Consider the following 115,343-nt stretch of genomic DNA (forward strand, 5'->3'; position numbering starts at 1 on the left):
CGCGCAGATCGACCGGTGGTGCGTCGAGCGCCGCTTCGTGCCGCACGTGATGCAGCAGGCGGAGGACGTGCAATCGGTGCTGACGTCGGTCGCGGCCGGCGTCGGCGTCGCGTTCATCCCGTCGAGCGCGCGGTACCTGTTGCGCGACGCGACGGTGCTGCCGCTCGACGGCCGGGACGCGAAGTGGCGCGTGGGGCTCGCGTGGCTGTCCGATCGCGACGATCCCGTCACCGCGCGTTTCGTGTCGTTCATGCGCAGCGCGCTCAAGGGCGCGTGACGCGGCGTATAGTGTCCGCGATCGTTTTCTCCCTGCATGCCGGCGCGACGCCGGCCGACGAACCCGAACCGATGACTTCCGACACCGACGAATCCCCGCTCGATCCCGCACTCGTCGCCACGCTCGCGACGCTGAACGAAGCCGCCAGCGATCCGGCCGGCAAGACGTGGTCGCTGCCGAAGATCGCGAAGCGCGCGCAACTGCCGATGAGCACGCTGCGCCGCGTGCTGACGCAACTCGACGCCGCCGGCCTGAGCGCGACGACGCTGAACGAGGACGGTACCGGCAGCGCCGCGCTGACCGACGAAGGGCGCACGGTGTGCGCGCAGCTGTTCGGTGCGAGCGACGCCCGCTGAATGAAAAACGGGCCGCTGATGCGGCCCGTTGCATGGGCGTGGCTCGATGCGCACGCCGCGCCGGCCCGCTCTGCGCTCGCGAGCGCGGGCCGGCGCATCGTCATCCGATCGCGATCAGAACCATTGCTTGTAGCGGCGCACGTAGATCGTCTTGACGATCTGCGCGAGCACGATGTAGCCGACCATCGTCGCGGCGAGCCACAGCCAGTAGGTGCCCGGCAGGTGCATGAAGCCGATCGCCTGCGCGAACGGCGAGAACGGCAGCCAGCAGCCGATCGCGATCGCGGTGAAGGTCGACAGCAGCACCGGCAGCGACGCCGTGCTCTGCAGGAACGGGATCTTCTGGGTGCGCAGCAGATGCACGACGAGCGTCTGCGACACGAGGCTCTCGATGAACCAGCCCGAGTTCATCACGATCTGGCCGCTCGCGCCGCCGTTCAGGTGATACAGCGCGCCCGCACCGAACACGGTCCACATCAGGATGTACGTCGTGATGTCGAATACCGACGACGTCGGCCCGACCCACAGCATGAAGCGGCTGATGTTGCCGGCTTCCCACTTGCGCGGCTTTTTCAGGAACTCGGGGTCCATCTTGTCCCACGGCAGCAGCATTTGCGACGTGTCGTAGATCAGGTTCAGCACGAGCAGTTGCGTCGCGAGCATCGGCTCCCACGGCAGGAACGCGCTGGCGACCAGCACCGAGAACACGTTGCCGAAGTTCGAGCTGGCCGTCATGTTCAGGTACTTCAGGATGTTGCCGAACGTCTCGCGGCCCTTGATCACGCCTTCCTCGAGCACCATCAGGCTCTTTTCGAGCAGGATGATGTCGGCGGTTTCCTTCGCGATGTCGGCGCCGCTGTCGACCGAGATGCCGACGTCCGCGTCGCGCAGCGCGGGCGCGTCGTTGATGCCGTCGCCGAGGAAGCCGACCGTGTGGCCGTTCGCCTGCAGCGCCTTGACGATGCGTGCCTTCTGCAGCGGCGTGAGCTTCGCGAACACGGTCGTGCGTTCGACCACTTGCGCGAGCGTCGCATCGTCGAGCACTTCGATTTCGGTACCGAGCATCGGCTTGCCGGGTTCGAGGCCGACCTGGCGGCACACCTTCATCGTGACCGTCGGGTTGTCGCCCGTCAGCACCTTCACCGCGACGCCGTTCTCGCGCAGCGCGGCGAGCGCCGGCGCGGCCGATTCCTTCGGCGGATCGAGGAAAGTCAGGAAGCCGCGCACGACGAGATCGTGTTCGTCGGCGGTGCGGTATTGCGCGCGTTCGTCGCCGCGCGCAATCGTGCGCGTGGCGAGCACGAGCACGCGGAAGCCGTCCTCGTTGTACGCGGTGGCCTGTTCGAGCAGCCGCTTGCGGGCCACGAAGTCGAGCGGGCGCACGCCGTCCTCATCCTGTACATGCGTGGAGACGGCCAGCATTTCCTCGACCGCGCCCTTGCAGATCAGCAGGTGCGCGCCGCGCGTATCCTCGACGACGACCGACAGGCGGCGCCGCACGAAGTCGAACGGCAGTTCATCGATCTTCTTGTAGCCCTGCGGCTTCACGCGTTCGCCGATCTCGTCGGCGCGCGCGACGACCGCGATGTCGATCAGGTTCTTCTGGCCGCTCTGGTGGAAGCTGTTCAGCCAGCCGAGCCGCAGGATGTCCTCGTTCTTGTGGCCGGACAGGTCGAGGTGGTGTTCGAGGATGATCTTGTCCTGCGTGAGCGTGCCGGTCTTGTCGGTGCACAGCACGTCCATCGCGCCGAAGTTCTGCACCGAGTTCAGCCGCTTGACGACGACCTTGCGGCGCGCCATCGCGACCGCGCCGCGCGCGAGGTTCGCGCTGACGATCATCGGCAGCATCTCGGGCGTGAGGCCCACGGCCACCGCGAGCGCGAACGTGAGTGCGCTCAGCCAGTCGCCCTTGGTCAGCCCGTTGATCATGAACACGATCGGCACCATCACGAACATGAACTTGATCAGCAGCCAGCTGACGCTCGCGACACCGCGGTCGAAGCTCGTCTCGATGCGCTTGTGGCTCACGACGTTGCGCGCGAGCGAGCCGAAGTACGTGTCTTCGCCGGTCGCGACGACGACGGCTGTCGCCGTGCCGCTGACGACGTTGGTGCCCATGAAGCAGACGTTCTCGAGATCGAGCAGCGATGCCGGTGCGCCGTTGGCCGCGCCGGCCGCGTGCGTGCTCGCGGATTTGCCGGCCACCGCGCCGAGCGTGTCGTACTTCTCCACGGGCAGCGCCTCGCCGGTCAGCACGGCCTGGCTGATGAACAGGTCGCGCGACGCGAGCAGCCGCACGTCGGCGGGGATCATGTCGCCGGCGGAAAGATGCACGATGTCGCCGGTCACGACCTCGCGCATCGGCACCTCGCGGCGCGTCGGTTCCGACGTGTCGGTCATGGCACGCTGCACGGTCGCGGTCGTGCGGACCATCGCCTTGAGCTTCTCGGCCGCGCGCAGCGACCGGAATTCCTGCACGAAGCGCAGCAGCGCGCTGATCGTGACCATCGTCAGCAGGATCGTCATGCCGACGTAGTCGCGATCGTCGGGCGCCGCGAAGTATACGTCGGTGAAGAAGCTGATGGCGGCCAGCACCAGCAGCACGTAGACGAACGGGTTGTGGAACGACAGCAGCAACTGGCGGGTCCAGTGCGGTGGCTTGTCGTGCGCGATTTCGTTCGGGCCGTCGTGCTGCAGGCGGCCGGCGGCCTGGTCGTAGGTGAGGCCGCGCGTGCTGGTATGCAGCGACTTCAGCGTGTCTTCGAGCGGGCGGGCCGCTTCTTGTGCGGCGCGCATGATGCGCGGGTCGTTCTGCTGGCCGGCGCCGGTCTTGATGAAGCCGCGCTGTTTCTTGTGCGAGGTGTTGTGTCGTGTCGTCATGAGTCGCTCCTTGCGCATGAGGCGGCGGGCGGGGAGCGGCCGTGACGTCATCGACGCACGAACGCTCCCCGCCGCGTCGCGTCAGGCGCGATCGGCTGTGGATCGGTAAAGGCGGGAACGCTCGCCGGCGCGCAGGATGCGCACGGCGTGTCGATGCGCAGCGTCGCACCGGCGAGCGGTAATCGACTACTGTCGTCTGAGTTCATCTGCACTCCTGTCGGTTGAGGAGAATCGGCGCGAGCGATCGGCAGCGGCGCGCGCAACGAGGCGCGCGGCCGGACGGCACGCGAACGGAGAGCGCACGCGGCTGGCGCCGCGCGCAACACGAACGCACACGCGCGACGGCGCGTCGCGTGCATTCGACAACATCGAAAATTCGGCGGGAGATCTGGCCCGTGGTCAGGCCGGAAGGGCGCCGCATCCTGCTTCCCGGGATGCGGCAGAAGACGAGGCTCTGCGCGTTTTCCTCAGGCAGCAGTCAAGTTGGCCAGGGACCAACTACAACTCGCATCGGTGTTCACAGAACACTCCATGTAACTAGACGGGGGCGATGGTAATGGCTCGCTGTGCGAAGCGTCAACCCTTTTGTCAGGCGTTATTTCGAGATGCGTGATCGAGTCGGCGCGCGCGTGCAGTCGCGCTCGATAGCCCATCATGAAACAGCCGCGCGCATGCCATGTCGGCAGGCGCGCGGCCGCGTCGGACGAGGTGCCGGTTACTGGTTCGCGGTCGCGACGGCAGCCCCCGCATCGAGGATGCCCGAGCCTGCCGGCAGCGCGGTGCACGACGTGCCGGCGGCCAGCTTCGCCGCGCGCGTGCCGCCTTGCAGTTTCTGCAGGATCTGCGCGGGCGTGAGGTTGCCGTTGACCGACAGCATCAGCGCGGCGACGCCCGTCACCTGTGGCGCCGCGAGGCTGGTGCCGTTCGCGGGGCCATAGGTGTCCGAGCCCGGCGTCGTCGTGCCGGTGTTCGACGTCGACACGATGTTGACGCCCGGTGCGCTTAGCGCGACATCGGCGCCGAAGTTGCTGAACGATGCGCGGCGGCCCGTCGCGTCGGTCGCGCCGACGGTGATCACGCCGCGGCAGTTCGCGGGCTGGTCGAGCCCGGTCGACAGGCCGTCGTTGCCGGCCGCGACGACCACGGTCACGCCCTTCGCGGTCACGTCGTCGATCGCCTGCTGGAACGTCGTGCTGCATGCGCCGACCCCGCCGAGGCTCAGGTTGATGATCTTCGCGGGGTTCGGATTGTTCGGCACGCCGTTGACGGGAATGCCGGCTGCCCAGCGCATGCCGTCGGCGATGTCGCTCGTCACGCCGCCGCACTTGCCGAGCACGCGCACCGGCAGGATTCGGCTGAGCCACGAGACGCCGGCGACGCCGGTGCCGTTGTTGGCGGTCGCGCCGATCACGCCCATCACGCGCGTGCCGTGCCAGCTGCTGTTGCTCGGCTGGCTGGCGCAGTGATAGTACGGGCCGTTGGCGTTGTCGAGTTCCTGCTGCGTGACCCAGTCGCCCGGATCGGTGGCGTCCGGGCCGCGCGTCAGGCCGTTGTTGCTGGTGTTGACGTTGCTGATGAAGCTGTAGCCTTGCTGGATCAGATTGCCGACGAGATCGCCGTGCGGCCGGTAGCCGGTGTCGAGCACGGCCGTGACGACGGTCGGCGAACCCTTGGTCACGTTCCATGCGGGCGGCAGGTCGATGCCGGCGGCCGGGTCGGACAGGTACCACTGCTGGTTGTAGAGCGGGTCGCTCGGCGTGTCGCGGATCTGCATCGGGTGATCCGGTTCCGCGTAGTCGACATCGCTGTCCGCCGCGAACGCCTGCGCGAGCGCGGCGGCATCGGTGGCGTCCATGCGCTGGCCGAGCGACAGCACGGCCGCGCCGTTCGAGATCGTGCGCTCGACCTGCACGTTCACCGGTGTTTGCGCGACCGTGCTCGCGTACGCGCGTGCGCTGCCGGTCACCGGCGCCGTCCAGCGCGTCATCGCGCGCTGGATCACCGCGTCGAGTCGCGAGCCGCTGTCGATGGCCGCCATCGCGCGCGTGGCCGTCAGCGTCTTCAGCTTGACGATGAGGTGATCGACCGGCGGCTCGGCCGGCGCGGTCTGCGCGGCCATCTGCACGGCGGCCTGCTGCGACGTGCACGCATTGCCGCCGGACGACGCGGGCGGGGTGGTCGGCGCGGGTGCGGGAGCCGGCGTCGGGGCGGGTGTCGGTGCGGGCGATGCGTTGGACGAAGACGGGTTGCTGCCGTCGCCGCCGCCTCCGCCGCAACCGGCGAGGGGCAGGAGGGCGGCGGCGGACAGCATGCCGGCGAGCATGCGCGCATGTGCGGGGCGCGCCAGCGCGAAATTGAAACGTTTGGCTCTCATGTTGAAACTTGATCCTCGTAGATAACCGTCGTGCCGGCGGTGGCGCCGGTCCGGCTGAGCCGGACCTTGTGTTTTTGTCTGACGGTTGCAGCGGGTTGCTGCGACGCGCCATGCACTGGGTAACGGCGTGCGCGGCGGCTTCTTGAGTGCGTTTCGCGAGAAAAACAGGGGGTGCCGCAAACGATTCCGTTGGTGCGTCGCAGCATGAACGCGCGTTTGGAACGACCGGCACAGACGGCACGGCCGAGGCCGCGCGCGGCGCGCTCGGGCGAACCGCGTGGCGCGGCCCGGTTTGCGCGGCACGGAAAACATCTTTCAGGATCGAACCGGGGGGAAGGTGGCTTACGCTTGCCCTGATGTGACGCGAATATTGTCGGGCGTAGGATCGCGATTCGATCAACGTTTCATCAGGAGACATGCATGGATCGCCGTTTCCGTTGTCTCGCCGTCGCGCTGGCCTGTGCGCTGGCCGGCGCCGCGCACGCGCAGGCCCTTACCGGTACGCTGAAGAAGATCAAGGACACGGGCGTCGTGTCGCTGGGCATTCGCGAGTCGTCGGTGCCGTTCTCGTATTCGGACAACCAGCAGAAGAACATCGGCTACTCGCGGGACATCGCGTCGCGCGTCATCGACCAGTTGAAGACGGAGCTGAACCTGCCGAACCTCGCGGTGAAGGAAATCCCGATCACGTCGCAGAACCGCATTCCGCTATTGCAGAACGGGACGATCGACTTCGAATGCGGGTCGACGACGAATACGCTCGAACGGCAAAAGCAGGCCGCGTTCTCGAACAGTATCTTTTTGTACGGCATCCGTTTCAGCACGCGCAAGGATTCGGGCGTGAAGGACTTCGCGGATCTGGCCGGCAAGACGGTCGCGACGACGGCCGGTACGTCGGACGAGCGCCTGCTGCGCAAGCTCAACGAAGAAAAAGGGATGAACATGACGATCATCAGCGCGAAGGATCATGCCGAAGCGTTCATGAACGTCACGACCGGGCGCGCGGTGGCGTTCGTGATGGACGAGCCGCTGTTGTACGGCGAGATCGCGAAGGACCGCAACCCGGGTGCGTACACGGTCGCGGGCACGCCGCTCGTTCACGAAAACTATGCGTGCATGATGCGCAGGGACGATCCGGCGTTCAAGCGCGTCGTCGACGGCGTGATCGCGAAGATGCAGACCTCGGGTGCGGCCGAGAAGCTGTACGACCAGTGGTTCATGCAGCCGATTCCGCCGAAGGGCGTGAGCCTCAACTATCCGCTGTCGGCGGAGATGAAGCAGCTGTTCAAGAATCCGACGGACCAGGCGCAGTACTGATCGCCGCGTCGTGGCGATATCGCGCCACCCATGAAAAACCGCCGGCACATGCCGGCGGTTTTGCTTTGCGGCCGGTCGCTCGTGCGCCGGACGTGCGAGTCAGGCCTTGATTTCAGGCCCGCGCGCGGCCGGCCGTGCCGGCGCCGCCGGGGCGGGAGCGGGTGCCATCGAACGCGCCGAAGGTTGCGCCGGCACGATCACGACGACCGGTTCCGGCATGGCCCACGGCGCCATCGCGAACCCGACGGGCTGCGGCATCGGCATCGCGAACGCGTTGGCGAGCGCGATGTGCTGGAGCGCCATCATCTGCTGCTGCATCGCGACCATCTGGGCCTGCGCCACCTGCATCCGGTACTGCGCAACCTGCATTTGCCGCAACGCTGCCGCGGGCGGCAGGCCGTCGGACGACGACGTCTGCATCTCGAAGCTCGCGCCGCCCTGCGGGCTGTGCCAGCTCCACGTGCTGACCTTCATCGGGCCGACGGCCGTCTGGACGACGCGCGTTTCGGCTTTCACGGGCACGGCCTGCCCGTCGACATTGACGAACATCGGTTGGGCGGCCGCCGCGCCGGCCTGCCCGGCCAGGGCGAACACGGGCGCCAGCGCCAGCGCGCCCGCCGCCACCATATACGAACGGAATCGCATCTTCGTATCTCCATCAAACGAGACTGATCGAATCAACAATGACGTGCGGCTCACGGAGTGAGCCATCCGAGACGATGCGGCCGTTGGCTTAAATCAACATTAAAACCGCCGCCGGCGGGCCCGATCGGTGCATGTCGGAACGGGCCGCCATCGGCATTCAACCTCGCCCGTGCCAGGGGCATCCTGTCGCCCGGTGCAACAACAGGCACAATACGGAATTCGCCACCATCGCACGCATGTTCGACACTCGAACATTGGCCGTGCGGCACTGCTGCCCGACCTCCTTCCCCAGTCGTCATGAACGCCACGCTCACTCCCGCGCGCGAGTCGAATTCGCCGCGCTTCCTGCTGTTCCTGATCTGCCTGTTCGCGTCCGCCGGCCAGCTCGCGATCGACATCTACGTGCCCGCGTTGCCCGACATGGCCCGTTCGTTCGCGACCACGCCGCAGGCGATCCAGTCGAGCGTATCCGGCTACATGGCGGCCTACGCGCTGGGCCAGCTGATCTTCGGGCCGATCGCCGACGCATACGGCCGCAAGCGCGTGCTCGCGTTCGGGCTCGTGATCTACACGATCGGCTGCCTGCTGTCGCTCGGCGCGCCGAACCTCGAGACGTTCGTGCTGGCGCGCTGCCTGCAGGGCTTCGGGATCGCGACCACCAACCTGCTGGCGAAGGCGATCATCACCGATTCGTTCTCCGGCCAGGCATTGATGCACGCGTTCACGTACATGTCGATCGCGTGGGGGCTGGCGCCGATCATCGCGCCGGTGATCGGTGCGCACCTGCAGGAATGGTTCGGCTGGCGCGCGTGCCTGGTGTTCCTGCTGGTCTACTCGCTGGCGATGTGGGCGCTGCTGTGGCGCTACCGCGAAACCTTGCCGAAGCCGGTGCATCTCGAGCCGCGCACGCTGATGGCGAACGCGGGCAAGGTGCTGGCCAGCCCGGTGTTCCAGAGCTGCTTTCTCGCACAGGGGCTGTGCTACAGCATCCTGCTGGTGTTCAACATCGTCGGGCCGTTCATGGTGCAGACCACGCTGCACAAGCCGCCGACCTTCTTCGGTTATCTCGCGCTCGGCATCGGCCTCATGTATTTCCTCGGCGGCCTGTCGAACCGGATTCACGGCCGCGGGCTGCCAAGCGCCGAGCAACGGCTGCGGATCGGCGCGCGCGTGATGGCGGGCGCGTCGGTCGCGATGCTGGTGCTGGCGCTGACCGTCGGCCTGCGCGTGTGGACGCTCGCGACGCCGGTGCTCGTGATGGGTTTCTGCGCGGGCGCGATGTATCCGACGCTGATGGCCAAGGGCAATTCGCTGTTTCCGCATATCGCCGGCCTGACGAGCGCGATCCTCGGCTGTGCGCTGCTGCTCGTGTCGTCCGCGATGATGGGCCTCGCCGGCTTCGTGTCGATTCACGTGCTGACGCCGCTGGCGGTGTTCTTCGTCGCGTTGTCGTTCATCGTCGTGTGGATGGTGACCAAGCTGCTGCGGTATCTGTCGCGGCAGCAGGCGGCGCCGGTGGTGTGCGGGAGCGGGGAGGCGGCGTAAGCCGCCTGCCGACCGACTCATGAACCGGATTCTGCTGAAGCGCGTCGCCCGGTCCGACGCCGCCGACCTGATCGCCGCCAACCGTGCGAGCCGGGGCCATCATCTGCCGTGGGTCGATTCGTTCGTCGACCAGGCCGGCTTCGATCAATGGTTCGCCCGCTGCCTGACGGGCCCGAACGTGGGATTCATCGCGCGCGAGCGGGTATCAGGCGCGGTGGTCGGCGTGGTGAATCTCAACGAGATCGTCGGCGGCGTGTTTCAGAGCGCTTATCTTGCGTACTACGGAATGGCGGAGTTCAGCCGCAAGGGGCTGATGACGGACGCGTTGCGGGCGGCGATCGACGTCGCGTTCGGCGAACTCGGATTGCACCGGCTCGAAGCGAATATCCAGCCCGGCAATCATGCGTCGCTTGCGCTGGTTCGGCGGCTCGGTTTCAGGCAAGAGGGATTCTCGCCGCGCTATCTGCGCATCGGCGGCGAATGGCGCGACCACGAGCGCTGGGCGCTGCTGGCCGACGACGCGCGCGAAGGCGGCGCCTGACGGTCGTTTCCCGTCCCGCCTCGTGGGCTTACAGCGGATGCGCGGCGCCTGCCTGCTGCAACAGCGACACGGCAACCGGGTCCGGCAGTCCGTTCGAATCGATCGCCCCAGCCTTGGCCAGCGCGACGAGATCGCCATCGACGCCCGGTTGCCCGACCACGAACGAGGTGGTCAGGAACGCCGGCGCGGCGAGCGTGACCGCATAGCGCTGCTGCAGGTTCGTGACCACGGCCGATTGCGCGGCTTGCACGGTGTCCGGGCTGTTCATGGCCCGCTGGTAGCGCAGGCTGCCCTGGAAATTGCCGATCAGCCCGGCCGTGTTCGTCCCGAGTTGCGCCGCGAGATAGACGAGCATCAGCTCGGTCTCGGGTGTCGCGTTGAAGGTGCCGCCCGCATAGGCGAGCGAATGCAGGCTCGCGCCGCCCGACGCCACGGTGATGACGCACGGCAGCGCCGCGTTGATCGTCACACGGTAGTTGCCGCCGCCGTCCGTCAGCGTCGTTGCCGAGCCGACCGCGCAATTGACCGCCACCTGCGCGCTCGCGAGCGCGTCGCCCGTCGCGGCCGTGCCCGATAGCGAGACGGTTTGCGTGTTGTCGTTGAAGCACACGTCGACGCCGAAACAGGCATCGCCGTTGCAGGCCTGGAGGGCGGCGAGCGTTGCAACGCACAAGACGCCCAGCGCGGGGCGGGTGAAGCGCGTAAGGCGAATGTTCATGGTCGCGGGCAATCGAGAGAATGAAGCAACCGGGCGCGTCGGGGATGCGGCGCTGCTGTCATTCTATGTCCTGAACCGCGGTGTTGCTCGCCCGTTCGGTCCGCGGTTGGCGGGGTGTCGCCGGGCAGACGCGTTATGGGTGCGGGGCGCGGGCCGGCGCCATGACGTACGCGAGCAACAGGCTCAGCAGGATGCTGAGCCCGAGCACGTGCCAATGGCTGGCGAGCAGCCGCTGGAAGTGTTCGCCCATGTCCGGCGTGATCCACCGGCAGGTCATGGGGTGCATGCGAGCCTGGTGGCATTCCAGGATGCCGCCGTTTCGATACGCATCCCACAGGCTGTCGGCGGCAAACAGACCCAAGAAGAGCGGGATGATCTGTACGCCACGCCGGAGTAGTTTCCCCTCGGTTTCGGGTGTCATCGCTGTCGGTCAGGAATTGGCCTGTGTCGGTTCGTCGTCGGCGCCCGAATGCAGCGCGTGCCCGGTATTGTCGAACTAATTCACCCCGTCCACAACGATTTGCGGCTTGGCCGGTCCGATTGAAGGATCGGGTGACTGCACTCGATTTTTCCGCCCAGCCGCAGCCGAAAGCAAATATGCCCGGCCAGTCAGGCGCGGCTCGCCGGCTCAGGGCTTGCGCGCGGTCGGCTTCGCGAACGCGCCGCGCACCTCGAAGCCGATCGCATCCGCGACGTTGCCGCGCGCGTCGACGAGTTCGAGCCGGTGCCGGCCCGGCCACGGCAGCCAGGCGACGCGATCGGCATGCCCGATCACCTTGTCGTCGAGCCGCCATGCGAACTTCGTCGCGCGCCCGGCCGAGCGTTCGAACCAGATCCGCTGGTTCTTCGGCGGAATGTCCGGGTCGATCGCGAAGATCGTGCCGTCGGTCGGCGCGCCGATCGTCAGCGGCGCCCGCGCGCCGTCCTTGCCCGGCGTGACGGGCGCCGCGAGCCGGATCGTGTCGATTGCCGTGCCCGCGATGAACCATTCGCTGCGGGCCGGCTCGATGTCGCGCTCGAACGCGATGCGGCGCGTCTCGACGCCGGCCGGCGCGCGCGGCGCACGGCTCGGCAGGTCGCGGTGCAGGTAGCCGACGACGGCCGACCACACGGGCGACGCGCCCGTGACGCCCGACACGTCCCACATCGGCGAGCCGTCCGCATTGCCGACCCACACGCCGACCGTATAGCGCGATGTGAAGCCGATCGTCCAGTTGTCGCGCATGTCCTTGCTCGTGCCGGTCTTGACCGCCGAGAAGAAGCGCGTCGCGAGCGGGTTGTCGAAGCCGAACGTTCGTACACGCGCATTGTTGTCGGACAGGATGTCGGTGACGACGAAGCTGGCCGCTTCGCTGAACACGCGCGTGCCCGCGTCCGGCCGTGCGAGCGCCGCTGCGGCGGATACGCTGGATGCTGGCGCCGGTGCAGCGGCCGGCAGGTCGACGACCTTGCGTGCGACGCCGCCGTTCGCGAGCGCGCGGTAGGCATTGGTCAGCGACAGCAGCGTGACGTCCGCACTGCCGAGCGCAAGGCTGAAACCGTAGTAGTCGCCTTCCTGCGCGAGCGGCAGGCCGAGCGCGGTCAGCGTGCGCGCAAAACGATGCGGCGTGACGAGCACGAGCGTGCGCACGGCCGGCACGTTGAGCGAGCCGCCCAGCGCGCTGCGCACGCTCACCCAGCCCTTGAAATCCTTGTCGTAGTTCTGCGGAATGTACAGGCCGCCGCCGGCGGCCAGGTTGATCGGCGCATCGTCGAGCAGCGACGCGGCGGTCAGCCGCTTCTCGTCGAGCGCCTGCGCATAGAGGAACGGCTTGAGCGTCGAGCCGGCCTGGCGCGGCGCGAGCACGGCATCGACGTCGCGCGCGCTCGACAGCGCTCCCGACGAGCCGACCCACGCGCGGATCTCGCCGGTCGCGTTGTCGATCACGACGACCGCGCCGTCCTGCACGTTGCGCCGATGCGCGGGTGCGTTCAGTTCGGTCAGCGCGCGCATCAGCGTGTCGCGTGCGAAACGCTGCAGCGGCGCATCGAGCGTCGTGCGGACCTGCGCGCCGGCCGCCGGCTTGACCTCGGCCGCGATGCGCCGCGCGAAGTGCGGGGCGAGGGCGGCGCCGTCGTCGCGTACGGTATTGGCTGGGCGCGCGACGACGAGCTGCACGTAGCCGTCGAGCGACGCGCACGCCTGCCCGGCCTGCATGTCGCGCAGGATTCGGCACGCGCGCTCGGCGATCTTCGCCGGGGCCGCGTTGGGCGCCCGCACGAGTGCGGCGGCGATCGCGGCCTCGCGGGCGTCGAGGCCCGACGGCGCCTTGCCGAACAGCACCTGCGACAGCGCGCCGAGCCCGATCGTCTCGCCGCGGAACGGCACCAGGTTCAGATAGGCCTCGAGGATCTGGTCCTTGCGCCAGCTGCGTTCGAGCCACAGCGCGTTCACGGCCTGCGTGGCTTTCTGCGGCAGCGAGCGCTGGCCCGAGCGGCGCGGCGAATCGCTGAGCAGGCCCGCGAGTTGCATCGTGACGGTCGACGCGCCGCGCGTGCGCTCGTTCCACAGGTTGCCCCACGCGGCGCCGGCGATGCCGCGCCAGTCGACGCCGCTGTGTTCGTAGAAGCGCTTGTCCTCGGACACGACGATCGCCTCGCGGAACGCGGGCGATACGTCGGCGAGCGACACCCAGTCGCCGCGCCGTTCGGCGAGGTCGACACGCGTGCGCTGCAGCGGCGTGCCGTCGCGCGCGAGCAGCGCCCAGTCGGAGCTGCGCCAGTTCCGGCGCACGTCGTCGTAGCCGGGCAGCGCATGCGCGGCGAGCGGCGCGGCCAGCACGACGGCGACGAATACGCGGCCGGCGAAACGCGCCGGCCGCGGCAAAGCCAGATCGATCATCACGTGCTCATTACTTGCCCGCGTCGGCCGGCTTCACGGTCATCGGCGGGTTCGGCCACAGGCCGTACACGGACGGCGCATACAGTGCCTCGACGCGCGTCGGCGGCAGGCCGAACGTGCCGACGTTGTTCAGCCGCACCGTGTACTCCACCGAGAATTTGCCCTTCGGCAAATAGTCGTAGTACGCGCGATAGCCGTCGAAGTCGCGCTCGATGAACGCCGGCCACGCGCCGTCCGGCGTTTTCTCGCCCTGCGTCGCGGCTTCGGAATCGCGGCCGAGGCCCGACCCGAGGATCGTCGCACCGGCCGGGATCGGATCGTTGACGGCGACCCACGTCATGTCGCTCTGCGCATCGATGTCGAGGTGCACGCGTACGACGTCGCCGCGCGTCAGCACGCCGTTGACGGCCGGCGACACGGGCGTGACCGTCTTCGTGATCCGGTAGCCGGCCGCGAACGGCGCACGCAGCGGCACGGCCGCGAGGCTTTCGACGGTCGCCCACGGGCGGCCGGTGCCGTCCTGCGTGACCGACAGCGTGGCCGGCCCCTGCGACGCACGCGGCCACGGCATCAGCACGCTGCGCGCGGCGGCCGCGCGAGTTGCCGGCGTGGCCGATGCGGGCGACTCGGCCGGTGCGGCCGATGCTGCCTGCGACCACGAGATCGAGCGCTCGTTGCCGCCGAGCGCAACCTTCGTCGCGCCGGCAACCGGCGTGCTCTCGTAGGTCCGCGAGAAGCGCTCGACCGCGAGCAGGCCGAGTGCGTTCGACGTCGTCGTCTGCCAGGCGCCCTGGTGTTGCAGCGCGAGCAGGCCGGCCGTCACGCGCGGCATTTCGTCCTTCCACGCCGGGTCGCCCGCGAATTCCAGCGCGAGACGGGCGGCGTTGGTCTCGTTGCTGGTCATCAGCCACCACAGGTCGTCGTCGCGCGCGGTCGAGAACACGAGCTGCGTGCCCTGGTACGTCAGGCGCGCCCGCAGGATCTGTTCGACCTGCGCGCGTTTCTCGTCGCGTTGCGGGATGTCCTTCACGCGCGTCAGGATCGCGTGATAGTCGATCACCGCCGACGTCGGCCACTGGTTCGGTGCGATCTCGATCGAACCGAGCATGCGGCCCTGCGCGGCGCCGTAGCGCGACAGCGCCTCGATCGCCGCGAGCTTGCGCAGGTCGCGATCCTGGCGCGGCGCCCACGCGTTGCGCTCGAGGCGGCCGTCGACGAAGCGTGCGAGCCCGGCTTCGAGCTGCGTGCGCAGGTCTTCCGGCAGCGCGAAGCGCGGATCGAGACGGCTGGCTTCGTCGGACACCACGAGTAGGTACGACGACAGCGTCGGGCTGCCGTGGTGCGAATCGTCGGACGACGGCGGGAAGTAGCTCGCCAGGCCGTCGCTGTCGAGATAGACGGGCATGCGGGCGATCAGCGCCTGCCATTGCGCGGGGTCGCGCAGCCCGATCGCACGCGAGGTCTGCTGTTCGAGGCAGCGGTACGGATAGCGCTCGAACCAGCGCTTCACGCCGGGCAGCCCGTCGGCAAGCTTCGACTGCAGCGATACCGCGATGCCGCCGCGTGGCAGACCTTGCGCGTTGTTCACCGCGCCGGCCGGGGCCGCCACCGGCACCGTCAGCGTGCCGTCGACCTGCGCGAGCGTCGCCTGCTGCACCGTGACCGGCAGCGCGGGCACGACCTTCTGCGCGACGGCCAGCGCATCGGACGCGCGCTTGCCGCCTTGCTCGGCCGCCTCGATGCGCCAGTTCAGCGCACCGGCCGCATCGAGCGCCTGCTCGGGCACGGTGATCGTCCACGCGACTTCGGTCGCCGCGTTCGCCGCCAGCGACACGGTTTGCGGTGCGACGTCGAGGCCCGTCACGCGCGGCGTCACGACGACCTGCATCGCGCGATCGGTCGTGTTGCGCAGCGTGACCTGCGCACGGAACGCGTCGCCTTCGCGCACGAGCGGCGGCAGGCCGGAGATCAGTTGCAGATCCTGCGTGCTGCGGATCGACGTGCTGCCCGTGCCGAAGCGGTCGGGGCCGACCGCCGCGATCGCGACGATCCGGAAGCGCGTGAGCGCATCGTTCAGCGGCACCTCGACGGTTGCGCTGCCGTTCGCATCGAGCGTCACGCGCGGGTTCCACAGCAGCAGCGTGTCGAACAGCTCGCGGGTCGGCGCGCTGCCGCCGCCACCGCCGGCCGGCACGGCCTTGCGGCCGAAGTGGCGGCGGCCGATGATTTCCATCTGCGCGGTGGCCGTCTCGACGCCGTACGCGCGCCGGCGCAGCATCGCGTCGAGCAGGTCCCAGCTGTTGTTCGGCATCAGTTCGAGCAACGCTTCATCGACGGCCGCAATGGCAATCTGCGTGCCGGCCGGTGCCGGCTGGCCGTTCGGCAGCGTGACCTTCACGTGCGCCTGCGCCTTGCTGCGTACCGTGTAGCGGGTCGCGTCGGTCGTCACGGTCACGCCGAGGCGATGCACGCCCGTGCCGACCTTGATCTCGCCGAGGCCATAGCGGAACGCGGGCTTCGACAGGTCGACGAACGCGGTCGGCGCTTCATAGTGGCGGCCTTCGCGCCAGAACGCGCGCGCCCATTCGACCGGCGCCTTCCAGCCCCACGTGAAGAACGAGTACCACGGCACCTCGCGAATCCGGCCGCGCAGCGCGAGCACCGACACGTAGACGTTCGGCCCCCACGATTCGCCGACCTTCAGGTCGACGGTCGGGTTCTTGCCGTTCAGCTCGACGACGTGCGTTTCCATCACGCCGCCGCGCTCGACCGCAACCAGCGCGGTCGCGTAGCGGAACGGCATGCGCACCTGGAAGCGCGCCGTTTCGCCCGGTTCGTACGCGGTTTTCTCGGGGATCACGTCGATCCGGTCGGTGTTGTCGCCGCCGAACCAGAGTTCGTCCTCGCGCGTGACCCATACCGACGTCGACGCATTCGACGTGCGGCCGTCGCCGTCCTTCGCGACCGCGATCAACTGCACGTTACCGGCCTGCTCGAGCGTCGCGTCGCAGGCCATGCGGCCCTTGTCGTCGGTCTTGCCCGAGCACAGCACGCCGAGGTCGCGCGTGTCGCTCTTGTTGTCGTACGCATAGAAACCGCCGACCATCCGCTTGCGCGACGACGTCGTGATGCGCGCGACGCCCTTGATCTCGATCGGCACCGACGCGCGCGGCTTGCCCTGCAGGTCGACCGCCAGCGCCTGCACCGGCACGCGCTGGCCGACCGACACCCAGCGGCCGGCCTTGATGCCGGCCACCACCGCGGCCGGCCACAGGATCGTGTCGCCGCGAATCGTCTGCACTTCGCCGTTCGGGTCGGCGAACGTCGCCTCCAGCGCGATGCGCTTCGGTGCGTCGACGTCCGGCAGGCCCTTGAGCGTGACCGAGCCCGCGCCGTTGCGGTCGAGCGTCAGCGGCAGCTTGTCCGCGATCAGCTTCGTCGCGTCGGGATCGTTGCTCGACGCCGCCGACGACGCGTTGTCGCCGTCCTGCGAATCTTCGTCGGCGTTGCCGTCACTCGTGTCGGGGCGATACGGCGTGAAGCTGAAATCCTCGAAACGGTCCGCGAACGGCGGCGACGCCCATTTCATCAGCGCCGACACCTGCACCGGCAGGTTCGATGCGCCGCCGCCCGACACGTAGTCGATCTGCACCGCGAGCGGCGCTTCCTTCGCGGCGACGAGCGGGCTCTTCTGCGCGTCGCGCGCGCCGATCGAGCCTTTCAGCACCGGCAGGCGGAACGCCTCGACGCGGAAGCTGCCGCTGTAGTAAGTGGCGGTCGGCGCATCGTCCGGGCCGCCTTCGAGTTCGACGCTGTATTCGCCGAGCTTCGCGGCGGCCGGCAGCGTGAACTGCGAATCCGCGCTGTGGTCGGCCGCCCACGTGAGCGGCAGCTTGTAGGTCTGGCCCGTGCCGAGATGGCGGATCGCGACGCGCGTCGGATATTGCGACGGGAACGCGAGACTCTGCAGCGTCTCGGTGCGGATGAAATGCTTCATCGACACGGTTTCGCCGGCGCGCAGCAGCGTGCGGTCGAATACCGTATGCGCGCGTACGGTCGGCGCGCTGTCGGTGTCGGTCGGCACGTTGAAGCGCCACGATTCGATCCCGCGGTTCCAGCCCGAGCTGACGAACGCCATGTCGGGGCCCGTCTTCGGATCGTCCACGCGGGCCGACACGAAGTAGTCGCTAAAGCGCTGTTCCGACGTGCTGCATTCGCGCTTCGGCTCGAACGGCCCGTCGATCTTCAGCAGGCCCTGCGCGTCGGTCTTGCCGGCCGCGATTTCGTCGCCGTTGCAGTCGGACACGCGGATTTGCGCATTCGGCACCGGCTTGCCCTTGTCGAGCGTCGTGACCCACACGAGGTTGTTCTCGCGGCCCTGTTTCAGGTGCACGCCGAGGTTCGTGACCAGCACGGTGGTGCGCACGTACATGCTCGACGGTTTCGCGAGCAGCGAGCGGCCGAGCGCGGGCGACGCGAGTTCGAGCACGTAGAAGCCGGGCTTGTCGATCGGCACGCCGACCACTTCGAACGGGCGCAGCGCTTTCGGATCGGCTTTCGGCAGCGTCAGCACCTGCGCGCCGGGCTCGCCCGCGAGCAGCGACAGCGAGCGCACGTCGATGCGGCGGTTCTTCGGCGCCGGCTGTTTTTCGCCGGCTTCGAGCGGCACGTAGACGGGGTGTTGCCCCTTGCGTTCCAGCAGCCCGGGGATCTGGTCGTCGATCGAGCCGGCCGTCATCGACCAGTTGTCGAAGCGGTCGACGGTGCGCATCCATTGGCGGATCGCGGTGTCGTTCTCGACCTTCAGGTTCGCGAACTGCGCGCCGCCCGCATTGAGGCCGGCGATATGCAGGTCGGCCTCGACGTTGCGCAGCGTGACGGGCACCAGCGCGGGCGTACCGGGTTCGGCGAAGCGCTCGACAATCCCGAAGGTGCCCGACGCGAATTTCGCGAGCGGCGGCATCGGCGCGGTGCGCGTCGCGAGCGGGAACAGGTCGGCGTTGGACAGTGGTCGGTCGGTCACGTCGTGCAGGCCCGACGGCAGCTCGACGGTCAGGGCGGCCTGCGCGGGCAGCGGCGGGTTGAACGTGACGGTCGTCACTTCCTCGCTGTGATCGTCGGCGGCGAAGGTGGGCGACAGCGAACCGTCGGGGCCGCGCAGCTTGATCGCTTCGGCCTGCTTGCGCGAGATCGGTGCGTTGAACGACAGCGTGAGCGGGCGCAGCGGCGTGCAGGGCGCCTTCGCGTTCTCGCGTTCGCACGAGAAGCTCGCGGCGAACGGTGCGCGCACGGTGAAATCGAAGCGCCGCTCGGTGTCGTTCGCGATGCCGCTCGGGCTCGCGACGCCCTTGCCGTAGACGAGCTGCATCTTCGCGCTTGCCGGCAGCGCCTGCGAGCACGACAGCGTCAGCACGCGCGCCGCTTCTTTCTTCAGCCCGAAATGATCGAGCAGGGCGTTACGCGTGTCGTCGTCGGCCGCCGCGACCGGAATGCGGTTGCCGATGCCGGCCGCCTCGCACCAGATGTTCGCGAGCGCCGAGCGCGGCTCGGCCGGGCCGTTCAGCTTCATCACGAAGACCTGCCGCTCCTCGATCTCGCGGGAGCCGGGGCGCACCGACACGGGGAACGGGCCGCCCGTCTGGAACGTGAAGCGACGCGGGCCGCTGGCCGCATTGCCGGCGACCGAGCGCAGCGTGTCGTTGAGCGCGACCGAGCAGCGGACGCCGGGCGGCAGGTCGCTTTCGAAATCGTAAACCCAGGTCTTGTCGTCGAGCCAGTGGCCCTGGCCGCGCGCGGCCGTCGAATCGTTGCAGGTCACGCGCGCCGGATTCGGTGCGGACGCCGAGCCGAACGCGACCATCGGTTCGTCGAACTTGACGACGCTCTGCCGGACTTCGGTGACGGTGCCTTGCGGCGACACGCTCACCGTGCGCGCCGCGCCCGCATGCAGCGACAGCGCCGCGGCGCCGCCGAGCGCCGCGACGGCGCCGATGCGCCAGAGCAGCCGGGTCGTGTGGTTGGTTCGATGCGTTTCTTTGTTGTGCTTGTCGCGCTGCTTCATCGCTCGATTGCCCTCGGAGGGAAGCTTTCTGTTTGATTGCACGGGATTCTAACCGACCGTCGTGCGCGCGCAGCGCGGCGTGCGGGTGCGGTGTGTGGTCGGCACGCGACACGGGTGTGCCTGCCGCGGATTTGTCGCGTCGACGACACAAAAATGCAGCGAAATTTCGATTGTCCCGGATTGCGGAACATTAAATGAACTATAAAAAGATTGTTTGATCCGGCTGGTGCGCGTACATTGCAGGTCCGCGCCAATGTTTGAGAAATATCAAGCGTGGTTTTCCCGAATCCGGTGTTCGAGAGAAGGAAACATGCACAACGACAACACCCCCCAATCGCGTCGTGACAACGACGCAGCCGCAACCGGCATCACGCGGCGTCAATGGCTGCAGGGCGCACTGGCGCTGACGGCGGCGGGCCTCACCGGCTCGCTGGCGTTGCGGGCCCTGGCCGACGATCCCGGCACCGCGCCGCTCGATACGTTCATGACGCTTTCCGAAGCATTGACCGGCAAGAAAGGGCTGAGCCGCATCACCGGCCAGCGCTATCTGCAGGCCTTGCAGAAGGGCTCGTTCAAGACGGCCGACAGCCTGCCGCAACTCGCCGGTGCGCTCGCATCCGGCTCGCTGAATCCCGACCAGGAATCGCTCGCACTGACGATTCTCGGCGCGTGGTATCTCGGCATCGTCGACAACGTCGTGATTACCTACGAAGAAGCATTAATGTTCAGCGTGGTGTCCGATACGCTCGTGATCCCTTCGTATTGCCCCAACAAACCCGGCTTCTGGGCCGAAAAACCGATCGAGAGGCAAGCCTGATGGCCGATACCGATACGCAAAAAGCCGACATCGTCGTCGTCGGATCGGGTGTCGCCGGCGCGATCGTTGCACATCAGCTCGCGATGGCGGGCAAGTCCGTGATCCTGCTGGAAGCCGGCCCGCGCATGCCGCGCTGGGAAATCGTCGAGCGCTTTCGCAACCAGCCCGACAAGACCGATTTCATGGCGCCGTACCCGTCGAGCCCGTGGGCCCCGCATCCGGAATACGGCCCGCCGAACGACTACCTGATCCTGAAGGGCGAGCACAAGTTCAACTCGCAGTACATCCGCGCGGTGGGCGGCACGACGTGGCACTGGGCCGCGTCGGCGTGGCGCTTCATCCCGAACGACTTCAAGATGAAGACCGTGTACGGCGTCGGCCGCGACTGGCCGATCCAGTACGACGACCTCGAGCATTACTATCAGCGCGCCGAGGAAGAACTCGGCGTGTGGGGTCCGGGCCCCGAGGAAGACCTGTACTCGCCGCGCAAGCAGGCGTACCCGATGCCGCCGCTGCCGCTGTCGTTCAACGAGCAGACCATCAAGAGCGCGCTGAACGGCTATGACCCGAAGTTCCACGTGGTGACCGAGCCGGTTGCCCGTAACAGCCGCCCGTACGACGGCCGGCCGACCTGTTGCGGGAACAACAATTGCATGCCGATCTGCCCGATCGGTGCGATGTACAACGGTATCGTCCACGTCGAGAAGGCCGAGCAGGCCGGCGCGAAGCTGATCGACAGCGCGGTCGTCTACAAGCTCGAGACGGGCCCGGACAAGCGCATCGTCGCCGCGATCTACAAGGACAAGACGGGCGCCGACCATCGTGTCGAGGGCAAGTACTTCGTGCTCGCCGCGAACGGCATCGAGACGCCGAAGATCCTGCTGATGTCCGCGAACCGCGATTTCCCGAACGGCGTCGCGAACAGCTCCGACATGGTCGGCCGCAACCTGATGGACCATCCGGGCACCGGCGTGTCGTTCTACGCGAGCGAGAAGCTGTGGCCGGGCCGCGGCCCGCAGGAGATGACGTCGCTGATCGGTTTCCGCGACGGCCCGTTCCGCGCGACCGAAGCCGCGAAGAAGATCCACCTGTCGAACATGTCGCGCATCAACCAGGAGACGCAGAAGATCTTCAAGGCCGGCAAGCTGATGAAGCACGACGAGCTCGACGCGCAGATCCGCGACCGTTCCGCGCGCTACGTGCAGTTCGACTGCTTCCACGAAATCCTGCCGCAGCCCGAGAACCGTATCGTGCCGAGCAAGACGGCCACCGACGCGATCGGCATCCCGCGCCCCGAGATCACGTATGCGATCGACGATTACGTGAAGCGCGGCGCCGTGCACACGCGTGAGGTCTATGCGACCGCCGCGAAGGTACTCGGTGGCACCGACGTCGTGTTCAACGACGAGTTCGCGCCGAACAACCACATCACGGGCGCGACGATCATGGGCGCGGATGCACGCGACTCGGTCGTCGACAAGGACTGCCGCACGTTCGACCATCCGAACCTGTTCATCTCGAGCAGCTCGACGATGCCGACCGTCGGTACGGTGAACGTGACGCTGACGATCGCGGCGCTCGCGCTGCGGATGTCGGACACGCTGAAGAAGGAAGTCTGACCGTGCGGAAATCTACTCTCACCTTCCTCCTCGCCGGCTGCCTCGCGCTGCCGGGCCTCGTGCGCGCGGCCGATTCCGCCGATCCGGCGCAGGTCAAGCGCGGCGAATACCTCGCGGTCGCGGGCGACTGCATGGCGTGCCACACCGCGAAGGGCGGCAAGCCGTTCGCGGGCGGTCTCGGCATGCCGGTGCCGATGCTCGGCAAGATCTATACGAGCAACATCACGCCCGATCCCGATACCGGCATCGGCAACTGGACGTTCGACGATTTCGAGCGCGCGGTGCGGCACGGCGTGTCCAAGAACGGCGACAACCTGTACCCGGCGATGCCGTACGTGTCGTACGCGAAGATCAACGACGACGACGTGCAGGCGCTGTACGCGTACTTCATGCACGGCGTCGAACCGGTCAAGCAGGCGCCGCCGAAGAACGAGATCCCCGCGCTGCTCAGCATGCGCTGGCCGCTGAAGATCTGGAACTGGCTGTTCCTGAAGGACGGCGTCTATCAGCCGAAGCCGGCGCAGAGCGCCGAGTGGAACCGCGGCGCGTATCTCGTGCAGGGCCTCGCGCACTGCAGCACGTGCCACACGCCGCGCGGCGTCGCGATGCAGGAGAAGTCGCTCGACGAAACGGGCGGCAGTTTCCTGTCGGGCTCGGTGCTCGCGGGCTGGGACGGCTACAACATCACGTCCGACTCGAACGCGGGGATCGGCGGCTGGACGCAGCAGCAGCTCGTCCAGTATCTGCGCACCGGCAGCGTGCCGGGCCTCGCGCAGGCGGCCGGCCCGATGGCCGAGGCGATCGAGCACAGCTTCTCGAAGATGACCGAAGCCGACATCGGCGCGATCTCGACGTACATCCGAACGGTGCCGGCCGTGGCCAGCGGCGACGCGAAGCAGTCGCGCTCGTCGTGGGGCAAGCCGGCCGAGGATGGCCTGAAGCTGCGCGGCGTCGCGCTCGCGTCGTCGGGTATCGATCCGGCGCGGCTGTATCTCGGCAACTGCGCGACCTGCCACCAGATGCAGGGCAAGGGTTCGCCGGACGGTTACTACCCGCCGCTGTTCCACAACTCGACGGTCGGCGCGCCGAATCCGACCAACCTCGTGCAGGTGATCCTGAACGGCGTGCAGCGCAAGGCCGGCAGCGAGGACATCGGGATGCCCGCGTTCCGTCACGAGCTGTCGGATGCGCAGATCGCCGCGCTGACGAACTACCTGACCGGGCAGTTCGGCAATCCGGCGGCGAAGGTGACCGAGCAGGACGTCGCGAAGCTGCGCTGACGCGGCACGCAACGAAGCAGGGCGACAACAGAAAAGAGGAGGAGCACAGCACATCGGGCGGGCCCCGATGCCGGTTGTTGCAGAGCGGGGCGGGCGGCGCGGTTGGCCGCTCGCCCCGGTTCACAGGCAATCCGGTGCGTGCGGTTGCGCGCATCGTTTTCGTTGATCACACCATGACACCGAATCAACCGTTTCTCGCGTCCCAGCGCGATGTGCTGCTGCTGCTGTCCCGCATTCTGCTCGTGATCCTGTTCGTGATGTTCGGCTGGAAGAAGATTATCGACTTCTCCGGTACGATCGCGTTCATGGGGAGCGAGGGCGCGCCGGCGCCGATCATTTCGGCGGCGATTTCCGTCGTGATGGAGCTGTTCGTCGGGCTCGCGATCCTCGTCGGTTTCCAGACGCGCGCGCTCGCGCTGCTGCTTGCGCTGTATACGATCGGCACCGGCATCATCGGCCACCACTACTGGACGATGACGGGCGGCGAGCAGATCAACAACATGATTCATTTCTACAAGAACATCGCGATCTCGGGCGGCTTGCTCGCGCTCTGCGCGGCGGGCCCCGGACGTTTTTCGATCGATCGCGGATAAGCGGACCCGAGGCGCGTGCATGGGGTGCGCGCCGGACGGTCGAGACTTCGAGGGGGCATCATTTTGCGACTCAAATACTTCGCATGGCTGATTGCGGCCGCCACGCCGGCGGCTGCGTTTGCACAGACGAGCGTGACGCTGTACGGCCGCATCGACGGCGGCGTCGAATACCTGAACCACATCGCGAAGCCGAACGGTGGCAGCGGGACGCGCTGGAGCGCGGAAAGCGGCGACTGGGGCACCAGCATGTTCGGGCTGAAGGGCGTCGAGGATCTCGGCGGCGGGCTGTCGACGGTGTTCAACCTGGAAACCGCGTTCCAGGTGATGAACGGCCAGACGGGCGGCGGGCGCATGTGGTCGCGGCGCGCGTACGTCGGGTTGAAGAGCAATACGTGGGGCCAGCTGCAGGCTGGCCGCAACCTGTTCATCGACAGCGACGGCGTGTGGGAATTCGATCCGTTCGTCCAGCAGGCGTTTTCGTCGGCGTCGCTCGTGCGCGGCCGCAACTGGCAGCAGACCAGCAACAACATCGAATATCACAGCCCGGTGATCGGCGGCTTCGACGTGCAGGCGCAATACGCGTTCGGCAACCAGTCGCGCGGCTTCAACTACGGAGCGGCCGACGATTTCGGCCGTTCGGACGGGATCATGATCTCGTACCACTCGCCGGTGCTTGATGTGCGCGGCATCTACGACGAGCTGCGCGACAACAACGGCAAGTTCAGCAATATCTTTACGGCGTCGCGTGAGTATTTCGTGGGTGCGAACGTGAAGGTGTCGAAGTTCAAGATCCAGGGCGCGTATACGCACTACCAGGCGCCGGATAGCCCGGCTGGTGTTGCCGATCGTGCCGATCATTACTGGCTCGGCGCGACCTACTCGGCTACGCCGCAGTGGGCCGTGACGGGGGGCGGGTATTACGTGAAGGTGGGTGATGGCGGTGGAGACGCGTCGCACGACCCGTCGGGGCACGCGATCATGTACGTGCTCGGGACCACGTACAACCTGTCGAAGCGCACGTTCCTGTATGGGACGGTTGCGTACGTGCGTAATGGCGGGAATTCGAACTTCTCGCTGCTCGCGACACCGCGTGATGCGACGTCGGGGACGAGCCCGATAACGGGCGAGTCGCAGACAGGCGCGTATGTGGGGATGATGCATACGTTCTGAGCGCGGGCGGTTTGTGTCAGTGAAAAAGGCTCGGGTGATCGAACCCGAGCCTTTTGCGTTTACAGCGCTTGCGAAGCGTTGTCGCAAGCATATTGATGTCGGTAGGCGGAATCGGAGGCGTCGTGTCGACCGGGCATTTCTCATGTCGCCTGCCGCACGTTGTTTGGCTATCGATTAGCTGGCAGGGGGCGCATGGCTTGCGCGCGCATTGCATTGCGGGGAGTCCGCGCTCGATGGCTTCACAGTTTTTAACGTTTATAGACTGAAAGCTCCAAGATAAACGACGGTTATTCGGTTTCTCACTATCTGGCCGGCCGGGCTACGGTGGGCGCTGTCGTTACTGCTGCCGAATGCAGCGACCCCAAGGGCCGCGTGCCTGTGCCGCCCGACGATATCGTTGTGCTCGAAAGCATGACGTAAGTTGAATTCGAGTTGGATTTGATATGATGAATTCGGCTCGGGTCCGGTGTGCGGCTTGAATCGTGTCTATGCCCAAAGCCCCCCGCAGTGGCCGGAAAATTCTGGGCCTTTTCCTATTTCGATGAGATACCAATCTGCCGCCCGGCGCTTCCCGGCGGCCGTTTTTGTTACTACACGGTACGGGGTAGCCTGATGGTTTCCGATCTCCTGAATAAGGCACTGCGCACGCAATACGTGCAACACGGACGAATTGTCCGCCTCGATACGCCGCTTGGCGAAGACTGGTTGGTCCCACTTTATGTCCGGGGGCGAGCGTGCCTCGGGCGAGACTTCGAATTCACGATCGACGCAACGTCGACGCGACTCGAAACGATTCAGGCCAAGGCGCTGATCCGTCAATCCGTGACACTGTGGATTCGGCAAACGGACGGCAGCGAAATGCCGGTTCACGGTTATGTGACTGCGTTCAGTCGCTTGGGCGGGGACGGAGCCAACACCTATTACCAGCTCCGATTCAATTCGTTCCTTGCGCTGCTGAGGCTCGGTAGTGACAGGCGTGACTGGATCGAGACGCCCGCGCAACAAACCGTGTCCGATGTGCTGGGAAAGTATCCGCAGGCGGCCGGCAACTTTACTTGGCAACTGCGTCAATCGTTGCGCTCGTATTCTCAGCGGATGCAATGGGAATCCGACTGGAACTACGTCCACCGTACATTTGAAGAACTCGGCCTTTTTCCGCGTTTCGATATTGCGCAGGACGGCAAGTCTCACAAGGTCGTCATCATGGACGATCTTTTCTCGGTTCCCGAGTTGAAGCACAAGACCATTTTGTTTAGCCGCTCGGTGCAGAACGAAGAATTCGATGGTCTTAGCGAGTGGATCGACTCGCAAGAAATTCAGTCGGCCGAACTCGACACGGGCACATTCGACTACAAACGTCCGGACCTTTCGAAGCACGTCACGATGCCCGCGTTCGATCTTGACGATGTGCCGGGGCTGGGAGAGCAGTACGAATACACGGGGTCGCATACGTGGTCCGATCGCGACATGGGCGAGGCTCAGGCAAACGTTGTCACCGAAGAATGGCGCTCACGCGCGCAACGCTTCTACGGTGTGGGCGCATTGCGTTGCGCATGGCCTGGCCGCTATGGGGTGCTGACCGGGCACCCGGTGCATGATGCGCAGCCGGACCAGGATCGTGAAATGGCGATCCTCTCGGTAAACTGGCTCATCCAGAATAACGTGCCGGGACTCGAGAACCTGATGCGTTTTCGCAGGAGCCTACGCGCTGAAGTCGAGCAAGCGCGCGCGAGCGGTGCGGGTTCGTCCGTGCGCCATGACGACGGCGGCGTTGGCTTCTTCCACGTCGAAATCGAAGCGCAACGGCGCCGCGTCGCGTTTCGTAGCCCGTTCGAACACAAGAAACCGATCATGCAGCTTCAGACGGGCATCATCGGCGGTCCGGAGGACGAAGAAATTTATACGGATGCGATGCTGCGAGCGAAGGTTCGGCTGACGTCCAATCGACTCAATGACGGCGACCAAAACGTATCGGCGTGGATACGCGCGGCGATGCCCGACGCGGGCCACAAGCGCGGCGGCATGTTTCCGCTGCGCAAGAACGACGAAGTTTTGATCGGCTTCATCAACGGTGATTGCGATCGCCCCGTGATTCTGTCGCGAATGCACGGCGGCGAAAGCATGCCCGAATGGCACACGCACGGGCTGACTTCGGGCTTGTTGTCGCGCGAATACGGCGGTGAAGGTTATAACCAACTGATGATGGACGACGCCAGTGGGCAGAACCGCGTGCATTTGTACTCGACGAGTTATAGCTCGCATTTGCACCTGGGCTATCTGATCCAGCATTCGGGCAACACGCGCGGCGCGTTCATCGGGCAGGGCTTTGACCTCAAGTCATTGGGCTACGGTGCGGTGCGGGCCGAACAAGGGCTCTACGTTTCGACGCAACCCGCCGCGACCCAACCGCTGAGCGTGACGGCAGCGTCCGAACAGCTTACCCGCGCCGAAGCAATGCTGGCGACGACGTCGAAGGCGAGCCAGACGAATCGGGCGCAGAGTCAGCAAGACGGCCACGATGCACTGAAAACTTTCACGGACGCAACGCAGCACCCGGTGGCTGGCACGACGAAGGGCGGCCGCACGGCAGGCGGCGGCACGGGCAACGCGAACGGCTTCGCGAAGCCGATCATGCTGTTGTCGAGTCCGGAAGGCATTGCCGCATCGACGCAAGGGTCGGCGCATATCACGGCAAACAAGCAAACCAACGTGGTCGCCGGAGAGGACATCAACCTCGCAGCCGGACGGGCGTTACTCGCCAGTGTGTTGGAGCAAATCAGCCTGTTTGCGGAAAAACTCGGCGTCAAGATCTACGCGGGGAGCGGCCCGATAGACCTTCAGGCGCAGAATGATTCGATGAGTTTGGCAGCTTCGCAGGATGTGAAGATTACGGCGGGCAAGAAGATGTATCTGTCGGCCGATGAAATCTGGATCGGCGCGAACGGTTCGTATATCAAGCTGACGGCGAACATGATCGAGAACGCAACGTCGGGCCAGATTTTGGAAAAGTGCGCAAATTGGGAGAAAACGGGAGCCGCAAGCGGCACGCTGAAAAATCCGCTGCATTCGTCGCCGGTATCGGTCGATGGGGGGCGTTCCGCGCTGTTCTCCGGTTGAATCGCACAGCCGGTATCGCATCAACATAAGAAATCCTGAAAACCGAATCCGAGTCGGGAATCATGACCAAAACGACCCATAAGAAGAAGCACCATCCGGCGGCCGCGCCGCACCCGGCCGCCAAACCTGCCGAGCCGGTCGATACGCCGCTGAGTTGGTCCTACCCGTTCACGCCCGCAGACAAGAGCGACGTGGCCGACCCGACGACGTATTTCAAGGCGCTGGCGAAGTCCGCGACCGGCTTTTATCCGTTGGGCGTCAGCGGCATGTGGCATGGGGGCGTGCACTTCGACGACGGCAGTGCGCAAATGCTCAAGTTGGACAGCGGCGTGCATGCGATTGCAGACGGCAAGATCGTCGCGTACCGGCTGAACACGAAATACGAGGAAACGACGTACCCGAACAACAGGCTGGCGCACTTTTCGACCGGCTTTGTACTGGTCCGGCATGAACTGAAACTGCCGCCGAAACCGGCCCCGAAGGAACCCCCGAAACCGGCGGCGGCCCCCGCATCGGCTCCTGCGTCGGCACCCGTGCCCGCATCGACCACCGCCGCGCCTGCACCCGCGTCCGCTCCGGCAACTCCCGCGCCATCCGACAGCAAACCGGCGAACGACAAGCCGCTCGTGTTCTTCAGTCTGTACATGCACACGATGGATTGGGCCAGCTACCAGAAGGCAATCGAACAGGCCAAATCGAACCCGAAGCCCGATCCGGCGCTTCCCGTGCCGATGTCGTATTGGGAAGGTGAGCGCTACTATCGGGTCGGCAGCAAGGCGAAGGACAAGCAAGCTATCCCGAAGCCGAAAGCGCCCGTGCCGCCCGCGAAACACACCGACGGGGCCGACGATCTGCCGATCAACAATGCGAACGAGAACGTACCGCCGCCCGCTGATACCGATCAGGATGTCGCCCTGCCGCCGCCCGAGACGGGATTGAACATTCGAGAATTGCCGAGCGGCAAGAGCAAGATTATCGGCGTGTTGCCGACCGGGGCCGAAATCATTGCGGGCGAAGGCGACCCGGCTCACCCGGACTGGATCAAGATCAAGTCCATCAAGTCGGGCACGGTTCTGTCTGCCGAAGTCGGTAAGCCGGTGTCCCCCCAAGCGCAGTGGAGTTACGTGTTCAAGGGGGAACTGGACGTCGTAGTCGACCCGCAGCCGCTTGATACGGTCGTGATCCTGAAGGAGCCGCAGCACGTCAAGGCGGGCGAAGTCGTCGCCCACGTCGGCCAGTATCAATGGCCGATGAAGGCCAGTCCGATACCACCGAAGCCGAACTACCCGATGCTGCATCTCGAAGTGTTCGCGGGGCCGGACTTGAAGGACTTCATCGATCGAAGCCGTGCGCGTGCGAAAGAACTGAACGAGAAAAACAAACAGCTTCTGGAAATCGAACCGGGGGCGAAGCTGGTCAGCGAAATTCCCGCACCGGACCAGAAACTGACCCAATCCGGGTTGAAGCTCGTGCCAATAGGTGATGCAAAGGGTTCGCGCTGGATCAAGGTGCAGCCCAACAGCGTGACGAATGTGCCCGCGAAAGGCAAACAGAAGGCCCAACAAAAGTTAGCGCCCGTCGGCAACCCGCTGTGGGTCGAAAGCAGTCTGGCGAACACGATCAGCACGACGAACGTAGCGGGATGGCAGAATTTTCCGCTGGATGTTTCCAAGGCAAGCGGACCGGGCGCGGATTTCAGGAACGTGTTGCGCCGTACTGAACTCGACAAGCTCGGTGAGGGCAATGTCGCGGTCGACGACAAGGGCCATCATTGGTGGAACATCACGGTTGGCTCGAAGGACGGCTCCGGCCTGACTGGCTGGGTGTGCGACACCGATCACCCGCACGTACAGCTTCGTAGTCCGTGGGAATGGCCGGGTTTCGAATTGGTGGACAACGGCGGCGTCAGCCCGGCCGACATGTTCAAACGCCATATCCATACGACCGGGCAATATTTGCCGGACGAGGAAGGCACCGAGTTTGCGGTGGAAGCGGTGAAGGTCAACGCTGGCGAATTCATCACGAAGATTGAACAGGCGATCGATACGGACCACGACGGGAAGGTGACGGCGCAAGAACTGAAACACGCACTGGAAACGCAGTGGATGGCTGAAGCGGTGTCGCATCTGGTCGTGCGCAACGAAACCGAATGGGGCGGCGGTCTGGGCAAGTGGGAAGAACTCACCCCGCTCATGCAGAAGCAGACCGAGCTGTGGAAGACGGAACTTGATCGACTCGCGAAGCTTCAGTGGTGGGACCAAATCAAGGGCGTCGATGGCTTCCCTACGGACCTTTCGCCGTGGCACCTTCATCCGATTGGGTTGATCGGGAATTTCACGGGTTGTAGCGCAAAATGTAAAACTAACGTGCTGGACTTTCTCACCACAGAGGGAATGTTCTATGCCTCCGTAGAAGGTTTTCACCTTATCCTCGATTCGGAAGGGTTTGGTGAAATCCCATACGTTCCAAAAAATAGCCAATCCAGCGGCGTAACAATTGGTTACGGCTATGACTTGGGGCAACAAACCGAAGCGATGGTTCGCAGTGATTTGGATGGATTCTTTACCGAGGATGAAATTACCCGGTTACTAACCGCACTCGGAAAACGAGGGGATGCGGCGAGCAAATTTATTCCATCTTTTGCAGATATAAAAATATCGGAACCAAAGGCCCTTGAGATGGCAAAGAGGGTCAAAAAGCGTTACGCTCAGTTTACCGTTGATGCATTCCCGGGTACTACAAAATTACATCCTCATTGTCAAGGAGCGCTGCTCAGCTTAGTCTATAATCGAGGAGCTCAACTTGAAGATAAGCCCGGACAAAAATCACGAGCTCACATGAGGAACATTAGAGCAGCCATTGAGAATAAGAACCTCCCGGAAGTTGCCGTGCAGTTACGTGCCATGAAAGTACTGTGGGAAGGAACTGGGAACGATGGTCTACTCAAACGGCGAGAGAAAGAGGCAGTTCTGTTCGAGAAAGGTATGACTTGTGACTGTTGGAGATAGATTGTGACGAAGAATATCGTTTTTTTTGCACTGATGCTTATTTCGAGCGTAGCCTTTTCGAAGGTGGTCTGCGATGGTCAAACCAACGCAGAGTTAACCAATTGCGCGCGAAAAAATTACGAGGCTGCCGATAAAATTTTAAATGGAAGCTACAATGAATTTCTAAGAAAAGCCACTTCTCCGGAGAGGCAAAATCTCATTGCAGCTCAACGAGCATGGGTTGCGTATAAAGAGAAATATTGCGATGCGGCTTTTGATGCCACCTCTCCGGGGGCGGAGGCATCTATCGACAAATGGACTTGCCTGACATCGGCAACGGAGGTGCGAACAAATGAAATTCGCTACTTAGAATCATCTGTCGGTATGGACGATTTCAGGCGGTCGCTATCCGTCATGGCGAATCTTTACGAAAACGGCGACACCACCAAGGTGATATCGAAGTTGATAAAAAGCACACCCGACGGAAGCAATCCAAATTGGGTTAAATATGTAGATCTGAATTGCAAGATGACTGCGGCAAAGTTACAGGAGGAGCGCAACGCTTGTACAGCTAGACTTAATTTCTTTAAAAACTGGTGACTTTGTCCTTCACTTCGCCTTGACACTCGACAGATGATCAATTTGATTCGAATCGGTGACGACACCGATCACGGCGGCAAAGTCGAAACCGGGTCATCGACTATGAAATTCGATGGCCGCTACGTCGCGCGCAAAGGCGACCGCGTGTCGTGTCCGCAGCATCCGGAGGTGTCGCCGAACATCATCGAAGAGGGCGACGAATCGATGAAGGACAACGGCATCCCGATTGCGCGGCACGGTCATCGCGCTACGTGCGGCTGTTACCTGATTTCGAGCCTCGTGTAACGCTACAACAGCGGCGCGAGGCCCGGTCGCAGTGGACAGCGAACGATCACGGAGCCGTCGTTCTTCGACAGCACGACGAGCTGCGTGAAACCGTTGGCGGGCGCGTAGCGCGACAGGTACCCATCGAGCAGACGGATCAACGTTCCCATGCTGTTTTCAACGAACGCGCTTTCGTCTGCCGCCATCACGATTTCGAAGCCTCTCACAAGGGCCGAATGCGGCTTGATCGCCAGTAGTCGCTCGACGACGTTTCGCTTGACGAACGAAAGTGCCCCGATGTGTTCGGAGCGACGGTCATTCGGCGCAAGCTGGCGTATGAGCTTCACGAAGTCGGGCCATCCCTCACGCGTCAACTGCGTCAGGTTGGCCGTCGTCAACGTGATCACGCGCCACAGCGCTTCCGTCTCACGGGACGCGCTATAAGTCGGCGTCGGCTGTTTCAGCAGCGTGATTTTGCAAGGTACTTGGTCGTTTTCGTTCTTTAAATCGCCCTTGGGCGAGCCGATCCGCATCCGCGACGGCCAATCACGATTCGTGCACGTGAGGTCGACGGCTAATTGCAGCGGCATCTTCGTCGCCGCAATGTTGAACCAGCGGCGAGGTTCGGGACGGCGGCAGCAGCATGTCGTCCGGAACAAACCCGACCTGTGCGACCGGTATCCCCGCAATGGGTATCCAGCGGCCGCTGTCGTCCGCTTCGACGAACGTGCCCCGAACACGCATCAGAACGGTATCCAGCAGAGCTACGACGGTCTGGCGTTCCCCGGTGAGGTGCACACGCAGCGCGTCGGTGAACGTCGGTGCGCCGTCGTCCAGGCGGGCGCGGATTTCGGCTGCCATCAACGCGAACGCCTGCATCATCCGCTGGACGTGTGGGTCGTCCGTCTGTCCGCCTGTAAAGCTCAGGCGAGCCGCAATTCGTGGATACTCGTTGGAGAAGGTTGGGAACTGATCTTCCAGCTTCGCCAGTTCCTGTTCATAGTAGCCGCGCAGCTTGTCGTGCATATCCAACGTCGTAAGGCCTCTGCAGGTCACGATGTGCGTCGTATTGTCCAACGGTCATCGTAGTCGAATCTTCATTCTCCGAGTTCCCGCAGCCCAATAGTCCGACGCCAGAATATGAGTCTGATGAGATTACGGAAACTGCACAACGGCAGGAAAAAGCCGCTTACGTTCGCGTGCAATTGATATTCAGTAACCGATATTGACGGATTTTTGCGTCAGCCGAGGTTTCCTCAATCTCGGCGTGAATATGTTTCGCACTGTTAACTTCGAGGGGCGGCTCGTCGAGGTAAAGTCGGGACGGTAGCCTCCGACGCGGGACAAGATCGGCAGGGTGATGTCGGCGAGCACGCGTCTCTCGTCGTATGGACGTTCGGGACCGTAAAGCATCCCGGCTTGCATGTCGCTGATGAAGAGTGCGCGTTGAGGATAGCGGATCGGACATCGCGTTCTCGAGAGGGACCGGTATGGACGGAGACGCGGAAAGACTCCGTCGGAACCGGCGAGCCCAGAGAGGCATCTTACTGAAAAGCGTCGAGGATCTAGACGGTGGCGATGCGTCGCACGACTCGTCGGGGCACGCGATGATGTGCGTGTTTGGCGCTGAAGCTATTGCAACGCGCGCTCTCGCGCATCGAAGTCCGGTCGGCGCCGTGCGTCAGAACACGCATGCCTCGGTCGTCGTCAGCGTCGCAAACGGGCCGCCAAGCGTCGCATTGTGATGCGCGACGATCCGCTCGGCTGCCAGCGCGGGCGTATCCATGCAGGTATGCGCATCCGCAACGAGCACCGCGCGAAAGCCGAGATCGCCGGCCGCACGGCACGTCGTATCGACGCAGTACTGCGTCTTCATCCCCGCAATCACGATCTCGCCAATACCGGCCGCATGCAGCCACTCGGCGAGCCGCGTGCCCGCGAAGCAGTTCGGCCGCGTCTTGTCGAACACGATGTCGCGAGCGGTATCGATCGCAAGCGCCGGCAGCAGCGCGGCCAGCGGTGCGTCGGGCGCGATCGGCGAGCCGGCCGGGCCGGTGTGACGCACGGCGAACACCGGCGCACCGGCTTCATGCGCGCGGCGAATCAGCCGGTTGATATTGGCCAGCACACGTTCGCCGTCATGCGGACGATCGGGACCATGAAACAGCCCGACCTGCATGTCGATCAAGAGCAGCGCGTGTTTCGGGGAAGGGACTTCGGACATTGCGTTTCTCCTGAGTGGCCGATGCAGACGGAGAAACGACGAGACCCCGTCCGGAACCGGCGGGGCCTGTGGGAATCGGTGACGCTACGATCTTGCGCGCACTCGCCGCACGGGCCCGCCGAAGGCGGTCGTGCGCGTGGTCGTCGAAAGGGTGATCGCGGCGTTGTGCATGGATCAATGATGCCCGATGCGCGCGCGCGACGTCAATGCCGCTTCGCGTGCCGCGCACTGGCCATCGCTCAGTCCAGCGCCTTCCCGGCCTTCTCGTCCATGCAACGAATCGCGAGCAGCGTGAAGACGCCACAGCCAATCGCATACCACGCCGGCGCATTCGGATTCCCGGTCGCCGCGATCAGCCACGTGACGAAGAACTGTGCGAAGCCGCCGAAGATCGCGACGCCGACGCTATACACGAGCGCACCGCCCGTCGCACGCACCGCTCGCGGAAACAACTCGCCGAGCATTGCCCCCGTCGCACCGATGTTGATCGCATGCACGATCGACAGCGCGGCGATGATCGACAGCAGCGACACGGCGCCCGGCCAGCGGTTCAGCGCGATGAACGCCGGATAGATCGCGGCCATCAGCACGATGCGCGTCCACCAGACGATCCGGTTGCGCCCGAACACGTCGGACAGATGGCCGCCGATCGGCGTCACGAGCATCAGGATCGCCCCGGCGACGCAGCCGGCCGTCATCGCCAGCCACGTCGGCAAGTGCAGCACCTGCACGCCGTAGATCGCCATGTAGAACACGATGATGTAATGGATCGACGTGCCGCCGATCGTCACGCCGAGGCCGGCGAACACGGCCTTGCCGTGATGGCGCAGCACGTCGGCGAGCGGCAGCGATGCGATCGGTTCGTCGTGCGCAGCGGCGGGCGAGGGCGCCGCCGCCGGCACTTCCTCGACGGTGCGGCGCAGCCAGTAGCCGAGCGGCACGAACAGCGTGCCGATGATGAACGGCACGCGCCAGCCCCAGCTTTCGAGTTGCGCGGCGCTCAGCGTCGACGTCAGCGCGACGCCGGTGAGCGCGCCCGCGAGCGCGGCGAGCCCCTGGCTCGAGAACTGGAACGACGCATAGAAGCCGCGACGATGCTGCGGCGCCTGTTCGAGCAGCAATGTCGTCGATGCGCCGACTTCGCCGCCCGACGCGAACCCCTGCAGCAGCCGTGCGAGCACGAGCAGCAGCGGCGCGGCGATGCCGATCTGCGCGAAGGTCGGCGCGACCGCGATCGTCGCGGTGCCGAGCGCCATCAACAGCAGCGTGAGGATCATCGCCTTCTTTCGGCCGGCGCGGTCCGCATACATGCCGATCACGAGCCCGCCGAGCGGACGCGTGACGAAGCCGACACCGAAGCTCGCGACCGCGAGCATCAACTGCCCGAACGACGAATGCACGGGAAAGAACAGCTTGCCGATCAGGATTGCGAAGAAGCTGTAGACCGTGAAGTCGTAGAACTCGAGCGCGTTGCCGACGGCGGCGGCCGCGATCAGCCGGCGCTTCTTCGCGGCGGCGCGGGCATCGACCGGCGTGCCGGCGAACGGAAGGGCGGACGTTTCCATGGGATTCCCCGATTAAGCGCGAAACTGCGTGGTGAAGGGCCGTCAGGCCGCGAGCCAGGCTTCGGCGATGCGTACCCAGTAGCTCGCGCCGATCGCGAGGATGTCGTCGTTGAAATCGTAGCCGGGGTTGTGCACCATGCAGCCGCCCTTGCTGCCGGTCCCGTTGCCGATGAACGCGTAGCAGCCGGGGCGCGCTTCGAGCATGAACGCGAAATCCTCGCTACCCATCAACGGCGCGGCGTCGGTTTCGACGCGTTCGGCGCCCAGCATCTGGCGCGCGATGTCGGCCGCGAACGCGGTCGGTTCCGCGTGATTGACGAGCACCGGGTAGCCGTAGTCGTAGTCGACTTCGGCGGTGATGCCGAAACTTTCCGCCTGGCCTTTCGCGAGCGCTTCGATGCGACGTGCGAGCAGCGCGCGCACGTCCGCATTCAGCGCGCGTACCGACAGTTTCATCACGACGGTTTCGGGAATGATGTTGAAGGTTTCGCCGGCCTGTACGCTGCCGACCGTGATCACCGCCGCATGCTGCGCGTCGACCTCGCGTGCGACGATCGTCTGCAGCGCGACCATGATGCTGCCCGCGGCGGACATCGGATCGCGCGCGAAATGCGGCATCGCGCCGTGGCCGCCGACGCCGCGCAACGTGATCGTCACGCGGTCGGCCGACGCCATCGCGGCACCGGAGCGGAACGCCATGTCGCCGGCCGCGCGGCCCGGCATGTTGTGGATCGCGAAGATCGCATCGCATGGGAAACGGTCGAACAGGCCGTCGTCCATCATCGCCTTCGCACCGCCGAAGTTTTCCTCGGCCGGCTGGAAGATCAGGTTCAGCGTGCCGGAGAACTGTCGCGTCGCCGCGAGATGGCGCGCCGCGCACAGCAGCATCGCGGTGTGTCCGTCATGGCCGCATGCGTGCATCTTGTTCGCGTGGCGGCTCGCGTACGGCAGGCCCGTAGTTTCCGCGAGCGGCAGCGCGTCCATGTCGGCGCGCAGCCCGACCGTGCGCGTGCCTTGCCCTTCGCGCAGCACGCCGACCACGCCCGTCTTGCCAATGCCGCGATGCACGTCGTAGCCCCAGCCGGTGAGCAGCTCGGCGACCAGATCGCTCGTGAGCGTTTCTTCGAATGCGAGTTCGGGATGGGCGTGGATGCGGCGGCGCACCTCGACGAGGTCGGGGGCGATCGCGGCGATGCCGGGGATGACGGGGTTCACGGCTTGCAGCATGGGGTCTCCTGTGGGGCGGGTGGAGCGTTTGACGCGCATATGACGACCAAGCATATAAATTTCTTTTGGGTACCAGAAGCTGCTAAATTGCTTTGGTGCACACCGTCGGTTGCCGCTCGGGAATACCCTGAGCCACCGCGTCGCGCCGCGCACCGGGTTTCCACGAATCACGCATTGCCCCATGAAATATCATCAGCTGAAAGCGTTCGTCACCGCCGCGGAGGAAGGCAGCATTCGCGCGGCCGCGCGGCGCCTGAACGTGTCGCCGGCCGCATTGACGAAGGCGGTCAAGGAGCTGGAGATCGCGCTCGGCGTATCGCTCGTCGTGCGCACCGCGCGCGGTGTGCAGCTCACTGCGTTCGGCCAGCAACTGCAGGTGCGCGCGCGGCTGATCGTCGCCGAAATGCAGCGCGCCCGCGACGACATCGAGCAGGCACAGGGCGCAATGACGGGTTCGGTCTCGGCGGCGATCACGCCGGCAGCGGCGGTGACGATCCTGCCCGACGCATTTCGCGCATTCCGGCGCCGCTTTCCGGTCGCGCGCGTCAATCTGGTCGAAGGGTTTCCGGGCGTCGCGCTGCCGCGCCTGCACGACGGTTCGCTCGATTTCGCGGTAGCCGTCGTCGTGCCCGAACTGCTGGCCGCCGAGTTCGATCATGCGGAGCTCTACGCGAGCCGCTCGCTGATCGTCGCGCGCAAAGGGCATCCGCTCGCGTCGGCCACGTCGCTCGCCGATCTCGTCGAGGCCGACTGGCTGATGAACCCGTCGCCGGAAAGCTCCACGCAGGTGCTGTTCAACTCGTTCGTCGCGTACGGGCTGCCGGTGCCGGCGCGTGTCGTCGAATGCCCGAGCTTCGGTCTCGCGCACAGCCTGATGACCGGTTGTGACCTGATCGCATCGATGCCCGAGCAATTGCTGCAAGGCGAATGGGCGCGCGATCAACTCGCGGTGCTGCCGATTCGCGAGCGCTTGCCGGGCGTATCGGTGCAGGTCGTCACGCGCCGCGACAGCCCGCTGACGCCGGCCGCGGCGATGCTGCTCGATTGCCTGCGCGATTCCGCGCGACGCAAGGGGCTGCGGTGAGTCCACGCTCCGCGCGGATCGTGTAGTGGTCCTGATGATCGCGTGTCCGGCATGCGCCGGCCGCGTGCCATTGCGGCGCGCGTCGCGCAAGCCGGTATCATAGCGGCCGGCCCGCCGCTCCGGCCGGCCTCCTTACTCCATCGCCATCCGGCATCCAGCAATCAGAGGCATCACATGACCAGTGCAACCCAATTCGACAACGTATCGGTCGTCAAGCGCGCGAACGTCTATTTCGACGGCAAGTGCGTGTCGCATACCGTGCTCTTCCCGGACGGCACGCGCAAGACGCTCGGCGTGATCCTGCCGTGCGCGCTCAACTTCGGCACGGATGCGCCCGAATTGATGGAAGTGCAGGCCGGCAAGTGCCGCGTGAAGCTCGACGGCAGCAGCGAATGGCAGACCTATGGCGCCGGCGAATCGTTCTCGGTGCCGGGCAAGAGCCGTTTCGACATCGAAGTGCTCGAGACGCTCGATTACGTCTGCAGCTACCTGTAAGACCCGCGCCCTGCGCGCGCGGTAAAGAAAAAGCCCCGCCGAAGCGGGGCTCGTCGCAAGCGGATGGCGCAAGGCCATCCGAAGCGCCTGTTCTCGTGACTTCGTTACAGGCAGGCGTTGATGTCGCCGGCGGACGCTGCATCGCCGCGCACGCCGACCCAGGTCTTCGCACCGGGCTTCCACGACGGACGAACCATCGCGGCGGCGCCGTTCGGCGGCTGCTGGCCCGGTGCGTACACGTCGGTCGCGAGGCCGTTCGCCAGTACGTTCTGCGAGATCACCTGTTGTTGCGACTTGTCGGCCCAGGTCTTGGCGATGCACGCCGAGACCTCGGGCGCGTCTTTCTGGCTTTGTCCCACGTTCTGCACGGCAGGTTCAGCGGCATGAGCAGAAATTGCCACGGTCAATGCGATGAGCGGTAAGTATTTCACGTTCACGTTATCTCCCTCGAGTCGTGATTGATTGAGTGGGATGCGCAGCAGTGCTGCGTGCAAGTGAGATCGCATCGGGCAGGCACGGTTCCGGTCATTCCGAAACAAGTTGTTAACGCGCTTGCCAAATGGCGGCTCGGATGCTGCGCATGTTGCTGCGGCGCGGCATGCGTCGTGTACGGCTCGACGTCATGCGGCGCGCGGTCGGAGCGCTGCCCGGTCGTGGTGTGGTGAGTGGATGGTCGCGGCGGGCGGCATGTGTTTGCATGCCGTGCCGCGACTCTTTATCTGATGGCGAAGTGGAATGGCTAATGAATGGCCCCGTCGCATGAGCACCATGATGACAAACTTTCGTCTGGGGAATTGTTAACCAACTTTAAACGAAGGACAGCGGCGGGAGGCGATGCAGCGCGCGGCATCGTGCAGCGAGGGGAGGTGGGGAAGCGATGCGCGGCGGGTGCCGCGCATGCGGGCAGTGTCAGCCAGCCTTGCGCGAGCCGATGTCGCGCAGGTTGACCGGGACGACCGGACGGAAGCGCTCGCGCTTGTGTTCGTCGTCGAAGTGCTGGAGCGCCGGCTTGATCAGGTCGCTGCGCGACACGATGCCGGTGATGCGCAGCGATTGCTCGTCGGTGACCACCGGCAGGCGTTCGAGGCCGAGCATCGCGAGGCGCGACGCGACGACACGGCAGGTTTCGTGCGTCAGCGCGACGGCCGGCGCGCGGTCGGCGAACGCGGCCGAGATCGGTGTGTCGGCGCCGGCCCGCGCGCGCTGTGCATCGAGCGTTGTGCGGTCGACCAGGCCGAGCAAGCGGCCGTTCTGCACGACCGGGTACGCGCGGTGCGTCTGCGTCGCGCCGAAGTACTGCGTCTCGACGGTGTCGAGCGTCGCCGCGCCGTCGACCGCGACGAGCCGGTCGGCCGACGTCATCACTTCGCCAATGTCGTGCCGCTCCAGCGGATCGACGCCGTATTCGCGATAGATGTGGTAGCCGCGACGTGCGATCTTTTCCGTCATGATGGAGCGCTTCATCACGACGGTCGCGAAGCCGTGCGCGACGAGCGTCGCGGCGAGCAACGGCAGCAGCGCATTGACGTCGTGCGTGAGGCCGAACGCGAACACGATCGCGGTGAGCGGGGCGCCGAGCGTCGCGCCGAGCGTGGCGGCCATGCACACGAGTGGCCACAGCGCCGGATCGCCGCCCGGCAGCACCGGCGACAGCACGGTGCCGAGGCCGGCGCCGAGCATCAGCAACGGGGCGAGCACCCCGCCCGAGGTGCCGGAGCCGAGCGCGATCACCCACATCACGGCCTTCACGATCAGCAGCGCGAGCGCGAGCTTCAGCGCGATGTGCTGGTGCAGCAGGTCGCCGATCACGTCGTAGCCGACGCCGAGCGCGCGCGGCTCGAGCCAGCCGCCGACGCCGATCACGATCGCGCCGAGCGCCGGCCACCACATCCAGTGCACGGGCAGTTTCGCGAAGGTGTCTTCGACGCGGTAGAGCGCCGCCGACAGGCCGCACGCGAGCATGCCGGACAGCAGGCCCGCGACGATGCACGACAGCAGCGCGACGGGCGTCGGCGCGGCGGTCGTCAGCGGAAACAGCGGATCGACGCCGAAGAACACCGTGCGTGCGAAGCCTGCCACCGCGCATGCCAGCGCGACCGGCAGGAAACTGCGCGGACGCCATTCGAACAACAGCAGCTCGACCGCGAGCAGCACGGCGGCCACCGGCGTGCCGAACACGGCCGTCATGCCGGCTGCCGCACCGGCGACGAGCAGCGTCTTGCGCTCGGCGGCGGTCACGTGCACGCATTGCGCGATCAGCGAGCCGAGCGCGCCGCCCGTCATGATGATCGGGCCTTCGGCGCCGAACGGGCCGCCGCTGCCGATCACGACGCCGGACGACAGCGGCTTGAGGATCGCGACCTTCGGCGACATGCGGCTCTTGCCGAACAGGATCGCCTCGATCGCTTCCGGGATGCCGTGGCCGCGGATCTTCTCCGAGCCGAAACGCGCCATCAAGCCGACGATCAGCCCGCCGATCACCGGAATCGCGATGACCCATGCGCCCAGCGTGTTGTTCGCGGGCGAATGCTCGGCGAACGAGAACTGCTGGAAGAAGAACAGGTTCGTGAACAGGTGGATCAGGCTCAACAGCACGAACGCGGCAAGCGTGCTGAGCAGGCCGATCCCGGCGGCCAGCAACGCGATCCTGGGCAGGCGTTCGTTGGTCGAGAAATCGCGTTTGTGCGGGGCGTTCATCGGAATGGTGAGGGTAGGGGTCAGGAATCGATCTGGGGAACCTGGAACGCGCCCTTGAGCGACTTCAGCTCGGCGCGGTGCATGGCCGCGAGACGGGCGAGCAGCGTTTCGCCGGCCGGTTCGAGGTGGACTTCGACCTGGCGGCGGTCGGCTTCGCTCGGCTTGCGCTTCACGAGCCCGAGCGCTTCGCAGCGCGTCACCAGCGCCACGACGCCGTGGTGCTGCGCCTGCAGACGTTCCGCGAGCTCGCCGATGGTCGCCCATTCGCGATGCGGATAGCCCTTGATGTGCAGCAGCAGCAGGTATTGCAGCGGCGTCACGCCTTCGCTTTGCGCGGCGCGTTCGGAGAAGCGCTCGAAGCGGCGCATCTGGTAGCGGAACTCGGACAGTTGCTGAAAATCGCTTTTCGCCAGCGCGCGTCGGGTATCGGTCATCGGGGTCGGACAGTCGGTTACGGTGGCGGTTAATATATCACAACATGATATAAATGGCCGCAATCGTGCAAAATAGTTGCATTCCGTGTTGCGCGGGCGGGTACGAGGCGTGATGCGCGCTACGCGGCCTCGAGCATTTGGGTCTGCTGATAAAGGCCCGTGACGAGATCCGTCTGCGTGATGATGCCGACGAGCCGGTGCGACGCATCGACGACCGGAATATGGTGGTGGCCCGAATGCGTGAACAGCGGCACGAGCGCCGTGATCGGCAGCGTTTCCGGCACCGACGCGACGTCGCGCGTCATCACGGACGCGACGCTCGCGGGCAGGCCGCCGAACGATTGCGGCAACCGCGCGGACAGGCGCTGCCACAGCGGGGTTGGACGGCGCAACTGGCGCGTGAGGTCGGCGCGCGTGACGATGCCGGTCAGGCGGCCTTCGCCGTCGACCACGGGCAGCGCCTTCACGCGATGGCGGTCGAGCAGCGTGAGCGCGGCCGCGACCGACGTCGACGGCGCGACCTCGATCGCATGCTTCGTCATCAGGTCGGCGCACTTCAACTGGCCGAAGGTACGCGTATAAGCCTGCATTTCGGTTTCGCGCAGCAGCGTTTCGAGATCGTCCGGATCGACGTCGAGCCATTCGATGCGACGCTTCAGCACCGCTTCGAGGTCGCCGCGCGTGAAGCCACCGCGCGCGGGTGCGGCGCTGCCGCCCTGCGGTTTCGCTTCGGGCCGCACGCCGCCGTGCGGGTAGCGGTGCCCGGTCAGCGCGTGATAGACGAGCGCGGCCGACAGGAGGACCGCCGATTGCAGCGCGATCGGCTGCAGGACGAAGCCGAAGCCGAGTGCATGGATCGCCGGGCCGCCGACCACGGCCGTGAGCGCGACGGCGCCCGACGGCGGATGCACGCAGCGCAGCGCGAACATGCCGCCGATCGCGCAGGCGATCGCGACCGCGGCGGCCGTGATCGGATCGGCGATCCATTGCGCGCACGCGACGCCGACCGTCGCCGCGACGAGATTGCCGCCGATGATCGCCCAGGGCTGCGCGAGCGGGCTCGCCGGCGCCGCGAACAGCAGCACGGCCGACGCGCCCATCGGTGCGACGAGCAGCGGCACGAAGCCCGGCACGCCGGGCAGCAGCCGCATCGTGACGCCGACCGTCGCGATGCCGACGAGCGCGCCGGTGCACGAGCGCAGGCGCTCACGCCAGCCGAGTGTCATCGGATGGGGAATGAAGCTGTGCAGCCATTGCCGCAACGTGCGGCGCGACGGGGAGGAGCCTGACGACATGAACGGTAAGCGGAAAAAGACGGCGCGGGGGCGCGGCGACGAGCGCCGAATTATATCGTGTTGTGATATAAATTGCCGCGCCGCCTCATGCCGTTGCACGGGCGCGACGCGCAATCCTTGCGAATTCCTTTCATCGCATGAGAGCTTGCGGACGCGTAACCGCGCAAATTTGTCTGCAGCGGCGTACAATTCGGCGCAGTCAATTCCCCCGTCATGCCAGAACCCCGTCCTCGATGCCCACTCTCCCGCCTTCTCCCCGGCACGGTGCTCGATTGGACAGGGTTCACGGCCGCGTTCCGTTGCTCCTCTGACGCGAGCGCCGCCGACGCCTCCCCACTGACTCTCCCCAAGCCAATTCAATGGACATGCTCGAAAACATGCGCCTGTTCGTGCGCGTCGTCGAAGCCGGCAGTTTTACCGCGGTCGCGAAGGAAATCGACGCGACTACCGCGCAGGTATCTCGCGCGGTTTCGAATCTCGAAGCCCACGTACAGACACGCCTGCTGCATCGCACGACCCGCCACCTCGGCCTGACCGAAAGCGGCGAGCGCTATTTCGAGCGCGCGAAATCGATCCTCGCGGAACTCGACTACGCGAACGCGGAGGCGCGCAACGCGCTGCTGCGGCCGAGCGGCAAGATGCGCATCCATGCGATGACGGGGCTCGGGCAGAGTCATGTCGTGTCGTCGATCGTGCGCTACCAGGAGGACAACCCCGACGTGTCGGTCGAGCTGACGCTGGCGCAGCGGATGCCGAATCTCGTCGAAGAGGGTTATGACGTGTCGATCGTGACCGCGTCGCAGTTGCCCGATTCGGGTTATGTCGCGCAGACCTGCGGCACGAGCTGCAGCGTGCTCGTCGCGTCGCGCGAATACCTGGCGCGGCACGGCACGCCGCAGACGCCCGACGAGCTGCCGAATCACGTGTGCCTGCGCCTCGACACGCCCGCGTCGCCAGCCGGCGAATGGCGGCTCGAGCGCAGCGACGGCGAGGAAGCCGTCTACGAGCTGCAGCCGGCGCCGTTCCAGGTCAACGTGCCCGACGCGCTGTGCGTCGCGGTGCGTGCCGGGCGCGGGATCGCATGCGTGGCGCTGTATACGGTGCTCGACGATATCCGCGAAGGGCGCCTGATTCGCGTGCTGCCCGAATACCGGCTGCAGACGGTGAGCGTCTATGCCGTCTACGCGACGCGCCGCTATCTCGATGCGAAGATCCGCACCTTCCTCGATCACCTGCGCACGACGCTCACGCCCGCGTTGGAGAACGATCTGCGCGAACTCGACCGGCTGACGACCGAGCACGTGCCGAGCAGCCGCCAGCGCGCGTGATGGCGGCTGCGTGCCGCCGCGGCGCTCATGCGGCCGGCGCGATGCGGATCCGCTCGAAGCGGCCCGCGAGCCACACGTACGCCGCAATGCCGATCAGTCCGTGCGCGGCGACGAACCACAACGCACCGGCGAACGAACCCGTACTCGCGACGAAGTAGCCGATCACGAGCGGCGTGACGATCCCGGCGATGTTGCCGAGGCCGTTGAATACGCCGCCGCTCAGCCCGACCATGCCTGCCGGCGCCGTGTCGGCGAGCACGGCCCAGCCGACCGCCGCCAGCCCCTTGCCGAAGAACGCGATCGTCATCAGCGCGATCACGACCGCGTTCGACGATGCGCCGTTCGCGAGCACGAGCAGCGTCGCCATCGCCATCCCGGCGACGAACGGCGTCTTGCGCGCCCGCGACGGATGCATGCCGCGCCGGATCAGCCAGTCCGACAGCACGCCGCCGAGCACGCCGCCCGTGAAGCCGCAGATCGCCGGTAGCGCGGCGACCCAGCCGGCTTCCATGATCGTCATCCCGCGCCCCTTGATCAGGTAGATCGGGAACCACGTGATGAAGAAGTAGGTGAGCGCCGTGATGCAGTACTGGCCGATGTAGATCGCCCACAGGTTCCGGTGGCGAAACAGTTGCGATGCGTCGTGCCACGACACGCGCGGCCGCTCGCGCACGCGGTTCGCCTCGAGATCGACGAGCGCGCCGTGCGCACGCAGGTAGTCGCGTTCCGCGTCGGTCACGCGCGGGTGGCCGTGCGGCTCGCGATACCACGCGAACCACAGTACGGCGAGCGCGACGCCGAGCAATCCCATCCACAGGAACACGTGCTCCCAGCCGAGCGCATGCGTGAGCCACGCCATCGCCGGCGTGAACAGCACGACGGCCATGTATTGCGCGGAATTGAACAGCGCCGACGCGGTGCCGCGTTCGGCCGTCGGGAACCAGCAGGCGACGATCCGCGAATTGGCCGGGAACGCCGGCGATTCGACGAGGCCGAGCATGAAGCGCATCACGAACAGCGCGAGCGTCGCGGCCGCGCCCTGCACCGCGAACCCGCCGACCGTGCCTTGCAGCATCGTGAAGACCGACCACAGCAACAGGCTCAGGCCGTACACGCGCCGCGCGCCGAAGCGATCGAGCAGCCAGCCGCCCGGAATCTGGCCGATCGCATAGGCCCACGCAAACGCCGAAAAGACGACGCCGAGTTGCACGGGCGTGAGCCCGAGGTCGTGCGCGACGCCGGTGCCGGCGATCGACATCGTCGCGCGGTCCGCATAGTTGACGACGGTGACCGCGAAAATCAGCGCGAGGACCGCATAGCGGACGCGGCCGATCGTGCGCGACGCGGCGGGCGATGCGGCGACGGCAGCGCCGCTGGATCGATTGGACATGCGTGTCTCCTGGCCTTCGTCGTGCGAAGGCATCTGGTGTTGTAACGGGAAGGGGGCCGCGCTCAGCGCGTGACGCTGGTCGGCGGGTGCTGGCCCGCGAAGCACGCGGCGAGGTTTGCGAGCACGATGCGGCCCATTGCCTCGCGCGTTTCGTGCGTGGCGCTCGCGCGGTGCGGCTGCACGACGACGCGATCGAGTTCGAGCAGCGCGGCCGGCACGTGCGGTTCGTTCGCGAACACGTCGAGCCCGGCGCCGGCGATCGTGCCGTCGGCGAGCGCACGCACGAGCGCGGCTTCGTCGATCAGCTTGCCGCGCGCGACATTGATCAGGAATCCTTTGGGGCCGAGCGCGGCGAGCACGTCGGCCGTCACGAGCACGTTGCCGTGATCGGCCGAGGCCGCGATCACGAGCACGTCGCTGTCGCGCGCGAGCACGGCGAGATCGGGCACGAAGCGATAGCCGCTGTCGCGATGCTCGCGCGGGCCGAAGTAGCTGACGGGCATCCGGAATGCCTGCGCGCGCTGCGCGATCGCGCGCCCGACGCGGCCGAGCCCGACGATGCCGAGCCGCTTGCCCGTGACCTGCGTCGCGAGCGGCTGGGCCGTCTTGCCCCAGCGGCCGGCGCGCACGATCCGCTCGCCGGCGCCGAGGTCGCGCAGCGTCATCAGGATCAGCCCCAGCGCCATGTCGGCGACGTCGTCGGTCAGTACGTCGGGCGTCGTCGTTACGTGGATGCCGCGTGCCCGCGCGCGATCGAGATCGACCGCGTCGGTGCCGATGCCGTTGATCGCGATGATCTCGAGCGCGCCGAGCCGCTCCATCAGCGCGGCGGACAGGCCGTTCGCGCCGCCCGTCACGACGCCGCGAATGCGCGGCGCCACGCGATCGAGCAGCGCGTCCGGCTGCTCGGCCGCATACAGCCGATGCACGGTGTAGCGGGCGGACAGTTCGGCGTCGATGGTGGCGGGCAGCGGCTGGGTCAGCAGGATGTCGATGGTCATGAAGGTCTCGGTCGTCGTGCGCGGCGCGGGCCGCGCATCAGGTGGAACCGAGTATAGAAATCGCATCGATATCGGTCTAACATCAAAAGACTATCGATTGATTCAAGATTTGAATGATTGAACTGCACCAGCTTCGCTGCTTCGTCGCGGTCGCCGAAGAACTGCATTTCGGCCGCGCGGCCAGGCGGCTCTTCATGACCCAGCCGCCGCTCAGCCGGCAAATCCAGTTGCTCGAGCACGCGCTCGGCATCGCGCTGCTCGAGCGCAGCAGCCGGCAGGTCAGCCTGACCGCGGCGGGCGAACGCTTCCTGCGCGACGCGCGGCACATCCTTGAATTTTCCGCGCGCGCCGAGCAGGCCGCGCAGCGCGTCGCGCACGGCGGGGCCGGGCGCATCACGCTCGGTTTCACGGCGGTCAGTGCGTACCGGATGATCCCGGTGCTGCTCGCGCACGCGGCGCACGCGCTGCCGGACGTCGACGTCGAATTGCGCGAGATGGTGTCGACCGTGCAGATCGACGCGCTCGCGTCGCGGATGCTCGACGCGGGGTTCGTGCGCCAGCGCGCCGCGCGCCAGCCGCTCGAATACCGGCTCGTGCAGCGCGAACCGATGCTCGTGGCGGTCGCGGAAGGCGCGCCGCTCGCGGCCTACGAGCAGATCGGCCCCGACGAGCTCGACCGGCAGCCGTTCATTGCGTATTCGCCGAACGAGGGCAAGTATTTCCACGACATGATCTCGGGGATGTTCGCAGGCGCCGGGCGGCTGCCGAACTACCTGCACTACGTCGGCCAGACGCATACGATCCTCGGTCTCGTGCGCGCGGGGCTCGGCGCGGCGCTGGTGCCGGCGTCGGCGCGGGAGCTACACGTGGATGGCGTGGTGTTCCGGCCGCTGGCGGGCGTCAACGTGGCGGCCGAGTTGTATCTCGCGTGGCGCGCGGACAACGACAATCCGGCGCTGCCGGTGTTCAACGCGATGGTCGAGCGGTTTCTGACCGACAGCACGGACGATCCGGGCGTTTAGCGACGCGCTTGCCCGCGCGAGCGGGCTGCCGCGTATCGCGAAAAGTCGGTCGTCAGATGATCGAAATCACGATCCCGAATTTTGTTCGGCGCCTCAGGAATACGTAGAAAACGACGATTTTTCATACGAATTTTGCCTGAAACGAGCCGCGCCCCTTCGGATTTTCCATCTCGAACACGGGGAAACCCCCATTTTTCTCTCATCGGTCGTCGTATTACTGTATCGATACACTAAATCGATACAGTCGCGTCGCGAGACGCACTCGCACAGGAGACGACTCATGAATACCTACACCCGGCGGCGCTTTCTGCAAACGGTGTCCGCCGCCACGCTCGCGGCCGCGGGCGGCTTGCCGGAAAGCGTGCGCGCGCAGCAGCCGGTCGTCACGCTGCGCTGCTCGTCGTCGATGCCGGCCGACCAGAACGCCGCGCACTACGTGTGGTACGAGCGTCTCGCCGCGAACCTGAAGGCGAGCGTGGGCGACGCGATCCGGGTCGACTACTTTCCGAACAGCCAGCTCGGCAAGGAAAGCGACGTCGTACAGCAGGTCAAGATCGGCGCGATCGACATGATGATCGCGGGCTCGTCGATCTGGGCCACGGTCGCGCCGGAGTTCGGGATGCTCGATCTCGGCTACCTGTTCGACAGCTACGCGCACGTCGCGAAGGCGCTCGACGGCCCGGTCGGCACGAGCCTGAACGCGTTGCTGCAAAAGCGCGCGGGATGCTCGGTGCTGACCTGGGGCTCGCATTTCGGCGGGCGCTGCGTGTTCACGAAGCAGCCGGTGACGGCACTGCCGGGCCTGAAGGGGACGAAGCTGCGGGTGCTGCCGACGCCTGCGTTCATGGACACCTTCAAGGCGATGGGCGCGGTGCCGACGCCGATTCCGTTCGGCGAGCTGTACATGGCGGTGCAGACGGGCGTCGTCGACGGTCTCGAACACGATCCCGCCACGGTGCTCGCGAGCCGCTTCGACGAGATCGTGAAGTCGTGCTGGCAGTCGCGCCACGTGTTCGCGGCGATGACCGTCGTGATGGGGCGGCGTGCGCTCGACCGGATTCCGGCCAATCTGCGGCCGGCCTTCGACCGCGCGGTGGCCGACGCGACCGTGCAGCAGCGCGCGATTGCCGCGCAGAAGGCCGCGCAGGCGGAGCAGGCGCTGAAGCAGCGCGGCATGGCGTTTTACCCGCTGGCCGATGGCGAGCGCGCGGCGCTGCGGCAGACGATGCAAGACCGCCTGTATGTGGCTTTCGCGAAGCAGTATCCGGCCACCGCGCCGCTCTTTCCGGCGATTGCCGCCGCGCGGGGTTGAGTGATGGACATGCACTCCGTGTCGGGCGCCGCTCCGGCTCCCGCTGCAGGTCAGCCGGCGCATCGCGTCGCCCGCGTGCTGGATGCGGCCCTGCGCTGGATCGAGATCCTGTCGGCCGTGGTCCTCGCCGTCGACGTGCTGGTCGTGTTCGTATCAGTCGTCTTCCGCTATTTCCTGCACGACCCGGTCGACTGGGCCGAGGAAGTGGCCAGCGCGCTGATGATCGTGCTGGTGTTCTTCGGCGCGGCGACGGTGCTGGGGCGCAGCCAGCATGTCGGCATCGACGTGTTTCGCGGCCGGCTGCCGGCACGCTGGCAGGGCGCGCTGATCCAGGTCGGCCACTGGATCGTGGCGGCGGTTGCGCTGAACCTGCTGGTGTCGTCGTGCCAGTTGCTCACGGATTCGTACGACCAGCTGACGACGGGCGGCCTGCCGGGCTGGATCAACGGGTATCCGATGATGTTCGGCGCGCTGTTCATGACGGTATTCGCGCTCGCCAATGCGCTGAACGCGCCGCGCCGCCGGGTGATCGGCACGTTCGTGTGCTGCGCGGCGCTCGCGGGCGCCGTGTACGGCTGGAACGCGCTGTGGCCCGCGCATGCGGTCGCGCCCGGCACGCTGCTGGTCGCGGGCTTCGTCGGCGGGCTGGTGCTCGGCGTGCCGATCGGATTCGTGCTGGCGTTTTCGGCGCTGCTGTATTTCCTCGCCGATCCGACGCTGCCGCTGCTCGTCTACTCGCAACAGGTGATGGCCGGGGCCGACCACTTCGTGCTGCTCGCGGTGCCGTTCTTCGTGCTGGCGGGGCTGCTGATGGAGACCAACGGGATGTCCGCGCGGCTCGTCGAACTGCTGCTGCGGATCTTCGGGCGCGTGCGGGGCGGGCTCGGCCTGATCGTGATCTTCGCGACGGCGTGCTTTTCCGGCGTGTCGGGCTCGAAACTGGCCGATATCGCGGCGGTGGGCGGCGTCGTGATGCCGGCGGTGCGCCGCGCGCGGCAGGACCCGAACGAAACCGCCGCGCTGCTCGCGTGCAGCGCGGTGATGGCCGAGACGATTCCGCCGTGCGTGAACATGATCATCATGGGCTTCGTCGCGAACATCTCGATCGCCGGGCTGTTCGTCGCGGGGATCGTGCCGGCGGCCGTGCTGGCCGCGTCGCTCGCGGTCGTGACGGTGATCACCGGGCGCAAGATCGACGTGGCCGAGGTGTTCGGCGAGCGTCGCGCGTGGCTGCCGCTCGCGGGCGGCGCGCTCGTCGCGCTGGTCATGGTCGCGATGATCGGCAAGGGCGTGACGTCGGGGATCGCGACGTCGACCGAAGTGTCCGCGTTCGCGGTGGTCTACGCGCTCGTCGTGGGCTGGCTCGCGTTTCGCGAACTGACGTGGCGCTCGGTCGGCCGCGTGTTCGTGCGCGCCGCGTCGATGGCGAGCGGTATCCTGTTCATCGTCGCGGCGGCGTCGAGCGTGTCGTTCGCGCTGTCGATCGAGCAGATTCCGGCCCTCGTCTCGGGCACAATGACGGCGTTTGCCCATCAATACGGCGCGACGATGTTCCTGCTGCTGGCGGCGCTGCTGATGATCGTGTTCGGCGCCGTGCTCGAAGGCGCGCCCGCGCTGATCATCTTCGGGCCGCTGCTCGCGCCGATCGCGCTGCAGCTCGGTATCAATCCGCTGCATTTCGGCACGGTCGTGGTGGTGGCGATGGGGTTCGGGTTGTTCGCGCCGCCGGTCGGGCTCGGGCTGTTCACGACGTGCGCGATCACGGGCACGGAGGTCGGGCGCGTGGCCCGGCCGATGGTGAAATATCTGCTGGTGCTGTTCGCTGCCCTCGTGGCGCTGATCTTCGCACCGGCGTTTTCGTTGTGGCTGCCGGCCCATTTCGGCCTGTAGCCCGTTCCATGCAAGACGACATGAGTACGATTCAGGACGTGGCCCGTCATGCGGCCGTTTCGGTCAGCACGGTTTCGAACGTGCTCAACGGACGCACCGACCAGATGAAGCCGGAAACGCTCGAACGCGTGAAGGCGGCGATGGACGCGCTGCAGTACCGGCCGAGCACGCTCGCGCGCCAGCTCAAGACGGGGCAGACACCGCTCGTCGGGCTGCTGGTGCCGTCGATGGCGAACCCGATGTACGGCTACATCGCACGCGAGATCGAGGCCTGCGCGCAGGAACGGTATGGCCATCGCGTGCTGATCGGCAACACGTACCGCGATGCGCGCAAGGAGGCGTCGTTCTTCGACGATCTCTACGCGCACGGCGTGCGGCGCGTGATCGTGATCTCGTCGCTCGCCGACGAAAGCCACCTCGAGCGCGCGGCCGAGCGCGGGATGACGGTCGTCAGCTACGACCGTCGCGCGACACCCGGCGAGCAGTCGAAGGTCGATCACGTGACGGCCGACAACGAGGCGGCCGCGCGGCTCGCGACGCGCCGGCTCGTCGAAGCGGGCCATACGCGGCTCGCGTTCGCGACGGTGGCCGGCGTCACCGTGAGTCGCAGCGACAAGATCCGCGGCTTTCTCGCCGTGGCGAGCGAGGCGGGCGGCGCCACCCAGGCGCGCGTGCTCGACGGCGGCCCCGCGAACGAATACGGCGACTCGGTGATCGTCGATGTCGGGCGTGCGCTCGGCGTCGAGCTCGCGGCCGATCCGGCGCGGCCGACCGGCATCGTCGCGGTCAACGACCTGTTCGCGCTCGGCCTGATGGCCGGGCTGCGCGACGGCGGGTTGCGGGTGCCGGACGATGTCTCCGTCATCGGGATGGATGGTCACTTCCTGTCGGCGATCTCGTGGCCGGCGCTGACCACGGTGCAACTGCCCGTCACCGAAATGGCCGGCGAGATGGTGCGGCGCGTGATGCGGCAGGAGGGCGACGCGCCGGCCGCATCCGGGCAACGCGTGTTCGCGGACGTGACGCTCGTGGAGCGCGCGTCGGTGGCGCCGCCGCCGACGCAGGCAGCCGGCACGCGAGGAGGTCACGCATGACGCGCGTCTACGTCACGCATCCGACCGGGATGATCGACCACTACTACGGCGCCAGCGCGCTGCGCGCGCTGCGTGCGATCGCGGACGTCACCTGCAACCCGCACGATCGCGAACTCGGCACGGACGAGCTGATTGCCGCCGCGCAGGGGTGCGACGCGATCATCGCGTATCGGCAGACGCCCGCGCCTCGCGCGCTGTTCGCGGGGCTGCCGGCCCTCGCCGCGTTCCTGCGTTGCGCGGTCGACATCCGGACGGTCGACGTCGCCGCGGCGAGCGCGTTCGGCGTGCTGGTCACGCAGGCGAGCCCCGGCTTCGGCCCGGCCGTCGCCGAGTGGGTCGTCGGCGCGATGATCGATCTCGCGCGCGGGATCGGCGGCTACGCGGACGCGTACCACCGCGGCGCGTCGCCGGTGCCCCGGATGGGGCGAGAATTGCGCGGCAGCACGCTCGGCCTGATCGGCTACGGGCAGATCGCGCGCCATCTCGCACCGGTCGCGACGGCGCTCGGCATGCGCGTGCTCGTCAGCGATCCGTACGTGCGAGCCGACGCGCCGCCGCTCGAACAGGTCGACTTCGCCACGTTGCTGCGCGCCGCGGATTTCGTCGTCTGCCTTGCGCCGGCCACGCCGGCCACCGCGAACCTGATCGATGCGGCGGCATTCGCCGCGATGAAGCCGGGCGCGTGCTTCATCAATGCGTCGCGCGGCGAACTCGTCGACGAGCAGGCGCTGGCCGACGCGCTCGCCAGCGGGCGGCTGGCCGGTTGCGCGCTCGACGTCGGCCGCGCGGCGGACCAGATGCCCACGCCCGCGCTGGCCGCGCATCCGCGCGTCATCGCGACTCCGCACATCGGCGGCCTGACGCTGCCGGCGATCGAGCATCAGGCGCTGGAGACGGTAGATCAGCTTGCCGCGCTGCTCGACGGACGCGTGCCGACCGGCGCGGTCAACGCCGCGCAGGCGACGCGGCTCGCGCGCTGGCGCGCATCGCATGCGTCCGTCGCACCGGGCGGGCGATGATGCGTGACGAGGCGGGCGGCACGCGGTTCGCCAACGCGTGCGATTGCCATATCCACATCTACGACGATGAGTATCCGCTCGCGCCGACGGCGACGTTTCGACCGCCCCATGCGCCGGTGGCTGCCTATCGGCGCATGCAGCAGGCGCTCGGCCTCACGCGTGTGGTCGTCGTGCAGCCGACCGGCTATGGCTTCGACAACCGGTGCACGCTCGACGCGTTGGCCGCACTGGGCCCGCAGGCGCGCGGCGTCGCGACGGTGCCGGTCGACGTGCCGGATGCCGAGCTGGAACGGCTGCATGCTGCCGGCATGCGCGGCGTGCGCTTCATGATGCTGGCGGGCGGCACCGCGCAATGGCGCGATCTGGAGCGGATGGCCGCGCGGATCGCGCCGCTCGGCTGGCATATCGACCTGCAGTTCGACGGCCGCACGCTGGGCGAGCTCGAATCGACGCTGTCGCGGCTGGCGGCGCATATCGTCATCGATCACACGGGCAAGTTCCTGACGCCCGTCGCACCGGATGCGCCGTCCTTCCTCGCACTGCGACGCCTGCTCGATCGCGGTCACGCATGGGTGAAGCTGTCCGCGCCGTACGAGACGTCGCGATCCGGCGCACCGGGCTACGACGATGTCGGGCGGCTTGCCGCCGTGCTCGCGCGCGGCCATTCGGCGCGCTGCGTATGGGGCAGCAACTGGCCGCATCCGAACGCGTCGCCGCCGCCCGACGATGCGCGTCTACTCGGCTGGCTGCACGATTGCGCGGCCGACGACGCGATTGCCCGCGCGATCCTGGTCGACAACGCGGCTGCCCTTTATGGATTTCACGCGGACACGCAGCCCGAAACCGCCACGTCATGCACCATCGCCCCCGTCCGGTAACGGCGGCGTGAAGCGAGGCAGAGGGAGGCGACTTGAAGACGTGCGCGCGGTCCGGCGGAGAGCATTCGCCGGGCCGCGCGCAGCGGGACGTCAGTGGGTGAACGACAGGAACAGATAGGCGGCGAACAGCGCGACGTGCACGACGCCGTGCAGCACCGTCGTGCGCCCCTGACTCAGCGTGAGCGTGCTGACCAGCAGCGTGAGCGCCAGCAGGACCGTCTCCATTGCGCCGATCCCGAGCGTGAGCGGCTGGCCGACCCAGATGAACACGGCCGCGACGGTCGGGATCGTGAGCCCGATGCTCGCGAGCGCCGAACCGAGCGCGAGGTTCATGCTGGTCTGCAGGCGGTTCGCGCGCGCGGCGGTGACGGCCGCGAGCCCTTCCGGCAGCAGCACGAGCGCGGCGATCACGATACCGACCGCGGCTTCGGGTGCGCCCAGCTTCAGCACCGCATGCTCGACGGCCGGCGACAGCAGCTTCGCGAGCAGCACGACCGCGACCAGGCTCGCGAACAGCAGCACCATGCTGGTGATCGCGGTGCGGTTGCTCGGCGCCGCCGCGTGCACGGCTTCGTCCGCGGTGTCATGCGCGGCGAGAAAGTAGTCGCGATGGCGCACGGTCTGCACGAACACGAACGCGCCATACAGCACGAGCGATGCGACGCCGGCGAACGCGAGCTGCGATTTCGAGAAGAACGGGCCCGGTGCGGCGCTCAGGTAGTTCGGCATCACGAGCGACAGCACCGACAGCGACGCGAGCACCGCGAGCGCCTTGCTCGCGCCGCGCCCCTGGAAATCCTGTTCGCCGTGCTTCCATGCGCCGACCAGCAGGCAGATGCCGACGATGCCGTTGCAGATGATCATCACGGCGGCGTAGACGGTGTCGCGGGCGAGGCCCGACTTTTCCGGGCCCGCGCCGAGCATCACCGATACGATCAGCGCGACTTCGATGACGGTTACGGCGACCGCGAGCACGAGCGTGCCGAACGGTTCGCCGACGCGGTGCGCGACGACTTCCGCATGGTGGACGGCGGCGAACACGGCGCCGGCGAGCGCGGCGGCGAACACCGCGATGACGAGGCCTTCGGCCGGCACGACGCGCGATAGCGCGAGTACCAGCCAGGCGGCAAGCGGGGCCCAGAGGGTCCAGCGCGGGAGCTGGTTGGACGAGAGCGGCATGGAGGGTTTCCTGATGCGAGTGGCGGCGCGCGACGCGCCGTCACGGGTTGACGAAGCCCGGCCGTACTATCCGCCGAACGAGGACGATGAAACCGAAGGGGGCGGCACGCAACGGTGCTGCCCTGGGTTCGCTGCCGTGAGGCGGCGAGGGGCGCGGGCGGGCCGAAGCCCGTCGCGGGATGAAACGGTTCGATGCGGCTGCCCGCGGACGGCGAGACAAGTACACGCGGCAACGCGCGGGCCGGCAGCTTGATTCGACCCGAAAGGGAGCGATGGACGGCGATGACGGCGCGACACGCGTTTCCCCCTGGAATCCGGCAATTTGTCGAATTTTATCAGGCGTTCGGGGGTCACTATCTCATATTCGAACGCTTACGTTGACCTTTCGGTTTATGAAAAGTGCCCCGGTCTTTCGATTTTTTTGTCTTTGCGGTTTCCGTAACGGTCTCTTGCACGACATATTCGGGCTCGTCCTGACATAAATCTACCGACCGGTCGGTTTATAATCGCTCGCACCTCCACTTCATGACGGATCGCAAGCGATGGCTGTTTCCTCTGCACATTCGGTGAACTCGGGCGCGCTGGCGCCGTCGGCCGTCGTCGGCGTGATCGGCGCCGGCGCGATGGGCGCGGGCATTGCGCAGGTCGCGGCGGCGGCCGGCCATGCGGTGCTGCTGTACGACCTGAACGAAGCAGCCTGCGACAAGGCGCTGGCCGGCATCCGCGCACAGTTCGCGCGGCTGGCGGAGAAGGGCCGGCTCGAACCGGCGCAGGCCGACGCAGCCGGCAACCGGCTCCGCGCGGTGCGCGCGTTGGCCGATTTCGCGGGCGCCGCGCTGATCGTCGAGGCGGCGGCCGAACGGCTCGACGTGAAGCGCGAGATCTTCGCGACCCTTGAACGTCACGTCGACGACGCGTGCGTGCTGGCGACCAACACGTCGTCGATCTCGATCACCTCGATCGCGGCCGGGCTGCGCGCGCCGCAGCGCGTCGCCGGCCTGCATTTCTTCAATCCGGCGCCGCTGATGGCGCTCGTCGAGGTGGTCAGCGGGCTCGCGACCGCGCCCGAGGTCGCCGGGATGCTTCATGCGACCGCCGCCGCGTGGGGCAAGCAACCGGTGATGGCGAAATCGACGCCGGGCTTCATCGTGAACCGCGTCGCGCGGCCGTATTACGCGGAGGCGTTGCGCGTGCTGAACGAGCAGGGCGGCGCGCCGGCCACGATCGACGCGGTGATGCGCGAAGCCGGCGGGTTTCGGATGGGGCCGTTCGAGCTGATGGACCTGATCGGCCACGACGTGAATTTCGCGGTGACCGAATCGGTGTTCCGCGCGTACTTCAACGACCCGCGCTACACGCCGTCGCTGATCCAGCAGGAACTCGTGAACGCGGGCTTCCTGGGGCGCAAGTCCGGGCGCGGCTTCTATTCGTATGCGGACGGCGCGACGCCGCCCGCTCCCGATCTCGAACCGCCGCGCGACGCGCCGGCCGACGTCGTGCTGTTCGCGCAGGACGGCCCGGCCGCCGCGCTGCAAGAGCGCCTGGCCGAACGGATCGAAGGCGCGCGGCGCAACGGCGCGCATGCGGACGAACTGCTCGCCGTGGCCGGCCGCGCGTCGATCGCGCTGACCGATGGCCGCACCGCGACCGCGCGCTCCGCGCAAACGGGCGTGGCCGACCTCGTGCTCGTCGACCTGGCGCGCGATTACGCGCAGGCCGTGCTCGTCGCGCTGACGCGTGCGCTCCAGTGCAGCGACGCCGCGTATGCGGACGCGGTCGGCCTGTTCCAGCAGGCGGGCTTTCGTGTCGTCGGCGTCGCGGACGTGCCGGGAATGGTCGCGATGCGCACCGTCGCGATGCTCGCGAACGAGGCGGCCGACACGGTCAACCAGGGCGTGTGCTCGCCGGCCGATCTCGATCTCGCGATGGAGAAGGGCGTGAACTACCCGTGCGGCCCGCTCGCGTGGGCCGATGCGATCGGGATCGGCCGCGTGCATCGCGTGCTGTCGAACCTGGCGGCGAGCTACGGCGAGGACCGCTATCGCGTGTCGCCGCGTCTTGCCGCGCTGCACGCGGCCGGACGCACGTTCCGGTCGTAGCCGCCCGCGCCGTCACTTCGAACACGACAACGACATCACTCCATTGGAGGAGCACCCCGATGACTCACCCGACGCATCCCGCCGCCGCCCTCGAGCCGATCGAGACCGCCAGCCGCGACGAACTGCAGGCGCTGCAGCTCGAACGCCTCAAGTGGTCGCTGCGCCACGCGTACGACAACGTCCCGCACTATCGGCGCACGTTCGATGCGGCGGGCGTGCATCCGGACGATCTGAAGTCGCTCGCCGATCTCGCGAAGTTCCCGTTCTCGACCAAGACCGACCTGCGCGACAACTATCCGTTCGGCCTCTTCGCGGTGCCGCGCGAGCAGGTCGTGCGCGTGCATGCGTCGAGCGGCACGACCGGCAAGCCGACCGTGGTCGGCTACACCGCGCGCGACATCGATACGTGGGCGAACGTGACCGCGCGCTCGATCCGCGCGGCCGGCGGCCGCCCGGGCGATACGCTGCACAACGCGTTCGGCTACGGCCTGTTCACCGGCGGTCTCGGGATTCACTACGGTGCGGAGCGGCTCGGCTGCATGGTCGTGCCGATGTCGGGCGGGCAGACCGAGAAGCAGGTGCAACTGATTCGCGATTTCGAGCCGAAGATCATCCTCGTCACGCCGTCTTACATGCTGAACCTGATCGACGAGATGGTGCGGCAGGGGATGGACCCGGCCGAATCATCGCTGAAGATCGGCATCTTCGGCGCCGAGCCATGGACGCAGGCGCTGCGCGACGAAGTGGAGACGCGCGTGGGCATCGACGCGCTCGACATCTACGGGCTGTCGGAAGTGATGGGCCCGGGCGTCGCGTGCGAATGCGTCGAGACGAAGGACGGCCCGGTGATCTGGGAAGATCATTTCTATCCGGAGATCATCGACCCCGTCACCGGCGAAGTGCTGCCGGACGGCAGCCAGGGCGAGCTCGTGTTCACGTCGTTGACGAAGGAGGCGATGCCGGTGATCCGCTACCGCACGCGCGACCTCACCGCGCTGCTGCCGCCGACCGCGCGCGCGATGCGCCGGCTCGCGAAGATCACGGGCCGCTCCGACGACATGCTGATCGTGCGCGGCGTGAACGTGTTCCCGAGCCAGATCGAGGAGATCGTCGTCGCGCTGCCGCAGTTGTCGGGCCAGTTCCAGATCACGCTGTCGCGCGACGGTCACATGGATCGGCTCGACCTCGCGGTCGAGTTGCGTTCCGAGGCCGCGGCGTCGGTGAGCGACGGCGATCGCGCGGCGCTCGCGCGCGAGCTGCAACACCGGATCAAGACGATGGTCGGCGTGTCGTCCGGCGTGACGGTGCTGGCAGCCGGCGGTATCCCCGCGACCGCGACCGGCAAGGCGCGGCGCGTGATCGATCGCCGCCAGGCAGCGTGATGTCGATGTGTGTCGTTCTACTCGAGGAAATGGTTCGATGGATGGATTGAATACCCTGGCCGTCATGGTCGATGCGCGCGGCCTCGCGACCGTCGCGCTGCAGCGCGGCGACGTGCTGAACGCGTTCGACGAGACGATGATCGCGGAGCTCACCGAGGCCTTCACGGCGCTTGGCCGGCGCGACGACGTGCGCGCGATCGTGCTGCGTTCGGATGGCCGCGCCTTTTGCGCGGGCGCCGACCTGCAGTGGATGCAGCGCGCGAGCGCGAACGATGCGGCCGCGAACCTGCGCGACGCCGAGCGGTTCGCCGCGATGATGCGCGCGATCCGGCAGTGCCCGAAACCGACGGTCGCGCGCGTGCAGGGCCACGCGTTCGGCGGCGGCGTGGGCCTGTGCGCGGCGTGCGACATCGTGATTGCGAGCGACCACGCGCGCTTTTCGGTCAGCGAGGCGCGCTTCGGCATCCTGCCGGCCGTGATCGGCCCGTATCTGGTCGAGGCGGTTGGCCAGCGCCAGGCGCGCCGGCTCGCGCTGACCGCGACGCAGCTCGCGGCGGCCGAAGCCGTCGCGATCGGCCTGATCCATCAGGCCGTGCCGCTCGATGCGCTCGACGACACGCTCGAGCGCACGCTCGCAGAGTTGGGCCGTAACGGCCCGCACGCGCTGATGGAGATCAAGCGCTTTTTCGACGCGATCGACGAGTACCCGCCGTCGGACGAACGCGCGGCGTTCACCGCGCAGACGATCTCCCGCGTGCGGGCGACGCCGGAAGCGAAGGAAGGCTTCGCGGCCTTCTTCGCGAAGCGGCCGCCGGCCTGGGAGGCGGGCGCCGAATAAGGCTGCACGACGAACCTCCACGACGATCGACGGCGAAGCCGGGCCGGCGGCATTTTGCGTCTCGGGCGCGAGCGCTTGCACTACAATGCGTGACCCCCGGCGCTGCCGGCCCCGTCCCGACCGATGCTTCGCACGATGATCGTCAACCGCCTTGTCTCCGAGATCCTGTTCGGCTTTACCGGCCTGATCGGCATCATCAATCCGATCGGCATCGCGTTCCTGTTTCTCGAAAGGACCGAGACGCTCACCGCGCACGAACGGGATCTGCTCGCGAGGAAGGTCGCGTTCAATGCGTTCGTCGTGCTGATGGTCGCGTTCTTCGCCGGCACGCCGGTGCTGCATTTCTTCGGGATCTCGATGGAGGCGCTGCGGATCGGCGGCGGCTTCGCGGTTGCCGTGGCCGGCTGGCAGATGCTGAACGAGCCCGACGGGCCGGGCGGCGGCGATACGCCGGTCAAGCCGATCGACGCCAACGCGATCATGACGCGTGCGTTCTTCCCGTTGACCGTGCCGCTGACGGTCGGCCCCGGCTCGATCGCGACCGCGATCGCGCTGAACGCGAACCGCACGCACAAGCTGTCGGAATTCATGCTGTCGAGCATCGTATCGATCGCCGTGTCCGTGCTGGTCGCGCTCGTGATCTGGCAGGTCTACAGCCGCTCCGCGCTGCTCGCGCGCTACCTCGGCAGCGAGGGGACCAAGGTCGCGAAGCGCGTGTCGGCGTTCCTGCTGCTGTGCATCGGCGTGCAGATCATGCTGACCGGCTTCTCGGCGTTCCTGCAGCCGCTCGCCGACCAGGCCAAGTAACCGGGGCGTCCGGTTCATCCTTCGAGGTTCAACCTTTCACGCAGCCTGCACGCGGCGTGCGCTCATACGCGTTCGCGGCGTGCGGGATACCATGCGACGTCTGGCGGATGCGGCGTGCATCCGGCCGCAACCCCAACTTGAGTGGCGAGGCGTGCAATGGAATACGTGAAATTCGGGTCGACCGGGCTGGACGTGTCGAAGCTGGTGCTGGGCTGCATGACGTTCGGCGAGCCGTCGCGCGGCACGCATCCGTGGACGCTGCCGGAAGCGGAAAGCCGCCCGATCATCCAGCGGGCGGTCGAGGCCGGCATCAACTTCTTCGATACCGCGAACATGTATTCGGACGGCACGTCGGAGGAGATCGTCGGCCGCGCGCTGCGCGATTTCGCGAAGCGCGACGACGTCGTGATCGCGACCAAGGTGTTCTACCGGATGCGGCCGGGGCCGAACGGCGCGGGCCTGTCGCGCAAGGCGATCATGACCGACATCGACCAGAGCCTGAAGCGGCTCGGCACCGACTACGTCGATCTCTACCAGATTCACCGCTGGGACTACGGCACGCCGATCGAGGAGACGCTCGAGGCGCTGCACGACGTCGTGAAGGCCGGCAAGGCGCGCTATATCGGCGCATCGTCGATGTTCGCGTGGCAGTTCGCGAAGGCGCTGCACACGTCGAAGCAGCACGGCTGGACCCGCTTCGTCAGCATGCAGAACCACCTGAACCTGCTGTATCGCGAAGAGGAGCGCGAAATGCTGCCGCTGTGCGAGGACGAAGGCATCGCGGTGATTCCGTGGAGCCCGCTCGCGCGCGGGCGCCTGACGCGCAACTGGGACGAAACGTCGGAACGGCAGCAGAAGGACGACGTCGGCCAGCGGCTGTACGACGCGACGGCCGATGCCGACAAGGCGGTCGTCGAGGCCGTCGCGGCGATCGCCGCCGCGCGCAACGTGCCGCGGGCGCAGGTCGCGCTGGCGTGGGTGGCGCACAAGCGCGGCGTGACCGCGCCGATCGTCGGCATTTCGAAGCCGCAGCAACTGGACGATGCGCTCGGCGCGCTCGCGCTGAAGCTGACCGACGACGAGATCGCCACGCTCGAACGCCCGTACGTGCCGCACGCGGTGGCCGGGTTCAACTGAGCGGCAGCGCGGGCGGCACAGGCGTCGGCGCCGTCGCCGCGCTCAGCGCGCGGCGGCGAGCATCGGGTAGGTGAACAGGCCGAAGTGGACGACGTTCAGCCCTGCATGCGCGAGCGCGGCGGCGAGCAGGCCGCCGCGCCGCCACGCGAGGCCGTAGCCGACGCCGGCCACCGTGCCGAGCACGATCCATGGCCAGCCGCCCGCTGCGTGCGCGGCGCCGAACAGCACCGCGCCGGCCGCGAGCGCGACCCACGGGCCCCATGAGCAGGCGCCGAACGCGCGGGTCAGCCCGCCTTGCACGTAGCCGCGGAACAGCGCTTCCTCGGCGAGCGTCACCAGCAACAGGTTGTTCGCGAGCCACAACCAGCCCGACGGCGGCCATTTGGGGGCCCAGCCGACCATCCCGAACGCGAGCGCGCCGGCCAGGCACGCAATAGCCGTTGCGACGGCCGCCACCGCGCCGGTGCGCAGTGCGCGCGACAGCGCGACGCCGGGCGCGACCCACGGCAGTGCCCACAACAGCCACAGGCCGACGAGCGGCTTGTCGAAATTCAGGTACATCGTGAACGGCACGGCGTCCGGCGTGAAGCGGATCGGACCGATCACGCGCGGATTGTGGAAGCCGGGAATCAGGTGCAGGCTCAGCGCGATCGCGAGCGCGGCAAAGACGAGGTGCGCGATGATGCGCACCGCGAGCGTGCGCTCGGGCAGCACGCCCCAGCCGGCCGCGATCAGCAGCGCGAGCGGCGCCAGCGTGATCGGCGCGATCTGGCCGAACGCCAGCGCGCCCGCATAGCCGAGCGCGGCGAGGCCGATGCTCAGCCCGTGCAGCGGGCGATGCCACGCGAAGGCGGCGGCCGCGAACAGGGCGAGCCAGATCGTGGCACACGGAAGGAGCGAAAGGGACATGACGAAAACGGATGGGCGGACGAGACGCCGCGCATCATACAGCAGGTGCGGTGACCCGCCGCCCGACAGCCGGCGCGCCGCGCGTCAGCGGCCGGCGGTTTCGGTGACGCCGCCGCGGCCCGGGATGTCGACGCTGTTGCGCACGCGCATCCGCCGCCGGTACCAGAACGTCCACAGCAGCAGGCAGGCAAACACCGTGTAGCCCATGACCGGCGACACGACCAGCACGCGTTCGACCGGCCAGTTGACGACCATCCACCAGCGCAGCAGCATCTCGATGGTCATGATGGCGCCCCACACGAACGTCATCAGCCGCAGCATCTGCCGCAGGCCCGGTTGCGCGTCCCAGACGGCTTCGAAGTGCGCGGCGCCGCCGTCCATCTCGCGGGCCACGGTCGCACGGGCCAGATAGTAGATCAGCGGGCGTTCGCGGAACAGCGACAGCAGGAACACGATGCCGATCGTGCCCGAGCCGATCGATTCGCGCATCAGCAGCGTGCGCGGGCTGCCGCCGAACGCCATGCCGACGATCGACAGCGTGATGCCGAGCAGCACGATGGCCGCCACCGCGTCGACGCGGCGCGAGCGGATGAATTCGACGATCGACCAGATGATCGGCGGAACCGCCGACGCGTACAGCGCGCCGGTTTCGCCGAAATACGGATGCGCGACCCGATAGGCCACCCAGGGCAGCACGAGGTTGACGAAGAGTTCGAGAATCAGTCCGGCTCGCGGTTTCACGATGCGCCATTCCACGCAGGTCGGGGCGAACGTACGTAACGCGTGGTTGCCCCCGGTTGTCCCGAAAAGGGTTCGATTCAGTATATCGAAGAATCGTGCGGGGTTGCGGTGCCGCCTGCCGCGACAGCGATCGGCCGTAGCCGGTACGCGAGTGCATGGTCCGGTAGAGGGATCGGCACACGCGACCGCTGGGCCGGGGTGCGCTGCATGATCGCGTCGTCGCGTCGTCGCGTCGGGGCACGTCGTCGATCGGCATGCGTTCGCGGCGCGCGAGCCTGCGCGGTGCGGCGTGAATCGAAGCCGCGGCCGCGCGTGTACGGTCAGGCGATGGCCGGCTGGACGATGATCTTCACGTTGCGGTCCTTGTGGTTGACCAGTTCCTCGAAGCCGTGCGTGACGATGTCGCCGAGCGCGATGCGCCCGGTGATGAGCGGCTGCACGTCGATGCGGCCGTCGGCGATGAAGCGGATCACGTCCGCGAATTCGCCGTTGTACGCGAGCGAGCCGATCACTTCCTTCTCGGTCGACACGATGTCGAAGAAATTGAACGGCGCCGGTTCCTCGAAGATGCCGACCATCACCGCCTTGCCGGCCTTGCGAATCACGTCGATCGCCAGTTTCGCGGTGGCCGTGTGCCCGATGCATTCGAACGACACGTCGGCGCCGTAGCCCCCGGTCAGCGCCCTGACTTCGGCGATCGCGTCGGACGTCTTCGGATCGATGACGACGCTCGCGCCCACCTCCAGCGCCTTCTGCTTGCGCGCGGCCGACATCTCCAGCGCGATCACGCGCCCGGCACCCGCCGCCTTCGCGCACATGATCGTGCACAGGCCGATCGTGCCCGCGCCGACCACGACGACGGTCTGCCCGACGATGTTGCCGGCCTTCTTCACCGCATGCAGCCCGACCGCGAGCGGTTCGATCAGCGCGCCGGCCTCGGTGGGGAAATTGTCGGGCAGCTTGTACAGCAGTTCGGCCGGCACGTTCACGTATTCGGCGAACGCACCGTTGTTCATCAACCCGGTGAACGCGAGGTTCTCGCAGATGTTGTACAGCCCGTGCCGGCAATACCAGCAGGTGCCGCAGTGCTGGCACGCGTCGGCCGTCACGCGGTCGCCGACCGCGAAGCCCGACACGCCCGCACCGAGCTCGGCGATCTCGCCGCTGAACTCGTGGCCGAGGATGCACTGGCCCTTCAGGCCGGTCAGGGGATGCGGCGCGTCGACCGGGATGAATACCGGCCCGGCGACGTATTCGTGCAGGTCGGAGCCGCAGATGCCGCACCAGTGCACGCGGATCGTGACCCAGCCGGCGGGCGGGCGCTCCGGAACGGGAACCTCTTCGACGCGGATGTCGTGGCGGCCATGCCAGACGGCGGCCTTCATGCTGGATGTGATGTTCGGTGCCGGTGTACTCACGTTGCTGTCTCCGTCAGGTTGTCGTCGGGTGCGCGGCAATGCTGCCGGTGCGCCCGTCGCGCGATTGCGCGATCGACCGGTATGCAGGAACGGGGCCAGCGTGAAGTGCGGCGGTGCGTGGCGCTCGACGGTGCGCGTGGCGTGCGTTGCACCATTTCACTTTCTGCCGACCGGAACGGGTTCGGAACGAATGGGGCGCCGAATTTGCTGCGACAGCGAAACAGCGGGTGACGTGAGACGCCGGGACGTTCGTCTCAGCGCAATGAGACGAATCGCGAGACGAACCGCAACGGGAGGCGTTGCCCGATCCGCGTTCAGGCGAGCACTTCGTCCACGGCAACCGCGGCGAGCGATGTGAATCCGGCGGCACGGTACAGCGGCTGGCCGGCTTCGGTCGAGATGAGCCATACGCGGCGCGCGCCGCGGTGCCGCGCGTGCGCGACGATCGCGGCGAGCAGTTGCGTCGCAAGGCCGCGACGCCGGAAGGCATCCGCCGTTCCGACGCGGTCGACGACGATATCGCGCTGCGACGCGAAGCCGTAGCGCGCGGTGGCCGCGATCTGCCCGTCGAGCCGGTGCGCGAACAGGAACGCGGCCGGATTCGGCTGGAACGGCGGGAAGGCGCCGCTGGCGTTGAACGCGCCGATCGCGTCCGGCGTGTCGCAGGCGAGTGCTTGCGCGAGTACGCCGTCACCGGACAGCCCGTCGATATCCGCGGCCATGAAGTGCTCGTCGGTCAGCCGGCGCGTCCTGCCGTGTAGCGCGGGCGGCAGCGGTGCCACGCCGTAGCGCGTGATCCACGCGCCGACGGCAAACGGGCCGGCGGCGGACACGGGCGCCCCCTCGATCATGAAATGCTCGAAAGGCCGGCCCATCGCGCCGTCGAACTGCACGACATGGCCGTCCCGGCCGTCGTGCAGCGGCGCGTCGCGCCGGTCGCGCGCGGCGCAGTATCCGGCGATGAAGGTGCGCACGGCCGCTTTGCGGCGGGGGAAATCGGACCACGCTTCGTCGAGCGGGAACAGCGTGGCCGGTGCGGGGGAGGCGGTCGGCATGCGTAGGGGCGCGGCGTTGTCGGGGGAAGCCGACAGCTTAGATCAGGATGCCGTCGCTTGCCGCGAGGCCATTGTCACCATCGCCGAAACGGATCGTTGCGCCCGCTACCCCTTTACTTGAAGTTAACTTCAATTTGTATCATGTTCGTCGGTCCGATTGCGGTCGGGTTCGCGCTCTCGGCCATGGCTGGGATGCTGGCCGCGACGAGCCTCGCGTGCGCGCCCGGTGCCGCACCGTCGCTGGCGCTGCTCAGCACCGCCTGGATCGTGCAGGCAACTCTCTCGATCAGGTGATCGGGCCGCTGCCGATCGGCGCGATCGTCGGTGTGTTCGGCTGGTCGGGCGGCATCGGGCCGATGCTCGCGGCCGCCGTCGCCGTCGCCGTCGCCGGCGCGGCGAGCGGCCTGTCCCTGCTGCGCAACCGATGGGCCGGCGCTGCGCCGACGTCGTTCAACCTGCACGGAAATCCGTCAAGCATGCCCAACACCATGGAAAGCCTGATCTGCGAAGAAGACCTGTCATGCGACGTGTCCACGCTCGACGACGGCGATGCGATGTCGTCGCGCGGCGGCGTGGTCGCGCATCCGCTCGTGACGATCGGCCGTGCGCCGATTCCGGAGCACGCGACGGCCGCGGCATCGCCGTTGCGCCCACAACTGTTCGTCACGGTGCTGGAGGCGGGCGATGACGCACTGTTGGTGCGCTGGGTCGAGAGCGGCCGGTGTCATTACGGCGAGCAACGCTGGCGCCTGCGCGTCGCGTTGCAGTCCGGCCGTTGCGCGCTCTCGGGGCAGCCGATCGAGCCGGGCGAACCGGTGTTCCGGCCGGTGCGGCGGCCCGTGCCGGCCAATGGCGACGAGATGATCCGCCCGGCAGCGCTGCCGGGGTTGGACAGTGCGGCGTGCGACGCCACGCCCGAGGCCGGCGACGCACGCCAGCCGGCCGAGGTTCATGGCTGAACCTCGGCCGTCGGGAGGACGACGTTACTGCTTCAGATCGTGCCGGTACTGGATGAAACCGGCGTTGTTCGCGAGCTTGTCGTACAGCGCGCGCGCGGTGATGTTGGTCTCGTGCGTGAGCCAGTACACGCGGCTCGCGCCGGCTTCGCGCGCCCGTTCGTACACGGCCTCGATCAGCGCGCCGCCCGCGCCTTGCCCGCGCGCGTCGGGCGCCGTGTACAGGTCCTGCAGGTAGCAGTACGGCCCTTCGGTCCAGCACGAGCGGTGGTAGATCGCATGGACGATCCCGACCAGCGCACCCGACGCGTCGAACGCGCCGAGCACGAACATCGGCTCGGCGGGGTCCATCAGGCGCGCCCAGGTCGTCGCGAACACCGCGTCGCTCAGCGCGGTGTCATAGAACCTCTGGTAACCCTGCCACAGCGGACGCCATGCGGCTTCGTCGGCGGCGACGAGCGGGCGCACCGTGACGCGCGTTGCGTCGTTCGCGCGACTGGCGGCATCGCGCGCGCTGGCCTGCGCGTGGCGGATCGCGGTGAGCGAATGGCGCTGTTCGCCTTGCGCGTCGAAGTTCTCCGGTGCGAGCCATGCTTCGAACGCGGCGCGCACATCCGGCCATTCGCCGTCGACGATCGAGAACCACGCGGTGTCGCGATTGCGGCCGCGGTAGATGATCGCCTGCCGGAACGTGCCTTCGTAGTGGAAGCCGAGGCGAGCCGCCGCCTTGCGCGACGGCGCATTCAGGTCGTCGCACTTCCATTCGTAGCGCCGGTAGCCGAGCGTGTCGAACGCGTATTTCATCAGCAGGAACTGCGCTTCGGTCGACACCGGCGTGCGCTTGAGCAGCGGCGAGAACGTGACCGAGCCGACCTCGATCACGCCGTTGGCCGGATCGATGCGCATCAGCGCGAGCGTGCCGACCGCGCGGCCCGTGGCGCGGTCGATCACGGTGTAGTGCAGCGGATCGGGGCTCGCCTGCGCGCCGCGCGCGTAGTCGCGGTAGCTGGATTCGTCGGCGTACGGGCCGTGTGCGAGATAGGTCCAGTCGCTGCCGTCGGGCGCTTGTGCGTAGGCGGCATACAGATCGGCGGCGTGGCGCTCGGCGTCGAGCGGCTCGAGCCGGCAGTAGCGGCCTTCGAGCACGATGCGCTCCGGGCGCGGACGCGCGGACCAGTCGGGAACGGGGTGGCCGATGGGTTGCTGGAAAGCGTTGGTGAGCGTGGGCAAGGTCGATCTCGCTTCGGTTGGCGGCCGGCGACATGCCGGCATGCAGACGATCGTAGTCCCGGCGAGGTACCATGAGAAGCGCCAGCGATCGGTAAATTTATGGTGCCACGATCCGGTGCCGCCAGCCGCGCGCCGGTCACCGTGCGACGCTCGCCCGTGCGTCGCGTTCCGACTTTTTCACGCTGCGATGTTCCGATGACGACTGCCTTTCCTGCCGGCGACGCGCCGTTGCTGCCGCTCGATGCGCCGCTGGCGCGCACGCCCGGCGCACCGTCGCTCCAGCGCCAGTTGCTGCGCCGTGTGCGCGACGCGATTCTCGGCGGCGCGATGCCGGCCGGCACGCGGCTGCCCGGCACGCGCGCGCTGGCCGAAACGCTCGGCGTGTCGCGCAATACGACGGCCGCCGTGTACGAGCAGCTCGTCGCCGAAGGCTTCCTGCAATCGGATCGTCGCGGCACGCGGGTCGTCGGGCTGTCGCGGCCCACGCCGCCGCGCCGACGAGCCGCGCCGCCGGCCGTCGCGCAGCGGCTCGGCCGGATTCGTCCGAGCCTCGTCGGCACCGGCGAATCGGAGGGCTTCCGGCCGGGCGTGCCCGCGCTGTCGCATTTCCCGGTGGATGCGTGGCGGCATGCGATCGACCGCGCGTTGCGCCGTGCCGGCCGCGACCTGCTGGCGTACGGCGATCCGCTTGGCGAGCCCGCGTTGCGCGAATCCATCGCGCGCCACCTGGCCGTCACGCGCGGCGTGCGCTGCGACCCGGAGCAGATCGTCATCACCGAAGGCGCGCAAGGAGCGATCGCGCTGTGCGCGCAACTGCTGACGAATCCGGGCGATACGGTGTGGGTCGAGGAGCCCGGCTATCGCGGCGCGCGCACCGCGATGCAGGCGGCCGACCTCGACGTCGTGCCGATGCCGGTCGACGCCGAAGGGCTGCGCGTGGAACCGGACGACTGGCGCGAGCGGACGCCGCGCCTCGTCTATACGACGCCGTCGAACCAGTTCCCGACCGGCGCCGTACTGTCGATCTCGCGCCGGCTCGCGCTGATCGACGCGGCGCGCCGCCATCGCGCGTGGATCATCGAGGACGACTACGACAGCGAATTCCGTCACACCGGCGAGCCGATCGGCGCGATGCACGGGCTCGCGCCCGACTCGCCGGTCGTCTATCTCGGCTCGTTCAGCAAGACGATGTTTCCGGCGCTGCGGATCGGTTTTCTCGTGCTGCCCGATGCGTTGCTGGCCGCCGTGCGGCCGGCGCTGCCGGAGATGCTGCGCGGCGGGACCCGCCACGTGCAGCTCGCGCTTGCCGACTTCATCGAGACGGGCGAGTACGGCCGGCATCTCGGGCGGATGCGCCGGCTGTATCGCGACCGGCGGCGGTTGCTGCTCGCCGCGCTCGAGCGCAGCCTGAGCGTGCCGCACCAGGTCGAGGGCGGCCCGTGCGGGCTGCATCTCGCGCTGCGGCTGCCGGCGCGGTATCGCGATCGCGCGATCGTCGAAGCGGCGCGCGCGCATGGCATCGGGCCGTTTCCGCTGTCGGGTTTCGCGATCGATGCGGCGCGGGCCGGCAACGGGCTCGTGCTCGGTTTCGGCAATACGTCGGCCGATGCGTTCGAGCCGATGTTGCGGATGGTGTCGACGATCGCGGAGCGGGTTGGCGCGGGCGCCGCGTGACGGTATGGTTTCGCGGTCGTTGATGCGCAACAGGCCGATGATCGGCCGTCGACCGCAGATCGCAACGATGCCGGTGACGCGCGCACCGATGCGTGGTGGATGTTCGGATTGACGAACCGCGCACTTTGTTCGAAACGAATGCCCTCGCGGTTCCGCCGCCACGACGCCTCCCGGCATACGGGTTTCGATTCGTATGTTCCGACCGGCGCGTGGGCTATAAATGGTGGGGTGTACCGGTGCTTGTCGGGCGCCTGCGCGTCTCGCGCAGGGGGGCGTCGCGGCTGCCGGGGGAGGTGGCACCGTGGTTTGCCAGACGCTTGCTCGCGCCGTGCTTCGCACCGCGTTGATCGGGGGCGTGTTTGCCGGATGTATGCCGCTGCCCGACGCCGTTGCGGGCACCCTCGCGCCACACGCCGCACCGCCGGCGATGAAGGCGCGGCCACCCGCCGCGCCTTACGCGATGCCGGTCGACTTCCCGGCGATCGTCGAACGTTACGGCCCGGCGGTCGTGACCATCCTGGCCGCCACACCCGATCCGCAAACCGGCGGGCCGGCCTTTGCCGCGCTCGATCCCGACGATCCGCTCGCCGCGTTCTTCCGGCACGGCGCGCCGCCGCCCGCGCAGGGGCCGCAGGCGCTGGCGCCCGATACGGCGCCGCGCGCGGTGTCCGGCAGCGGCTCGGGCTTCATCGTGAGCGCCGATGGCCTGATCCTCACGTCCGCCCATGTGGTCGACGAGGCGACCGACGTGACGGTGCGGCTCACCGACCGCCGCGAATTCAAGGCGACGGTGCTGGCCGTCGATCCGCAAAGCGATGTCGCCGTGCTGCGCGTCGACGCGACGAAGCTGCCGTTCGTGCGCATCGGCGATTCGTCGAAAGTCCGCGCCGGCGAACCGGTGATGACGATCGGTGCGCCGGACGGATCGGGCAACACGGTCACGGCCGGCATCGTCAGCGCGACGGCGCGCCGGTTGCCGGACGGCAGCGCATTCCCGTTCTTCGAGACCGACATCGCACCGAGCCCGGACAACTCCGGCGGCCCTGTGTTCAATCGCGCGGGCGACGTGATCGGCATCGCGGTGCAGGTCTATCCGGGCGCCGACCGCTACGCGAGCACGACGTTCGCCAGCCCGATCGCATTCGCGGCCAAGGTGCGCGCCCAGTTGCGCGCGCAACAGCAGGCGCAGATGCAGGCGCAGCAGGCTCAGGCGCCCGCGCCGGACGCGCCGTCGGCCAATGCGTTCGGCGTCGACGTGCAGGACGTCGGCGTCGGTCTGGCCGCGGCGTTCGGGTTGCCGCGGCCGGCGGGCGCGCTCGTCAACGGCGTCGCGCCCGGCTCGCCGGCCGCCGCGGCCGGCCTGAAGCCCGGCGACGTGATCGTGAAGATGGGCGGCAAGGCGATCGGCCGTTCGGCCGAACTGAATGACCTTGCCGCCGCGCTGCCGCCCGGCGGCAAGGCGCCGCTGCGGGTGATCCGCAACCGTGTGCCGGTAACGCTGACGATCACCGGCGCCGACGACGCGGGCGGCGGTACGGCCGCGACGGTCGGCATGGCCGCGCCGAAAGCCGCCGCGCAGCCGGGGCCGGGCACCGGCGATGCAGGCGACCACGGCGACCGCCTCGGCCTGACGATGCATGCGCTGAGCGACAACGAGCGCCGCTCGACGGGGCTCGCGGTCGGCATGATGGTGGACGCGGTGCACGGCCCGGCCGCGCGCGCCGGCATCCAGCCGGGCGACGTCGTGCTGGAGCTCAACGACACGTTGCTCGAGACGTCGGACGACGTGCAGACGCTCGAAGCGAGCGGCGGCAGCGTGATCGCCGTGCTGATCCAGCGCAACAACGCGCGGAAGTTCGTATCGGTGCGCACGCGTTAGCGCGTTGACGCGGCGGCTGTCGTCCGCCTAACATCGTCGGATATCGCGGGCGGTCCGCCACGTATTCAGGAGCCATTCGGCATGAAAACCACTTGCTTCATCGTAGTCGTCCACAGGCGCAGGGTCCGGTAGCGGCACCGCGCCGGCACCCATGCGCCCCCGACTCGTTCGGGGGCTTTTTTTTGTGTTGCGTGTTGCGCACGGCCATGCGGCGCGTGCGCGGGAGGGCATCCGTTTGTCATCGAACCTGTCGACCGCTTCCGGTCCGGCGTCGCCGCGGCATGCCACGCTGATCGTGCTGTGCGCGTTGTCGGTGCTGCCGTTGAGCCTGTTTCTGCCGTCGCTGCCGGCGATCGTGCGCGACCTGCATACCGACTATGCGCTCGTCGCGCTGTCGCTCGGCGGATATGCGGCGGTGGCCGCGTCGCTCGAATGCGTGACGGGGCCGCTGTCCGACCGGTTCGGGCGGCGGCCGATCGTGCTGACGAGCGTCGCGCTGTTCGCGCTCGGTTCGCTCGGTTGCGCGATGGCGACCGATATCCGCGTGTTTCTCGGCTGCCGGCTGATGCAGGCGGCGATCACATCGGTCTATCCGGTGTCGATGGCGGCGATCCGCGATACCGGCGGCGGCGCGCGCGCGGCGAGCCGGATCGGCTACGCGGCGATGGCGGCCGCGTTCGCGCCGATGCTCGGCCCGACGCTCGGCGGCGCGCTCGACCAGACGGTCGGCTGGCGCGCGAGTTTCTGGTTGCTGGCCGTAGTCGGCACCGCGCTGTTTGCCTGGTGCGTGGGCGATCTCGCCGAAACCCATACGCGTCGGCCGTCGAGCTTCGGGCAGCAGCTTCGCGCGTATCCGGCGCTGCTGCGTGCACGCCGTTTCTGGGCCTATGCGCTGTGCATGGCGTTCTCGACGGGCGCGTTCTATGCGTTCCTGGCCGGCGCGCCGCTCGCCGCGACAACGCTGTTCGGCATCCCGCCCGCGGAGATCGGCTTCTACATGGGGACGATCACGGCCGGTTTCGTCTGCGGCAGCTTTTTGGCCGCGCGGGTCGCGCGCCGCCATGCGCTGGCCACGACGATCCTGTGCGGGCGGCTCGTCGCGTGTGCGGGGCCGCTGATCGGGCTTGCGCTGCTGTTCGGCGGCGTAACCCATGCGCTCGCGTGGTTCGGGCCGTGCGTGCTGGTCGGCATCGGCAATGGGCTGAGCAACCCCGGCGCCCATGCGGGTGCGGTGTCGGTACGCCCGGAACTGGCGGGCAGCGCGTCGGGCTTGGCCGGCGCGATGACGATCGGCGGCGGCGCCGCGCTGTCGTCGCTGACGGGTACGCTGCTGACCCCGCGCAACGCAGGCTACCTGCCGCTCGCGATGATGCTGCTGTCGGCGGCGATCGCACTGGCGGCCGCCGTGTGCGTGCGGGCGTTCGACGGGCAGGACGCCGGCCGGTGAGCGCGGGTGCGCCCCGGTACCGGCGCGCGGCCGAATGACGGACAATCCGCCGCATGCCGGGACACGGCGCACGATCCGCGCACCGCGTGTCCGGGCGAGCGCGAACGGCGACTGGGCGAGGATGCGATGAGCGACTTTTCTGATTTCCAGCGGGACATTGCCGATGCCGCGAGGGCGACCTTCAGGGCGCTGCGGGCGTTGCACCCGGACGAGCATTTCTACGCGTTTGCGTTGTACACCGACAGCGGCGCGATGACGGTGGTGCCGGCAGCCAATACGGTCGAAGGGCTGCGCCGGATGCGCGCGCAACAGGCGGTGGCGGACGACGATCCGTGGTTCGTATGGGGCGTGCCCGAGTGGGCGTACGCGGCGGCCGAGGCCTCGCCGTTCAACGCGATCTGCGGCAGGCTCGCCGACGAGGTGCTGAGCCCGCAGTTCGTCCAGTCGCGCTTCGGGGAATTTTCCCGGCAACTGCATACCGACATGATCGAGGCCTTGCGGCTGCTCGATCGCGACGGCGTGTTCGGCACGGGCGACGACCGGGCAGCCATCACGCTGTTCGTGTCGATCAGCGACGACGACGCGGCCGAGGCGCTGGAAAACGTGTCGGCGAAAGCGCTGAATCCGCCGGCCGTCGCCGACGCGTTCCTGCGCCGCTACGACTGACCGGCAACGCGGTATCGCATGGGCGGCCCGGCAGGCGGCCGCCCTGCATGGCGCGTTACGGCTTCGCGCCGACCACGAATTCGAACGTCGCGACGCCGTCGACGCCGCCCGTCACGCGGTCGCCCGGTTGCAGCGCGCCGACGCCGGCCGGCGTGCCGGTGAAGATCAGGTCGCCGGCCTTCAGCTCGACCGAGCGCGACACGTACGCGATGACGTCGGGCACGGCCCAGATCATGTCGGCGAGGTCGCCTTGCTGGCGCGTGTCGCCGTTGACCGCGAGCCAGATGCGGCCGGCGGCCGGATGGCCGGTGGCCGTCGCCGGGCGCAGCGCGGTCACGGGGCCCGACGCGTCGAAACCCTTCGCCCAGTCCCACGGCCGGCTCAGCTTCTTCGCCTCGGCCTGCAGGTCGCGGCGCGTGAGGTCGACGCCGACGCCGTAGCCCCATACATGCGACAGCGCGTCGGCCGGGTCGATCGACCGGCCGTCCTTGCCGATCGCGACGACCAGCTCGATTTCATGATGGAGATCGTTCGTCAGCGGCGGATAGGCCACCGTGCCGCTGGCCGGCACGATCGCGTCGGCCGGCTTCGTGAAGAAGAACGGCGGTTCGCGCTCGGGGTCGGCGCCCATTTCGCGGGCATGGTCGGCGTAGTTGCGGCCGACGCAGAAGACGCGGCGCACCGGAAAGCGCGCGGACGACTGTTCGACTTCGACGGAAGGACGCTCGGCGGCGTCGATGACATAGGCGGACATCGGATTGGCCTCGTTCGGTAGGAAGACGGATGGCCGGCGCACTGCGCCGGCATGCGTGCAACGATACCCGACGCGCGTGCGCCGGAATGCGACGCAACTGCGTTTTACCGGGACAAAACTACGCGTCGGCGGCCGGTTGCGGGTCGTCGGCCGCGGGCAACCCGGCGTTCGCGTCGCGATACGCTTTCGGCGACACGCCGACCCGCGCGCGGAAGCGCCGCGCGAAATACCCTTCGTCGCGGAAGCCGACCGAGCGGGCGATGTCCGCGATGCGCCGGCTGGTGTGGGCGAGCAGCGACTGCGCGAGCGCGATCCGCCGCTCGGTCACGAGATCGGTGAAGGTGCTGCCGGTTTCCTTGCGCACCAGGTGCGCGAGGTAGTTCGGCGAGAGAAACGCGGCTTCGGCGGTCGCGGCGAGCGTCAGGTCCTCGCGGGTCAGGTTCGCCCGCACGTGGCGCAGCACGCGGGCCAGCGCGTCGCGCCGGCCGGCGCGCTGGGCGCCGCGCTGCGCGAGCTTGTCGAGCGCGCCCGCGTACTGCGTGCAGACGAGCCCGATCAGTTGCAGCAGGTAGCCGCGCAGCAGCGTGGTCGAGCCGAACGTGCGCACGCGATCGGCGTCGAGCATGCACAGCGCGAGGCGGCGCGCTTCGTCGTACGTATCGCCGGTCAGGATGAAATCGAGGTGCTCCTGGAAGCGGAACGGCGTGAGTTCGGGGAAGCGATGCGCGGGCACGTCCTCGAGATCGAGCGGATCGACGTCGAGATCGGCGCGCAGGAACGCCTGGCTGAAGTTGATCACGATGAAATGCGCGCCTTCCGGGTGCGGAATCAGGTGCTCGCGGTGCGGCAGCACGAACGCGAGCGCGCCGCGCGGAAACGGCCGCGTGACGCCGCCGATGCGCTGCTCGGTGTCGCCGCCGAGGTTGAACTGGATCTGGAAATACGCGTGCCGGTGCGGTTCGGTGATCGCCTGGCGCGACGCCTGGTCGCGGATGTAGAAGTCGAGCCGGTCGCTGCGTTCGGGCATCCCGTACAGGCGCGGCGGGGCGGTGGAGGGCATGAGGGATTCTGCTGTTCGTGACGCGGTTGAGCCGCGATGGTACAGCGAACCGGGCGCGGCGGCGATCCGTGCGGCCGCACGGCTTCGCCCGGTGCCGCTCGCGGCGCGCCGCGCGGCGATCATTCGTCCGGGTGGAAGCCGAGATAACCGGCGTTCGGGCTGCGGCTACCTGCACGCTGACTGGTCGCGCCGACCGACACGAGCGCATCCAGCGTCGACGTACGGTTCGACACCAGCGTCCACCCGATGGCGTCGTCGGCGCCGGACGGTGCCGACTCCGCCGCGCGCAGCGCCGTCAGCGCCGCGAGCAGCGTGGCGGCCGGCGGCGCATGGATCGCGAACCCTTCGTTGGCAACGGCCGCCGTATCGATCCCCAAGGCCGCGCAAAGCCGTGCCCGCAGCGGCGTCTCGGCTTCGCTCGCTGCACGCGAACGCGCGATGTTCTCGCGGGTATCCGCGTCGACGATCGTGCCGCCGCGGACGAACGGCGCCTGCTGCCACGCGTCGGGCGTGCATTGCTTGCCGCCCGGCACCAGCGGCACGAACGGATTTACTTCGGCCGGATAGATCCGGCACACGAGCGGGCGCTCGTCGTAGATCGCGCAACGCAGGTCGTCGAGCAGGTTAGGGCACGGTCCGGCATGGGTCGCGGTGAGCATGATCGTGATGCGGACGGGCAGCGAGCCGCTCGCCGCGGCGGTCGAGCGCACGCGCTTGTACGCGGCGAACGCGTTGTCGGGTTCGGGCTCGACGAGCCACGGCATCGCATCGCACAGCAGCTCCACGTGGCCGCCGCGCCGCAGCCACGCAATGGCTTCGTCGATCGTCAGCGGAATGCGCAGGTCGCGGCAGCATCCGCCGCAGCCGTTGCAGGCAAAGTCGATATCGGTTGGGGTGTCGTTCATGCTTGATTCGATACGGATAACAGGGATGTTGCGAAGCGTCGCGGCATGGCCGCGGCGGCGTTTACCGGGCGACCAGCGGCGCGACCTGGCGCCGCAGTTCGGGCACGATGTCGGCGTCGAACCACGGGTGGTGCTTGAACCACGCCTGGTTGCGCGGCGACGGATGCGGCAGCGGCAGGATCGCCGGGCCGTAGTCGCGCCAGGCCTGCACGGTGTCGGTCAGCGTCGCCTTGCGCGCGTCGCGCAGGAAATGCCGCTGCGCGTACTGACCGATCAGCAGCGTGAGCCGGATCGACGGCAGTTCGGCCAGCAGCCGGTCGATCCACAGCGGCGCGCATTCGGGGCGCGGCGGGTTGTCGCCGCTCGCGCCGCGGCCCGGGTAGCAGAAGCCCATCGGCACGATCGCGAAGCGCGTCTCGTCGTAGAAGGTGTCGGCGTCGACGCCGAGCCAGCCGCGCAGCCGCTTGCCGCTCGCGTCGTCCCACGGGATGCCGCTCGCATGAACGCGTGCGCCGGGCGCCTGCCCGACGATCAGGATGCGTGCGTCGCGGTGGGCGCGCACGACCGGGCGAGGACCGAGCGGCAGGTCGGCTTCGCATGCACGGCACGCGCGGATTTCGGTGAGCAGCACGTCGAGCGGCGCGCGCGTTCGTTTCGGCATTGATTCGGAGCGGGGACGGAGTGGCGAGGCGGTGTCGCACGAGCGGCACGAGCGCGCAGCGGCGGGGCCGTCGACTCGGCGTGGCGCCGGCGCGCCGGCCGCACTGCGCGGTGCGCGCGATACGCGCTACGCCTGCGACAGATCCGCCGCGCCGCCTTCGGCGACCGCAGCATCATACAACGCGGTCTGCGCGATCGCCGCGGCGATGCCCGCGTCGTCGTGCGAACCGTCGAGCATGCCCCAGCGCCGGTACTGCGACAGGAACCACAGGCCCTCGCGCGGATCGGGCCGGTTCACCGTGCCGCCGTCGTGAAAGCGGATCAGCAGCGGCGGCGTGGCGAAGGGCCCCGCGCCGTAGTCGCCGAGCAGGCGCGGCGCGATCAGCCGGGCCGGCACGCCGAGCGCGTCGGGCGACGCGAGCCAGTCGGCCGCCTCGCGACGGTGCGTGGGGCTGTCCAGCCACGCGCACGCATCGACGAGCGTGCGGACCAGCGCACGCGCGGTGGCCGGATACAGCGCGACGAAATCGCGCCGCGTCGCGAGCACCTTCTCCGGATGATCGGGCCAGATCTCGCTCGTGACGGCGACGGTGCGGCCCGCGCCGCATGCTTCCGCGACCGCGTGCCACGGCTCGCCCGCGCAGAAGCCGTCGAGCTCGCCGCCCGCCAGCGCGGCGACCATCTCGGGCGGCGGAATCACGACGCTGCGCACGTCACGCAGCGGATCGACGTCGTGCGACGCGAGCCACGCGTTCAGCCACATCGCGTGCGTGCCGGTCGGGAAGGTCTGCGCGAGCAGCGGCTTGCGGCCGAGCGTCGCGAACGCGGCACGCACGCTGGCGGTTTCGCGGTACGCGTCGGCGAGGCCGCGCGACAGCGTGATCGCCTGGCCGTTGCGGTTCAGCACCATCAGCGCGGCCATGTCGGCCCGCGGGCCACCGATGCCGAGCTGCAGCCCGCAGACGAGCCCGTACAGCGCGTGCGCGGCATCGAGCTCGCCGCTGAGCAGCTTGTCGCGCACGGCCGCCCAGGACGGCTGGCGACTCAATTCGAGCGTGAGGCCATGACGCGCGCCGAGATTCAGGCGCTGCGCGACGATCAGCGGGGCCGCGTCGCTGAGCGCGACGAACCCGAGACGAAGATGCGCGCGTTCCGGCGCGGCGGGAGGAGAGGTATGCATGGCACTCATGACTGGGGTGACGCGTCGAGCAATTGTCGCGCGACGTCGACGATGCGCAGGCCCTGATCCATCGCGCGCTTGCGCAGCGCCGCATACGCATCGTGTTCGGACAGCTTGCGCTGGTCCATCAGCACGCGTTTCGCGCGGTCGATCAGCTTGCGCTCCGCGAGTTCGCGCTCGACGTCGGCCAGCCGGCGGCGCAGCGCGTCGTCGTGCGAGAAGCGCGCGAGCGCGACTTCGAGAATCGGCGCGAGGCGCTCGGCCGACAACCCTTCGACGAGATACGCACTGACACCCGCGCCGACCGCCGCGCGGATCAGCTCCTGGTCGGCGTCGTGGCTGAACATCAGCACGGGGCGCGGGGCGGTCGCATGCATGACGGCGAGCTGCTCCAGCGTATCGCGCGACGGCGAATCGGTGTCGATGATCACGACGTCGGGGCGTTGCTCCTCGACGGCCGCCGGCAGGCGCGCGGGCGTCGCGACGTCGTTCAGCATCTCGTAGCCGAGGCGCGCGAGCGCGTCGCCGAGTTCGCCGATCGGCTTGTCGGTGTCGGTGACGAGCAGCACGCGCAGGCGGGCGGGCAGGGCGGACGAACTCATGAGGCGGGCAACAGGGGCAGTGACGCGTCGATGCAGGGGGCGGACGATGCTGGCAGGCCGCACGCGCGGCCCGAGGTGACGGAAACGGGGAGTGGCCGAAGCCGTGCGATGCCGCGCATGTCAGGCGGCCCGCGCAAGCGCCGCGCCGGTTGCCGTGCTCGCGCCTTGCGCGGCTGCTGCGCCGATCGCGCCGCCGACGAGGATCACGGCCGGGCTGCCCAGCCGCGCGGCTTCGATGCCGCGCGCGAGCGTGCCCAGCGTGCCGGTCCAGCGACGTTCGTCGGGCGTGCCGGCCCATTGCACGGCCGCTGCCGGCGTCGACGCGGGCAGTGCGGCGAGCAGGCCCGCCGCGATGCTGTCGACGCGGCTCATCCCCATGTAGATCGCGAGCGTGGTGCCGGTCGCCGCGAGCCGGGCCCAGTCGGGTTCGCCATGATCCTGGCGGTGCGCGGTGACGAACGTGACGCCCTGGCAGTGCTCGCGGTGCGTGAGCGAGATGCCGAGGCTCGCGGCGGCGGCGAATCCCGACGAGATGCCGTTGACGATCTCGACCGGAATCCCGGCCGCGCGCAGCGTCGCGAGTTCCTCGCCGGCGCGCCCGAACAGCAGCGCGTCGCCGCCTTTCACGCGCACCACGTGCGCGCCGCGCAGCGCGTAGCGGCGCATCAGTTTCTCGATGAATGCCTGCGGCGTGGAGCGGCAGCCGCCGCGCTTGCCGACGCGGATCACGCGCGCCCGCGGCGCGAGTTCGGCGATGCCGGGCGCGACGAGATCGTCGAGCAGCAGCACGTCGGCGGCGGCCAGCGCCTTCACCGCCTTCAGCGTGAGGAGATCGGGATCGCCGGGGCCGGCGCCCAGCAGCGTGACTTTGCCTGTCGTCATGTCGTGTTCCTGTGCCGCATCGCATCGCTGCGGCGGTCTGATATCGCGTTGTTGCTCGGCGGCGGCGGGCGGTCGAAACGCACCGGCATCCGGCCGTGCCGTGCACGGAGGGACGCCGTTGTCCTGAAGGGCTCGCGGTGAAGGGCGAGCAGGGTTTGCGGGGACTGCCCACCGGCGCCGTTGCCGGTGTGATGAAGGTTCAGCAATATCCGGGCCAACCGGCGCGACGAGGCGGCCTGGGCGCGGCGCCGCGCACCGTGCGATGGCCGTACGCGTGCATGCGCTTGCCGCGCACGGGCCGCCGTCATGCCGCATCGGCGTGCATCGTGCCCCGTCCGCACGCACCGCGATGCCGCACGACGACAGTGCTGCAGCGCACCACATCTGTGCCCCGGTGCATCGCGACGGAGAGCGCGCCGCGCGCCGCGGCGACGTGCCCGATGCCCGCTGCGCCTTGTGCGGTGGGGCTCGCGGCGTGATCGACGCCGACATGGCACGTCGCTTGCGTTAGCTCGTTCGGACGGGTCAATGGCGATCCGTCCGCAGTACCGAATACCGACGCGCCCGGCAACGGGCTTCATGGGCAACGGCGTCCTACGCATCAGGTCTCGACGAGACTGGGTGCGCAGGACGCCGTTTTTCGTTTGGCGGATGACATGACCGACAAAGCTACCCGTATCGATCTCTTCAGCCTCCGCACCGCGCCGATGCGCGCGTTCCATCTAACGTGGATGGCGTTCTTCATCTGCTTCTTCGCGTGGTTCGCGTGCGCGCCGCTGATGCCGCTGATCGCGCGCGAATTTCATCTCACGGCGGCGCAAGTCGCCAACATCAACATCGCCGCGGTGGCCGCGACGATCGCCGTGCGGCTGCTGGTCGGCCCGCTGTGCGACCGCTTCGGCCCGCGCCGCGTGTACGCGGGCCTGCTGCTGTTCGGCGCGATCCCGGTATTCGCCGTGTCGTTCACGCACGACTACCTGTGGTTCCTGATCTGCCGGCTCGGCATCGGCGCGATCGGCGCGGGCTTCGTGATCACGCAGTACCACACGTCGGTGATGTTCGCGCCGAACGTGGTCGGCACCGCGAACGCGACGACGGCCGGCTGGGGCAATGCCGGCGCGGGCGCGACGCAGGCGCTGATGCCGCTGCTCGTCGCCGCCGGCCTGATGCTCGGCTTCGGCGAGGATTCGTCGTGGCGCATCGCGCTGGTCGTGCCGGGCGTGGCGATGCTCGTGATGGCGTGGGCGTACTGGCGCTTCACGCAGGACTGCCCGCAAGGCGATTTCGTCGCGCTGCGCAAGCAGGGTGTGACGGTCGACAGCGGCAAGAAGGGCGGCTGGGCGAGCTTCTTCACGGCCTGCGGCAACTACCGCGTATGGATGCTGTTCGTCACGTACGGCGCGTGCTTCGGCGTCGAGGTGTTCATCCACAACATCGCCGCGCTGTACTACGTCGATCACTTCAAGCTGTCGCTGAAGGACGCCGGTTTCGCGGTCGGGATGTTCGGGCTGCTCGCATTGTTCGCCCGCGCGCTCGGTGGCTGGCTGTCCGACAAGATCGCCGCCCGCCGCAGCCTCGACGTGCGCGCGACGCTGCTGTGCGCGCTGATCATCGGCGAAGGGCTCGGGCTGCTCTGGTTCTCGCATGCGCAAGGCATCGGCATGGCCCTCGTCGCGATGCTGACCTTCGGCCTGTTCACGCACATGGCGTGCGGCGCGACCTACGCGCTCGTGCCGTTCATCGACCGCAAGGCACTCGGCGGCGTCGCGGGGATCGTCGGTGCGGGCGGCAACGTCGGCGCGGTGGCCGCGGCTTTCCTGCTGAAGGGTGTCGGCGACGTGCAGCAGACGCTGAGCCTGCTCGGCCTCGCGGTGACCGCGACCGCGTTGTGCGCGATGGCCGTGCGCTTCAGCGAAGAACACAAGGCGCGCGAAGCCGAGCTGCGCGATCGCGCGCTGGCCGCCGCCGGCGCCGCGAACTGATCGACCGAAGGAATCGTCATCATGAAACTCATCGTTATCGGCCACGGCATGGTCGGCCACAAGCTCCTCGAATGCGTCGTGGCGCAAGCCGGCGCGGCCGGCACGGCAGGCGCGCTGCAGGTCACCGTGCTCAGCGAGGAGCCGCGCCCGGCCTACGATCGCGTGCACCTGTCGGAATTCTTCGCGGGCAAGTCGGCGGACGATCTGTCGCTGGTCGAACCGGGCTTCTTCGAGCGTCATCCGCAGTTCGACCTGCGCCTGAACGCGCAGGTCGCGTCGATCGACCGCGCCGCGCATACCGTCACGCTCGCATCGGGCGAAACGCTCGCGTACGACAAGCTGGTGCTCGCCACCGGCTCGCGCCCGTTCGTGCCGCCGGTGCCGGGTCGCGATCGCGCGGGCTGCTTCGTGTACCGGACGATCGAGGATCTCGAGGCGATGCAGGCGTGCGGCGCGCATGCGAAGCGCGGCGTCGTGATCGGCGGCGGGCTGCTCGGCCTCGAATGCGCGAAGGCGCTGCGCGACATGGGGCTCGACACGCACGTGGTCGAATTCGCGCCGCGCCTGATGGCCGTGCAGGTCGACGACGGCGGCGGCCGGATGCTGCGCGCGAAGATCGAGGCGCTCGGCGTGACCGTGCATACCGGCAAGAACACGCTCGAAATCGTCGACGGTGAGGAAGGCGCGCACCGGATGGCGTTCGCAGACGGCTCGCATCTCGACACCGACATGATCGTGTTCTCGGCCGGCATCCGCGCGCGCGACGAACTGGCCCGTGCGTGCGGGCTCGACATCGGCCCGCGCGGCGGCGTCGCGATCGACGACGCGTGCCGCACGAGCGACGCCGACATCTACGCGATCGGCGAATGCGCGGCCTGGAACGGCATGGTGTACGGCCTCGTCGCGCCCGGCTACGACATGGCGCGCGTGGTCGCGAAGCAGCTCGCGGGCGACGCCGACGAAGCGGCCGCCGCCGCGTTCGCCGGCGCCGACATGAGCACGAAGCTCAAGCTGATGGGCGTCGACGTCGCGAGCATCGGCGACGCGCACGGCACGACGGCCGGCAGCCGCACCTACCAGTACGCGGACGAGCGCCGCCAGGTTTACAAGAAGCTCGTGGTGTCCGGCTGCGGCAAGTTCCTGCACGGCGCGGTGATGGTCGGCGATGCCGCCGAGTACGGCACGCTGCTGCAGATGATGCTGAACCGCATCGAGCTGCCCGAGTCGCCGGAATTCCTGATCCTGCCGTCGTCGGACGGCGCGGCGAAGCCGGCGATCGGCGTCGACGCGCTGCCGGAAGGCGCGCAAATCTGCTCGTGCAACAACGTGTCGAAGTCGCAGATCTGCGCGGCCGTGGCCGACGGCGCGACGAGCCTCGGCGCGCTGAAGACCTGCACGGGCGCCGGCACGTCGTGCGGCGGCTGCGTGCCGCTCGTCACGCAGATCATGAAGGCCGAGATGAAGAAGCAGGGCCTCGCGGTCAACAACCATTTGTGCGAGCACTTCCCGTATTCGCGCCAGGAGCTGTTCCACCTGATTCGCGTCGAGCGCATCACGACGTTCGACGCACTGCTGCACAAGCACGGCCGCGGCCTCGGCTGCGACGTGTGCAAGCCGGCCGTCGCGGGCATCCTCGCGTCGTGCTTCAACGAGTTCGTGCTGAAGAAGGAGCACGCGGGGCTGCAGGATTCGAACGACTACTACCTCGCGAACATCCAGCGCGACGGCACGTATTCGGTCGTGCCGCGCATGCCGGGCGGCGAAGTCACGCCGGAAGGGCTGATCGCGGTCGGCCAGGTCGCGAAAAAATACGGCCTGTACACGAAGATCACGGGCGGCCAGCGCGTCGACCTGTTCGGTGCGCGCGTCGAGCAGTTGCCGTCGATCTGGGAGGAACTGATCGCGGCCGGCTTCGAATCGGGGCACGCGTACGGCAAGGCGCTGCGCACCGTGAAATCGTGCGTCGGGTCGACGTGGTGCCGCTACGGCGTCGACGATTCGGTCGGCCTCGCGATCGATCTGGAGAACCGCTACAAGGGGCTGCGCGCGCCGCACAAGATCAAGTTCGGCGTGTCCGGCTGCACGCGCGAGTGCGCGGAAGCGCAGGGCAAGGACGTCGGCATCATCGCGACCGAGAAGGGCTGGAACCTGTACGTGTGCGGCAACGGCGGGATGAAGCCGCGCCACGCGGAACTGCTTGCGTCCGATCTCGATCGCGCGACGCTGGTCCGCTACATCGACCGCTTCCTGATGTTCTACGTGCGCACGGCCGACCGGCTGCAACGCACCAGCGTGTGGCGCGACAACCTCGAAGGCGGCCTCGACTACCTGATCGACGTCGTCGTGCACGACAAGCTCGCGATCGCGGCCGAACTCGAAGCCGACATGCAGCACGTGGTCGACACCTACGAGTGCGAATGGAAGCGCGCCGTCACCGATCCCGACACGCGCAAGCGCTTCCGCCACTTCGTGAACAGCGACGCGCCGGACACGACCATCGAATTCGTCGAGACGCGCGGCCAGATCCGGCCCGCGACGCCCGCCGAACGCACGGGCGGCAAGCCCGTGGCGATTCCGGTCGTTGCCGAGCCCGCCACCGTTTGACCCCGACCGACGCCAGCGTCTTTCAAAGGAGCCCATCATGAACGATCGTCTTCAGCTGTCCTGGACCCGCGTGTGCCCGCTCGACGACATCGTGCCGAACACCGGCGTGTGCGCGCTCGTCAACGGCGAGCAGGTCGCCGTGTTTCACGTCGCGCATGCCGACGGCGGCGTGTTCGCGATCGACAACGTCGATCCCGTGTCGCAGGCCTCCGTGATGTCGCGCGGGCTGGTGGGCAGCTTGGGCGAGCGCGTCGTGGTCGCGTCACCGCTGTACAAGCAGCACTTCGATCTGCGCACCGGCGAATGCCTGGAAGCGCCGGAGCAATCGGTGAACGCGTATCCGTCGCGGGTCGAGGACGGCTTCGTGTGGATCGCGGCCTGAGCACCCGGGAGCACGCATGAGCGCCACCCCCGTCAAGAGCGTGTGCCCGTACTGCGGCGTCGGCTGCGGGATGGTGCTGCACGTCGAGGACGGCGAAGTCGCCAAGGTGTCCGGCGACGCCGACCATCCGGCCAACTTCGGGCGGCTCTGCACGAAGGGTTCTTCGGCGCACGTCGCGCTGCGCCGCTCGGGGCGGCTCGACCGTGCGTTCGTGCGCCGCGCGCGCGAGGACGACCTCGTGCCGCTGCCGGCGCGCGACGCGATCGCCGAGACCGCGCGGCGGCTGCGCGCGGTGCTCGATACGCACGGGCCCGATGCGCTGTCGTTCTACGTGTCGGGGCAGATGTCGATCGAGGCGCAGTACCTCGTCAACAAGCTCGCGAAGGGCTTCGTCGGCACCAACAACATCGAGTCGAACTCGCGGCTGTGCATGGCGAGCGCGAGCACCGGCTACAAGCAGTCGCTCGGCGCGGACGGGCCGCCCGGGTCGTACCAGGACTTCGATCGCGCGAACCTGTTCTTCGTGATCGGCGCGAACATGGCCGACTGTCACCCGATCCTGTTCCTGCGGATGATGGATCGCGTGAAGGCCGGCGCGAAGCTGATCGTCGTCGATCCGCGCCGCACCGGCACCGCCGACAAGGCCGACCTGTTCCTGCAGATCCGGCCGGGCACGGATCTCGCGCTGACCAACGGGCTCCTGCACCTGCTGCACGCGAACGGGCGCACCGACGCCGCATTCATCGATACCTACACCGAAGGCTGGGACGCGATGCCAGCGTTCCTCGCCGATTACACGCCCGAGCGGGTCGCCGACATCACGGGGCTCGCGGCGGCCGACATTCGCACGGCCGCGCAATGGATCGGCGACGCGCAGGAATGGATGAGCTGCTGGACGATGGGGCTCAACCAGAGCACGCACGGCGCGTGGAACACCAACGCGATCTGCAACCTGCATCTCGCGACCGGCGCGATTTGCCGCCCGGGCAGCGGGCCGTTCTCGCTGACCGGCCAGCCGAACGCGATGGGCGGGCGCGAGATGGGCTACATGGGGCCGGGGCTGCCGGGGCAGCGCTCGGTGGCGTCCGACGACGACCGCCGTTTCGTCGAGAACCTGTGGCGCGTGCCGGCCGGCACGCTGCGCAAGGACACCGGCAACGGCACGGTCGACCTGTTCGAGCGGATGGCGGCCGGCGACATCAAGGCGTGCTGGATCGTCTGCACGAACCCGGTCGCGACCGTGCCGAACCGGCGCAACGTGATCGCCGGGTTGCAGGCCGCGGAGCTCGTGATCGCGCAGGACGCGTTCCTCGACACCGAGACCAACCGCTACGCCGACATCCTGCTGCCCGGCGCGCTGTGGGCCGAGGGCGACGGCGTGATGATCAACTCCGAGCGCAACATGACGCTGATGCGCGCGGCGGTCGCGCCGCCCGGCGACGCGCTGCCCGACTGGCGCATCGTCGCGGAGGTCGCGCGTGCGATGGGGTTCGGCGACGCGTTCGACTATGTGTCGGCGGCCGACGTGTTCGACGAGATCGTCCGTTTCTCGAATCCGGCGACCGGCTACGACCTGCGCGGCGCGAGCCACGCGGCGCTGCGCGACGGGCCCGTGCAGTGGCCGGTCGCGCCGGGCGCCGCGCGCGAGCGGCACCCGATCCGCTACCTGAACGACGGCGTGAGCCAGCCGCTGCGCCCCGCAGCCGACGGCGGCGACGCGCCGCGCATCGTGTTCCCGACGCCGTCGGGCAAGGCGCGCTTTTTCGCGCGGCCGCACGCCGATCCGGCCGAGCTGCCCGACGACACGTTCCCGATCGTGCTGAACACCGGGCGGCTGCAGCATCAGTGGCACACGATGACGAAGACGGGCAAGGTCGCGATGCTGAACAAGCTCAATCCGCGTCCGTTCGTCGAACTGCACCCGGACGATGCGAGCGCGCTGGGCATCGCCGCGAAGGACAGCGTCGAGATCCGTTCGGCGCGCGGCCGCGCGGTGCTGCCGGCCGTCGTGACCGAACGCGTGCGGCGCGGCAACTGCTTCGCGCCGATGCACTGGAGCGACGTATACGGCGACGATCTGTGCATCAACACGGTGACGAACGACGCGATCGACCCGGAATCGCAGCAACCCGAACTGAAATACTGCGCGGTCGCGCTGACGCGGGTCGACACGGACGCGTTCGCGTCGACCGACGACGAGACGGCGCGCGCCGACGCACGCGCGGACGATGCACTGCCCGCGCCCGCGCCCGCGCCCGCGCCCGCGCCCGCGAGCTCGCCGATCACGGCTTCACAGGAATCCGACATGGCAGACATCGACACTTTCGCGGCCGCGCTCGGCGTCGCCGATCTCGCGCCGCCGCCGCTGACCGACACCGAGCGGCTGTACGTGGCCGGCCTCGTCAGCGGCCTGAAGGCGAGCGCCGGCCGTCGCGACGGCAGTGTGCCCGTGCTGCCGGCCGGCGCGCCGTTGACGCCACCCGTGCGGCTCTGGCTCGACGGGATGCTCGCGGGCCTGTTCAGCCGCTCCCTGCCTGCCGGTGCGCAGATCGCCGCCGCGCCCGCGCTACCGGCCGACGCCGCCGCGGCCGGCGGCGTGCGCATCGTGCGCCCGCGCCCGAAGGTCACGTTGTTGTGGGCGTCGCAGACCGGCAACATCGAATCGTTGACTGAGGATTACGCGACGAAGCTGATGAACGCGGGCTTCGAGATCCGCACCGCGTGCCTGTCCGACTATCCGGTCTCGTCGCTCGCCGCTGCGCAATACGTGCTGCTGATGACGAGCACGTTCGGCGACGGCGATGCGCCGGACAACGGCAGCGAATTCTGGGATGCGTTGCAGGCCGGCAGCGCCGCGCGCCTCGACGGCGTGCATTTCGCGGTGCTCGCGTTCGGCGACCGCAACTACGACCAGTTCTGCGGCCACGGCCGCCGGCTCGACGCACGGCTCGCGGAACTCGGCGCGGCGCGCCTGTGCGCACGCGTCGATTGCGACGTCGAATTCCAGCACGATGCCGATCAGTGGCTCGAGCGCGTCGTCGCGCGCATCAAGGAGGCCGATGCCGCGCTGCACGCGGTGCCGTCCGGCGGATTGAGCCCGTCGGGGCTGTTGCCGACGAAAGCGCATCCGGCGCCGTCGAAGCTCGTCGCGAACTTGCGGCTGAACCGGCCGGGCGCGGCAAAGGACACGCGCTATGTATCGCTGTCGACCCAGGGCGCGAACCTCGAATACGAAACCGGCGACGCGCTCGGCGTATGGCCGACCAACTGCCCGGAACTGGTCGACGAACTGCTGTCCGTCACCGCGCTGAAGGCCGATGCGCCCGTGTCGGTCGCGGGTGTCGGCGAGATCCGGCTCGGCGATGCGCTTGCACGCCACTTCGACATCACGCGCCCGCATCCCGACACGCTGGCCTTCATCGCGTCGCGCAGCGCGAACGGTGCGCTGAAGTCGCTGCTCGGCGACGATCGCAAGGCCGACCTCAAGCAATGGTTGTGGGGGCAGCAACTGGCGGACGTGCTGCACGAATACCCGGTCGAGCTGTCGGGCGCGGAACTGGTCGGCATGCTCAAGCGCATGCAGCCGCGCCTCTATTCGATCGCGTCGAGCCCGAGCGCGCACGCGGGCGAGATTCACCTGACCGTGTCGGCCGTGCGTTATCACAACGGCCGGCGCGCGCGCAAAGGCGTCGCGTCGACGTTCCTCGCCGATCGCGCGGACGACGGCCGCGTGCCCGTTTTCGTGCAGAAGTCCGCGCATTTCCGGCCGCCGGTGAACGGCGACGTGCCGATCGTGATGGTCGGCCCGGGCACCGGCGTCGCGCCGTTTCGCGGCTTCCTGCACGAGCGGCGGGCACGCGGCGCGCGCGGGCGCAACTGGCTGTTCTTCGGCGAGCAGCACGCGCAGACCGATTTCTACTACGGCGACGAGCTGAGCGAGATGCATGACAGCGGGTTCCTCACGCGGCTCGATCTCGCGTTCTCGCGCGACCAGGCCGACAAGGTCTACGTGCAGGACCGGATGCGCGAGCAGGGCGCCGAGCTGTTCGCGTGGCTGGAAGAGGGCGCGCACTTCTACGTGTGCGGCGACGCCGCGCGGATGGCCAAGGACGTCGACACGGCGCTGAAGGCGATCGTCGCCCGGCACGGCGGCATGTCGGACGAAGCCGCGAACGACTACGTCGCGCGGCTTTCGAAGGCGCGGCGCTACATGCGCGACGTGTATTGAGCGTGCGAGCGGCGGACGGTTGTCCGCCAGTTTCGCTGGCAGGTCGACTGCCGGCGCTCCCATGCGCGCGCCCGTTCGGCGCGCACGAATGCTTCGACCGGAAGCGCCAGCCGCTCGGGCGTGTCGTAATCGCATCGGCCGCTCGCTGCAGCAATGGTTCCGGCGGCGCATGATGTCGGCTCTCCCACGAAGCCATGGAGTCGCGTGATGACCGTCTTCCCGCATTTTCCGATTCGAACGTTCGTGATTGCCGCCGCGTTGGCGGCCGCCGCGGTTTCCAGCGCGCCGGCCATCGGCCAGACGTCGACGGTGCCGGCAGGTTCGGCCGCAGCGACGCCCGATAACGCGGTGCTGCTGACCGTATTCCTGAAGCACGACCAGTCGCGCCCGCTCGCCGAGCTGAACACGCAACTCGCGAAGCAGGGTTTCTACAAGGCGTTTCCGCCGCCGGGCGTCGAGGTCGTGAGCTGGACCGTGACGATGGGGATCGGGCAGATCGTCGTGCTGCGATTGCCGGCGTCACGGCTGCGCGAGGTCAATCGCGTGCTCGAGGATACGGCCTGGGGTGCGTACCGGACGGAGTTCTACCCGACCTATGACTACAAGGCGATCGGGTTGGGGGAGCATGAGCGGGCGAAGTGACGCGCAGCGGCGTATTTCCGTACTCGTGGTGCGCCGGGACGGGCGCACCGAATCACCCCGCCGCCATTCCGAAACGCGCCGCGCCATCGCGTTTTCATCCTCACCCGCCGGGCTCGGCGCGGCAGATTCCTCCCAAATGCATCACAAGTCATTCATCCGATGAAAAAACCACCCCGGTTCCCGGTATGATGCGCACCTTGCGTTCGTAGGGCGCACGGTTTCTTTATGCGTTTTGATGCGCGAGAAACCACAAATCCGCACAAAGGCGACGTGAAAGATTCTGTAATATAAGTTCCGTATACTCGTAAGTTCTGATCCAGGCGCCTCGAGCCCGTCTTCGGCCGCCGCCCATGCAGAACAACCAGATACGTCGCCGCCCGGCCAGCCCGCGCCGCGACACGCTATGCACCACCACTGAACACGTTATGTCTTCCCGCCACCCTGGTTCGCCCGGCCGCGCCGAGGCGGTGATCGCCCGTGCCCGGGCGCTGATCCGCAACGAACGCGTACTGTCGCCGCTGCTCGCGCTCGGCATCGGCCTGCTGCTGATCGTGGTTTTCCAGCATCTGTCGGAATCCGTCGACTACCGGTCGGTGATTCGCCAGTTGCGTCACATGTCCGTCGGCGAGTGGGGCGCGTCGCTGGCCGCGACGGCCCTCAGCTATCTCGCGCTCGTCGCCCGCGACGCGGTCGGCCTGCGTTATGTCGCGGCCAGGGTGCCGCGCGTCGCGCTGTGGATCGGCGCGATCGCCGGTTCCGCGCTCGGCAACGCGACCGGCTTCGGCGCGCTGACGGGCGGGGCGGTGCGCGCGCGCGTGTACGGCGTGTCGGGTGTCACGCCCGCCCAGATCGGCCGGATGACGGTGTTCACGAGCGGCACGCTGGCGCTCGCGATGGTGCTGATGACGGCGGTCGGCATGGTCTGCGTGCCGGACGCGCTCGCCGCGATGCTGCACGTCGTGCCCGGCGTGCTCACGTGGACGGGCGCCGCGTTGCTCGTCGCGCTCGCCGCGCTGGTCGTGCTGTGCGGCAACACCGCGCGCCCGGTCGTCACGCGCTTCAAATGGCTGTCGTTCGACGTGCCGGCGCGGCGCGATCTCGTCGCGCAGGTCGTCTATGCGGTGCTCGACGTCGTTGCCGCGGGCCTCACGCTGTGGGTGTTGCTGCCGGCGGCTCCCGTCGGCTTCCCCACCTTCATCACCGTTTATGCGGCCGCGTTGCTGCTCGGGATGATCGGCCATACGCCGGGCGGGATCGGCGTGTTCGAAGCGGCGATGGTCTTCACGCTGGGCCGCGAAGTGCCCGCGCACGCGATGGTCGCCGCGCTGATCGCGTATCGGGCGATCTATTTCGGCGTGCCGCTCGTGCTGTCGGCCGGCCTGCTGGCCGGCTTCGAGGGCCGCGCGCTGCGGCGCCGGCTCGTGACGCGGCAGGCCGTGCGCGTCTCGCAACTGGCGCCGGTGTTCCTGAGCCTCGTGACCTTCGCGGTCGGCGGGATGCTGGTGATCTCGAGCGCGACGCCCGCGTTCTGGCACCGGATCGCGATCCTGCGCCACATCGTGCCGCTGTGGGTGCTCGAAGGCTCGCAGGTGATCTGCAGCGTGCTCGGCGTCGCGCTGCTGTTCGTCGCGCGCGGGCTGCTGCGCCGGCTCGACGGCGCGTGGTGGATGACTTTCGCCTTGACGCTCGCGAGCCTGGCGCTGTCGCTGGCCAAGGGCCTCGCGTTCGTCGAGGCAGGCGTGCTCGGCACGCTGCTCGTGCTGCTGCTCGTCAGCCGCCGCCGCTTCAACCGTCATTCGTCGCTGCTTGCCGAGCGCTTCACGGTGAGCTGGTTCGTGTCGGTGGCGATGGTGCTGATACTGGCCGTTTGGGTGCTGTTCTTCGCGTTCCGCGACGTGCCTTACACGCGCGATCTGTGGTCGCATTTCTCGTTCGATGCGCGCGCGCCGCGGGCGCTGCGCGCGACGCTCGCCGCCGGCGTATTCGTCGCGCTGTTCGCGCTGTGGCAATTGCTGCGTCCGGCGCCCGGCCGTTTCGTGAAGCCCGCCGAGCAGGACCTGATCGACGCGGAGCAGATCATCCGCGCGCAGGAATGCAGCGACGCGGGCCTCGCGCTGATGGGCGACAAGTCGTTCCTGTTTTCCGAATCGCGCCGTGCGTTCCTGATGTACGCGAAGAACGGCCGCACGTGGGCCGCGCTGCACGACCCGGTCGGGCCGCGCGAAGAGTGGCCGGCGCTGATCAGCAAGTTCATCGCGCTCGCGCATGCGCACAGCGGCCGCGCGGCGTTCTACCAGGTGCGCGCGAATGCGTTGCCGCTGTATCTCGACGCGGGGCTCACGCTGATGAAGCTCGGCGAGGAAGCGCATATCGCGCTCGACCAGTTCGACCTGAAGGGTTCGAACCGTTCGCACCTGCGCTACGCGCTGCGCCGCGGCGACAAGGATGCGCTGACGGTCGAGGTGATCGCGCCGGGCGACGTGCCGGCCGCGCTGCCGGCGCTGCGCGACATCTCCGACGGCTGGCTCGACAGCCGCGATGCGCGCGAGAAGAGTTTCTCGGTGGCCGCGTTCCACGACGGCTACCTGTCGACGCAATCGGTGATGCTGGTGCGGCAGGCCGACAAGCCGATCGCGTTCGTCACGTTCATGACGACCGACCTCAACACCGAGGCGACGGTCGGCGTGATGCGCCATCTGCCGGACGCATCGCCGTACGCGATGGAGTATCTGTTTACGCAGCTCGCGCTGCATCTGAAGGAAGCGGGGTTCCGCAAGCTGAGCCTGGGCATCGCGCCGTTCTCGGGGATGGGGGCGGCGAAGATGCCGTCGCCGTTCCACCGGCTCGGCCTGATGGTCTGGCGCTTCGGCGGCCGCTTCTACAACTTCCGCGGCTTGCGCGCTTTCAAGAGCAAGTTCGAACCGCACTGGGAGCCGCGTTATCTCGCGGCCTCGGGCTCGGTCGGCGTGTTCGTCACGCTGGCGGATCTGTCATTGCTGGCTGGAGGTCGGCGTTCATGATGTTGAAGAAGGTAAGCGCGCGGGCGGCAGCCGCCTGCGCGGGAATGATGCTGGCCGGCGCCGTGTGCGCCGCGCAGCCGGCCGACGTGAAAGCCGAAACCGTGTCCGGCGGCCGCTACGGGCCCGTGACCGTGACCAAGCCGAGCGGGCCGCTGCGCGGATTCGTCGTGCTGTTCTCGCGTGAGGCCGGCTGGCATGCCGCCGATCAGCAGGCGGCCGACGCGCTCGCGAAAGCCGGCGCGATGACGGTCGGCGTCGATTCCGGGCGTTACGCGGCGAATCTCGCCGCGAAGCAGGAGACTTGCCATCACCTCGACGGCGACGCCGAGGCGGTCAGCCATCAGCTCGAACGTCTCGCGCAGTCGTCGCGCTATTTCACGCCGATCGTCGCGGGCGTGGGCCAGGGCGGTGCGATCGCGAAGCAGATCCTCGCGATGGCGCCGGAGAACACGATCGCCGGCGTCGTCGCGGTCGGTCCGGCCGCGAAGCTCGATTCGCGCTTCAAGCCGTGCCCGCCCGATCCGACGATCGTGCGCCGCGCGATGCCGGGCTTCGTCGAAACGGCGGCCGCGGGCGACACCGCGAAGCTCGTATCGCTCGTCACGTCGCACCTGCGCGATACCAGCGGCGGCAGCGACGAGCTCGACGTGTCCGACCTGCCGCTCGTCGAGCTGCCGGCCAAGGGCGGCAGCGACCGGCTCGCGATCGTGATCTCGGGCGACGGCGGCTGGCGCGATCTCGACAAGACGATCGCCGAGGCGCTGCAGCGCGACGGCGTGTCGGTGGTCGGCATCGACAGCCTGCGTTATTTCTGGAGCGAGAAGCCGCCCGCCCAGGTGAGCCGCGACCTGGCCCGCGTGATACGCACCTACATGGCGCGCTGGCATGCGAGCCGCGTGGCGCTGGTCGGCTACTCGTTCGGCGCCGACGTGATGCCGTTCGCGTACAACCGGCTGCCGGCCGACCTGCGCGACAAGGTCGCGGTGATGTCGCTGCTCGGCTTCGCGCCGTCGGCCGATTTCCAGATCCGCGTGACGGGCTGGCTCGGGATGCCCGCGAGCGACAAGGCGCTGAAGGTCGCGCCGGAAATCGCGAAGGTGCCGCCGACGCTCGTGCAGTGCTTCTATGGCGCGGAAGAGACGGACACGATGTGCCCTGCGCTCGCGAACACGGGCGCCGACGTGATCAAGACGCAGGGCGATCACCACTTCGGCCGCGACTACATCGCGCTCGAGAAGAAGATCCTCGGCGGGTTCGGCAAGCCGGCAGCGGCGCGCTGAATGCCGGCGGCGTCCGCATGATGGCGGGCGCCGGCCGGTTTGCTTCCGGTTCATCGTACGGGCGGCCAGCGAGCCGCCCGTTTCATTTTCCGGGCTGCGTTGCGGCGTCCTGCGGCGGCAGGGTCGTTCCCGCGTCGCGCTTGCGCGGCGGAACGGGCTGCGGCGGGACACGCGGCAGACCGGGACGAAACAGGGGCAGCAAGCAGATGGGTGGCGGACGCCGGCAGGCGTACGGGCACGCGAGCATGCCCGTGGACGCGATCAAGCGTCGACGACGAGCGCCGGATCGAGCGCGCGGATGCGCTGGTCGATGAAGTAGCCGCCGCCTTCCTGGTAGCGCAGGAACAGGCGGCCGCACGTGCGGCAGCGGCTGACCGTGCAGCGGTTGTACGGGAAATGACGCGGCGCGATTGGTGCGTCGTCCGATGCATAGCGCGTGCCGGCCGGATGATATTCCGTGTAGGTCGGTTCGGCATCGCCCGGCGGCGCGAGCGTGGCCACTTCGATCAGTTGCGTGTCCGGCAGCGACAGCGGCAGGGTCGTCCAGCCGGCGAGCGAGGTCTTCGTGCACGTGCACGGCTGCGTGACGTGCGCCGCTTCGGCCGTCAGTTTCAGCAGCGCGTCGTGATCGACGTAAGGCAGGGGGCTCATGGGCAATCGGGAGAGGGCGGCAGGACCTGCAATGTAACCCGCATGTGGAGCGGCTGCATGACCGTGACGCACGCAGCACGGCGCGGTCATGCAGCCGCTCAGCACGCGATCAACCCGCCTTGCGGACCGACGGCTGCGCGACCAGTTCGCCGAGCACGCGGATCGCGCGCTCGATGTCGCGGCTCCACGGATGGCCGAAGTTCACGCGCACGCAGCGCTCGAAGCCGTGCGCGGCCGAAAACAGCGGGCCCGGCGCGAAGCTGATGCCGCGTTCGATCGCCTCGCGATGCAGTTCCATCGCGTCGATCGCATCGGGAAACGCGAGCCACAGGAAATACCCGCCTTCGGGCCGCACCCATTCGACGCCGGCCGGCAGCCAGCGCCGCAGCGCGTCGTCCATCCGGTCGAGCTGCGCGTGCAGCGCGCCGCGCAGCTTGCGCAAATGCCGGTCGTAGCCGCCGTGCTCGAGATAGTTCGCGATGCCGGCCTGCGCGGGAATGCTGGCCGACAGCGTCGTCATCAGCTTGAGCCGCTGCACCTTCTCCGCGAACCGGCCGGCGGCGGCCCAGCCGATCCGGTAGCCGGGCGCGAGCGTCTTCGAGAACGAACTGCAGTGCATCACGAGGCCGTGACGGTCGAACGCGCGCGTGGGCAGCGGGTAGTCCGGGCCGAAATGCAGTTCGCCGTACACGTCGTCCTCGATCAGCGGCACGTTGCGCGCCGCGAGCAATTCGACGAGCGCGCGCTTCTTTTCGGCGGTCAGCGTGACGCCGGTCGGATTCTGGAAATTGGTCATGAACCAGCACGCGCGGATGGCGTGCCGGTCGAGCGCGTTCGCGAGCGCATCGAGATCGAGGCCGGTGCGCGAATCGACGGGAATCTCGACCGCGCGCAGGTCGAGCCGCTCGATCGCCTGCAGCGCCGCATAGAAGCCTGGTGCTTCGACGGCGACGACGTCGCCGGGCCGCGTCACCGCCATCAGGCACAGGTTCAGCGCTTCGAGTGCGCCGTTCGTGACGACGATTTCGTCGATCGGCTGCGAGATGCCGGTGGCGAGATAGCGCCGCGCGATCTGCTGGCGCAGCGCCTCGTTGCCGGGCGGCAGGTCGACCACCGTGCTCCACGGGCTCACGAGCCGGGTGGCCTGCGCGAGCGACTTCGCCAGGCGCGGCAGCGGAAACAGCTGCGGCGCCGGGAATGCGGAACCGAGCGGCACGATGCCGGGCTGCGTGGCCGCATCGAGCACGGAGAACACGAGGTTGCTGATGTCCACCTTGCGCGTTGCACCCGCGCGGCTCGTACGGCGTTTCGTCGCCGGGCTCGTGGCCGGCTGCGCGCCCGGCGCGACGTAGTAGCCCGAGCGTTCGCGCGCGCGGATCAACCCCCACTGTTCGAGCAGGTAATACGCGCGAAACACCGTCGACTGGCTCACGCCGTGTTGCGCGATGATCTGCCGCAGCGACGGCAGACGTGTGCCGACGGCGAGGTTGCCGTTGCGGATGTCGTCGGCGATCGTATGGGCGAGGGTCTCGTAGCGTTTCATCGGCGTGGGCGGGGCGCTTCGCCGCCGCACGCGGGCCGGGGCGGCACCGCGCCCGGCGGGCGCGGCTCATTGTCCGATGCGTGGCCCGAAAAGGAAAGAGCGGGCACTTCGGTCGCGCCGTCCCGCTGCGTCACGCCGCGTTCGGCTCGACATTCCGCCCGCTGCTGCCGCGCTGCAGCGGCGGCAACGGTTCAATCTTGCCGACGACGAACAGGTACGACAGCGCACCGACCACGCACAGCGCGCCGGCCACCGCGAGCGGCACCACGAACGAGCCTTTCGTGATCGACAGCATCACGCCGGTGAAGGTCGTGATGAAGATGCCCGCGAGATTGCCCGCGAAGTTCTGGATGCCGCCGAGCGAGGCGACGTGCGCGGGCGTCGGCGCGACTTCGCCGACCAGCGTCCACACGTTGGCGCCGGCGAACGACAGGCTGGCATACGCGAGCGCGAACAGGCCGAGGCAGGCCCACACGTTTTCGACGAACGCGGACAGCGCGATCGACGACGACAGCAGCATGCCGAGCACGAGACAGGTCTTGCGCGCGGCGGTGGCGCTCCAGCCACGGCGGAACAGGCTGTCCGACACGTAGCCGCCGAGCCAGCCGCCGGGAATCGCGAGCAGTGCGGGCAGCATGCCCCACGTGCCGAGCGACGCGAGCGAGAAGCCGCGCGATTGCAGCAGGTAGCTCGGGAACCACGTGATGAAGAAGTAGATCGCGAAGTTCAGGCAGAACAGGCCGATCATCATCCCCCACACGGTGCGATAGCGGAACAGGTCCAGCCACGACACCTTCGGGCCGTCGGTTGCGGCCGCAACCGTCGGTGCGCCGCGTTGCGCGAGCAGCGCATCGACGGCGTCCGGCGCGATCGCGCGATAACGTTCCGGGTCGCGATAGACGAACCACCACGCCAGCGCCCAGACGATGCCGATGCCGCCCGTGATCACGAACGACCCGCGCCAGCCGACGAGCGAGATCAGCCACGCGACGAGCGGCAGCGACAGCGCGGAGCCGACGCGCGAGCCGCTGTCGAAGATGCTGCTGGCCAGGCCGCGCTCGCTGCGCGGAAACCAGTTGAACGCGACCTTCGCGAACGACGGGATCGCGGCCGCTTCGCCGACGCCGAGCATCAGCCGCACGCCGACGAGTTGCGCGAGGCCCCGCGCGGCGCCAGTCGCGACGGTGAACACCGACCACCAGCCGACGGCCAGCGCGAGGCTCACGCGTACGCCGACCTTGTCGATGAACCAGCCGGCCGGTAACTGCAGGAACGCATAGGTCCAGAAGAACGCGCTCAGCACGAGCCCCATGCCGACCGCGTCGAGCCCGAGGTCGGCACGGATGCTGGGCGCCGCGATCGCGAGGTTCGCGCGATCGATGAAGTTGATGACGTTGGCCAGGAAGCACATCAGGATCATGGCCCATCGAATGCGTGGCATGGCGGTGTCTCCGCGCGGAATGTCGTGGCGGGCGACCGGCGATCCGCTGCGCCGGCCGCCTCGAAGGGCGGATTACCGCGACGCTTGCGGGGTGCGGTCGAACTTCGCCAGCGCTTCCCACAGGCCGTTCAGGTAGACGGCGCCGAGCGCTCGGTCGTACAGGCCGTAGCCGGGCTTGCCCGTCTCGCCCCAGATCATGCGGCCGTGGTCGGGGCGCACGTAGCCGGTGAAGCCGGTGTCGTGGTAGGCCTTCACGATCGCGGCGATGTCGAGCGAGCCGCAGCTCGACAGATGCGCGGTTTCCTCGAAATTGCCGTTCGCGTCGACCTTCACGTTGCGGATGTGCGCGAAATGGATGCGGCCCATCGCGCCGAACTCGCGCACGAGCGCTTCGACGTCGTTCTCGGGGCCCGCGCCGAGCGAGCCCGAACACAGCGTCAGCCCGTTCGCGGGCGAGTCGACGATGCGCACGATCCGCGCGAGATCGTCGCGGTTCTTCACGATGCGCGGCAGCCCGAAGATCGGGCGCGGCGGATCGTCGGGATGGATCGCCATCTTCACGCCGGCTTCCTCGGCGACCGGAATGATCGCCTTCAGGAAGTATTCGAGGTTGGCCCACAGCGTGTTCTCGTCGACGTCGCGGTAGTCGGCGAGCAGCGTCTGCAACTGTTCGGGCCGGTAGCTCGAATCCCAGCCGGGCAGCGCGATGCCGTCGCTCGGATCGATCCGGTCGACCGCGTCGGTGCTGAACGCGAGGCAGGTCGAGCCGTCGTCGAGCGTCTTCGACAGCTCGGTGCGGGTCCAGTCGAACACGGGCATGAAGTTGTAGCAGACGACGCGGATGCCGGCCGCGCCGAGATGGCGGATCGTTTGCCGATAGTGGTCGATCAGGCGATCGCGGGTTGGCTTGCCGAGCTTGATGTCCTCGTGCACCGGCACCGATTCGACGACGTCGAACCGCAGGCCGGCGCGCTCGACCGTCGCCTTCAGCGCGTCGATCTTGTGCGCGGGCCAGACCTCGCCCACGGGTTCGTCGTAGATCGCGGACACGATATGCGTGACGCCGGGGATCTGGCGGATGTATTGCAGCGAGACCGGATCGGACTCGCCGTACCAACGGAAAGACATCTTCACTGGAAAGGCTCCTGGCTGGCGGTTCATGCGTCGGACGAGCGGGGCGGCGGCGTGCCGGGCCGTCGTCGGTGTTCGGATTATGATTGGTATACCAGTCGTGGCGCATAGTGGTTTACCAGTTGTTCGGCGCGCGTTGACCCGCGACGTGTTTCCGGACGGGACTGGCGAGGCTGGCCGATCGGTCGAACCGGCGGCGCAGTCAAATTGGTGTACCATTTTGTCGATCCGACGCCGCAGCGGCGCCGGCCAGCCTGTTGCGAGCCTTTCGATGACCGACCTTTCCAGCCTGCCCGCCAGCCGCGACACCGATGCCGCGGACCGCTCCTATATCGGCCTTGCACGGCAGATTCACGCGATGGTGGCCGCCGGCGCGTTCGAAGCCGGCGCGCGGCTGCCGTCGGAGCGCAGTCTGGCCGACCAGTTCGGCGTGAGCCGTACGCAAGTGCGCGAGGCGATCATCGCGCTCGAGGTGCAGGGGGTCGTCGAGGTGCGGATCGGTTCGGGCATCTACGTGTCGGCGGCCGACGCCGCGCGGCCGGTCACGTTCGAAGTGCCGCGCGGCCCCGGGCCGATCGAGACGCTGCGCGCGCGCGGGCTGATCGAGGCGGAAGTCGCGGCACTCGCGGCGACCGAGCGCAAGGATGCCGATCTCGACCGCCTGTTTTTCTCGCTGACGACGATGCGCGAACAGATGAACGACAAGGCCGCATACGACGCGGCCGATCGCCAGTTCCACCTGCGCATCGCGGAATCGACCGGCAACACGGTGCTGCTGCACATGGTCACGGCGATGTGGGATTGCGCACGCGCCGATCCGCTGTGGGACAAGATCGAGGAGCACTTTCACTCGCCCGCGCTGCGCGAGGCGTCGCAGGAGGATCACCAGCGGATCTTCGCGGCGATCATGGCGCGCGACGCGGACGGTGCGCGCGACGCGATGCGCGCTCACCTGTCGCGCGTGATCGCGGAATTCACGCAGGCCTGGCGCTGACGTTCGTATTCGCGTCGCCGCGTCGCCGCGTATTCGTGTGTTCGTGTGCTCGCGGCTCGACGCCGGCCGGTGTAATCGGGTCGCATTCAGTCAGTCGTGAGGCCCGTGAATAGGCGCGACGTGCGGCTTGTTCCGATTGCGTGCCCCTGCGTTTTATGGTCTCGTTGCGGGATATCGCATCGACTCGAAAAAGGACAGTCGAATGCAGCCGGGCGATTCACGCGGGGTGCGATTGATCAGGGGAATCGGTGCACGTGCGCGCGCCCGCGGCGCCGTGCGCACGCTGCTTGTCATGCTGACGCTTGGCTTACTGGCGCCCGTTCTGCCGGCCGTCGCCGCCTCTCCCGAAACCGTCAACGACAACGTGCTGCGCGTGCTGGCCTGGCCCGGTTATGCGGACAGCGATATCGTCAGCGCATTCGAGGCGCAGTTTCATGTGCGTGTCGAGGTGACGCTGGTCGATTCCGACGAAGCGCTGTGGACGCGGTTGCACAGCGCGTCACCGCCGCCGTACGACGTGCTGGCCGCGAACACGGCCGAGATCCAGCGCTATGCGCATGAACACCTCCTTGCGCCGATCGACTTGTCGCGCATCGCGAACCGGCGGCGGCAGTTGCCGAATTTCCAGCAACTCGCGACGATCGGCGGCCTCGTGCAGGACGGGGCGTCCTACGCGATCCCGTTCACGTATTCGTCGATGGGGCTGATCTACGACCGCAAGCAGGTGCCGGCCGCGCCGCGCTCGATGCGCGAGCTGTGGAATCCGCGCTATCGCGGCAAGGTGCTCGACTTCAACAGCGCGCAGCACAACTTCTCGTTCACGGCGCTGGCGCTCGGCTATCCCGATCCGTTCCGCCTGTCACCCGCGCAGACGCTTGCCGTGGCCCGCAAGCTGATCGACCTGCGCCGCAACCTGCTGACGTACTACACGCTTCCCGAAGAAGCGACCGCGCTGTTCGTCCAGCATCGCGCGGCGCTGATGTTCGGCAACTACGGCACGCAGCAGGTCGAGCAGTTGCGTCGCGCCGGCGCGGACGTCGGGTACGTGATCCCGGACGAAGGCGCGCTCGCGTGGCTCGACTGCTGGGCCGTCACGCGCGGCGCGCAACGTCCCGAGCTTGCATTCGCGTGGATCAACTACATGCTCGAACCGGCGATCGGCGCGCTGCTGACCGAGCGTCAGGGGCTCGCGAACACGCTCGAGCCGCCGCGCGGCCTGGATACGGGGCACCAGCATCTCGTGTGGCTTCGGCCCGTGGAGGACATCGCGCGCCGCGAATCGCTGTGGAGCCGCATCGTGTCGGGCGACCGGCCGGAGCGATTCGGAAAATGATCCGGCTCGGCCTCACGTCGAAGCTGTCGGTGCTGTTCGCGTGCATCGGCGTGATCGCGGCCGGCACGACCGGCTACTACGCGTATCGCGCCAACCGCGCGATGCTCGTGCAGGAAGCGCAGCACAGCCTGCTGATGTCGACGCAATTGCTCGGGCAGCGCTTCACCACCGCGCTTGCCGACGTGGCCGACGATGCGCTCGTGCTCGCGCAGTTGCCGTCGTCCGCGTCCGTCGCCGGCGGCGACAACCCGGATACCGTGCGACGCATGCGGCTCGAGCAGGTTTACTACAGCTTCATGCGCAATCATGCGGAATACCTGCAGATCCGCCTGATCGCGAGCGGGCATTTCGGGATCGAACGCATTCGCCTCGATCGCGATGCGCGCGGCATCGTCGTACTGCCCGAAAGCGCGTTCCAGGAGAAAGGGCAGTTTTCCTATGTATTCGACACGCTCGCGACGGCGCCCGGCCATATCTATCTGTCGCCGATCGTGATCAATCACGAGACGGGATCGCATGCGGCGGAAGGGCTGCCGATTCTGCGCGTGGGCACGCCGGTGGTCGACGCGTCCGGCCAGACGGTCGGCGCGCTCGTCGTCGACGTGGAGCTGTCGCGCATGTTCGACCGGCTCGAACGCGATCTTCCGGACGACTATGCGGTCTATCTCGCGAACGAGTGGGGCGATTTTCTCGTGCATCCCGATCCGGCGCAGACGTTCGGCTTCGATCGCGGCCGGCGCGTGCTGATGCAGGACCGCTTTGCCGTCACGCGCGCGCTGTTCGACAGCGCGCGCACGAACGTGACGCTCAATGGACTCGCGCAGCCCGACGAAGCGCCGGGCCAGATGTTCGCGTTCGTGCGCACGCCGTTCGGGCAGGACGAGGGCAACCGCTTCGTCGTGCTCGGGATGGCTCGCCCGCTGGCCGACGTGCTCGCGCCGGCCGGCATGCTGGGCGAACGAATCGTCAGGATGGTGCTCGTATCGAGCGTGCTTGCGGTGATTCTCGCGATCCTGTTCGCACGTGCGATCACGCGGCCGTTGCAGACCCTCGCGCGCGCCGCGACACACGTGTTCGACGATCCGGCCACCGAGCGGCTGCCGGTCGAGCGGGCCGACGAGATCGGCGTGCTCGCACGCTGTTTCGACAGCATGCGCGTCGAGATCCGCACGCAGATGGCGATGCTGCGCGCGAAGCAACTGGAGCTGACGCACCTCGCCGGTCACGACCCGCTGACCGGCCTGCCGAACCGCCTGCTGTTCATGGAGCATCTCGAGGCCGCGATCCGGCATGCGGCCGCGGTGCGCGAGGGGCTGGCGGTGATGTTCGTCGATCTCGACCGCTTCAAGCAGATCAATGACCAGCACGGACACTCGGCGGGCGACCGCACGCTCGTCGCGGTCGCGAAGCGGCTGAGCCAGGTGCTGCGCGGCGGCGACATGGTGGCACGGCTCGGCGGCGACGAATTCATCGTGCTGATTTCGGACGTGCGTTCACCCGCGGTGATCGGCGATGTCGCGTCGCGCATCCAGATCGTGATGGCCGAGGAACTCGAGTTCGACGAAGGGCGCATGGCCGTCGGCGCGAGCATCGGTGTCAGCGAGTTTCCGGCGGATGGCGCGTCGGCCGAGGAGTTGCTCGTCAAGGCCGATGCGGCGATGTACGCGGCGAAGGCGTCCGCGCAGTGCGTGTGCGTGCGCTATCAGGATCTCGTGCGCGGCGGCGCGCCGGACGAAACCGGTCGCGTCGCCTCGGGCGGCAGGCGCTGACGGCGGTCCCAAACGCGACGAGCCCGTCGCGGGACGGGCTCGGCGCCTCCGCGGGCCGCATGCGCGGCGCGCGCGGTGGCAGGCTTAGTGGCCGAAGTAGACCGAGTCGCGCGGGTTCTGCGCGCGGACGACCGGTGCGCCGCTCTCGACGGTCGCCGCCGGTTGCGAGCCGGAGCCGCTGTTGTCGACGCCCTGCACGCGGGCTTGCGCAGCCTGGATGTCGGCGGGGTAATGCGGGCTCGACTGGCTGGGCTTGTAGCCGGCGTTTTCGAGCTGGACCAGTTCCTCGCGCACCTGGGCGCGCGTCACGGTGCTTTGTGCGAATGCGCCGAACGAGGCGGACAGGGCGACTGCGGCGGCGACTGCGGAAACGAGCGATTTCATGATGACCTCCGATGTTTATTTGGCTTTCCGCGTTCGACACCATGTCGTAAGCGGTTGATTACATCGTAGGCGTCGCGTGATCTAGGGTAAACGTGGGTTTGAGTGAAAGATCGTTGCGCTCGAGGTAATAATTTCGAGACAAACGTCTTCCGTCCCCATGCGGTATTGCCGGGATTGCAAGGGACAGCGGCAGGCTTGAACGGAAGGGGCGCGCACGGGCGACGCCCCGCGGCAAGGATCGATGAACCTCGTGCAGCGCGACCGCCAGACGGCAGGGTGGCTGGATCAGACCCCGTCGTCGTCGATTTCCTTGCGCTCCCGGCGTTCCTCGTTGCCGCGGCGCGCGCGCAGCCGCTGACGCGACAGGACCGCGATCACCTGCTGGGTCGGCGCGCCGGACGGCAACTCGTTGCGAATGCGATCGGGCACCATCGGCAGGCCCGCACGCTGGCGGCGCAGTGCCTTGGCGATTGCCCGGCGGCACTCGTCGCCGTGGCAATCCCATTCATCGCGGATTCTCTGGCAATAACGGCATTGTTCCATCCGAATAGTCTAACGCGTCTTCGGGAATGGAGCTGGGCGCGGTGTCGGACGTGTCGCGCGCCGGGCGGCAGCGGCGACCGACGGTTCAGGGGCGGGCGATGGCAGGCTGAATCGGACTGCGAATCAAGTCGAATGGAATCGTTCACCGACACGACGGTTTCCTGTCCGTCTCCATACGGAATCCTTGCGCGCGGACGGGGCCGGCGCGCGTCATCGGAGCGACCAGATGCCCCAGATCGCGATCAGCAAGCCAAGGCCCAATCCGCAGCCCAATAACACATAGGTTTCCATTTCGTGTCTCTGAAAACGTGGCAACGCCGATGTCGGCATCAGCGTACGCGCAGCAAAGCCGGTCGCGTATCGTTCGCGTATCGTTCGCGCTGTCGGCCGGAGCGGGTCGGAGCGATACGCCGGTCCGCGAATACTACGCGTTGCAGCTTTCAGAACCCATGCGCGATCGATGGCTTGATTGCGTGCACGCTGCCCGTCCGGGCGGCAGACGATCCGCCGTGCCGAAATGCGCCCGACTTCCAGATCATCCGCGACGCTACGGCGAGCACGAACAGGAGGGCGACCATTCTGAAAATCCCGGGCGATATCGTGTCCCGCAGCGGACGAACCAGCCACATGCCGGTAAGCGCCGGCAGTTCAATATAATTCAAGTCGATAAGCCACTTCATGCGTGGCATGCATACCCGAGAACAAGGAAACCCGATGACGCTTGCCCAGTTGCAGGCCCTGGCCGCCGTGGTCGAACTCGGCTCGCTGACGGCCGCGGCAGACCGGCTCAGCCGCAGTCAATCCGCGATCAGTCACGCGTTGACGGAGCTGGAAGACATCACGCAGGTCAAGCTGCTCTCGCGCGATCGGCAGCCGGTCGTCCTGACGGCGGCCGGCGAACGCCTGTGGCCGTATGTCCAGAGCGTGGTGCGGGAAGCGCAGATGCTGCGCCAGCAGTTCAGCCTGTCGCGCGGCAAGCTTGAAGGGAAGCTGGTGGTCGCGTCGCTGCCGAGCGTGTCGCTGGCGTTCGTCGTTCCCGCGCTCGAGGCGTTGAAGGAAACGCACCAGGGCGTGTCGGCAGTGCTGCTCGAAGGTACGGACAGCGAAGTCGAAGGGTGGATCGACGACGGGACGGCCGACGTCGGCGTGGTCGCCGGCACGAAGACGTTCACGCACAACCTGCCGCTCCTCGACGAGGATTTTGTCGCGGTAGCGGCCGGCGACATGTTCGCAGGGCGCAGGAGCGTGTCGCCCAGGCAGTTGGCCGCGGCGCCGTTCATCTTCTCGAAGGCGGGGTGCGGGCCGGTGATCACGGATTACTTCGCACGCGGCGGCGCGCCGCTTCGGGCCGCGTTCAACGTCGTCGAGATGCGCACCATCCTGTCGATGGCGGAGGCCGGCATGGGCGTGTCGATCGTGCCGCGCATCACGCTCACGTACACGCCGTTCGGCGGCCGTGTGCTGGAATTGTCGCCGCGGCTGCATCGCTCCGTGCGACTGGCGTGGAACACCGCGGGCAACGCGGTCGCGGACGAGTTCGTGCGGCTCGTCGATGCGCAACGTGCGAAGGCGGGAAAGACGACCCGGACGCCCGCGAAAAAAAGAGCAAGTAGCAACCGGTAGGCACGATGCACGGCGCTCATGGGGCGCTTGCAGTTTATTCATGCCAATGATGATCGACATGCAATATATTGTTCGGACATCGTTGTCGTTGCCATGAAGGAGCGTGCCGTGCCGGCCTTGCCTACCCTGTTTGCGTTCGGACTCGTGTCGCTCGGCATGGTGCTGACGCCCGGACCGAACATGATCTATCTGGTTTCACGCTCGATCTGCCAGGGCCGCCGCGCCGGGCTGATATCGCTCGGCGGTGTCGCACTGGGATTCGTGTTCTACATGGTGTGCGCGGCAGTGGGCATCACCGCGCTGGTGATGACCGTGCCGTACGCATACGATGCGCTGCGCTTTGCCGGCGCGCTGTATCTGGCGTACCTGGCGTGGCAGGCGCTGAAGCCGGGCGGGCGCTCCGCGTTCCAGGTCCGGCAGTTGCCGCACGACAGCCGCGTCAGGCTGTTCACGATGGGCTTCGTCACGAACCTTGCGAACCCGAAGATCGCGGTGATGTATCTGTCGTTGCTGCCGCAGTTCGTCGTGCCGGGGCACGGCAGCGTGCTCGCGCAGTCGCTGGCGCTCGGCGGCGTGCAGATCGCGGTGAGCGTCAGCGTCAACGCGCTGATCGCCTGTGCGGCCGGTTCGATCGCGGGCTTTCTCGCCGGGCGGCCGCTGTGGGCGGCGGTTCAGCGCTGGTTGATGGGGACGGTGCTGGCCGGGCTGGCCGTGCGGATCGCGCTGGAATCGCAAAGGTAGCACGCGGCGGCCGCGGTTCGGGGCCTGGCCGACCGCTGCGTTCGGACCTTCCCTAGACGGCGCCGGGCATCGTTACCCGTGACAGTTACCCTCGGCCTCCGTGCCGATCGGCACGGGCTCGGCCTCATCACGACGCCGGATGCGCGTCGCGAGCCAGCACAGGATCGAGCCGCCGCACACCATCGATGCGCCTTGCCAGAATTCGATCGACAGCGGCGCATGCAGCAGCGTGGCGGCGAGGGCGGCGGCGAGTACCGGCGTGAAGTACGACGCGCCGACGATGACCGTCACGTTGCCGTGCATGATGCCGGTGTTCCAGGCTGCATAGCCGAAGCCGAGCGCCGACGCCGCCAGCACGAGATACACGGCCGCGCGAAAACTGAACGTCATGCCGCCGCCACCTTCGATCGCGAACTTGATCCAGAGCACCGCGGCGACCAGCATGAAGAACGGCGTGACGCCGTTCTTGCCGTCGGCGATGCGCGCGGTCACCGTGCAATAGGCGGCCCAGATCAGCGCACCGAACAACGCCAGGCCGTAGCTCAGCGGATTGCTCGCGACGTTGCGCAGCATGCCGGCCGGATCGAGCCCCTGGTCGCCGCCGAGCACCCAGCAGATGCCGAGCATCGACAGCAGGACGCCCGGCACGACCAGCAGGTTCGCGCGCTGTCGGTTGAATACGATGGCGGCGACCAGCGTAAGGCTCGGCCACAGATAGTTGACCATCGCGACTTCGATCGCTTGCCGACCGTTGCTCGCATAGCCGATCGATAGCGCCAGGCACAGCTCGTACGACACGAACAGCAGCCCGCCCCAGAGCAGATAGTTTTTCGGGAAGCGGCTCAGGTCAGGGAAGCCGATCGAGAACAGCAGCAGAACGGACGCCACCGTATAGATCATCGCCGCGCCGCCGGTCGCGCCGAGGCTTTCGCTGACCCCGCGCACGAGCGCGACCACCGACGCCCATAACAGTACCGCGCCGAGCCCGACGAGCGTTGCCTTGTTCTTGCGTTTCATGCTTGCTACGTGTTTCAACATGCCAGTTCGATTTCGGATGATTCGGCTCGGCTCGGCTCGCGCGTGCCGTGGGCACGAGCCGCGATACAACGAGAAGATTTCGCCGGAAACGCGCATTTTACGGGGACGCGGCCGTTGGAGCGATGCGGCCGGACTGGCGTGTACGGTCGATTCAGTCGCGCGCGCCGATCACGCGTCGTCGATACGCCAAGGTGCGTCGATTTCCGACAGCGCACGTCCGACCTCGTCGAGCATCGCGTTTCGCGCCGGGCCCAGCGTCGTGACAAGGCGGAAACCGGCTGCTTCGGTCGACGGATCGATCAGCGGCCAGCCGCGGGCCGCGGGCCGCATCGCGAATGTCGAGCCGTCGTTCGCGTGGATCGACGTCGATGTTGCGATGTGCTTGCCGCAGCACATTCGCGATGGCGTCGAATGCGTCGGCCGTAGGGGGCGTGTGAATGCGGTATTCGAAACTCATCTGCATGGGCCGGCGTGCGACGCGGGCAGTCTAACCCGCGCCGCGCGTTCCGTCCGTGGACGGCCGCGCATCGGGCGCTCGTCGCAGCGGGCGCCCGATGCGTCGATCACCGCTCGTGCCGCTTCTTGCTCAACTCGATCGTCTCGAACAGTTCGTACTGCGCGGTCGGATGCTGGTCGGCGCCCGGCGCGTGGTAGTAGCGCATCGTGATCGTCGTGTGGCCGCCCGGCTTGCCTGGATCGTGATCGAACACCGCGATCCCGTAGCCGGTGCCAGTATCGCGGCGCGCGGACCAGATCGCGTCCTCGAGCGCATCGGCCGGCTGACGCACGAACGTGTTCGGCGCGGTGCCCGGCACCGGCCGGTTCGGCTTCGTGAACACCTTCGCCTGCGCAAAGCCGGTCGACGGGTTCTCGCCGTACACGTCGAGCGGCGCGCTGGTGCCGCCGCCGCCGAGGATCAGGTGGATCGTGCCGTGGCTCGTGTCGAACTTCGTGCGGTCCGGGTCGTTCGAGCCGACCGGGCGCGGCTGCAGCGTTTCGACCACCTCGCCGGTTTTCGCATCGATGCCCGCGCGGTGATTGCAGCCGCGCACCGGGTAGCTGCGCTCGTAGTCGTGATCGTGGCCGCACAGCACGAGGTCGACGCCGTAACGATCGAACAGCGGCAGCCACGCTTCGCGAATGCCCTTGTCGGACCCGTTGCCGGTTTTCGACGAACTGAGCGCGTCCTGATGCATCTGCACGACGATCCAGTCGATGTCGTCGTCATGCGCGGCATGACGTAGCGTGCGTTCGAGCCAGCGCGTCTGCTCGCCGTTGCTGTAGCCGCGCACGTAGAACGACGTGCCGGGCTCGATCGGCGGGCGGCCGGTGCTCGCGGCCGGCACGAGCGGCGCCGGGCCGCCGACGAACGCGGCGGCGTCCTGGTACACGACGTCGTCGGCGTCGAGCGACACGAACAGCACCGAGCTCACGCGGAAGCTGTACCAGCGGCCCGGGAAATGCGTGCCGTTCTCCGGCAGCGTATAGCGTGCGAGGTACGAGTCGAGCCCTTGCGGACCGTTGTTGAATTCGATCTCGTGATTGCCGGGGCACGGCATCCACGGGCGGTTCGCGGCCGACGTCTGGTTGTTGTTGCCGAAATCGCGCCACACCTCGGGCTGGTGCGCCGGGTTCAGGTTCGCGTAGCAGAGGTCGCCGTTCAGCAGGTGGAACAGCGGCTGGAACTGTTCGACGGCCTGCACCGCGAAGCGGCTCTGCGGCGACGACAGCACCCACGCGCCGTTCGGCGTCGCGAGATCGCCGTAGCTCGTGAAACGAAACGGCGCCCGGCCGTGCGGCGCGGTCGAGAAATTCGCGGAGAACGGCTGCGCGGCGTTGCTGTCGTTGTCGGCCGTGATCTCGTAGCGGTAGCGCGTATCCGGCTTCAGCCCGTGCACGCGCGCGTGGTACGCGAACACGGTCTCGCCGTTCAGGCCGTCGGTGTACAGGCGCTGGACGCCGTGCACGGTGCGCGCCGGCTCGCCGTCGGCGACGATGCGCGCGCGCGGATTGACGGCGGGGGCGAGCGATGCCCACGAGATCACGACTTCGGACGTCGGGTCGTTGCCCCACGTCAGGTGAACCTGTTCGGGCGTGCCGTCCGGATTCGACGTGGTGGCGCGGGCGGCCGCGAGTCCGCCGGCAGCGGTGGCGAGGCTGGAGACGCCGGCGAGTTTCAGGAAGCCGCGACGCGACACGGAGGCGGCCGGCTCGTTCGGCTGGTCAGGGAAAGTGTCCTGGTTCGACATGGTCGGTGTGTTCGTTTGATGGGGCGCGAGGGGGAACCGCGCGGCCGTGCGCAAGCACGGCCGGGGCGTGGGCCGGAAACGAGCGGGATCCCGGTCGCCTGCATTGTCGAAGGGCAGTTTTGCCGCGTTGTGACAGTACCGCAACCCCGCATGCGTGGCGGCCGATACGTACGATCGCGCCGTGCGCGCCTCCAGTCGGCATGACGCCGCGGTGGCCCCCGAAATTTATTCACCGATATCGCGACGGATTTCTTCCGCCTGCTCCGTTTAATGCATGAACGACCGCCACCGGTCGATGCCCGTTATTTCGGAGTCTTTCATGAAACTTTCTGTTCCATTGCGATGGGCCGCCGCAGGCATGGCTGCGCTCGCGACGTCCGTCGTATTCGCACAGGCCGTCATCGTCGCGCCTTATGCACCCCCGCCGCCGCGCGTCGAAGTGATGCCGGCGGCCCGTGCGGGTTATGTATGGGATCAGGGGCACTGGCACTGGCGGCAGGGTCGCTACGTGTGGATTCCGGGCCACTGGCAGGTCGTGCGCGTCGGTTACCACTGGGTGCCCGGGCATTGGGACGCGCGTGGCCCGGCCTGGCGCTGGGTACCGGGCCACTGGGCCTGACGTGCACGCCGCCGCGCGGCACGCGAGGCCGGCGCGGCGGATTTTTCACGCAACATCATGAGTCGAAGCAATGCCCTTTCGAACCATCGTGATATTGGCGGCAGCAGCGATCGTGCTGGCCGGCTGCGTCGTGGTGCCGGCCCGTCCGGTGTATTACCGGCCCGCGCCGGTCGTCGTATATTGAGCGCGCCGGCCGACGGTCGCGCGGCCGGTAGACAGGATCGACATGCGGCGCGAACCGGATGTCGATGAGACCGACACGGCCGACACCGTGTGCGATGCCGGGCGCGACGCGCGCGACGATGCCGAACCGTCGGAACCGTCGGCATGGCGCCGTCCGGCGATGGCCCGACGCATGCAAGGAGAGCACGACGATGAGCTTCAGCCGGGCGGTGGGGATACCTGCCGTGACAGGGCGGCGCCCGCGCGCCGCGCGACGGAGCAGGCGGCGTTGAACGATCGCGGCGACCGCGATCCGGACGCGGAACTCGTCGCGCGCGTCGGCGCGCGCGATGCGTCGGCGGTGCGCGTGCTCGTCGCACGCAAGCTGCCGCGGCTGCTCGCATTGGCGACGCGCATGCTCGGCGACCGGAGCGAAGCCGAGGACGTCGCGCAGGAGACGTTCTTGCGAATCTGGAACCAGGCGCCGCGCTGGCGCGAAGGCGAAGCCCGCTTCGACACGTGGCTGCATCGCGTCGTGCTGAACCTGTGCTACGACCGGTTGCGCGGCCGGCGCGAGGAGCCTGTCGACACACTGCCCGACGTGCCGGATACGCAGCCGGAGCCGGCCGCGCATGCGGAACTGCGCTCGCGCGACGCACGCGTGCGGCAGGCGCTGGCCGCGTTGCCGCCGAGGCAGCGGGAAGCGCTGGTGCTCCAGTACTATCAGGAAATGTCGAACGTGGAAGCGGCCAACCTGATGGGCATCACCGTCGATGCGCTGGAAAGCCTGCTCGCCCGTGCGCGGCGCAACCTGCGCGCGCAACTGGCCGGCGATCCACCTAGCGAGGACAAGCGATGACACCCGAACGATTTCGTACCATCGTCGCCGCGTATGGCTCGGACGCGCGGCGCTGGCCGCAAGCCGAACGCGCGGCGGCCGAAGCGTGGGCGCATGCGCATCCGCGCGACGCATTGGAAGCGCTCGACGAGGCGGCCGAACTGGATGCGTGGCTGATGCAGGACACGGTCGCGCCGCCCGCGCCGGCGCTGGTCGAACGTATCGTCGCCACGGCGCCCGCGCCGCAACGCGCGCGAAGCCGCGGCAGAGTATGGTGGTCGGGCGCCGCGTTCGCGGGCGTCGGGCTGGCCGGCGCGCTTGCCGGTGCGGTCGCCGTGTCGATGCTGATGCTCGGCAGTGCGCCGATCGCGCAACACGAACCGGGCTACCTGACGACGACGTTCGGCGGCCCGAGCATCGACGGAGCCGACGAATGAGCGAACGCAGTTGGAAATTCATTCTCGTCGGTTCGGTCGTGTTGAATGTGTTCATGCTCGGTGCGATCGGCGGCGGCGCGTATCAGTGGTTCTCGACTCACCGCGACCTGCCTGCGGGCACGCCCGCATCGCGCACCGCGTTGCGTTTCGCCGCCGACGAATTGCCCGATGCGCGGCAGCGCGAGTTCGCCGCCGCGCTGAAGGCGGCGCGCAAGAGCGGCCGCGATTTCGCGCGGGAAGGGCGCGACGGCCGGATTACCGTGCTCGACCTGCTCGCCGCGCCGCAGCTCGATCGCGCGGCGATCGATGCGGCGCTCGACCGCACGCGCGCGGCCGACACCGCGATGCGGGCGCAGGTCGAGCGCAGCGTCGTCGATTTTGCGGCGACGCTGACACCCGAAGAGCGCGCCAAGTTCGTCGACGGGTTGCAGCACAGCGGCAACTGGCGTTTGCCGCCGAAGCTGCAGAAGAAGCCGGACGCATCGGCGAGCGAGTAAGCCGCGCGCGGGCGGCATGCGATCCGCGTGTCGCTCGCGCGTCATGCGTGTGCCGGTTCCGGTGAATCGCGCGGCCGTTCTCCATTGACGATGCCTGCCGCCGCGCGGCGAGAAACTTCCGCCCGGCGTTCCCTCGATCAAAAAAGAATATTTTCCCTTCCCGCGACGGATTTCCCGGTGTGCTTGCGTTGAACGTGAGTACGCACCGCAAGAGAGCCCGTCATGGACCACCCGAACGACTCCACGCCGGCCGCGATCGCGCTGAACCGCTTCGGTCTCGGCGCACGCGCCGACGAAGCGCCGCCCGCCGATCCGAAAGCGGCACTCGTCGCGCAATTCGACCGCTACGACGCACGACCCGCCGCATGGGCCGGCGAACCGGACGCAATCACGCTCGCCACGCGCTTTGCCGATGCACGCAACGCGATGAAGAGCGACGACCCAAGCGCGAAGCGCGCGACCGAGCAATCGATCCGCCGCGATGGCTACGACGCGTATCGCAGCGCCGTCGCCGCGCGCATGAACAGCGCGCTGACCACGCCCGCGCCGTTCGTCGAACGTCTCGTGCATTTCTGGGCGAACCATTTCGCGGTATCGGTCGACAAGGGGCAGGTGGCCGCGTACGCGGGCGCATTCGAACGCGACGCGATCCGCCCGCACGTGCTCGGCCGTTTCGAGGACATGCTCATCGCCGTCGAGCAGCATCCCGCGATGCAGGTGTTCCTTGATCAGGCGCGTTCGGTCGGCCCCGACAGTCCGGCCGCGCTGCGTGCGCAGGCACGCAATCCGGCGGCGAAGCGCGGGCTCAACGAGAACCTCGCGCGCGAAATCATGGAACTGCATACGCTTGGCGTGCGCACCGGCTACACGCAAGCCGACGTGACCGAATTCGCCCGCGCATTGACCGGCTGGAGCATCGCTGGCGGGCGCGGGCCGCAACCGGGCGATGCGGCGCCCGGCGCATTCGTGTTCCGCCCGAACCTGCACGAACCCGGCACGCGCACGGTGATGGGCCGCACCTACGATCAACCGGGCGAAGCGCAGGCGCGCGCGATCCTGCACGACCTCGCGCGATCGGAGGCGACGGGCCGGCACATCGCGTTTCAGCTCGCCCGTCATTTCGTCGCCGACAACCCGCCGCCCGCGCTGACCGATCGGCTCGCGCGTGCATTCGACACGAGCGGTGGCGATCTGCCGACCGTCTATCGCGCGCTCGTCGACGCGCCGGACGCGTGGTCGCCGGTCGACCGCAAGTTCAAGACACCGTGGGAGTGGGCCGTATCGTCGCTGCGCGGGCTCGGCTGGCGCGACACCGGTGATCTCAAGCCCGCGCCGCTGCTCGCGCAGCTCGGCCAGCCGGTGTGGCGGCCGGGCTCGCCGGCCGGCTACGACGACGTCGCCGCGAGCTGGGCCGCGCCCGACGCGCTCGTGCGCCGCGTCGAGATTGCGCAGCGTCTGGCCGCGCGCACGGGCGACCGGCTCGACCCGCGCACGCTCGGCAACACGCTGCTCGCCGGTTCGCTGAGCGCGCCGACCGCGACCGCGCTCGCGCGCGCCGAAAGCGCGACGACGTCGCTCGCGCTGCTGCTTGTCTCGCCCGATTTCCAACGGAGATGATCATGGCACTGTCCCGCCGACAATTCCTCAGCGTCGCCGCCGCCGGCGCGGGCGCGATCCTCGTCGCGCCGCGCATCGTATTCGCGAACGTCGAGACCGACCGGCGCTTCGTGTTCGTGATCCAGCGCGGCGCGGCCGACGGCCTGAACATCGTCGTCCCGTATGCGGAGCCCGCGTATGCGTCGCTGCGCGGCCCGCTCGCGATCGACACGGCGGCGGCAACGCGGCTCGACGGCACGTTCGCGCTGCATCCGTCGCTCGCGCAGACTGCGCAGTTGTATCGCGACGGTCAGGCGCTGTTCGTCCATGCGATCGCGTCGCCGTATCGCGACCGCTCGCATTTCGACGGCCAGAACGTGCTCGAAACGGGCGGCCGTGCGCCGTACCAGGTGAAGGACGGCTGGCTGAACCGGCTCGCCGCGCTGCTGCCCGCGACGCGCGACAACGCGATTGCATTCGCGCCGACCGTGCCGCTCGCGCTGCGCGGCACCGTGCAGGCCGCGTCGTATGCGCCGTCCGGCTTGCCCGCCGCGCCGGACGATCTGCTCACGCGCGTGTCGTCGCTCTACGAAGCCGACGCGCAGCTCGGCCCGTTGTGGCAATCCGCGATGGAAGCACGCGGTCTCGCCGGCGATGCGCATGCCCGGCAGGACCCGGCCGGCGTCGGCAAGCTCGCCGCGACGTTTCTCGCGCGTGACGACGGCCCACGGATCGCGATGATCGAGACGGGCGGCTGGGATACCCATAGCGCGCAGAACGCGCGGCTCGCGAATCAGTTGAAGGCGCTCGACACGATGCTCGCCGCGCTGCGCGACGGCCTCGGGCCCGCGTGGCGGCAGACCACGGTGCTGGTCGCGACCGAGTTCGGCCGCACGGCCGCGGTGAACGGCACGGGCGGCACCGATCACGGGCAGGCGTCGGTCGCGATGCTGGCGGGCGGCGCGGTCGCCGGTGGTCGCGTGATTGCCGACTGGCCGGGACTGCGACCCGGCGATTTGTACGAAGGGCGCGACCTGAAGCCGACCGCGTCGCTCGACGCGCTGATCGCGGGCGCGGCCGCCGACAGCCTGCGGCTCGATCCTCGCCGCACCGCGTCCGCGTTGTTCGTGGAAAGCGGCCCGACGCGGCCGATGAGCGGTCTCATTCGCGAGTCCGCGTGACGCAGCGCGTAGCCGCGACGGGTGCCGTCAACCCACTACACAACAGGGAGAATCAACCATGAAAATCCGATCCGTTTCGCTCGCCGTATTGGTGAGCGCGAGCGCCGTGCTGATGTCCGCCTGCGTGGTCGAGCCCGTGCGGCCGCCGCAGCCCGCACCGGTCGTCGAGGTGGCGCCGCCACCGCCCGCGCCGGGCTATCGCTGGGCGAAGGGGCATTACCGGTGGGCCGGCAATCACTGGGCATGGGTGCCGGGGCACTGGGTGGCCGTGTACTGACACGGCAAGCGTGTCGACATGTCGTGCAGTGGGATCCACGTGCCGGCGAGGAGTGACCGTGCGAAGTGCCGCGGCAACGGCGGGTCCCGGCGGGCTCGCCCTCGTTCAGCGAGCGGCGCCGCGCGATGCGCTTACCACCCGATCCGATGCTTCTCTTCCGTCTCGCGATGGCGCCAGTCATCGTCCGCATGAAGATACTGACTCGTCGTCGTGAGCGATACATGGCCGAGGTTGTCGCGCACGAGCCGCAGGTCGACGCGGCCGTCGGCCATATGCGAGCCCGCGCTGTGGCGCAGCCAGTGCGCGGACGCCTGTTCGAGCACGCGCGCCGCCTGCTCGCCGGTTTCGCCGTTCGCGCGCAGCCGGCCGGCCGCGTGCTGGAACACCTGCTTCACGATGCGGTGCAGCGCCGCGCGCGTGAGCGGCTTGCGCGCCTGACCGAACGGCAGCACGAGCGGCGTCGGCTCGCCGTCGAGCGGTAGCGCGGGCAGGCCGTGCGTGCGCCGGTAGCGCGCCAGCTCGGCCATCATCTCGTCGGTGGCCGGCACGAGCCGCTGCCGGCCGCCTTTGCCCGTCACGTCGAGCCACCAGCGCTCGTGCCCGTTCGCATCGCGCCGGCAGAAGAATTGCCCCATCGTCGTATCGGCCGCCTCGGTGATGCGCAGCCCGCCGAGATACAGCAGCGTGAAGAGCCATCGCGC

General features: G+C 67.9%; 95 protein-coding genes and 1 pseudogene (2 of these 96 cut by a window edge). 53 read left to right on the plus strand and 43 right to left on the minus strand.

The genetic code is table 11. The features are described 5' to 3' along the window. A protein-coding gene (locus HWX07_RS04475; RefSeq protein ID WP_175875334.1) for a LysR substrate-binding domain-containing protein crosses the window boundary here: on the plus strand, nt 1–277 show its end. Its footprint begins 599 nt before the window's first position; the window shows 277 of its 876 coding nt (coding positions 600–876); the start codon falls outside the window, past its left edge; its stop codon occupies nt 275–277. A 71-nt stretch (nt 278–348) separates the two neighbouring features. Beyond that, entirely contained in the window at nt 349–633 is a 285-nt protein-coding gene (locus HWX07_RS04480) for a transcriptional regulator (protein ID WP_175875335.1), read from the plus strand. A gap of 114 nt (nt 634–747) precedes the next feature. Here HWX07_RS04480 and mgtA read toward each other — a convergent pair whose 3' ends face one another. The 3 genes from mgtA to HWX07_RS04495 form a co-directional block, all read right to left on the minus strand. Beyond that, nucleotides 748–3,513 carry a magnesium-translocating P-type ATPase gene (mgtA, locus tag HWX07_RS04485; RefSeq protein WP_175875336.1) on the minus strand — a complete coding sequence of 922 codons (2,766 nt, stop codon included), beginning with the start codon at nt 3,511–3,513 and terminating at the stop codon, nt 748–750. 47 nt (nt 3,514–3,560) lie between these two features. Then, on the minus strand, nt 3,561–3,719 hold the full coding sequence (locus HWX07_RS04490) for a hypothetical protein (RefSeq protein ID WP_171984318.1): 159 nt from the start codon (nt 3,717–3,719) through the stop codon (nt 3,561–3,563). Nucleotides 3,720–4,228: 509 nt separating this feature from the next. Then, nucleotides 4,229–5,887 (minus strand): S8 family peptidase, encoded by a 1,659-nt coding sequence (locus HWX07_RS04495; RefSeq protein WP_175875337.1) that lies wholly within the window; start codon nt 5,885–5,887, stop codon nt 4,229–4,231. A 420-nt stretch (nt 5,888–6,307) separates the two neighbouring features. Here HWX07_RS04495 and HWX07_RS04500 point away from each other — a divergent pair, with 420 nt between their 5' ends. Continuing rightward, the gene (locus HWX07_RS04500; protein ID WP_175875338.1) at nt 6,308–7,204 is read left to right on the plus strand and encodes a glutamate/aspartate ABC transporter substrate-binding protein; all 897 of its coding nucleotides are present in this window, start codon (nt 6,308–6,310) and stop codon (nt 7,202–7,204) included. A 99-nt stretch (nt 7,205–7,303) separates the two neighbouring features. On the opposite strand, the gene HWX07_RS04505 is transcribed toward HWX07_RS04500, so the two are convergent. Beyond that, complete coding sequence (locus tag HWX07_RS04505) at nt 7,304–7,849, minus strand: hypothetical protein (protein ID WP_175875339.1); 546 nt, start codon at nt 7,847–7,849, stop codon at nt 7,304–7,306. A gap of 297 nt (nt 7,850–8,146) precedes the next feature. Between HWX07_RS04505 and HWX07_RS04510 the strand changes: the two genes are divergently transcribed. Beyond that, entirely contained in the window at nt 8,147–9,394 is a 1,248-nt protein-coding gene (locus HWX07_RS04510; protein WP_006478871.1) for a multidrug effflux MFS transporter, read from the plus strand. Between the two features lie 19 nt (nt 9,395–9,413). Further along, nucleotides 9,414–9,935, plus strand: coding sequence for a GNAT family protein (locus HWX07_RS04515; RefSeq protein WP_175875340.1), 522 nt, complete (start codon nt 9,414–9,416; stop codon nt 9,933–9,935). Between the two features lie 28 nt (nt 9,936–9,963). Here HWX07_RS04515 and HWX07_RS04520 read toward each other — a convergent pair whose 3' ends face one another. From HWX07_RS04520 to HWX07_RS04535, 4 genes are all read right to left on the minus strand, one after another. Further along, a complete protein-coding gene (locus tag HWX07_RS04520) occupies nt 9,964–10,653 on the minus strand; it encodes a hypothetical protein (protein WP_175875341.1) in 690 nt (229 codons plus the stop codon). Nucleotides 10,654–10,786: 133 nt separating this feature from the next. Further along, nucleotides 10,787–11,074, minus strand: coding sequence for a hypothetical protein (locus tag HWX07_RS04525; RefSeq protein ID WP_175875342.1), 288 nt, complete (start codon nt 11,072–11,074; stop codon nt 10,787–10,789). A gap of 207 nt (nt 11,075–11,281) precedes the next feature. Further along, the gene (pbpC, locus tag HWX07_RS04530) at nt 11,282–13,534 is read right to left on the minus strand and encodes a penicillin-binding protein 1C (protein ID WP_175875343.1); all 2,253 of its coding nucleotides are present in this window, start codon (nt 13,532–13,534) and stop codon (nt 11,282–11,284) included. Nucleotides 13,535–13,544: 10 nt separating this feature from the next. Beyond that, complete coding sequence (locus HWX07_RS04535) at nt 13,545–19,595, minus strand: MG2 domain-containing protein (RefSeq protein WP_175875344.1); 6,051 nt, start codon at nt 19,593–19,595, stop codon at nt 13,545–13,547. Nucleotides 19,596–19,905: 310 nt separating this feature from the next. Here HWX07_RS04535 and HWX07_RS04540 point away from each other — a divergent pair, with 310 nt between their 5' ends. From HWX07_RS04540 to HWX07_RS04580, 9 genes are all read left to right on the plus strand, one after another. Beyond that, nucleotides 19,906–20,412 carry a sugar dehydrogenase complex small subunit gene (locus HWX07_RS04540; protein WP_006478877.1) on the plus strand — a complete coding sequence of 169 codons (507 nt, stop codon included), beginning with the start codon at nt 19,906–19,908 and terminating at the stop codon, nt 20,410–20,412. After that, on the plus strand, nt 20,412–22,031 hold the full coding sequence (locus HWX07_RS04545; protein ID WP_175875345.1) for a GMC family oxidoreductase: 1,620 nt from the start codon (nt 20,412–20,414) through the stop codon (nt 22,029–22,031). Before HWX07_RS04540 ends, HWX07_RS04545 begins: the two co-directional genes overlap by 1 nt. Nucleotides 22,032–22,033: 2 nt before the next feature. After that, complete coding sequence (locus HWX07_RS04550) at nt 22,034–23,311, plus strand: cytochrome c (protein ID WP_175875346.1); 1,278 nt, start codon at nt 22,034–22,036, stop codon at nt 23,309–23,311. A gap of 173 nt (nt 23,312–23,484) precedes the next feature. Then, nucleotides 23,485–23,904: a DoxX family protein gene (locus tag HWX07_RS04555; protein ID WP_124460759.1), complete on the plus strand. Its 420-nt coding sequence runs from the start codon at nt 23,485–23,487 to the stop codon at nt 23,902–23,904. 63 nt (nt 23,905–23,967) lie between these two features. After that, complete coding sequence (locus HWX07_RS04560; RefSeq protein WP_175875347.1) at nt 23,968–25,074, plus strand: porin; 1,107 nt, start codon at nt 23,968–23,970, stop codon at nt 25,072–25,074. Between the two features lie 612 nt (nt 25,075–25,686). After that, nucleotides 25,687–28,191: a type VI secretion system Vgr family protein gene (locus HWX07_RS04565; RefSeq protein WP_175875348.1), complete on the plus strand. Its 2,505-nt coding sequence runs from the start codon at nt 25,687–25,689 to the stop codon at nt 28,189–28,191. Nucleotides 28,192–28,253: 62 nt separating this feature from the next. Continuing rightward, on the plus strand, nt 28,254–31,199 hold the full coding sequence (locus HWX07_RS04570; RefSeq protein WP_175875349.1) for a pesticin C-terminus-like muramidase: 2,946 nt from the start codon (nt 28,254–28,256) through the stop codon (nt 31,197–31,199). Between the two features lie 3 nt (nt 31,200–31,202). Further along, nucleotides 31,203–31,778: a lysozyme inhibitor LprI family protein gene (locus HWX07_RS04575; protein ID WP_175875350.1), complete on the plus strand. Its 576-nt coding sequence runs from the start codon at nt 31,203–31,205 to the stop codon at nt 31,776–31,778. 33 nt (nt 31,779–31,811) lie between these two features. Next, nucleotides 31,812–32,063 carry a PAAR domain-containing protein gene (locus tag HWX07_RS04580; RefSeq protein WP_175875351.1) on the plus strand — a complete coding sequence of 84 codons (252 nt, stop codon included), beginning with the start codon at nt 31,812–31,814 and terminating at the stop codon, nt 32,061–32,063. Nucleotides 32,064–32,065: 2 nt separating this feature from the next. Here HWX07_RS04580 and HWX07_RS04585 read toward each other — a convergent pair whose 3' ends face one another. From HWX07_RS04585 to HWX07_RS04605, 5 genes are all read right to left on the minus strand, one after another. Continuing rightward, a complete protein-coding gene (locus HWX07_RS04585) occupies nt 32,066–32,632 on the minus strand; it encodes a type VI secretion system baseplate subunit TssF (RefSeq protein ID WP_175875352.1) in 567 nt (188 codons plus the stop codon). Continuing rightward, nucleotides 32,589–33,068, minus strand: coding sequence for a type VI secretion system baseplate subunit TssF (locus HWX07_RS04590; protein ID WP_175875353.1), 480 nt, complete (start codon nt 33,066–33,068; stop codon nt 32,589–32,591). Before HWX07_RS04590 ends, HWX07_RS04585 begins: the two co-directional genes overlap by 44 nt. Before the next feature lie 655 nt (nt 33,069–33,723). Next, nucleotides 33,724–34,266: a cysteine hydrolase family protein gene (locus HWX07_RS04595; protein ID WP_175875354.1), complete on the minus strand. Its 543-nt coding sequence runs from the start codon at nt 34,264–34,266 to the stop codon at nt 33,724–33,726. A 239-nt stretch (nt 34,267–34,505) separates the two neighbouring features. Then, nucleotides 34,506–35,831 carry an MFS transporter gene (locus tag HWX07_RS04600; RefSeq protein ID WP_175875355.1) on the minus strand — a complete coding sequence of 442 codons (1,326 nt, stop codon included), beginning with the start codon at nt 35,829–35,831 and terminating at the stop codon, nt 34,506–34,508. A 42-nt stretch (nt 35,832–35,873) separates the two neighbouring features. Then, nucleotides 35,874–37,058 (minus strand): M20 aminoacylase family protein, encoded by a 1,185-nt coding sequence (locus tag HWX07_RS04605; RefSeq protein ID WP_175875356.1) that lies wholly within the window; start codon nt 37,056–37,058, stop codon nt 35,874–35,876. A 181-nt stretch (nt 37,059–37,239) separates the two neighbouring features. On the opposite strand from HWX07_RS04605, the gene HWX07_RS04610 reads away from it, so the two are divergent. Both HWX07_RS04610 and HWX07_RS04615 read left to right on the plus strand, forming a co-directional pair. Next, nucleotides 37,240–38,142 (plus strand): LysR substrate-binding domain-containing protein, encoded by a 903-nt coding sequence (locus tag HWX07_RS04610; RefSeq protein ID WP_175875357.1) that lies wholly within the window; start codon nt 37,240–37,242, stop codon nt 38,140–38,142. 174 nt (nt 38,143–38,316) lie between these two features. Next, nucleotides 38,317–38,637, plus strand: a complete 321-nt coding sequence (locus HWX07_RS04615) for a pyrimidine/purine nucleoside phosphorylase (protein WP_006478890.1) — start codon at nt 38,317–38,319, stop codon at nt 38,635–38,637. A gap of 104 nt (nt 38,638–38,741) precedes the next feature. On the opposite strand, the gene HWX07_RS04620 is transcribed toward HWX07_RS04615, so the two are convergent. The 4 genes from HWX07_RS04620 to HWX07_RS04635 all read right to left on the minus strand — a co-directional run bounded on the left by HWX07_RS04620 (nt 38,742) and on the right by HWX07_RS04635 (nt 43,063). Further along, nucleotides 38,742–39,074: a hypothetical protein gene (locus tag HWX07_RS04620; RefSeq protein ID WP_171984430.1), complete on the minus strand. Its 333-nt coding sequence runs from the start codon at nt 39,072–39,074 to the stop codon at nt 38,742–38,744. A gap of 472 nt (nt 39,075–39,546) precedes the next feature. Further along, a complete protein-coding gene (locus tag HWX07_RS04625) occupies nt 39,547–41,334 on the minus strand; it encodes a chloride channel protein (protein ID WP_175875358.1) in 1,788 nt (595 codons plus the stop codon). Between the two features lie 20 nt (nt 41,335–41,354). Beyond that, nucleotides 41,355–41,768 (minus strand): helix-turn-helix domain-containing protein, encoded by a 414-nt coding sequence (locus HWX07_RS04630; RefSeq protein WP_012339858.1) that lies wholly within the window; start codon nt 41,766–41,768, stop codon nt 41,355–41,357. Between the two features lie 119 nt (nt 41,769–41,887). Then, nucleotides 41,888–43,063: an HPP family protein gene (locus tag HWX07_RS04635; RefSeq protein WP_175875359.1), complete on the minus strand. Its 1,176-nt coding sequence runs from the start codon at nt 43,061–43,063 to the stop codon at nt 41,888–41,890. Nucleotides 43,064–43,422: 359 nt separating this feature from the next. Here HWX07_RS04635 and HWX07_RS04640 point away from each other — a divergent pair, with 359 nt between their 5' ends. Beyond that, complete coding sequence (locus HWX07_RS04640) at nt 43,423–44,391, plus strand: LysR family transcriptional regulator (protein ID WP_077217246.1); 969 nt, start codon at nt 43,423–43,425, stop codon at nt 44,389–44,391. A gap of 25 nt (nt 44,392–44,416) precedes the next feature. Here HWX07_RS04640 and HWX07_RS04645 read toward each other — a convergent pair whose 3' ends face one another. Both HWX07_RS04645 and HWX07_RS04650 read right to left on the minus strand, forming a co-directional pair. Continuing rightward, nucleotides 44,417–45,781, minus strand: coding sequence for an MFS transporter (locus HWX07_RS04645; protein ID WP_175875360.1), 1,365 nt, complete (start codon nt 45,779–45,781; stop codon nt 44,417–44,419). Between the two features lie 62 nt (nt 45,782–45,843). Further along, entirely contained in the window at nt 45,844–46,782 is a 939-nt protein-coding gene (locus HWX07_RS04650; protein WP_175875361.1) for a 2-hydroxyacid dehydrogenase, read from the minus strand. Nucleotides 46,783–46,895: 113 nt separating this feature from the next. Here HWX07_RS04650 and HWX07_RS04655 point away from each other — a divergent pair, with 113 nt between their 5' ends. The 6 genes from HWX07_RS04655 (at nt 46,896) to HWX07_RS04680 (ending at nt 53,997) form a co-directional block, all read left to right on the plus strand. Next, nucleotides 46,896–47,804 carry a LysR substrate-binding domain-containing protein gene (locus tag HWX07_RS04655; RefSeq protein ID WP_175875362.1) on the plus strand — a complete coding sequence of 303 codons (909 nt, stop codon included), beginning with the start codon at nt 46,896–46,898 and terminating at the stop codon, nt 47,802–47,804. A gap of 280 nt (nt 47,805–48,084) precedes the next feature. Beyond that, nucleotides 48,085–49,116: a TRAP transporter substrate-binding protein gene (locus HWX07_RS04660; RefSeq protein ID WP_175875363.1), complete on the plus strand. Its 1,032-nt coding sequence runs from the start codon at nt 48,085–48,087 to the stop codon at nt 49,114–49,116. Between the two features lie 3 nt (nt 49,117–49,119). Further along, complete coding sequence (locus HWX07_RS04665) at nt 49,120–51,006, plus strand: TRAP transporter large permease subunit (RefSeq protein ID WP_175875364.1); 1,887 nt, start codon at nt 49,120–49,122, stop codon at nt 51,004–51,006. Between the two features lie 8 nt (nt 51,007–51,014). After that, nucleotides 51,015–52,100 (plus strand): LacI family DNA-binding transcriptional regulator, encoded by a 1,086-nt coding sequence (locus tag HWX07_RS04670; RefSeq protein ID WP_175875365.1) that lies wholly within the window; start codon nt 51,015–51,017, stop codon nt 52,098–52,100. Beyond that, the gene (locus tag HWX07_RS04675) at nt 52,097–53,119 is read left to right on the plus strand and encodes a hydroxyacid dehydrogenase (RefSeq protein WP_175875366.1); all 1,023 of its coding nucleotides are present in this window, start codon (nt 52,097–52,099) and stop codon (nt 53,117–53,119) included. The genes HWX07_RS04670 and HWX07_RS04675 overlap by 4 nt, the downstream gene beginning before the upstream one ends. Beyond that, nucleotides 53,116–53,997: an amidohydrolase family protein gene (locus HWX07_RS04680; protein ID WP_175875367.1), complete on the plus strand. Its 882-nt coding sequence runs from the start codon at nt 53,116–53,118 to the stop codon at nt 53,995–53,997. The genes HWX07_RS04675 and HWX07_RS04680 overlap by 4 nt, the downstream gene beginning before the upstream one ends. Before the next feature lie 90 nt (nt 53,998–54,087). Here HWX07_RS04680 and HWX07_RS04685 read toward each other — a convergent pair whose 3' ends face one another. Then, entirely contained in the window at nt 54,088–55,176 is a 1,089-nt protein-coding gene (locus HWX07_RS04685) for an ionic transporter y4hA (RefSeq protein WP_011547583.1), read from the minus strand. A 542-nt stretch (nt 55,177–55,718) separates the two neighbouring features. Here HWX07_RS04685 and HWX07_RS04690 point away from each other — a divergent pair. From HWX07_RS04690 to HWX07_RS04710, 5 genes are all read left to right on the plus strand, one after another. Further along, nucleotides 55,719–57,275: a 3-hydroxyacyl-CoA dehydrogenase gene (locus HWX07_RS04690; protein WP_175875368.1), complete on the plus strand. Its 1,557-nt coding sequence runs from the start codon at nt 55,719–55,721 to the stop codon at nt 57,273–57,275. Nucleotides 57,276–57,334: 59 nt separating this feature from the next. Further along, complete coding sequence (paaK, locus tag HWX07_RS04695) at nt 57,335–58,657, plus strand: phenylacetate--CoA ligase PaaK (RefSeq protein ID WP_011547585.1); 1,323 nt, start codon at nt 57,335–57,337, stop codon at nt 58,655–58,657. A 37-nt stretch (nt 58,658–58,694) separates the two neighbouring features. Continuing rightward, nucleotides 58,695–59,495, plus strand: a complete 801-nt coding sequence (locus HWX07_RS04700; RefSeq protein WP_175875369.1) for an enoyl-CoA hydratase-related protein — start codon at nt 58,695–58,697, stop codon at nt 59,493–59,495. Between the two features lie 135 nt (nt 59,496–59,630). After that, the gene (locus tag HWX07_RS04705) at nt 59,631–60,302 is read left to right on the plus strand and encodes a MarC family protein (protein ID WP_027806145.1); all 672 of its coding nucleotides are present in this window, start codon (nt 59,631–59,633) and stop codon (nt 60,300–60,302) included. A 156-nt stretch (nt 60,303–60,458) separates the two neighbouring features. Next, nucleotides 60,459–61,439, plus strand: a complete 981-nt coding sequence (locus HWX07_RS04710; protein ID WP_175875370.1) for an aldo/keto reductase — start codon at nt 60,459–60,461, stop codon at nt 61,437–61,439. Nucleotides 61,440–61,481: 42 nt separating this feature from the next. Here HWX07_RS04710 and HWX07_RS04715 read toward each other — a convergent pair whose 3' ends face one another. From HWX07_RS04715 to HWX07_RS04730, 4 genes are all read right to left on the minus strand, one after another. Further along, on the minus strand, nt 61,482–62,348 hold the full coding sequence (locus tag HWX07_RS04715; RefSeq protein WP_175875371.1) for a CPBP family intramembrane glutamic endopeptidase: 867 nt from the start codon (nt 62,346–62,348) through the stop codon (nt 61,482–61,484). An 84-nt stretch (nt 62,349–62,432) separates the two neighbouring features. Then, nucleotides 62,433–63,089 carry a VC0807 family protein gene (locus HWX07_RS04720; protein ID WP_175875372.1) on the minus strand — a complete coding sequence of 219 codons (657 nt, stop codon included), beginning with the start codon at nt 63,087–63,089 and terminating at the stop codon, nt 62,433–62,435. A 320-nt stretch (nt 63,090–63,409) separates the two neighbouring features. Continuing rightward, nucleotides 63,410–64,474 (minus strand): 2,3-butanediol dehydrogenase, encoded by a 1,065-nt coding sequence (locus HWX07_RS04725; RefSeq protein ID WP_175875482.1) that lies wholly within the window; start codon nt 64,472–64,474, stop codon nt 63,410–63,412. A gap of 347 nt (nt 64,475–64,821) precedes the next feature. Continuing rightward, nucleotides 64,822–65,562 (minus strand): GNAT family N-acetyltransferase, encoded by a 741-nt coding sequence (locus HWX07_RS04730; RefSeq protein ID WP_175875373.1) that lies wholly within the window; start codon nt 65,560–65,562, stop codon nt 64,822–64,824. 156 nt (nt 65,563–65,718) lie between these two features. Between HWX07_RS04730 and HWX07_RS04735 the strand changes: the two are divergent. Continuing rightward, nucleotides 65,719–65,998, plus strand: a pseudogene (locus HWX07_RS04735) (MFS transporter); the annotation flags it as partial. Nucleotides 65,999–66,038: 40 nt separating this feature from the next. Next, nucleotides 66,039–66,521, plus strand: coding sequence for a DUF3331 domain-containing protein (locus tag HWX07_RS04740; RefSeq protein ID WP_175875374.1), 483 nt, complete (start codon nt 66,039–66,041; stop codon nt 66,519–66,521). Nucleotides 66,522–66,545: 24 nt separating this feature from the next. Here HWX07_RS04740 and HWX07_RS04745 read toward each other — a convergent pair whose 3' ends face one another. Continuing rightward, nucleotides 66,546–67,748 (minus strand): GNAT family N-acetyltransferase, encoded by a 1,203-nt coding sequence (locus HWX07_RS04745; RefSeq protein ID WP_175875375.1) that lies wholly within the window; start codon nt 67,746–67,748, stop codon nt 66,546–66,548. Nucleotides 67,749–67,943: 195 nt separating this feature from the next. Here HWX07_RS04745 and HWX07_RS04750 point away from each other — a divergent pair, with 195 nt between their 5' ends. The 4 genes from HWX07_RS04750 (at nt 67,944) to HWX07_RS04765 (ending at nt 73,414) form a co-directional block, all read left to right on the plus strand. Next, the gene (locus HWX07_RS04750) at nt 67,944–69,422 is read left to right on the plus strand and encodes a PLP-dependent aminotransferase family protein (RefSeq protein ID WP_175875376.1); all 1,479 of its coding nucleotides are present in this window, start codon (nt 67,944–67,946) and stop codon (nt 69,420–69,422) included. A 301-nt stretch (nt 69,423–69,723) separates the two neighbouring features. Further along, a complete protein-coding gene (locus HWX07_RS04755; protein ID WP_175875377.1) occupies nt 69,724–71,301 on the plus strand; it encodes a trypsin-like peptidase domain-containing protein in 1,578 nt (525 codons plus the stop codon). Between the two features lie 235 nt (nt 71,302–71,536). Next, on the plus strand, nt 71,537–72,748 hold the full coding sequence (locus HWX07_RS04760) for an MFS transporter (RefSeq protein ID WP_175875378.1): 1,212 nt from the start codon (nt 71,537–71,539) through the stop codon (nt 72,746–72,748). Between the two features lie 126 nt (nt 72,749–72,874). After that, nucleotides 72,875–73,414 (plus strand): DUF4303 domain-containing protein, encoded by a 540-nt coding sequence (locus HWX07_RS04765; protein ID WP_175875379.1) that lies wholly within the window; start codon nt 72,875–72,877, stop codon nt 73,412–73,414. Nucleotides 73,415–73,469: 55 nt separating this feature from the next. Here the strand turns inward: HWX07_RS04765 and HWX07_RS04770 are convergent, their stop codons facing one another. From HWX07_RS04770 to cobA, 7 genes are all read right to left on the minus strand, one after another. Continuing rightward, the gene (locus tag HWX07_RS04770; protein ID WP_175875380.1) at nt 73,470–74,168 is read right to left on the minus strand and encodes a fumarylacetoacetate hydrolase family protein; all 699 of its coding nucleotides are present in this window, start codon (nt 74,166–74,168) and stop codon (nt 73,470–73,472) included. A 118-nt stretch (nt 74,169–74,286) separates the two neighbouring features. Next, nucleotides 74,287–75,228, minus strand: a complete 942-nt coding sequence (locus tag HWX07_RS04775) for a helix-turn-helix transcriptional regulator (protein ID WP_175875381.1) — start codon at nt 75,226–75,228, stop codon at nt 74,287–74,289. A gap of 119 nt (nt 75,229–75,347) precedes the next feature. After that, nucleotides 75,348–76,133 carry a YkgJ family cysteine cluster protein gene (locus HWX07_RS04780; protein ID WP_175875382.1) on the minus strand — a complete coding sequence of 262 codons (786 nt, stop codon included), beginning with the start codon at nt 76,131–76,133 and terminating at the stop codon, nt 75,348–75,350. A gap of 61 nt (nt 76,134–76,194) precedes the next feature. Next, the gene (locus HWX07_RS04785; protein WP_175875383.1) at nt 76,195–76,794 is read right to left on the minus strand and encodes a uracil-DNA glycosylase family protein; all 600 of its coding nucleotides are present in this window, start codon (nt 76,792–76,794) and stop codon (nt 76,195–76,197) included. 126 nt (nt 76,795–76,920) lie between these two features. After that, nucleotides 76,921–77,973 (minus strand): CmpA/NrtA family ABC transporter substrate-binding protein, encoded by a 1,053-nt coding sequence (locus tag HWX07_RS04790; RefSeq protein ID WP_175875384.1) that lies wholly within the window; start codon nt 77,971–77,973, stop codon nt 76,921–76,923. Nucleotides 77,974–77,978: 5 nt separating this feature from the next. Further along, on the minus strand, nt 77,979–78,575 hold the full coding sequence (locus HWX07_RS04795; RefSeq protein WP_027812380.1) for an ANTAR domain-containing protein: 597 nt from the start codon (nt 78,573–78,575) through the stop codon (nt 77,979–77,981). 120 nt (nt 78,576–78,695) lie between these two features. Then, nucleotides 78,696–79,457 carry a uroporphyrinogen-III C-methyltransferase gene (cobA, locus tag HWX07_RS04800; protein ID WP_175875385.1) on the minus strand — a complete coding sequence of 254 codons (762 nt, stop codon included), beginning with the start codon at nt 79,455–79,457 and terminating at the stop codon, nt 78,696–78,698. 656 nt (nt 79,458–80,113) lie between these two features. Here cobA and HWX07_RS04805 point away from each other — a divergent pair. From HWX07_RS04805 to HWX07_RS04835, 7 genes are all read left to right on the plus strand, one after another. Beyond that, nucleotides 80,114–81,439, plus strand: a complete 1,326-nt coding sequence (locus HWX07_RS04805; RefSeq protein ID WP_175875386.1) for an MFS transporter — start codon at nt 80,114–80,116, stop codon at nt 81,437–81,439. 21 nt (nt 81,440–81,460) lie between these two features. Beyond that, complete coding sequence (gene nirB, locus HWX07_RS04810; RefSeq protein ID WP_175875387.1) at nt 81,461–84,043, plus strand: nitrite reductase large subunit NirB; 2,583 nt, start codon at nt 81,461–81,463, stop codon at nt 84,041–84,043. A 37-nt stretch (nt 84,044–84,080) separates the two neighbouring features. Further along, complete coding sequence (nirD, locus tag HWX07_RS04815) at nt 84,081–84,425, plus strand: nitrite reductase small subunit NirD (protein WP_175875388.1); 345 nt, start codon at nt 84,081–84,083, stop codon at nt 84,423–84,425. Between the two features lie 16 nt (nt 84,426–84,441). Beyond that, entirely contained in the window at nt 84,442–88,653 is a 4,212-nt protein-coding gene (locus tag HWX07_RS04820) for a bifunctional nitrate reductase/sulfite reductase flavoprotein subunit alpha (protein ID WP_175875389.1), read from the plus strand. Nucleotides 88,654–88,860: 207 nt separating this feature from the next. Next, on the plus strand, nt 88,861–89,295 hold the full coding sequence (locus HWX07_RS04825) for a hypothetical protein (protein ID WP_175875390.1): 435 nt from the start codon (nt 88,861–88,863) through the stop codon (nt 89,293–89,295). Between the two features lie 425 nt (nt 89,296–89,720). Beyond that, a complete protein-coding gene (gene mprF / locus HWX07_RS04830) occupies nt 89,721–92,315 on the plus strand; it encodes a bifunctional lysylphosphatidylglycerol flippase/synthetase MprF (protein ID WP_175875391.1) in 2,595 nt (864 codons plus the stop codon). Beyond that, nucleotides 92,312–93,595 (plus strand): virulence factor family protein, encoded by a 1,284-nt coding sequence (locus tag HWX07_RS04835; protein WP_175875392.1) that lies wholly within the window; start codon nt 92,312–92,314, stop codon nt 93,593–93,595. The genes mprF and HWX07_RS04835 overlap by 4 nt, the downstream gene beginning before the upstream one ends. Nucleotides 93,596–93,856: 261 nt before the next feature. Here HWX07_RS04835 and HWX07_RS04840 read toward each other — a convergent pair whose 3' ends face one another. From HWX07_RS04840 to uxuA, 4 genes are all read right to left on the minus strand, one after another. After that, on the minus strand, nt 93,857–94,246 hold the full coding sequence (locus HWX07_RS04840; protein WP_175875393.1) for a hypothetical protein: 390 nt from the start codon (nt 94,244–94,246) through the stop codon (nt 93,857–93,859). 109 nt (nt 94,247–94,355) lie between these two features. Next, the gene (locus tag HWX07_RS04845) at nt 94,356–95,789 is read right to left on the minus strand and encodes a PLP-dependent aminotransferase family protein (protein ID WP_175875394.1); all 1,434 of its coding nucleotides are present in this window, start codon (nt 95,787–95,789) and stop codon (nt 94,356–94,358) included. 130 nt (nt 95,790–95,919) lie between these two features. Continuing rightward, nucleotides 95,920–97,230, minus strand: coding sequence for an MFS transporter (locus HWX07_RS04850; protein ID WP_175875395.1), 1,311 nt, complete (start codon nt 97,228–97,230; stop codon nt 95,920–95,922). 72 nt (nt 97,231–97,302) lie between these two features. Beyond that, nucleotides 97,303–98,364 carry a mannonate dehydratase gene (gene uxuA / locus HWX07_RS04855; protein ID WP_175875396.1) on the minus strand — a complete coding sequence of 354 codons (1,062 nt, stop codon included), beginning with the start codon at nt 98,362–98,364 and terminating at the stop codon, nt 97,303–97,305. 268 nt (nt 98,365–98,632) lie between these two features. On the opposite strand from uxuA, the gene HWX07_RS04860 reads away from it, so the two are divergent. From HWX07_RS04860 to HWX07_RS04870, 3 genes are all read left to right on the plus strand, one after another. Beyond that, complete coding sequence (locus HWX07_RS04860; RefSeq protein WP_175875397.1) at nt 98,633–99,355, plus strand: FadR/GntR family transcriptional regulator; 723 nt, start codon at nt 98,633–98,635, stop codon at nt 99,353–99,355. A 202-nt stretch (nt 99,356–99,557) separates the two neighbouring features. Then, nucleotides 99,558–100,688, plus strand: a complete 1,131-nt coding sequence (locus HWX07_RS04865; protein ID WP_175875398.1) for an extracellular solute-binding protein — start codon at nt 99,558–99,560, stop codon at nt 100,686–100,688. After that, nucleotides 100,685–102,457 (plus strand): diguanylate cyclase, encoded by a 1,773-nt coding sequence (locus HWX07_RS04870; protein ID WP_175875399.1) that lies wholly within the window; start codon nt 100,685–100,687, stop codon nt 102,455–102,457. The genes HWX07_RS04865 and HWX07_RS04870 overlap by 4 nt, the downstream gene beginning before the upstream one ends. An 84-nt stretch (nt 102,458–102,541) precedes the next feature. On the opposite strand, the gene HWX07_RS04875 is transcribed toward HWX07_RS04870, so the two are convergent. The 3 genes from HWX07_RS04875 to HWX07_RS04885 form a co-directional block, all read right to left on the minus strand. Next, complete coding sequence (locus HWX07_RS04875; protein WP_175875400.1) at nt 102,542–102,841, minus strand: DUF4148 domain-containing protein; 300 nt, start codon at nt 102,839–102,841, stop codon at nt 102,542–102,544. Nucleotides 102,842–103,126: 285 nt separating this feature from the next. Beyond that, a complete protein-coding gene (locus HWX07_RS04880) occupies nt 103,127–103,384 on the minus strand; it encodes a hypothetical protein (RefSeq protein ID WP_006478949.1) in 258 nt (85 codons plus the stop codon). Between the two features lie 440 nt (nt 103,385–103,824). Next, a complete protein-coding gene (locus HWX07_RS04885) occupies nt 103,825–104,064 on the minus strand; it encodes a hypothetical protein (protein WP_175875401.1) in 240 nt (79 codons plus the stop codon). 34 nt (nt 104,065–104,098) lie between these two features. Between HWX07_RS04885 and HWX07_RS04890 the strand changes: the two genes are divergently transcribed. Then, nucleotides 104,099–105,007, plus strand: coding sequence for a LysR family transcriptional regulator (locus HWX07_RS04890; protein WP_175875402.1), 909 nt, complete (start codon nt 104,099–104,101; stop codon nt 105,005–105,007). 108 nt (nt 105,008–105,115) lie between these two features. Next, nucleotides 105,116–105,748, plus strand: a complete 633-nt coding sequence (locus HWX07_RS04895) for a LysE family translocator (RefSeq protein ID WP_175875403.1) — start codon at nt 105,116–105,118, stop codon at nt 105,746–105,748. 72 nt (nt 105,749–105,820) lie between these two features. Here HWX07_RS04895 and yddG read toward each other — a convergent pair whose 3' ends face one another. The 3 genes from yddG to HWX07_RS04910 form a co-directional block, all read right to left on the minus strand. Beyond that, complete coding sequence (yddG, locus tag HWX07_RS04900; protein ID WP_175875404.1) at nt 105,821–106,765, minus strand: aromatic amino acid DMT transporter YddG; 945 nt, start codon at nt 106,763–106,765, stop codon at nt 105,821–105,823. Nucleotides 106,766–106,954: 189 nt separating this feature from the next. Beyond that, nucleotides 106,955–107,116 (minus strand): hypothetical protein, encoded by a 162-nt coding sequence (locus tag HWX07_RS36925; RefSeq protein ID WP_244129921.1) that lies wholly within the window; start codon nt 107,114–107,116, stop codon nt 106,955–106,957. 233 nt (nt 107,117–107,349) lie between these two features. Then, entirely contained in the window at nt 107,350–109,035 is a 1,686-nt protein-coding gene (locus tag HWX07_RS04910; protein ID WP_175875405.1) for a metallophosphoesterase family protein, read from the minus strand. A gap of 319 nt (nt 109,036–109,354) precedes the next feature. Between HWX07_RS04910 and HWX07_RS04915 the strand changes: the two genes are divergently transcribed. From HWX07_RS04915 to HWX07_RS04945, 7 genes are all read left to right on the plus strand, one after another. Then, on the plus strand, nt 109,355–109,654 hold the full coding sequence (locus HWX07_RS04915; RefSeq protein WP_175875406.1) for a YXWGXW repeat-containing protein: 300 nt from the start codon (nt 109,355–109,357) through the stop codon (nt 109,652–109,654). A 226-nt stretch (nt 109,655–109,880) separates the two neighbouring features. Then, complete coding sequence (locus tag HWX07_RS04920; protein WP_175875407.1) at nt 109,881–110,675, plus strand: RNA polymerase sigma factor; 795 nt, start codon at nt 109,881–109,883, stop codon at nt 110,673–110,675. Then, nucleotides 110,672–111,091, plus strand: a complete 420-nt coding sequence (locus tag HWX07_RS04925) for a hypothetical protein (RefSeq protein WP_175875408.1) — start codon at nt 110,672–110,674, stop codon at nt 111,089–111,091. Before HWX07_RS04920 ends, HWX07_RS04925 begins: the two co-directional genes overlap by 4 nt. After that, nucleotides 111,088–111,588, plus strand: coding sequence for a periplasmic heavy metal sensor (locus tag HWX07_RS04930; RefSeq protein ID WP_175875409.1), 501 nt, complete (start codon nt 111,088–111,090; stop codon nt 111,586–111,588). The genes HWX07_RS04925 and HWX07_RS04930 overlap by 4 nt, the downstream gene beginning before the upstream one ends. A 222-nt stretch (nt 111,589–111,810) precedes the next feature. Then, complete coding sequence (locus HWX07_RS04935; RefSeq protein WP_175875410.1) at nt 111,811–113,205, plus strand: DUF1800 domain-containing protein; 1,395 nt, start codon at nt 111,811–111,813, stop codon at nt 113,203–113,205. Continuing rightward, nucleotides 113,202–114,365, plus strand: coding sequence for a DUF1501 domain-containing protein (locus HWX07_RS04940; RefSeq protein WP_175875411.1), 1,164 nt, complete (start codon nt 113,202–113,204; stop codon nt 114,363–114,365). The genes HWX07_RS04935 and HWX07_RS04940 overlap by 4 nt, the downstream gene beginning before the upstream one ends. Nucleotides 114,366–114,423: 58 nt before the next feature. Beyond that, nucleotides 114,424–114,642, plus strand: coding sequence for a YXWGXW repeat-containing protein (locus HWX07_RS04945; RefSeq protein ID WP_027780761.1), 219 nt, complete (start codon nt 114,424–114,426; stop codon nt 114,640–114,642). A 131-nt stretch (nt 114,643–114,773) separates the two neighbouring features. Here HWX07_RS04945 and HWX07_RS04950 read toward each other — a convergent pair whose 3' ends face one another. Next, nucleotides 114,774–115,343 carry the 3' portion of a tyrosine-type recombinase/integrase gene (locus tag HWX07_RS04950; RefSeq protein ID WP_175875412.1) on the minus strand. The gene runs 624 nt beyond the window's last position, so only the last 570 of its 1,194 coding nucleotides appear in the window; the start codon falls outside the window, past its right edge — the gene reads right to left on this strand; it ends in the stop codon at nt 114,774–114,776.

Source organism: Burkholderia sp. BCC0097 (assembly GCF_902832985.1).
Lineage (GTDB): Bacteria > Pseudomonadota > Gammaproteobacteria > Burkholderiales > Burkholderiaceae > Burkholderia > Burkholderia orbicola.

What these genes read in the sequence shown, in the direction of transcription:
- HWX07_RS04945 (WP_027780761.1), top strand. Translation starts at nt 114,424, where the DNA reads ATGAAAATCCGATCCGTTTCGCTCGCCGTATTGGTGAGCGCGAGCGCC.
- HWX07_RS04520 (WP_175875341.1), bottom strand. Translation starts at nt 10,653, where the DNA reads ATGAACATTCGCCTTACGCGCTTCACCCGCCCCGCGCTGGGCGTCTTG.
- HWX07_RS04660 (WP_175875363.1), top strand. Translation starts at nt 48,085, where the DNA reads ATGAATACCTACACCCGGCGGCGCTTTCTGCAAACGGTGTCCGCCGCC.
- HWX07_RS04480 (WP_175875335.1), top strand. Translation starts at nt 349, where the DNA reads ATGACTTCCGACACCGACGAATCCCCGCTCGATCCCGCACTCGTCGCC.
- cobA (WP_175875385.1), bottom strand. Translation starts at nt 79,457, where the DNA reads ATGACGACAGGCAAAGTCACGCTGCTGGGCGCCGGCCCCGGCGATCCC.
- HWX07_RS04625 (WP_175875358.1), bottom strand. Translation starts at nt 41,334, where the DNA reads ATGAACGCCCCGCACAAACGCGATTTCTCGACCAACGAACGCCTGCCC.
- HWX07_RS04670 (WP_175875365.1), top strand. Translation starts at nt 51,015, where the DNA reads ATGCAAGACGACATGAGTACGATTCAGGACGTGGCCCGTCATGCGGCC.
- HWX07_RS04790 (WP_175875384.1), bottom strand. Translation starts at nt 77,973, where the DNA reads ATGCATACCTCTCCTCCCGCCGCGCCGGAACGCGCGCATCTTCGTCTC.
- HWX07_RS04920 (WP_175875407.1), top strand. Translation starts at nt 109,881, where the DNA reads ATGCGGCGCGAACCGGATGTCGATGAGACCGACACGGCCGACACCGTG.
- HWX07_RS04915 (WP_175875406.1), top strand. Translation starts at nt 109,355, where the DNA reads ATGAAACTTTCTGTTCCATTGCGATGGGCCGCCGCAGGCATGGCTGCG.
- HWX07_RS04630 (WP_012339858.1), bottom strand. Translation starts at nt 41,768, where the DNA reads ATGACCGATACCCGACGCGCGCTGGCGAAAAGCGATTTTCAGCAACTG.
- HWX07_RS04845 (WP_175875394.1), bottom strand. Translation starts at nt 95,789, where the DNA reads ATGAAACGCTACGAGACCCTCGCCCATACGATCGCCGACGACATCCGC.
- HWX07_RS04585 (WP_175875352.1), bottom strand. Translation starts at nt 32,632, where the DNA reads ATGCCGCTGCAATTAGCCGTCGACCTCACGTGCACGAATCGTGATTGG.
- HWX07_RS04925 (WP_175875408.1), top strand. Translation starts at nt 110,672, where the DNA reads ATGACACCCGAACGATTTCGTACCATCGTCGCCGCGTATGGCTCGGAC.
- HWX07_RS04940 (WP_175875411.1), top strand. Translation starts at nt 113,202, where the DNA reads ATGATCATGGCACTGTCCCGCCGACAATTCCTCAGCGTCGCCGCCGCC.
- pbpC (WP_175875343.1), bottom strand. Translation starts at nt 13,534, where the DNA reads ATGATCGATCTGGCTTTGCCGCGGCCGGCGCGTTTCGCCGGCCGCGTA.
- HWX07_RS04570 (WP_175875349.1), top strand. Translation starts at nt 28,254, where the DNA reads ATGACCAAAACGACCCATAAGAAGAAGCACCATCCGGCGGCCGCGCCG.
- HWX07_RS36925 (WP_244129921.1), bottom strand. Translation starts at nt 107,116, where the DNA reads ATGCGGCCCGCGGCCCGCGGCTGGCCGCTGATCGATCCGTCGACCGAA.
- HWX07_RS04740 (WP_175875374.1), top strand. Translation starts at nt 66,039, where the DNA reads ATGCCCAACACCATGGAAAGCCTGATCTGCGAAGAAGACCTGTCATGC.
- HWX07_RS04820 (WP_175875389.1), top strand. Translation starts at nt 84,442, where the DNA reads ATGAGCGCCACCCCCGTCAAGAGCGTGTGCCCGTACTGCGGCGTCGGC.
- HWX07_RS04640 (WP_077217246.1), top strand. Translation starts at nt 43,423, where the DNA reads ATGGACATGCTCGAAAACATGCGCCTGTTCGTGCGCGTCGTCGAAGCC.
- HWX07_RS04910 (WP_175875405.1), bottom strand. Translation starts at nt 109,035, where the DNA reads ATGTCGAACCAGGACACTTTCCCTGACCAGCCGAACGAGCCGGCCGCC.
- HWX07_RS04655 (WP_175875362.1), top strand. Translation starts at nt 46,896, where the DNA reads ATGATTGAACTGCACCAGCTTCGCTGCTTCGTCGCGGTCGCCGAAGAA.
- HWX07_RS04635 (WP_175875359.1), bottom strand. Translation starts at nt 43,063, where the DNA reads ATGTCGTCAGGCTCCTCCCCGTCGCGCCGCACGTTGCGGCAATGGCTG.
- HWX07_RS04500 (WP_175875338.1), top strand. Translation starts at nt 6,308, where the DNA reads ATGGATCGCCGTTTCCGTTGTCTCGCCGTCGCGCTGGCCTGTGCGCTG.
- HWX07_RS04710 (WP_175875370.1), top strand. Translation starts at nt 60,459, where the DNA reads ATGGAATACGTGAAATTCGGGTCGACCGGGCTGGACGTGTCGAAGCTG.
- HWX07_RS04730 (WP_175875373.1), bottom strand. Translation starts at nt 65,562, where the DNA reads ATGCCGACCGCCTCCCCCGCACCGGCCACGCTGTTCCCGCTCGACGAA.
- HWX07_RS04890 (WP_175875402.1), top strand. Translation starts at nt 104,099, where the DNA reads ATGACGCTTGCCCAGTTGCAGGCCCTGGCCGCCGTGGTCGAACTCGGC.
- HWX07_RS04860 (WP_175875397.1), top strand. Translation starts at nt 98,633, where the DNA reads ATGACCGACCTTTCCAGCCTGCCCGCCAGCCGCGACACCGATGCCGCG.
- HWX07_RS04880 (WP_006478949.1), bottom strand. Translation starts at nt 103,384, where the DNA reads ATGGAACAATGCCGTTATTGCCAGAGAATCCGCGATGAATGGGATTGC.
- HWX07_RS04850 (WP_175875395.1), bottom strand. Translation starts at nt 97,230, where the DNA reads ATGCCACGCATTCGATGGGCCATGATCCTGATGTGCTTCCTGGCCAAC.
- HWX07_RS04645 (WP_175875360.1), bottom strand. Translation starts at nt 45,781, where the DNA reads ATGTCCAATCGATCCAGCGGCGCTGCCGTCGCCGCATCGCCCGCCGCG.
- HWX07_RS04785 (WP_175875383.1), bottom strand. Translation starts at nt 76,794, where the DNA reads ATGCCGAAACGAACGCGCGCGCCGCTCGACGTGCTGCTCACCGAAATC.
- HWX07_RS04580 (WP_175875351.1), top strand. Translation starts at nt 31,812, where the DNA reads ATGATCAATTTGATTCGAATCGGTGACGACACCGATCACGGCGGCAAA.
- HWX07_RS04505 (WP_175875339.1), bottom strand. Translation starts at nt 7,849, where the DNA reads ATGCGATTCCGTTCGTATATGGTGGCGGCGGGCGCGCTGGCGCTGGCG.
- HWX07_RS04665 (WP_175875364.1), top strand. Translation starts at nt 49,120, where the DNA reads ATGGACATGCACTCCGTGTCGGGCGCCGCTCCGGCTCCCGCTGCAGGT.
- nirB (WP_175875387.1), top strand. Translation starts at nt 81,461, where the DNA reads ATGAAACTCATCGTTATCGGCCACGGCATGGTCGGCCACAAGCTCCTC.
- yddG (WP_175875404.1), bottom strand. Translation starts at nt 106,765, where the DNA reads ATGAAACGCAAGAACAAGGCAACGCTCGTCGGGCTCGGCGCGGTACTG.
- HWX07_RS04525 (WP_175875342.1), bottom strand. Translation starts at nt 11,074, where the DNA reads ATGACACCCGAAACCGAGGGGAAACTACTCCGGCGTGGCGTACAGATC.
- HWX07_RS04605 (WP_175875356.1), bottom strand. Translation starts at nt 37,058, where the DNA reads ATGCTGCAAGCCGTGAACCCCGTCATCCCCGGCATCGCCGCGATCGCC.
- HWX07_RS04495 (WP_175875337.1), bottom strand. Translation starts at nt 5,887, where the DNA reads ATGAGAGCCAAACGTTTCAATTTCGCGCTGGCGCGCCCCGCACATGCG.
- HWX07_RS04600 (WP_175875355.1), bottom strand. Translation starts at nt 35,831, where the DNA reads ATGGAAACGTCCGCCCTTCCGTTCGCCGGCACGCCGGTCGATGCCCGC.
- HWX07_RS04765 (WP_175875379.1), top strand. Translation starts at nt 72,875, where the DNA reads ATGAGCGACTTTTCTGATTTCCAGCGGGACATTGCCGATGCCGCGAGG.
- HWX07_RS04805 (WP_175875386.1), top strand. Translation starts at nt 80,114, where the DNA reads ATGACCGACAAAGCTACCCGTATCGATCTCTTCAGCCTCCGCACCGCG.
- HWX07_RS04865 (WP_175875398.1), top strand. Translation starts at nt 99,558, where the DNA reads ATGCAGCCGGGCGATTCACGCGGGGTGCGATTGATCAGGGGAATCGGT.
- HWX07_RS04685 (WP_011547583.1), bottom strand. Translation starts at nt 55,176, where the DNA reads ATGCCGCTCTCGTCCAACCAGCTCCCGCGCTGGACCCTCTGGGCCCCG.
- HWX07_RS04510 (WP_006478871.1), top strand. Translation starts at nt 8,147, where the DNA reads ATGAACGCCACGCTCACTCCCGCGCGCGAGTCGAATTCGCCGCGCTTC.
- HWX07_RS04615 (WP_006478890.1), top strand. Translation starts at nt 38,317, where the DNA reads ATGACCAGTGCAACCCAATTCGACAACGTATCGGTCGTCAAGCGCGCG.
- HWX07_RS04540 (WP_006478877.1), top strand. Translation starts at nt 19,906, where the DNA reads ATGCACAACGACAACACCCCCCAATCGCGTCGTGACAACGACGCAGCC.
- HWX07_RS04515 (WP_175875340.1), top strand. Translation starts at nt 9,414, where the DNA reads ATGAACCGGATTCTGCTGAAGCGCGTCGCCCGGTCCGACGCCGCCGAC.
- HWX07_RS04750 (WP_175875376.1), top strand. Translation starts at nt 67,944, where the DNA reads ATGACGACTGCCTTTCCTGCCGGCGACGCGCCGTTGCTGCCGCTCGAT.
- HWX07_RS04555 (WP_124460759.1), top strand. Translation starts at nt 23,485, where the DNA reads ATGACACCGAATCAACCGTTTCTCGCGTCCCAGCGCGATGTGCTGCTG.
- HWX07_RS04690 (WP_175875368.1), top strand. Translation starts at nt 55,719, where the DNA reads ATGGCTGTTTCCTCTGCACATTCGGTGAACTCGGGCGCGCTGGCGCCG.
- nirD (WP_175875388.1), top strand. Translation starts at nt 84,081, where the DNA reads ATGAACGATCGTCTTCAGCTGTCCTGGACCCGCGTGTGCCCGCTCGAC.
- HWX07_RS04610 (WP_175875357.1), top strand. Translation starts at nt 37,240, where the DNA reads ATGAAATATCATCAGCTGAAAGCGTTCGTCACCGCCGCGGAGGAAGGC.
- HWX07_RS04590 (WP_175875353.1), bottom strand. Translation starts at nt 33,068, where the DNA reads ATGCACGACAAGCTGCGCGGCTACTATGAACAGGAACTGGCGAAGCTG.
- HWX07_RS04490 (WP_171984318.1), bottom strand. Translation starts at nt 3,719, where the DNA reads ATGAACTCAGACGACAGTAGTCGATTACCGCTCGCCGGTGCGACGCTG.
- HWX07_RS04930 (WP_175875409.1), top strand. Translation starts at nt 111,088, where the DNA reads ATGAGCGAACGCAGTTGGAAATTCATTCTCGTCGGTTCGGTCGTGTTG.
- mgtA (WP_175875336.1), bottom strand. Translation starts at nt 3,513, where the DNA reads ATGACGACACGACACAACACCTCGCACAAGAAACAGCGCGGCTTCATC.
- paaK (WP_011547585.1), top strand. Translation starts at nt 57,335, where the DNA reads ATGACTCACCCGACGCATCCCGCCGCCGCCCTCGAGCCGATCGAGACC.
- HWX07_RS04565 (WP_175875348.1), top strand. Translation starts at nt 25,687, where the DNA reads ATGGTTTCCGATCTCCTGAATAAGGCACTGCGCACGCAATACGTGCAA.
- HWX07_RS04675 (WP_175875366.1), top strand. Translation starts at nt 52,097, where the DNA reads ATGACGCGCGTCTACGTCACGCATCCGACCGGGATGATCGACCACTAC.
- HWX07_RS04725 (WP_175875482.1), bottom strand. Translation starts at nt 64,474, where the DNA reads ATGAAGGCCGCCGTCTGGCATGGCCGCCACGACATCCGCGTCGAAGAG.
- HWX07_RS04680 (WP_175875367.1), top strand. Translation starts at nt 53,116, where the DNA reads ATGATGCGTGACGAGGCGGGCGGCACGCGGTTCGCCAACGCGTGCGAT.
- HWX07_RS04705 (WP_027806145.1), top strand. Translation starts at nt 59,631, where the DNA reads ATGATCGTCAACCGCCTTGTCTCCGAGATCCTGTTCGGCTTTACCGGC.
- HWX07_RS04840 (WP_175875393.1), bottom strand. Translation starts at nt 94,246, where the DNA reads ATGAGCCCCCTGCCTTACGTCGATCACGACGCGCTGCTGAAACTGACG.
- HWX07_RS04825 (WP_175875390.1), top strand. Translation starts at nt 88,861, where the DNA reads ATGACCGTCTTCCCGCATTTTCCGATTCGAACGTTCGTGATTGCCGCC.
- HWX07_RS04770 (WP_175875380.1), bottom strand. Translation starts at nt 74,168, where the DNA reads ATGTCCGCCTATGTCATCGACGCCGCCGAGCGTCCTTCCGTCGAAGTC.
- HWX07_RS04795 (WP_027812380.1), bottom strand. Translation starts at nt 78,575, where the DNA reads ATGAGTTCGTCCGCCCTGCCCGCCCGCCTGCGCGTGCTGCTCGTCACC.
- HWX07_RS04935 (WP_175875410.1), top strand. Translation starts at nt 111,811, where the DNA reads ATGGACCACCCGAACGACTCCACGCCGGCCGCGATCGCGCTGAACCGC.
- mprF (WP_175875391.1), top strand. Translation starts at nt 89,721, where the DNA reads ATGTCTTCCCGCCACCCTGGTTCGCCCGGCCGCGCCGAGGCGGTGATC.
- HWX07_RS04775 (WP_175875381.1), bottom strand. Translation starts at nt 75,228, where the DNA reads ATGCCCTCCACCGCCCCGCCGCGCCTGTACGGGATGCCCGAACGCAGC.
- HWX07_RS04545 (WP_175875345.1), top strand. Translation starts at nt 20,412, where the DNA reads ATGGCCGATACCGATACGCAAAAAGCCGACATCGTCGTCGTCGGATCG.
- HWX07_RS04780 (WP_175875382.1), bottom strand. Translation starts at nt 76,133, where the DNA reads ATGAACGACACCCCAACCGATATCGACTTTGCCTGCAACGGCTGCGGC.
- HWX07_RS04595 (WP_175875354.1), bottom strand. Translation starts at nt 34,266, where the DNA reads ATGTCCGAAGTCCCTTCCCCGAAACACGCGCTGCTCTTGATCGACATG.
- HWX07_RS04835 (WP_175875392.1), top strand. Translation starts at nt 92,312, where the DNA reads ATGATGTTGAAGAAGGTAAGCGCGCGGGCGGCAGCCGCCTGCGCGGGA.
- HWX07_RS04535 (WP_175875344.1), bottom strand. Translation starts at nt 19,595, where the DNA reads ATGAAGCAGCGCGACAAGCACAACAAAGAAACGCATCGAACCAACCAC.
- HWX07_RS04885 (WP_175875401.1), bottom strand. Translation starts at nt 104,064, where the DNA reads ATGAAGTGGCTTATCGACTTGAATTATATTGAACTGCCGGCGCTTACC.
- HWX07_RS04650 (WP_175875361.1), bottom strand. Translation starts at nt 46,782, where the DNA reads ATGACCATCGACATCCTGCTGACCCAGCCGCTGCCCGCCACCATCGAC.
- HWX07_RS04870 (WP_175875399.1), top strand. Translation starts at nt 100,685, where the DNA reads ATGATCCGGCTCGGCCTCACGTCGAAGCTGTCGGTGCTGTTCGCGTGC.
- HWX07_RS04715 (WP_175875371.1), bottom strand. Translation starts at nt 62,348, where the DNA reads ATGTCCCTTTCGCTCCTTCCGTGTGCCACGATCTGGCTCGCCCTGTTC.
- HWX07_RS04875 (WP_175875400.1), bottom strand. Translation starts at nt 102,841, where the DNA reads ATGAAATCGCTCGTTTCCGCAGTCGCCGCCGCAGTCGCCCTGTCCGCC.
- HWX07_RS04700 (WP_175875369.1), top strand. Translation starts at nt 58,695, where the DNA reads ATGGATGGATTGAATACCCTGGCCGTCATGGTCGATGCGCGCGGCCTC.